101 protein-coding genes and 4 pseudogenes (2 of these 105 only partly in view) are annotated in these 115,343 nt (G+C 53.6%); 37 read left to right on the forward strand and 68 right to left on the reverse strand.

Features of this window, described 5'->3' with window-relative positions; all coding sequences use genetic code 11:
• Positions 1-579: pseudogene (gene leuC, locus DQM29_RS16530) on the forward strand (3-isopropylmalate dehydratase large subunit) (it extends 845 nt beyond the left edge of the window).
• A 2-nt stretch (positions 580-581) separates the two neighbouring features.
• A complete protein-coding gene (gene leuD, locus DQM29_RS16535; RefSeq protein WP_111741690.1) occupies positions 582-1,199 on the forward strand; it encodes a 3-isopropylmalate dehydratase small subunit in 618 nt (205 codons plus the stop codon).
• A gap of 75 nt (positions 1,200-1,274) precedes the next feature.
• Here leuD and DQM29_RS16540 read toward each other — a convergent pair whose 3' ends face one another.
• The gene (locus tag DQM29_RS16540) at positions 1,275-2,189 is read right to left on the reverse strand and encodes a LysR substrate-binding domain-containing protein (protein ID WP_111741691.1); all 915 of its coding nucleotides are present in this window, start codon (positions 2,187-2,189) and stop codon (positions 1,275-1,277) included.
• A gap of 358 nt (positions 2,190-2,547) precedes the next feature.
• On the opposite strand from DQM29_RS16540, the gene DQM29_RS16550 reads away from it, so the two are divergent.
• The gene (locus DQM29_RS16550; protein ID WP_111741693.1) at positions 2,548-3,144 is read left to right on the forward strand and encodes a YgjV family protein; all 597 of its coding nucleotides are present in this window, start codon (positions 2,548-2,550) and stop codon (positions 3,142-3,144) included.
• A 240-nt stretch (positions 3,145-3,384) separates the two neighbouring features.
• Here the strand turns inward: DQM29_RS16550 and selB are convergent, their stop codons facing one another.
• From selB to DQM29_RS16570, 4 genes and pseudogenes are all read right to left on the reverse strand, one after another.
• Positions 3,385-5,265: a selenocysteine-specific translation elongation factor gene (gene selB, locus DQM29_RS16555; protein WP_111741694.1), complete on the reverse strand. Its 1,881-nt coding sequence runs from the start codon at positions 5,263-5,265 to the stop codon at positions 3,385-3,387.
• A pseudogene (gene selA / locus DQM29_RS16560) lies at positions 5,262-6,658 on the reverse strand (L-seryl-tRNA(Sec) selenium transferase). The gene selB and the pseudogene selA overlap by 4 nt, the downstream one beginning before the upstream one ends.
• A gap of 139 nt (positions 6,659-6,797) precedes the next feature.
• Entirely contained in the window at positions 6,798-7,166 is a 369-nt protein-coding gene (locus DQM29_RS16565; RefSeq protein ID WP_111741695.1) for a type II toxin-antitoxin system PemK/MazF family toxin, read from the reverse strand.
• A complete protein-coding gene (locus tag DQM29_RS16570; protein ID WP_111741696.1) occupies positions 7,166-7,438 on the reverse strand; it encodes an AbrB/MazE/SpoVT family DNA-binding domain-containing protein in 273 nt (90 codons plus the stop codon). Before DQM29_RS16570 ends, DQM29_RS16565 begins: the two co-directional genes overlap by 1 nt.
• Before the next feature lie 599 nt (positions 7,439-8,037).
• Between DQM29_RS16570 and DQM29_RS16575 the strand changes: the two genes are divergently transcribed.
• The gene (locus tag DQM29_RS16575) at positions 8,038-8,232 is read left to right on the forward strand and encodes a hypothetical protein (RefSeq protein ID WP_111741697.1); all 195 of its coding nucleotides are present in this window, start codon (positions 8,038-8,040) and stop codon (positions 8,230-8,232) included.
• A gap of 91 nt (positions 8,233-8,323) precedes the next feature.
• On the opposite strand, the gene DQM29_RS16580 is transcribed toward DQM29_RS16575, so the two are convergent.
• Entirely contained in the window at positions 8,324-11,065 is a 2,742-nt protein-coding gene (locus DQM29_RS16580; RefSeq protein ID WP_232054933.1) for an autotransporter outer membrane beta-barrel domain-containing protein, read from the reverse strand.
• A gap of 499 nt (positions 11,066-11,564) precedes the next feature.
• Between DQM29_RS16580 and DQM29_RS16585 the strand changes: the two genes are divergently transcribed.
• From DQM29_RS16585 to DQM29_RS16600, 4 genes are all read left to right on the forward strand, one after another.
• Positions 11,565-12,629 (forward strand): NAD(P)-dependent alcohol dehydrogenase, encoded by a 1,065-nt coding sequence (locus tag DQM29_RS16585; protein ID WP_111741698.1) that lies wholly within the window; start codon positions 11,565-11,567, stop codon positions 12,627-12,629.
• Between the two features lie 237 nt (positions 12,630-12,866).
• Positions 12,867-13,955 (forward strand): ABC transporter substrate-binding protein, encoded by a 1,089-nt coding sequence (locus DQM29_RS16590; RefSeq protein ID WP_111741699.1) that lies wholly within the window; start codon positions 12,867-12,869, stop codon positions 13,953-13,955.
• 88 nt (positions 13,956-14,043) lie between these two features.
• Positions 14,044-15,813: an ABC transporter permease gene (locus tag DQM29_RS16595; RefSeq protein WP_111741700.1), complete on the forward strand. Its 1,770-nt coding sequence runs from the start codon at positions 14,044-14,046 to the stop codon at positions 15,811-15,813.
• The gene (locus DQM29_RS16600; RefSeq protein WP_111741701.1) at positions 15,806-16,879 is read left to right on the forward strand and encodes an ABC transporter ATP-binding protein; all 1,074 of its coding nucleotides are present in this window, start codon (positions 15,806-15,808) and stop codon (positions 16,877-16,879) included. Before DQM29_RS16595 ends, DQM29_RS16600 begins: the two co-directional genes overlap by 8 nt.
• Positions 16,880-16,944: 65 nt before the next feature.
• Here the strand turns inward: DQM29_RS16600 and DQM29_RS16605 are convergent.
• From DQM29_RS16605 to DQM29_RS16665, 13 genes and pseudogenes are all read right to left on the reverse strand, one after another.
• Positions 16,945-17,198: pseudogene (locus DQM29_RS16605) on the reverse strand (Txe/YoeB family addiction module toxin).
• Entirely contained in the window at positions 17,195-17,446 is a 252-nt protein-coding gene (gene yefM / locus DQM29_RS16610; RefSeq protein WP_111742138.1) for a YoeB-YefM toxin-antitoxin system antitoxin YefM, read from the reverse strand. Before yefM ends, DQM29_RS16605 begins: the two are co-directional and overlap by 4 nt.
• A 62-nt stretch (positions 17,447-17,508) precedes the next feature.
• The gene (locus DQM29_RS16615) at positions 17,509-18,516 is read right to left on the reverse strand and encodes a LacI family DNA-binding transcriptional regulator (protein WP_111741702.1); all 1,008 of its coding nucleotides are present in this window, start codon (positions 18,514-18,516) and stop codon (positions 17,509-17,511) included.
• A 158-nt stretch (positions 18,517-18,674) separates the two neighbouring features.
• Positions 18,675-20,204, reverse strand: a complete 1,530-nt coding sequence (locus DQM29_RS16620) for a tripartite tricarboxylate transporter permease (RefSeq protein WP_111741703.1) — start codon at positions 20,202-20,204, stop codon at positions 18,675-18,677.
• A gap of 31 nt (positions 20,205-20,235) precedes the next feature.
• Entirely contained in the window at positions 20,236-20,697 is a 462-nt protein-coding gene (locus tag DQM29_RS16625; RefSeq protein WP_111741704.1) for a tripartite tricarboxylate transporter TctB family protein, read from the reverse strand.
• A gap of 51 nt (positions 20,698-20,748) precedes the next feature.
• A complete protein-coding gene (locus DQM29_RS16630) occupies positions 20,749-21,732 on the reverse strand; it encodes a tripartite tricarboxylate transporter substrate binding protein (RefSeq protein WP_111741705.1) in 984 nt (327 codons plus the stop codon).
• Between the two features lie 37 nt (positions 21,733-21,769).
• Positions 21,770-22,825 (reverse strand): sialidase family protein, encoded by a 1,056-nt coding sequence (locus DQM29_RS16635; protein ID WP_111741706.1) that lies wholly within the window; start codon positions 22,823-22,825, stop codon positions 21,770-21,772.
• Between the two features lie 18 nt (positions 22,826-22,843).
• Positions 22,844-23,770: a dihydrodipicolinate synthase family protein gene (locus DQM29_RS16640; protein ID WP_111741707.1), complete on the reverse strand. Its 927-nt coding sequence runs from the start codon at positions 23,768-23,770 to the stop codon at positions 22,844-22,846.
• Between the two features lies 1 nt (position 23,771).
• Positions 23,772-25,430, reverse strand: coding sequence for a signal transduction protein (locus DQM29_RS16645; RefSeq protein ID WP_111741708.1), 1,659 nt, complete (start codon positions 25,428-25,430; stop codon positions 23,772-23,774).
• Positions 25,431-25,478: 48 nt separating this feature from the next.
• Positions 25,479-27,086 carry an FGGY-family carbohydrate kinase gene (locus DQM29_RS16650; protein ID WP_111741709.1) on the reverse strand — a complete coding sequence of 536 codons (1,608 nt, stop codon included), beginning with the start codon at positions 27,084-27,086 and terminating at the stop codon, positions 25,479-25,481.
• 301 nt (positions 27,087-27,387) lie between these two features.
• On the reverse strand, positions 27,388-27,861 hold the full coding sequence (locus DQM29_RS16655) for an NTF2 fold immunity protein (RefSeq protein WP_111741710.1): 474 nt from the start codon (positions 27,859-27,861) through the stop codon (positions 27,388-27,390).
• A 90-nt stretch (positions 27,862-27,951) separates the two neighbouring features.
• A complete protein-coding gene (gene lysM, locus DQM29_RS16660) occupies positions 27,952-28,398 on the reverse strand; it encodes a peptidoglycan-binding protein LysM (protein ID WP_111741711.1) in 447 nt (148 codons plus the stop codon).
• 100 nt (positions 28,399-28,498) lie between these two features.
• Positions 28,499-29,818 (reverse strand): YidR family protein, encoded by a 1,320-nt coding sequence (locus DQM29_RS16665; RefSeq protein WP_111741712.1) that lies wholly within the window; start codon positions 29,816-29,818, stop codon positions 28,499-28,501.
• A gap of 174 nt (positions 29,819-29,992) precedes the next feature.
• Here DQM29_RS16665 and DQM29_RS16670 point away from each other — a divergent pair, with 174 nt between their 5' ends.
• Positions 29,993-30,955, forward strand: coding sequence for a threonine/serine dehydratase (locus tag DQM29_RS16670; RefSeq protein ID WP_111741713.1), 963 nt, complete (start codon positions 29,993-29,995; stop codon positions 30,953-30,955).
• A 9-nt stretch (positions 30,956-30,964) separates the two neighbouring features.
• Here the strand turns inward: DQM29_RS16670 and DQM29_RS16675 are convergent, their stop codons facing one another.
• Positions 30,965-31,486 carry a GNAT family N-acetyltransferase gene (locus tag DQM29_RS16675; RefSeq protein ID WP_111741714.1) on the reverse strand — a complete coding sequence of 174 codons (522 nt, stop codon included), beginning with the start codon at positions 31,484-31,486 and terminating at the stop codon, positions 30,965-30,967.
• 138 nt (positions 31,487-31,624) lie between these two features.
• Positions 31,625-32,830, reverse strand: coding sequence for an MFS transporter (locus DQM29_RS16680; protein WP_170126594.1), 1,206 nt, complete (start codon positions 32,828-32,830; stop codon positions 31,625-31,627).
• A gap of 230 nt (positions 32,831-33,060) precedes the next feature.
• Between DQM29_RS16680 and DQM29_RS16685 the strand changes: the two genes are divergently transcribed.
• The 6 genes from DQM29_RS16685 (at position 33,061) to DQM29_RS16710 (ending at position 41,241) form a co-directional block, all read left to right on the forward strand.
• Positions 33,061-33,774, forward strand: a complete 714-nt coding sequence (locus DQM29_RS16685; RefSeq protein ID WP_111741716.1) for a DUF1266 domain-containing protein — start codon at positions 33,061-33,063, stop codon at positions 33,772-33,774.
• On the forward strand, positions 33,771-36,491 hold the full coding sequence (locus DQM29_RS16690) for a hypothetical protein (RefSeq protein WP_111741717.1): 2,721 nt from the start codon (positions 33,771-33,773) through the stop codon (positions 36,489-36,491). Before DQM29_RS16685 ends, DQM29_RS16690 begins: the two co-directional genes overlap by 4 nt.
• A 41-nt stretch (positions 36,492-36,532) precedes the next feature.
• Positions 36,533-37,612, forward strand: coding sequence for a tartrate dehydrogenase (locus tag DQM29_RS16695; RefSeq protein ID WP_111741718.1), 1,080 nt, complete (start codon positions 36,533-36,535; stop codon positions 37,610-37,612).
• A 328-nt stretch (positions 37,613-37,940) separates the two neighbouring features.
• Positions 37,941-39,389: an NAD-dependent succinate-semialdehyde dehydrogenase gene (locus DQM29_RS16700; protein WP_111741719.1), complete on the forward strand. Its 1,449-nt coding sequence runs from the start codon at positions 37,941-37,943 to the stop codon at positions 39,387-39,389.
• 282 nt (positions 39,390-39,671) lie between these two features.
• A complete protein-coding gene (locus tag DQM29_RS16705) occupies positions 39,672-39,989 on the forward strand; it encodes a helix-turn-helix domain-containing protein (RefSeq protein WP_111741720.1) in 318 nt (105 codons plus the stop codon).
• Entirely contained in the window at positions 39,979-41,241 is a 1,263-nt protein-coding gene (locus DQM29_RS16710; protein WP_111741721.1) for a type II toxin-antitoxin system HipA family toxin, read from the forward strand. The genes DQM29_RS16705 and DQM29_RS16710 overlap by 11 nt, the downstream gene beginning before the upstream one ends.
• Positions 41,242-41,335: 94 nt before the next feature.
• On the opposite strand, the gene DQM29_RS16715 is transcribed toward DQM29_RS16710, so the two are convergent.
• Together DQM29_RS16715 and DQM29_RS16720 are read right to left on the reverse strand one after the other, a co-directional pair.
• Positions 41,336-42,685, reverse strand: coding sequence for an NCS2 family permease (locus DQM29_RS16715; protein ID WP_111741722.1), 1,350 nt, complete (start codon positions 42,683-42,685; stop codon positions 41,336-41,338).
• A 2-nt stretch (positions 42,686-42,687) separates the two neighbouring features.
• Positions 42,688-44,493 carry an adenine deaminase gene (locus DQM29_RS16720; RefSeq protein ID WP_111741723.1) on the reverse strand — a complete coding sequence of 602 codons (1,806 nt, stop codon included), beginning with the start codon at positions 44,491-44,493 and terminating at the stop codon, positions 42,688-42,690.
• Between the two features lie 125 nt (positions 44,494-44,618).
• Here DQM29_RS16720 and DQM29_RS16725 point away from each other — a divergent pair, with 125 nt between their 5' ends.
• From DQM29_RS16725 to DQM29_RS16735, 3 genes are all read left to right on the forward strand, one after another.
• Positions 44,619-45,539, forward strand: coding sequence for a LysR family transcriptional regulator (locus tag DQM29_RS16725; protein ID WP_111741724.1), 921 nt, complete (start codon positions 44,619-44,621; stop codon positions 45,537-45,539).
• A gap of 126 nt (positions 45,540-45,665) precedes the next feature.
• On the forward strand, positions 45,666-46,274 hold the full coding sequence (locus DQM29_RS16730) for a DUF4286 family protein (RefSeq protein ID WP_111741725.1): 609 nt from the start codon (positions 45,666-45,668) through the stop codon (positions 46,272-46,274).
• Positions 46,275-46,566: 292 nt separating this feature from the next.
• A complete protein-coding gene (locus DQM29_RS16735; protein ID WP_111741726.1) occupies positions 46,567-46,947 on the forward strand; it encodes a VOC family protein in 381 nt (126 codons plus the stop codon).
• 4 nt (positions 46,948-46,951) lie between these two features.
• On the opposite strand, the gene DQM29_RS16740 is transcribed toward DQM29_RS16735, so the two are convergent.
• Complete coding sequence (locus DQM29_RS16740; RefSeq protein ID WP_111741727.1) at positions 46,952-47,599, reverse strand: AraC family transcriptional regulator; 648 nt, start codon at positions 47,597-47,599, stop codon at positions 46,952-46,954.
• A 173-nt stretch (positions 47,600-47,772) separates the two neighbouring features.
• On the opposite strand from DQM29_RS16740, the gene DQM29_RS16745 reads away from it, so the two are divergent.
• On the forward strand, positions 47,773-49,716 hold the full coding sequence (locus tag DQM29_RS16745; RefSeq protein ID WP_170126565.1) for a sigma 54-interacting transcriptional regulator: 1,944 nt from the start codon (positions 47,773-47,775) through the stop codon (positions 49,714-49,716).
• Between the two features lie 60 nt (positions 49,717-49,776).
• Complete coding sequence (locus DQM29_RS16750) at positions 49,777-50,115, forward strand: helix-turn-helix domain-containing protein (RefSeq protein ID WP_111741729.1); 339 nt, start codon at positions 49,777-49,779, stop codon at positions 50,113-50,115.
• An 80-nt stretch (positions 50,116-50,195) separates the two neighbouring features.
• On the opposite strand, the gene DQM29_RS16755 is transcribed toward DQM29_RS16750, so the two are convergent.
• From DQM29_RS16755 to DQM29_RS16780, 6 genes are all read right to left on the reverse strand, one after another.
• A complete protein-coding gene (locus tag DQM29_RS16755) occupies positions 50,196-51,458 on the reverse strand; it encodes an MFS transporter (protein ID WP_111741730.1) in 1,263 nt (420 codons plus the stop codon).
• Positions 51,459-51,492: 34 nt separating this feature from the next.
• Positions 51,493-52,464, reverse strand: a complete 972-nt coding sequence (locus tag DQM29_RS16760) for an alpha/beta hydrolase (RefSeq protein ID WP_111741731.1) — start codon at positions 52,462-52,464, stop codon at positions 51,493-51,495.
• A 1-nt stretch (position 52,465) separates the two neighbouring features.
• Positions 52,466-53,440, reverse strand: coding sequence for a hydroxymethylglutaryl-CoA lyase (locus DQM29_RS16765; RefSeq protein ID WP_111741732.1), 975 nt, complete (start codon positions 53,438-53,440; stop codon positions 52,466-52,468).
• On the reverse strand, positions 53,437-54,633 hold the full coding sequence (locus DQM29_RS16770; protein ID WP_111741733.1) for a CaiB/BaiF CoA transferase family protein: 1,197 nt from the start codon (positions 54,631-54,633) through the stop codon (positions 53,437-53,439). Before DQM29_RS16770 ends, DQM29_RS16765 begins: the two co-directional genes overlap by 4 nt.
• 299 nt (positions 54,634-54,932) lie before the next feature.
• Positions 54,933-56,618 (reverse strand): molecular chaperone HscC, encoded by a 1,686-nt coding sequence (locus tag DQM29_RS16775; protein ID WP_111741734.1) that lies wholly within the window; start codon positions 56,616-56,618, stop codon positions 54,933-54,935.
• A gap of 59 nt (positions 56,619-56,677) precedes the next feature.
• Positions 56,678-57,181, reverse strand: coding sequence for a low molecular weight protein-tyrosine-phosphatase (locus DQM29_RS16780; RefSeq protein WP_111741735.1), 504 nt, complete (start codon positions 57,179-57,181; stop codon positions 56,678-56,680).
• 193 nt (positions 57,182-57,374) lie between these two features.
• Here DQM29_RS16780 and DQM29_RS16785 point away from each other — a divergent pair, with 193 nt between their 5' ends.
• Together DQM29_RS16785 and DQM29_RS16790 are read left to right on the forward strand one after the other, a co-directional pair.
• Positions 57,375-58,793, forward strand: coding sequence for an MFS transporter (locus tag DQM29_RS16785; protein ID WP_111741736.1), 1,419 nt, complete (start codon positions 57,375-57,377; stop codon positions 58,791-58,793).
• Between the two features lie 37 nt (positions 58,794-58,830).
• On the forward strand, positions 58,831-59,418 hold the full coding sequence (locus DQM29_RS16790; RefSeq protein ID WP_111741737.1) for a GNAT family N-acetyltransferase: 588 nt from the start codon (positions 58,831-58,833) through the stop codon (positions 59,416-59,418).
• An 81-nt stretch (positions 59,419-59,499) separates the two neighbouring features.
• Here DQM29_RS16790 and DQM29_RS16795 read toward each other — a convergent pair whose 3' ends face one another.
• Complete coding sequence (locus DQM29_RS16795; RefSeq protein WP_111741738.1) at positions 59,500-59,841, reverse strand: YegP family protein; 342 nt, start codon at positions 59,839-59,841, stop codon at positions 59,500-59,502.
• Positions 59,842-60,256: 415 nt separating this feature from the next.
• Between DQM29_RS16795 and maeB the strand changes: the two genes are divergently transcribed.
• Positions 60,257-62,536, forward strand: a complete 2,280-nt coding sequence (gene maeB, locus DQM29_RS16800; protein ID WP_111741739.1) for an NADP-dependent oxaloacetate-decarboxylating malate dehydrogenase — start codon at positions 60,257-60,259, stop codon at positions 62,534-62,536.
• 49 nt (positions 62,537-62,585) lie between these two features.
• Here the strand turns inward: maeB and DQM29_RS16805 are convergent, their stop codons facing one another.
• The 5 genes from DQM29_RS16805 to DQM29_RS16825 all read right to left on the reverse strand — a co-directional run bounded on the left by DQM29_RS16805 (position 62,586) and on the right by DQM29_RS16825 (position 68,895).
• Complete coding sequence (locus DQM29_RS16805; RefSeq protein ID WP_232054934.1) at positions 62,586-63,176, reverse strand: hypothetical protein; 591 nt, start codon at positions 63,174-63,176, stop codon at positions 62,586-62,588.
• A gap of 174 nt (positions 63,177-63,350) precedes the next feature.
• Positions 63,351-64,349: a type IV toxin-antitoxin system AbiEi family antitoxin gene (locus DQM29_RS16810; protein ID WP_111741740.1), complete on the reverse strand. Its 999-nt coding sequence runs from the start codon at positions 64,347-64,349 to the stop codon at positions 63,351-63,353.
• Between the two features lie 134 nt (positions 64,350-64,483).
• Positions 64,484-65,848 carry a D-serine ammonia-lyase gene (locus tag DQM29_RS16815; RefSeq protein ID WP_111741741.1) on the reverse strand — a complete coding sequence of 455 codons (1,365 nt, stop codon included), beginning with the start codon at positions 65,846-65,848 and terminating at the stop codon, positions 64,484-64,486.
• A 41-nt stretch (positions 65,849-65,889) separates the two neighbouring features.
• Positions 65,890-67,263: a GntP family permease gene (locus tag DQM29_RS16820; RefSeq protein ID WP_111741742.1), complete on the reverse strand. Its 1,374-nt coding sequence runs from the start codon at positions 67,261-67,263 to the stop codon at positions 65,890-65,892.
• Between the two features lie 30 nt (positions 67,264-67,293).
• Positions 67,294-68,895 (reverse strand): N-acyl-D-amino-acid deacylase family protein, encoded by a 1,602-nt coding sequence (locus tag DQM29_RS16825; protein ID WP_111741743.1) that lies wholly within the window; start codon positions 68,893-68,895, stop codon positions 67,294-67,296.
• 272 nt (positions 68,896-69,167) lie between these two features.
• On the opposite strand from DQM29_RS16825, the gene dsdC reads away from it, so the two are divergent.
• Positions 69,168-70,112, forward strand: a complete 945-nt coding sequence (gene dsdC / locus DQM29_RS16830; RefSeq protein ID WP_111741744.1) for a DNA-binding transcriptional regulator DsdC — start codon at positions 69,168-69,170, stop codon at positions 70,110-70,112.
• Here dsdC and DQM29_RS16835 read toward each other — a convergent pair.
• Entirely contained in the window at positions 70,072-70,590 is a 519-nt protein-coding gene (locus DQM29_RS16835; RefSeq protein WP_111741745.1) for a peptidase associated/transthyretin-like domain-containing protein, read from the reverse strand. The two genes, dsdC and DQM29_RS16835, sit on opposite strands and share 41 nt — an antisense overlap.
• A gap of 145 nt (positions 70,591-70,735) precedes the next feature.
• Between DQM29_RS16835 and DQM29_RS16840 the strand changes: the two genes are divergently transcribed.
• From DQM29_RS16840 to DQM29_RS16865, 6 genes are all read left to right on the forward strand, one after another.
• Positions 70,736-71,179: an anti-virulence regulator CigR family protein gene (locus DQM29_RS16840; protein ID WP_111741746.1), complete on the forward strand. Its 444-nt coding sequence runs from the start codon at positions 70,736-70,738 to the stop codon at positions 71,177-71,179.
• 200 nt (positions 71,180-71,379) lie between these two features.
• Positions 71,380-71,673, forward strand: a complete 294-nt coding sequence (locus tag DQM29_RS16845; RefSeq protein ID WP_111741747.1) for a UxaA family hydrolase — start codon at positions 71,380-71,382, stop codon at positions 71,671-71,673.
• A gap of 48 nt (positions 71,674-71,721) precedes the next feature.
• Positions 71,722-72,888 carry a UxaA family hydrolase gene (locus DQM29_RS16850; protein WP_111741748.1) on the forward strand — a complete coding sequence of 389 codons (1,167 nt, stop codon included), beginning with the start codon at positions 71,722-71,724 and terminating at the stop codon, positions 72,886-72,888.
• Between the two features lie 57 nt (positions 72,889-72,945).
• The gene (locus tag DQM29_RS16855) at positions 72,946-73,896 is read left to right on the forward strand and encodes a 2-keto-3-deoxygluconate permease (RefSeq protein WP_111741749.1); all 951 of its coding nucleotides are present in this window, start codon (positions 72,946-72,948) and stop codon (positions 73,894-73,896) included.
• Positions 73,897-74,047: 151 nt separating this feature from the next.
• A complete protein-coding gene (locus DQM29_RS16860; protein ID WP_111742139.1) occupies positions 74,048-76,021 on the forward strand; it encodes a sigma 54-interacting transcriptional regulator in 1,974 nt (657 codons plus the stop codon).
• Between the two features lie 73 nt (positions 76,022-76,094).
• Entirely contained in the window at positions 76,095-76,454 is a 360-nt protein-coding gene (locus DQM29_RS16865; RefSeq protein ID WP_111741750.1) for a hypothetical protein, read from the forward strand.
• Positions 76,455-76,555: 101 nt separating this feature from the next.
• On the opposite strand, the gene DQM29_RS16870 is transcribed toward DQM29_RS16865, so the two are convergent.
• The 7 genes from DQM29_RS16870 to fdnG all read right to left on the reverse strand — a co-directional run bounded on the left by DQM29_RS16870 (position 76,556) and on the right by fdnG (position 84,351).
• The gene (locus DQM29_RS16870; RefSeq protein WP_111741751.1) at positions 76,556-78,016 is read right to left on the reverse strand and encodes a PstS family phosphate ABC transporter substrate-binding protein; all 1,461 of its coding nucleotides are present in this window, start codon (positions 78,014-78,016) and stop codon (positions 76,556-76,558) included.
• A gap of 115 nt (positions 78,017-78,131) precedes the next feature.
• A complete protein-coding gene (locus tag DQM29_RS16875; protein WP_170126566.1) occupies positions 78,132-78,557 on the reverse strand; it encodes a DUF4019 domain-containing protein in 426 nt (141 codons plus the stop codon).
• A gap of 169 nt (positions 78,558-78,726) precedes the next feature.
• Entirely contained in the window at positions 78,727-79,245 is a 519-nt protein-coding gene (locus tag DQM29_RS16880) for a hypothetical protein (protein ID WP_111741753.1), read from the reverse strand.
• Positions 79,229-79,627, reverse strand: coding sequence for an immunity 22 family protein (locus tag DQM29_RS16885; protein ID WP_111741754.1), 399 nt, complete (start codon positions 79,625-79,627; stop codon positions 79,229-79,231). Before DQM29_RS16885 ends, DQM29_RS16880 begins: the two co-directional genes overlap by 17 nt.
• 136 nt (positions 79,628-79,763) lie before the next feature.
• A complete protein-coding gene (gene fdnI, locus DQM29_RS16890; RefSeq protein ID WP_111742140.1) occupies positions 79,764-80,408 on the reverse strand; it encodes a formate dehydrogenase-N subunit gamma in 645 nt (214 codons plus the stop codon).
• Complete coding sequence (fdxH, locus tag DQM29_RS16895) at positions 80,392-81,285, reverse strand: formate dehydrogenase subunit beta (protein WP_111741755.1); 894 nt, start codon at positions 81,283-81,285, stop codon at positions 80,392-80,394. The genes fdnI and fdxH overlap by 17 nt, the downstream gene beginning before the upstream one ends.
• A 12-nt stretch (positions 81,286-81,297) precedes the next feature.
• Entirely contained in the window at positions 81,298-84,351 is a 3,054-nt protein-coding gene (gene fdnG, locus DQM29_RS16900) for a formate dehydrogenase-N subunit alpha (RefSeq protein ID WP_111741756.1), read from the reverse strand.
• A gap of 401 nt (positions 84,352-84,752) precedes the next feature.
• On the opposite strand from fdnG, the gene fdhD reads away from it, so the two are divergent.
• Positions 84,753-85,544, forward strand: coding sequence for a formate dehydrogenase accessory sulfurtransferase FdhD (gene fdhD / locus DQM29_RS16905; RefSeq protein ID WP_415270893.1), 792 nt, complete (start codon positions 84,753-84,755; stop codon positions 85,542-85,544).
• 73 nt (positions 85,545-85,617) lie between these two features.
• Here the strand turns inward: fdhD and fdhE are convergent, their stop codons facing one another.
• Positions 85,618-86,529 (reverse strand): formate dehydrogenase accessory protein FdhE, encoded by a 912-nt coding sequence (gene fdhE, locus DQM29_RS16910; RefSeq protein WP_111741758.1) that lies wholly within the window; start codon positions 86,527-86,529, stop codon positions 85,618-85,620.
• Between the two features lie 242 nt (positions 86,530-86,771).
• Between fdhE and sodA the strand changes: the two genes are divergently transcribed.
• The 3 genes from sodA (at position 86,772) to yiiM (ending at position 88,833) form a co-directional block, all read left to right on the forward strand.
• Positions 86,772-87,398, forward strand: coding sequence for a superoxide dismutase [Mn] (gene sodA / locus DQM29_RS16915; RefSeq protein ID WP_111741759.1), 627 nt, complete (start codon positions 86,772-86,774; stop codon positions 87,396-87,398).
• 293 nt (positions 87,399-87,691) lie between these two features.
• Positions 87,692-88,030, forward strand: a complete 339-nt coding sequence (locus tag DQM29_RS16920; protein WP_111741760.1) for a zinc ribbon domain-containing protein YjdM — start codon at positions 87,692-87,694, stop codon at positions 88,028-88,030.
• 122 nt (positions 88,031-88,152) lie between these two features.
• Positions 88,153-88,833, forward strand: a complete 681-nt coding sequence (gene yiiM / locus DQM29_RS16925) for a 6-hydroxyaminopurine reductase (protein WP_111741761.1) — start codon at positions 88,153-88,155, stop codon at positions 88,831-88,833.
• A 27-nt stretch (positions 88,834-88,860) separates the two neighbouring features.
• Here the strand turns inward: yiiM and DQM29_RS16930 are convergent, their stop codons facing one another.
• From DQM29_RS16930 to DQM29_RS16940, 3 genes are all read right to left on the reverse strand, one after another.
• Positions 88,861-89,373: a ClbS/DfsB family four-helix bundle protein gene (locus DQM29_RS16930; protein ID WP_111741762.1), complete on the reverse strand. Its 513-nt coding sequence runs from the start codon at positions 89,371-89,373 to the stop codon at positions 88,861-88,863.
• Positions 89,374-89,448: 75 nt separating this feature from the next.
• Positions 89,449-90,165, reverse strand: a complete 717-nt coding sequence (locus DQM29_RS16935; RefSeq protein WP_111741763.1) for a DUF3053 family protein — start codon at positions 90,163-90,165, stop codon at positions 89,449-89,451.
• A gap of 266 nt (positions 90,166-90,431) precedes the next feature.
• A complete protein-coding gene (locus tag DQM29_RS16940; protein ID WP_111741764.1) occupies positions 90,432-92,222 on the reverse strand; it encodes an aryl-sulfate sulfotransferase in 1,791 nt (596 codons plus the stop codon).
• 627 nt (positions 92,223-92,849) lie between these two features.
• On the opposite strand from DQM29_RS16940, the gene DQM29_RS16945 reads away from it, so the two are divergent.
• Together DQM29_RS16945 and DQM29_RS16950 are read left to right on the forward strand one after the other, a co-directional pair.
• Positions 92,850-93,104 (forward strand): hypothetical protein, encoded by a 255-nt coding sequence (locus DQM29_RS16945; protein WP_111741765.1) that lies wholly within the window; start codon positions 92,850-92,852, stop codon positions 93,102-93,104.
• Positions 93,085-93,528: a hypothetical protein gene (locus DQM29_RS16950; RefSeq protein ID WP_111741766.1), complete on the forward strand. Its 444-nt coding sequence runs from the start codon at positions 93,085-93,087 to the stop codon at positions 93,526-93,528. Before DQM29_RS16945 ends, DQM29_RS16950 begins: the two co-directional genes overlap by 20 nt.
• A gap of 209 nt (positions 93,529-93,737) precedes the next feature.
• Here the strand turns inward: DQM29_RS16950 and DQM29_RS16955 are convergent, their stop codons facing one another.
• Positions 93,738-94,922 carry an MFS transporter gene (locus DQM29_RS16955; protein ID WP_111741767.1) on the reverse strand — a complete coding sequence of 395 codons (1,185 nt, stop codon included), beginning with the start codon at positions 94,920-94,922 and terminating at the stop codon, positions 93,738-93,740.
• Positions 94,923-95,026: 104 nt separating this feature from the next.
• Here DQM29_RS16955 and DQM29_RS16960 point away from each other — a divergent pair, with 104 nt between their 5' ends.
• Positions 95,027-95,944 carry a LysR family transcriptional regulator gene (locus DQM29_RS16960; RefSeq protein ID WP_111741768.1) on the forward strand — a complete coding sequence of 306 codons (918 nt, stop codon included), beginning with the start codon at positions 95,027-95,029 and terminating at the stop codon, positions 95,942-95,944.
• 349 nt (positions 95,945-96,293) lie between these two features.
• Here DQM29_RS16960 and DQM29_RS16965 read toward each other — a convergent pair whose 3' ends face one another.
• The 19 genes and pseudogenes from DQM29_RS16965 to nrfA all read right to left on the reverse strand — a co-directional run.
• Positions 96,294-96,704 carry an SCO4402 family protein gene (locus DQM29_RS16965; RefSeq protein WP_111741769.1) on the reverse strand — a complete coding sequence of 137 codons (411 nt, stop codon included), beginning with the start codon at positions 96,702-96,704 and terminating at the stop codon, positions 96,294-96,296.
• 106 nt (positions 96,705-96,810) lie between these two features.
• Entirely contained in the window at positions 96,811-97,149 is a 339-nt protein-coding gene (locus tag DQM29_RS16970) for a hypothetical protein (protein ID WP_111741770.1), read from the reverse strand.
• 241 nt (positions 97,150-97,390) lie between these two features.
• A complete protein-coding gene (locus tag DQM29_RS16975) occupies positions 97,391-97,729 on the reverse strand; it encodes a hypothetical protein (protein WP_111741771.1) in 339 nt (112 codons plus the stop codon).
• Positions 97,726-98,295 (reverse strand): cysteine peptidase family C39 domain-containing protein, encoded by a 570-nt coding sequence (locus DQM29_RS16980; protein ID WP_170126567.1) that lies wholly within the window; start codon positions 98,293-98,295, stop codon positions 97,726-97,728. Before DQM29_RS16980 ends, DQM29_RS16975 begins: the two co-directional genes overlap by 4 nt.
• Before the next feature lie 553 nt (positions 98,296-98,848).
• Positions 98,849-99,115 (reverse strand): hypothetical protein, encoded by a 267-nt coding sequence (locus DQM29_RS16985; RefSeq protein ID WP_145960385.1) that lies wholly within the window; start codon positions 99,113-99,115, stop codon positions 98,849-98,851.
• Positions 99,116-99,124: 9 nt separating this feature from the next.
• Positions 99,125-104,392, reverse strand: a complete 5,268-nt coding sequence (locus DQM29_RS16990) for a DUF637 domain-containing protein (RefSeq protein WP_111741774.1) — start codon at positions 104,390-104,392, stop codon at positions 99,125-99,127.
• A gap of 59 nt (positions 104,393-104,451) precedes the next feature.
• On the reverse strand, positions 104,452-106,062 hold the full coding sequence (locus tag DQM29_RS16995; protein WP_332102948.1) for a ShlB/FhaC/HecB family hemolysin secretion/activation protein: 1,611 nt from the start codon (positions 106,060-106,062) through the stop codon (positions 104,452-104,454).
• A gap of 535 nt (positions 106,063-106,597) precedes the next feature.
• The gene (gene dsbA / locus DQM29_RS17000; protein ID WP_415270877.1) at positions 106,598-107,269 is read right to left on the reverse strand and encodes a thiol:disulfide interchange protein DsbA; all 672 of its coding nucleotides are present in this window, start codon (positions 107,267-107,269) and stop codon (positions 106,598-106,600) included.
• A gap of 26 nt (positions 107,270-107,295) precedes the next feature.
• Complete coding sequence (locus DQM29_RS17005) at positions 107,296-108,294, reverse strand: serine/threonine protein kinase (protein ID WP_111741776.1); 999 nt, start codon at positions 108,292-108,294, stop codon at positions 107,296-107,298.
• A gap of 52 nt (positions 108,295-108,346) precedes the next feature.
• Positions 108,347-108,616 carry a YihD family protein gene (locus tag DQM29_RS17010; RefSeq protein ID WP_111741777.1) on the reverse strand — a complete coding sequence of 90 codons (270 nt, stop codon included), beginning with the start codon at positions 108,614-108,616 and terminating at the stop codon, positions 108,347-108,349.
• A 146-nt stretch (positions 108,617-108,762) separates the two neighbouring features.
• Positions 108,763-109,608 (reverse strand): c-type cytochrome biogenesis protein CcmI, encoded by an 846-nt coding sequence (ccmI, locus tag DQM29_RS17015; RefSeq protein WP_111741778.1) that lies wholly within the window; start codon positions 109,606-109,608, stop codon positions 108,763-108,765.
• Positions 109,605-110,069, reverse strand: coding sequence for a heme lyase NrfEFG subunit NrfF (gene nrfF / locus DQM29_RS17020; protein ID WP_111741779.1), 465 nt, complete (start codon positions 110,067-110,069; stop codon positions 109,605-109,607). Before nrfF ends, ccmI begins: the two co-directional genes overlap by 4 nt.
• Positions 110,066-110,611, reverse strand: coding sequence for a DsbE family thiol:disulfide interchange protein (locus tag DQM29_RS17025; RefSeq protein ID WP_111741780.1), 546 nt, complete (start codon positions 110,609-110,611; stop codon positions 110,066-110,068). Before DQM29_RS17025 ends, nrfF begins: the two co-directional genes overlap by 4 nt.
• Complete coding sequence (locus tag DQM29_RS18845; protein WP_415270894.1) at positions 110,608-111,567, reverse strand: cytochrome c-type biogenesis CcmF C-terminal domain-containing protein; 960 nt, start codon at positions 111,565-111,567, stop codon at positions 110,608-110,610. The genes DQM29_RS17025 and DQM29_RS18845 overlap by 4 nt, the downstream gene beginning before the upstream one ends.
• Before the next feature lie 111 nt (positions 111,568-111,678).
• A pseudogene (locus DQM29_RS18850) lies at positions 111,679-112,502 on the reverse strand (heme lyase CcmF/NrfE family subunit); the annotation flags it as partial.
• A 26-nt stretch (positions 112,503-112,528) separates the two neighbouring features.
• On the reverse strand, positions 112,529-113,485 hold the full coding sequence (nrfD, locus tag DQM29_RS17035; RefSeq protein ID WP_111741781.1) for a cytochrome c nitrite reductase subunit NrfD: 957 nt from the start codon (positions 113,483-113,485) through the stop codon (positions 112,529-112,531).
• On the reverse strand, positions 113,482-114,153 hold the full coding sequence (gene nrfC, locus DQM29_RS17040) for a cytochrome c nitrite reductase Fe-S protein (protein ID WP_111741782.1): 672 nt from the start codon (positions 114,151-114,153) through the stop codon (positions 113,482-113,484). Before nrfC ends, nrfD begins: the two co-directional genes overlap by 4 nt.
• A complete protein-coding gene (nrfB, locus tag DQM29_RS17045; protein WP_111741783.1) occupies positions 114,150-114,722 on the reverse strand; it encodes a cytochrome c nitrite reductase pentaheme subunit in 573 nt (190 codons plus the stop codon). Before nrfB ends, nrfC begins: the two co-directional genes overlap by 4 nt.
• A gap of 47 nt (positions 114,723-114,769) precedes the next feature.
• Positions 114,770-115,343: the end of an ammonia-forming nitrite reductase cytochrome c552 subunit gene (gene nrfA, locus DQM29_RS17050; protein WP_197708873.1), read on the reverse strand. Its footprint extends 854 nt past the window's final position; only the last 574 of its 1,428 coding nucleotides appear in the window; its start codon lies beyond the right edge, outside the window — the gene reads right to left on this strand; it ends in the stop codon at positions 114,770-114,772.

Raw genomic sequence — 115,343 nt, forward strand, 5'->3', positions numbered from 1 at the left:
GCTTGACTGTACTCGCCTTGAGCCGATGGTCACTTGGGCATCAGCCCCGATCAGGCGGGCGGCATCGGCGGTGCGATCCCAGATCCGAAAAATGAACCCAATGCGCAGAAACGCGTTGCCGACGAAAAGGCGCTGGCCTATATGGAACTGAAACCGGGTACCCTTTTCTCCAGCATCCCGATTTCTCACGCCTTTATCGGCTCCTGTACCAACGGCCGCATCGAGGATCTGCGTCAGGCGGCAAGCGTGCTGAAGGGGAAAAAGATCGCCGCCCACGTGCGGGGCATGATTATTCCAGGCTCGACGCTGGTTCGCCAGCAGGCCGAGCGGGAAGGTCTGGCGCAAATATTTATCGACGCGGGCTTTGAGTGGCGTCAGTCCGGCTGTTCCATGTGCCTGGCGATGAACGAAGACGTCCTGCAGCCGGGCGACCGCTGCGCCTCCAGCACCAACCGCAACTTTGCCGGTCGTCAGGGCGCCGGTTCAAGAACCCATCTGATGAGCCCAGCTATGGTCGCCGCCGCCGCCATCGCGGGCCATCTGGTCGATGTCCGTTCAGTCAGCGGTCAAGGAGAATAATCATGCAGACCTTTACACAAGTTACCGGCAAAGTCGCGCCGATGATGGATCCGAACGTCGACACCGACGTTATTATGCCTAAGCAGTTTCTTAAGGGGATCGACCGTAAAAATCTGGATCGCGGCCTGTTCTTTGACCTGAGGCTGAACGCCGACGGTACGCCCAATCCGGACTTTATTCTTAACCGCCCGCAGTGGAAAGGCAGCGCCTTTATGGTGGTCGGCCCCAACTTCGGCTGCGGCTCCAGCCGCGAACACGCCGTTTGGGGTTTACAGCAGACCGGCATCCGCGCGCTTATCGGTACCTCGTTTGCAGGCATCTTTGGCGACAACTGCCAGCGTAACGGCATCCTGCTTATCCGCCTGACGCCAGAAGCTGTCGCTCGCGTTGCCGCTGCGGCGCAGGATCCGGAAAGAAACGAAATCACTATCGATCTGCCGGGAAAAGCCATTTTGCTCAAAGGCGGAGAAACGGTTCCTTTTGATATTGACGGGCGCAATCAGGAAGCGCTGATAAAAGGGCTGGACGCTATCGGCGTCACGATGGAATACCAGCAGGAGATCCGCGACTTTGAAGCGGACTATCGTCAAAACCACCCGTGGGTAGTCATACCGCGCTAGTAGCAAGACCGACTCGCCCCGCCTGCCGTCCCCCGACGCGGGCGGGGTTTTTTATTGATGCAAGATGCGCATCGTCTACAGCGCGGAAAAGTAGTTTCCCAGAAACTCAACGCACACCTTCAGCTTGGCCGAGTCAGACAGGCGGCGAGGGTAAACGGCCCAGATGTCTGCCGGTTGGGAATATTCTGGCAGCACTTGCACCAGTCTGCCCTCGTCAAAATAGTGCTTCACGTCCCACATCGAACGTAAAAAGATCCCGTGCCCGTCCAGCCCCCAGCGCAGCACCATGGCGCCGCTGTTAGAGGAGATTCGTCCGTCGATACGAGCGATATATTCCCGCTCGTCGTTCTGCCGAACAAGCCGCCAGCTGCCAAACGGCGTGTCGCGCTCGCGCAGCGCTAAACAGTCGTGAGAAGCCAAGTCGTCCAGAGACTGGGGCACGCCGCGCTGTTCCAAATACTCTTTTGACGCGCACAGCACCCGCGCATTGCTCATCAGCTTTCTGGCAAGGTACTGGTTGGGCAGATCGCTGCCGACGCGGATTTCCAGATCAAACCCCTCAGCGATCAAATCCGTTGCCCGATCGGAGGTGACGACCTGAATCGCCAGTTTCGGATAGCGTTTGGCAAGCTGGGATACGGCGGGCGCCACGTGATGACGACCAAAGCCGAAGGAGCAGACAATGCGCAGGGTTCCCTGCGGCTCACGCCGCGCCTGAGTCACGTCGCTGATAAAGTCGTCCAGATCGTTGAGGATCCGCTGCGCCCAAAGGCGGGCTTTTTCCCCCTCTTCCGTCAGCACAATGCTGCGGGTGGTGCGGTGAAACAGTCGGACGTTAAGGGAGCTTTCGAGAATGTTCATCCGCTTGCTGATATAGGCGGGAGACACGCCGAGTTCCACCGCGGCGCGAGCGAAGTTCTGCTTGCGGACCACCGTTAAAAAGACGCGGAGATCCTCATTTAGCGGCATTGAAGGCCGAGTCATATTCATGAAGGCGATTCCTGCTTCCAGCGCTCCCGTCCCCGTCAAAAGCGGCGCGGCGCAACACATTGTAAAAAGAAAAGATGTTCTGTCCTGCTCTTATTTTTATTTTAAAAATACCGGTAACCTAACGATAAACCCCGCTAAAGGTGAGGTTTTCCCGATATATGACTATATTTCATACTATGAGCCTATGCCGCAGGCGAAACGCTTCAATTTGTGATAGATTTCACACTAATTGACGGCTGATTTCGCAAACGCCATGACCTGACAAGCATACCTTCAATGCACAGCCCGTGAAGCGATTCACCTCACAGGCTTCACGACCGATAGAAAAAACAACGCTATTTTTGCAGGAACGTTCCCAATGACGCTGTTCTGGATTGCCCAAATTATAGGCGGTATTGCCTTTCTTGTGGGCATCACTATGTTCTTTAACCGCAACGAACGCAGATTCAAATTCCAGCTCGCCGGTTACTCAACCATCATGTGCGTGCACTTTTTTATGCTTGGCGCCAACGCGGCGGGCATGAGCGTGCTGCTCAGCGCAATCCGAACCGTCGTGTCCATCTGGTGGCGCAACGTTTGGATCATGGTGCTGTTTATTATTCTGCCGCTGCTATTCGCGGCGACTCGCGTCAAACACCCCATTGAGTTCTTACCCGTGATGGGCGCTATGGTCAGCACCTGGGCGATGTTTCGCACCAGCGGCCTAAAAATGCGCAGCCTGATGTGGTGCTCCACCGCCTGCTGGGTGATCCACAACGTCTGGGTCCACTCCATCGGCGGTACGCTGATTGAATCGAGCTTTCTGGTGATGAACGGCTTTAACATCATCCGCTTCTACCGCATGCAGAAGCGTGGTATTGACCCGTTTGCAGTGGAAAGTCGGATTGTTAAAGGGAAAGTGCAGAGTGAGGAGAATGAGGCGACCGCGCAACTTACTGACAAACCGATAAAATAGGCTTCCGTGGATATTCCGACCGAAAATACGCTGTGCCTATATAACCATTATGCTCGGTCGGAAGAGCGCTTGTATTAGCTTTGGGAGGGCGGCGGGCCTACCGTCCCTACGGGCACTTCGTTGGCTTACGCCAAGTCGACCCCCACGGAACGCTCTCCCGCCGTTCAACCTCGTAGATTTTATTTAAGGCCTTTGTCATCAATTTCATAGGCCGCTGTCACAGCCTCTTTTTTTACAGCATCAATCTGAAAACAATCCCTTATCCCGCAAAATATGATCGTTGCCCCTACGGCGAGTAAATCCGCTGCGGTCGAAGAACTCCAGCACCTGGATCGCCAGCTTGCGACCAACGCCTAGCCGGTCGCGAAAGTCGGCGGCGCTGGTGCTGCCATTAACGTCGTGCATTTCGCGGATAAGATCGGCGAACTGACGCACCCGCGAGCTCAGGTAGTAGCGATCGCGCACGATGGCGGTGACAAAACCTAGCTGCGCCGCCTTGCGCAGCACCGCGCGGGCGGCTTGCTCATCCATTCCCTGCCCGTTAGCCAGATCCCTCACCCAGCAGGGCTCGTCGCCAAACTGCTCTTCCAGTCGCTGCCACACATTCTGCTCTTCCAGCGTAAAGGCCAGCCGAAATTCCGGCAGGTGGAGCCAGCCTCGGCTGTTGTTAATCTTTCCGGTTGCCAGCAGGTCATCGATTAAGGAGAACGCCAGCCCCTCGGGCTCGGCGGGCAGCGCCATGCGCTTAAGGCGCGCGCGGCCGACGCCGATTTGGTCGAGGTGCTGTTCGTGAAACGCTTTTAGCGCTTCTGTCAGCCGCTGCTGGAAGCGCTCGACGTTATCCTGCGACAGCGCCGCATCGCCGACCGTTTTACAGCCAGCGTGAGCCAATAGCGCACTAATGCCTTCCTGAGTCAGCTGACGCGCCCATGCGAATTCACCAACCGACAGGCTGCCTTCCAAAAGGCGCTGGCGTAAAACCGCGTCGTCATCCGTCGCCTGACTCAAGGCGTCAAGCGCGGCCAAATAGGCGGGCTGTCGCTTGCCGCGCCGGGGCGGGTTTAGCAGCAGGACGCGGGCACCCGCCAGTGTCTCCCGCGCGCTGACGTCGCGCACGATCAGTCGATCGTTTTCCGCCAGCAGCAGAGGCTCGTCCAGCACCAGCTCCACCAGCCGATTACTGCCGGCGATAGCGGGTTCGTCCTGCAATAGGGAAACGCGCCCAGTAATGTGGCTAACCGCGTGGTGCAGGTGCACCGGCTGCCAGTGGCGAACGGGCTTATCGCTGTGCAACAGCGCCAGCACGCGATCGGACGACGCGGGCGGCTCCTGCGCAAGCAGCCAGTCTCCGCGGCTGACGTCCTGTTTGCCCAAGTCGCCGGTAATGTTCAGGGCGATGCGCTCCCCGGCCTGTGCTTGCTCAACGTTACGGTTTTGCGCATGCATGCTTCTCACTCGTACCGGCTTATCTGCCCCGGTAAGCCAGAGCGTATCGCCAACGCTGACCTGACCGCTGAATGCGGTACCGGTTACCACCAGCCCGCTGCCCTTAAGGGTAAAGACTCGGTCGATAGCTAGGCGGAAGCGGTGGGAAGTCAGAGATGCCTCTTCCCCTTCGGCCTGACACAGCGCCAGCAGGTGCTCGCGCAGTTCATCGACGCCAACCCCCTGCTGTGCCGAGGTGATAAATATCGGGCACCCCTGCCAGCCCTGCGCGCTCAGCTCGTCGTCGACCTGCGCCTTGACCTCGGCCACCCGCTCAGGAGCAACCCTGTCGGCCTTGGTCAACGCAACGGTGATAGAGGGGATCGCCAGCAGGCGCAGAATTGCCAAATGCTCACGAGTCTGCGCCATGATGCCGTCGTCGCAGGCCACCACCAGCAGCGCGTGCTGCACGCCGGCAACCCCCGCCAGCATATTGGCCAGAAACTTCTCGTGCCCCGGCACGTCGATAAAGCCCAGCACTCGGTCTTCTGACAAAGGCAGGTAAGCATAGCCCAGATCGATAGTCATCCCCCGCCGCTTCTCTTCCGGCAGGCGGTCAGTGCTGCCCGCGCCGGTCAGCGCCTGTAGCAGCGTGGATTTACCGTGGTCGACGTGCCCAGCGGTGGCAATAATCATAGCGCCAGCACCTCCAACAGGGCTTCTTCATCTTCTAAGCAGCGTAAATCCAGCCAGAGCTTGCCCTCTTGCAGGCGGCCAATCACCGGCACCGGCAGCGCACGCCAGCCTTCCGCCAGCGCTTCCAGCGTCCTTCCTCTGCCGTCCTTCGGGGCGAACGTCAGGGCATAGCTTGGCAGCCGGTCGACAGGCAGCGAGCCGCTGCCGATTTGCGACAGGCAAGGCTCAGCGCTGACGAAAAACCGCTCACCGTAGTACTGACGCAGCGGCGACAGCAGCTGAGCGGCCATGGTTTTCATTTCATCGGCGTCGCGGGTCAGCAGGCGCAGGGTCGGCAGCGAATAGGCAAGGCGATCGGGCTGCTGATACAGGCGCAGCGTCGCCTCCAGCGCCGCCAACGTCAGCTTACCGGCACGCAGCGCCCGCTTGAGCGGGTGCTTCTGGATTTTATCAATCCACTCGCGCGAGCCGAGAATAATGCCAGCCTGCGGGCCGCCCAGCAGCTTGTCGCCGGAGAAGGTCACCAGATCTACTCCTGCAGCGATCAGGTTCTGCGGCATTGGCTCTGCGGGAAGGCCGTACTCTTGCAAATCAATCAGCGAACCGCTGCCGAGATCCGTCGCCACTGGAATATTAAGCTCGCGCCCCAGCGCGACCAGATCCTCTTCGCCGACCGAGGCGGTAAAGCCTTCAATGTGGTAGTTGCTGGTGTGCACCTTCATCAGCAGGCCTGTTTGCTCATTGACCGCTTCGCGATAGTCGCGCAGGTGAGTTCGGTTGGTAGTGCCTACTTCTACCAGCCGACAGCCCGCCTGGCGCATGACGTCCGGCACGCGAAACGCGCCGCCGATCTCCACCAGCTCGCCGCGGGAAACAACCACTTCGCGCTCGGCGGCGACTGTCGCCAGCATCAGCATCACCGCCGCCGCGTTGTTGTTGACGATGCAGGCCGCCTCGGCGCCGGTCAGCTCGCTCAATAAATCGGAAATCACGCTGTCGCGGTGGCCGCGCCCGCGCCGTCCAGATCGTATTCCAGCGTCACCGCCTGACGCATGGCGTTCGCCACTTCGTCGATGGCCTCTTCCGCCAGCAGCGCCCGCCCAAGGTTGGTATGCAGCACGGTGCCGCTGAGGTTAAACACCGGCACCAAACCCGGCTTCTGCTTTTGCGCCAAATAGGCGCGCGCTTCTTCAGCCCACGCCCAGTCCTGAACCCAGCCGGGCAGCCTTTCGCGATGGCGAATTTCATCACGCGCCTGCTCCTGAAGGTAGCGCAGCGCGTCAACCACCAGCTGCTGGCCGTATTCGCTAATCAGCCGCTCCATTTCTGGCTCGTTGAGCAGGCGGTCGACTGAGGGCAGTTGGCTGAACAAGGACGAGCTTTGGCTATTCATGGCGGCGGTCCGTTAAGGGTTAATGGCGTTACTATATCGGCTGACGGGGGGGAAGGTGAAGCGTCGAGAACCTGCTAAATAGGCTTGCTGACGATTTCACTTAATCTCTGTCGAGAGCCTGCCTTGGCTGTTCATATATCTACATCTGAGGATCGATAATATCGACCAGTTTCATTACGACTTCATCAGTAAGGCAGGATTCTGCCTTTGTATAAAGCTGAGCTTTTCTCTCTTTTAAATCCAGCGCTCTAACCTGATGACATAAAACAACACCCCGTACTTCACCACTCTTCGTGCTGTCCGCTGTGACCGCCACCGTTACGCCCGCAGAGCGAGCGCCTACGGCAACCGTAGAGATAGGGCAGCAAAGGCTTACGCCCATAGCGGCGTTGAGCGCGGCTTCCGTCACGACAAGGAAATAGTGAGGACCTCTTAATTCACGTCCGCTTGTCGGATCGGGATTAATTAACCAAATATCGCCTTTTTCTGGAACTGAACGCTTCACCATCAATAGACTTCCTTACCTACGGCGGGCAGGTTATTCATGTCATCCACGGAGCGATTTAGTTGCTCCAGTTCAACGGCATCGATTTCAGCCAGAAGCTGGCTTACCGATTTGCGCCCACGAGGAATTCTCTTGGTCGGGATCACGCTAATGCCCTCTTTCTCTATAGCTACGTTGACTTCGGTCCCAACTGCCCAGCCCATTTTAGCAATTACGTCGCTTGGAATAGTCAGTATAACGGCACCACCCTGCTGGCGAAGGCGAGTTATAGCCATTCTTTCTTCCCCTTGTTTAACCCTATCGGCAGAGCCTCTATAGCAGGCTCTACGTTCATCATATCTAACACTGTAGAACAAAATAGCACCTCACGATTGCAATGTCACACATTATCACACATAACTAATGTGGATTACTGATGAACAAGGGTTGTCCCAAGACGAATTCACCAAACTTCATTCGCCAACAAAATGATGATATCCCTCTTTTCTCCCTCAATATCAGCTCGTTTCTGGCTAATTACCATTTTTGCTAAGAACGCCGATATCTTATGAATAGCTCTGCAACTCACCCCGTTATTTTGCGAGTTATCTCGACATCATCTATGTTCCCTGTTGTCAGTGAAGCTGTATAAACGTACTGTGCTTTGGCGCTCGACAATCCGTTTCTCCGGCGCATAAAAAACCGAAACCCCGCGGTGTTGAAGCACCTACGGGGTTTCTAACCACAACGTTATAGAAGGTAATATCATGGCTGTTTTGAAGGATATCCAAACCTATCCGCGATTTATACGGGTGCTGAGATCTTTTTCCCGATCCGTCTCGCATTCTTTTACAGTTTTCGCCGCTGCAGCCGCATTTTGCAGGGAGGCCGACCAATGATTGACTATATGGACACCGCCACGCGCGATCCGCTGGAGCTGGTCGAGCAGTGTTTAGCCTTAGCCTGTGCGGGCATCACCGTGGACAACGCCGCCGTCAAAGAGTCGCTTCAGCTTATTCTGCACGAAAAAATCTGTACTCTGTTTAACGTGCTTTATGAAGAGGAGCCGCCAGCTCCGGCGCTATCGTAAAAAAGAAAGATCGAGTCGACGCAAAAATGTTAAAATACGGTGGCCGCTTGCGCGACCACCGTTAGATAGCAATGTACAACAGAGAAACCCGTCAGAAGCTGTACTTCACGCCGAACATCGCCTGCACGTCGTTATATGCATGCGAACCAAACTGATAGCCGGTATTCACCCAGCCGGTCAGGTTGTTGTTCAGCTTACCCTCTACGCCCAGCTTCACTTCGCCCAGATTTTTTGCACCGCTTTGCGAGTTCTCATACTGGTTCATTTTTACCGTATAGTCTTCGGTATTGTAGATCCAGTTAAGCTCTATAAACGGCTCAAACTCTCGATCTTTGCCGTCATCCATCTCGTGATGCCCCTTAACGTAGGCTCGCACGCCTAGGCGCGTCATAATGTTATCGTCAGCCTTACTTGTCACCCGGGTACCGTTTTGCTCAACGTGATTGTCTGCATCAACACCCATCCAGATAACCTGAGCCTTAGGCTGAACCCAGTAGCTTTTACGCTCATCACCGCCCAGCTTAAAGCTGTAGCCGCTTTCAATAGACGCCGTCACACCGTTTGACTTATAGCTTTCCGTCGCCAGCTGGTCGCCTTTAACCTCGTTGTCAAACCAGCTATACATCACCCAAGTATCAACATAGGTGCCGGTTTTATCGACATTGTTGGCATACCAGGTGCCATAAAGACCCGCGCTGTAACCGCTAACGTTACCTTTGGAGGTAAAGCCCGTGAGGCTTGAACGCGTCTGGTTGTGGTTGTTGGCATAGCCCGCCATCAGGCCGACGTGCCAACGGTCTAGGTCGTTATTGCTCCACTGAGCCAGATCGCCGCCAATTTGCACAACGTAGCTGTTGGAGCGCGTTCTTAACTGACTGCTGCTGTCAGAAAAACGAAGGTGTTCGCCAACCTGACGCATCCACATGCTGGTTACGCGCTTCTCACCCGTTAACGCATCGGTATACTGCGTTTCCCCCAGACGGTCATGTAGCCGGGTGATAAACATCGTATTGGCCGCCGCCAGGTTAGCCAAATAGCTACCGGACTCTGGACGGTATGGAGATACCGGATCGACTTCCGGGTCTGGATTTGGGGTCGGGGTTGGATCTGGATCCGGCGTTGGGTTAGGAGGATTGACTGAGCCGGACTGTGATACCAAATACCAATTATTGGCGTTTGCCCCTGCAATTGTGCTGCCGGAGCGAACAAAGTAGTCAAACGCACCGGCGACGATCCGCTGACTGTTACCAAACGTACCCGCCGAGTTACCCTCAACTTCAACGATCTCTATACCACTGGTCGTCAGTGCTCCGTTTCCACCAGCGTTAACGATGCGCACGTCGGTATGGCCTGAAGTATCGCCTTTAACAATCAGCTTATCCGTTGAAGAGGAATCATTTCCCAGTACCGTATTCAACACCAGCGTACCGTTTGTCGCGGCATAGTTACCGTTAACGATCAGCGTTTTGGGGAATAACGTGCTGCCTGCGGCAGGCTCAACATACTTCAGCGTAGCGCCGTCCAGCGTCAGGTTGGTCATTTCGGAGTCCGCTGTCATGTTCCAAACGCTGTTGACGCCGTTAATGTTTAAATTGATATTCCCCTTCGCGTCAGTAACAGGCGCGCTGCTGGCATCGGTATAGGCATATTCCCCAACTTTGGTCATACCGGTAAACTGGCTACCGTCCGTCATGTTGAGATCGATAAGACCGGACTCGGCAAACAGATTGCCGGTAATAGTATAAATACCGGAAGTCGAGTTAGTCGTTTTCGCGGCGTCGTTAACTATACTTCCCGCGCCGTTGTACAGCTTGTCGTCCGAACCGATGTAGTAGTTGGTTTGCGCAGAGGAAATGACTGAACCCTCCCCTAGCGTGTGCATGGCATAGCCACCGTTTAACGCATTGACGGAAATAATGGCGTCGCCAGTCAGCTCAATCCTACCGCCTAGTGCGTTAAAGTTATTGTCTGCCGTCAGCTTTTTCTCAGCCCTTAGCCCATCGGCGTTATCTCCTTCGGCAGAAACGCTGGTAGCCCCCGCAGTGCCTTGCAGCTGTACAACGCCGCCCTTATTCGCGTAAACCGCATGGCCTTCACTGCCCGTCGATGTAATCGTCGCTCCAGAGCCGATAATCGCCACGGCATTTGTGCCGTAGGCCGTACCGTTGGTTAATACAGAGTCTCGGTTACCGGCGTAAACGGCATATCCCATCGAGTTAGTGCCGTTAGTCCCCGTGCCACCAGCGGTAATGATTGAGTTATCGGCCACATACGCCAAATTGTAGTAAGGCGCCTGTGAAGACAGGTTAACGCGCACGGCCGTTCCACTGTCGACGGTGATCGTACTGTTACTTCCCAGATAGACTCTCCCGTACCCCGCTTGCCCATTGGGGCTCTGCGCCACGTTGATTCCGTTACTGTTGCTGCCAGTAGCAATAAGCGTCGCGCGATCGCCTGCAATCACCGTATACACACCGTTGCTCGCCTGTTGCCCGTTGGTTCGAATAGCGTCAACAAAGCTGCCGGACGTTCTTACCGTTAAATCATCGCCAAAGATAAAGGCCGGATGGGGCCCGTTCTGTGCAAAATAGATGCCGTTGGTATTGTTGGTTTCACTTCCGCCGTTAATATTTTTAGAATCCGACGTCGTTATCGTCACGTTGTTTCCACAAACGTTGGACGACGTATAGGAACCGCCAAATACTGTGACGTTAGTAATCGTCACCCCATTGCCGCAGGGGACGTTTGCATCAGCCATTAATGAGTTGCTAATAGGGAATATGAGGCCAAAGGTGAGAAAGTGTTTGATAAAGCGATTATTGAGATTGCTCACGATAAGTCCTTTTAAAATATGAAGTTATAAAAAATATGAAAAATACTGCAACAACTCATCAACAAATCAATTGGCTTATTAATTTTATAGTTTTATAAAACCATGCAATGAAGTCGTTGAAAACCACTCCAGTTGACTCCAAAAATCAAACAATTTCAATTGGGATTTATGAGTGTTTTAATACATTACAAAAGAACCTATTAATATATAAATGAATTAATATTAAAATTAACTAATGAGTTGTTATAATCTATTAAAAATCCCAAAAATCACATTACGACAGTGTTTTATAAAGATTATTAACCAAGAAAACCCGCGTATTAATTATCAAACTAATTATTTACACTACTTAAATAAGTATTTAAATCTTTCACCCTTGGCAATCAATGTCAAAAATGTTGTGTTTTTATCCCCCCTCTCCAACAGGGCAAATTTTTCCCCATGCTCCATTTTGCACTACCCTTAAAGTCACCCCTGTTCACTATTCAAGGTGAAGTCTATGACTATGCATATCCGTAGCTTTGCGGCCATTTCCGAAACCGCGCCTGTAGCGCTGCACCCGATTAGCCGTCGCTCGCCGCGTGAAGACGACGTCTCCATTAAAATCCACTACTGCGGCGTCTGTCACTCCGACCTGCATCAGGCCCGCAACGAGTGGCACAACACCATTTATCCCGTTGTGCCCGGTCACGAAATTATCGGCCAGGTCACTGCCGTAGGCGATAAAGTCAGCAAGTTTAGCGTCGGCGACTGGGTCGGTGTCGGCTGCCTGGTAGATTCCTGCCAGGAATGCGCCTCCTGTAAAGAAGGGCTGGAGCAGTTTTGCGAAAACGGCATGACGCTGACCTACAACGGGCGGGATCGTCACGATGGCAGCATTACCTACGGCGGCTATTCAGAAGCTATTGTGGTGTCTGAAAAGTTCGTTCTGCGCCTGCCAAACGCGTTGGATAAGGCCTCTGCAGCACCGCTTCTGTGCGCAGGTATCACTACCTATTCACCGCTGCGGCACTGGAAAGTCGGACCGGGTGATAAAGTTGCCGTTATTGGTCTAGGCGGCTTAGGGCATATGGCAATTAAGTTTGCCCACGCCTTCGGTGCAGACGTCACACTGTTTACCCGTTCACCGGGAAAGCAGCGTGAGGCGCGGCGGCTGGGCGCAAATCACGTGGTCATATCCACTGATGACGCGCAGATGGAGGCCGTTAGCAACCACTTTGACTTTATCCTCGATACCGTACCCAACGGGCACGATCTGAATCCATATCTGAATACTCTTAAGCGGGACGGCACGATGGTGTTAGTCGGCCTGCTGGAGCCCATTGAACCACCGCTGCACAGCGGCATTCTGGTGATGAGTCGCAAAACGCTAGCCGGCTCGCTTATCGGCGGCATTGCCGAAACTCAGGAAATGCTCGACTTCTGCGCCGAACACGGCATCGGCTGTGACATCGAGATGATTAATATTCAGGAGATCAATCAGGCCTATACCCGAATGTTAAAAAGTGATGTGAAGTATCGATTCGTGATCGACATGAAGTCGCTGGAAATCGAGAAGCTCTAACAGCATCCGGTAGTCATTCTAATCGCCTTTGGTATGGCTACCGGCAACACCCTAATAAAAAAACGAATGATCATTTCTCATCCCTTATTTCCGCCAAAAAATAACGTCACCGCTGTAAATTAATAATTTGAATTAAATCACAAATAATTAACAATTTATTATCATTTACCTTGCCGCTATTCAATTCCTCACCATACTTAGTTATCCATAACCGCAATAAAAAGTGGGTAAAACACAATGGCAAAGCAAGCACACCTTTTTACGGCAGGGCTGCTGGCGCTCAGCGTTAGCACCGCCTTCGCCGCCGTTCCGGCAAACTATCCGTCCGACTACCAGAAAGTTATTGATGCAGCCAATAAAGAGGGAAAAGTGGTGATTTATTCCACCACTGATACCGCAACGGCTGAGCCTATTATCAAAGGGTTTGAGAAGCTCTATCCTAATATCACCGTTGAATACAACGATATGAACAGCACTGAGCTCTATAACCGCTACGTTAGCGAGCAGGCGTCGTTCAGCGGCAGCGGTGACGTGGTCTGGAGCTCCTCAATGGACACCGCGCTAAAGCTGGCAAAAGACTACGCCCTTAACTATCGCTCGCCGGAAGCCGACAAGCTACCCGCCTGGGCCGTCTGGAAAGACACCGCCTACGGCACCACCTACGAGCCGCTGGTGTTTATCTACAACAAGCGGCTGATTAAAGAAGAGGAAGCGCCCAAGTCCCATACCGCGCTGGCCGAGCTGGTGAAAGGCCAACAGGAACGCTTCAAAAACAAAGTCACCACCTACGACATCGAGAAGTCCGCTCTGGGCTTTATGCTGTCAGTTGAAGACATGAAGCACGACCCTGACTACTTCACTCACCTGAAAGATACCGCCGGTGCGGGCATGGTCGTACAGTCTTCCACCGGTACCATGCTTGAACGCGTCTCTTCCGGTGAAAACCTGCTTGGTTTTAACATTCTTGAGCCCTATGCCAAAACCCGCATGGCGAAAGATGCCTCTCTAGGTATGGTTTACCCCTCTGACTACACGCTAGTGCTCTCCCGCGTCAGCTTTATCAGCAAGCAGGCGAAAAACGTCAACGCCGCCAAGCTGTGGCTTGACTACCTGCTTTCTCAACAGGGGCAGGACATCGTTGCTAATAAGGCCAATATCGCCTCTATTCGCAGCGATATCTCCGGCGATAACGACGTAGACGGCCTCACCAAAAAGCTTGGCGCCGTGCTTAAGCCGATCCCGGTAAACGACAGCCTGCTGGAGTATCTGGAACAGAACAAGCGGCTGGACTACCTGAAAAAATGGCGCACCGCAGCCGGTAAATAATTCCATATGACGTCTGGGCGGCTGGCGCTGGCGCGCCTCCGCCCTTTTGCCTTTTTCAACAGGGAGTGACTCTTCACTGGGAGTAGCTATGTACTCATTGCGCAAAATCAAGCAGAGTTTACCGCGCGGCGTCGTGGTGGCTCTTACGGCGCTGTTCATCTACGGCCCGCTGGCGCTGATCGTAACTCAGAGCCTGTTCTCGGCGCCCTTCTTCGTCGCCGATAAGACATTCTCGCTAGATGCCTACCGCTTCGTCTTCGACGATCCTGACTTTTATAAAGCGCTAAAAAGCGGCTTTATCTTGGCGATCGGGCTAGTGGTTATCGTTATTCCCCTTGGCGGCATTCTGGCATTTCTTATTGTGCGTACCGATCTGCCCGGCCGTCGCTGGATTGAGCCGACCATTCTGGTACCCGTATTCGTTTCCCCCATGGTGCTGGGCTTTGGCTACGTGGTGTCCGCCGGGCCAGTTGGCTTCTTCTCCCTTTGGGCGCAGGAGTGGCTGGGCTTTGTACCGTGGAACATCTATTCGATGACCAGCATTGTGATCATTGCCGGCCTCACTCACGTGCCGCACGCTTACCTATATATCTCATCGGCGCTGCGCAATATGGGTTCAGACGTGGAAGAGGCAGCGCGTATCTCCGGCGCATCGCCGCTGCGGGTCATGATGTCCGTCAGCCTGCCGATGGTCAGACCCGCTATTCTGTACGCTACCGTGCTGCTGTTCTTCCTCGGGCTGGAAGTCTTTGGCCTGATGCTGGTGCTGGGGGATCCGGAAGGCAACCTAGTACTGGCGACCTATCTGTATAAGCTGACCAACAAGCTCGGCATCCCCTCTTACCACCTGATGGCGGTGGTCGCGGTGGTGTTGATCAGCATTACCATCCCGCTGATTATGCTGCAGCGCCACCTGATGAAAACCGCTAACCGCTTCGTTACCGTTAAAGGTAAAGCGTCGCAGTCCCACGCGCTGCCGCTGGGGAAATGGCGCTGGGTGGCAGGCGCGGTAGTTATCCTGTGGCTGGTGGTTACTATTTTCGTGCCGCTGGCCGGCATTCTACTTCGCGCTTTCGTGTCCAACTGGGGGGTCGGCGTGCCGCTAATCGACCAGCTGTCCCTCAACACCTTCCGCACGGTGTTCTCCCAGCCTAACCTTATTCGCGCCATCGTCAACTCGGTTGCGATCGGCGTATTCGGCGGCGCGCTGGCGGTTATCTGCTACACCTTCATCAGCCTGGCGATGCACCGAAAGCCAGACCGCATTACCCGCTTCCTCGACTACAGCGTGCTGGTGCCCCGTGCAGTGCCCGGCCTGCTGGCCGGATTAGCCTTCCTGTGGGTATTCCTGTTTACGCCGATGTGGATGGACAAATCGCTGGCCGACGGCTATCTGTCGGTGCTGCCCGGCTCGCAGTGGATCCGGGATAACGTCATCGTTTGGATGCGCGCTACCCGCAACACCATCTTCAGCGTCTGGCTGGCCTATACGGTGGTGTGGCTGGCCTATGGTCTACGGCTGATTTCGTCGGCGCTGCTTCAGGTCGGCGCAGAGCTGGAAGAGGCGGCACGCAGCACCGGCGCGCGTCAGAGTCAGGTCTCCCGCCAGATAACCGTGCCGCTGGCGCGCTACGGCCTGATCGGCTCCTGGCTACTGATGTTCCTGATTTTCGAACGCGAATACTCAACAGGTGTCTACCTGCTCTCACCGGGCACAGAGACCATCGGCTCAATGCTGGTATCACTGTGGGCTACCGGCGCAGTGGACATCGTCGCGGCACTGTCGTTTATCAATATCGTTTTGGTTATGTTCGGGTTAGGGATCGCCCTGCGATTTGGAGTAAAACTCAATGATTGAACTCACAGTAGACGAGCTGTATTTGAACTACGGCACTAACCCGGTACTAAAAGGCGTCTCCATGCAGTTAAACAAGGGCGAAGTGGTGACACTGCTTGGCCCTTCCGGCAGCGGTAAAACCACTCTGCTGCGCGCTGTTGCCGGGCTGGAAGGCCCTTCCCGGGGCAAAATCACTATTGGCGATCGCGTCATGTTTGACGGCAAAAGCGGCCAGATCACTCCGGTCGAAGACCGCAACCTTGGGCTGGTGTTTCAGTCCTACGCCCTGTGGCCGCATATGACTATTTTCGACAACATCGCCTATCCACTGAAGCTGCGCAAAACTCCGTCGGCAGAAACCCGGCAGCGCGTGGACGCCGTGCTGACGCAGCTTGGCTTAGGCCAGCTGGGCCAGCGCTACCCACACCAGCTGTCGGGTGGGCAACAGCAGCGAGTCGCCATCGGGCGGGCGCTGGTTTACAACCCGCCGGTGCTGCTGCTCGACGAACCGCTCTCTAACCTTGACGCCAAGCTGCGCGAAGAGGCTCGGGTGTTCCTGCGCAGCCTGATTGTTGAGCTTGGCCTGTCAGCGCTAATGGTCACCCACGACCAGAGTGAGGCAATGGCGATTTCCGACCGTATTCTGCTGCTTAACAACGGCGTGATTGAACAGCAGGGCACGCCGCAGCAAATGTATGGCGCGCCAACCACCCTGTTCACCGCCGAGTTTATGGGCAGCAACAACCGGCTCAACGGCCGCATTGTCGAACAGCGTGGAGAGCTAGCCCGCATTGAGGGCAAAGGTTGGTCGCTGTGGGGAAAAGCCGAACCCGGTATGAAAGAAGGGCAAAGCGCGATTGCTGTAGTACGAGTTGAGCAGGTCAAGGTCAACGATGACACCGAGCAGAACGCCATCACCCTGCCGCTGTTGACCAGCATGTATCTGGGCAGCCACTGGGAGTACCTGTTCCGCGACGTCTCTGAAGATTCACCGGTAGTGCGCGCCTTTGGCGCTAAGCCGCCGAGCGACGGCGCCTGTCGACTGTCGATGGCGCCGGAGTGCGTGTGGCTGTTTGCAAAGGAATGAACTCGTAAAGACGCGTCAAAGAAATAATTAAGCGGAGCCACGCTAGTGTGTGGCTCCGCTTAATATCAATAGTGGTAGCGGCAGGCAGCGATAAACAAGTTATCATCGGAAACGTCATACACCAGCCGATGCTCTTCCGTGATTCTGCGCGACAAAAGCCTGATAGGTTGTGTTTAAGCGGCTCTGGCTTCCCTATACCTTCAAAAGGCGTTCTCTGAATATCCTTGATCAGTTCGTTGATTCGCTTAAGGATCTTTTTATCCATTTGCTGCCAGTAAAGATAGTCTCCCCATGGCTGGCTAGAAAAAACAATTTTCATTCATCCAGCTTCCTCTCAACGCCTTTGCCTGAGCGCAGCTCTTCAATTGACGTCATCAGACGTATTGCGTTCGCGGGAGAGCGCATCAAGTACGCCGTTTCCTCAAGAGACTCATATTCTTCAAGCGACATAAGCACACAGGGATCGCCGTTCTGGCGAGTGATCAAAATAGGCGCCCGATCCTCGATTGTTTTAACCATTGTCGCGGCCAGATTTTGACGAGCCTTGCTGTAACTTATTTTTTCCATCATCACGTCTCATTGTACAAATATAAAAACGTTCGAGAATTAAATCAGCAGGAGCCTTGCCCTCAAAGCCCGTACCCAACCCGACTAATCAGCTCTGCCCTCGCCACAAAGCGCTCGCAGGCGGCCTCTCCCTGTAGCTTGGCCAGCATGATCCGGCAGGCGTTTTCCACCAGCCCCTTTTCGTCCTGCCGCATTGACCAGAGGTTGTTGCCCAAAAAGCTCAGCATCACGTGTTCGTCAAAGGTGCCGATATTAATCCGGCTGGGAATGTAGCCGTAGCGCTCGCGCAGCACGCTTAAGCCGCCTTCAAGGATCGGCAGGGACGACGCGATAAAGTTCACCGGCGACTCGCCGTGCTGTTCGATGTAGCGGTTCATCATCAGCTCGCCGTCTTCCACTCTGTTGTGATCGGCATAGGAAAGATGATCCTCACTCTGTGCCATGCCGCAATCGGTCATAGCATCTACGTACCCGCTCAGGCGATCGGCAATGGTAGGCAGCCCGACATCGCCGACAAAGAAGTGAATGGGCTGCTGCACCTTCTCCAGCATGGCCGCCGTCAGCCGATAGCCGCCGTCGCGGTTGTCGGTGATTACGCAGGCGGAACCCTCAACGCCGAAGTCTCGATCGAGAAACACCAGCGGCTTACTGCGGTGCCTAACGTGGTGCAGCTGGCTTTTGGCATCGACGGAAACAACAAAAATGCCGTCGACGTTGCGCTCCTCCAGCGATTTCACCAGTCGGTTTTCATACTTCGGATCGCCATAGGTACAGCTGATGGTGAGCTGATAACCCATCTCCCGGCAGCGGATCTCTAAAAGCTCCGCCAGCGCGGCGAAAAAGGGGTTAGACAGCCGGGGAATGACCAAACCGAAGGTTTCAGTTTTGTTGAGTTTCAGGCTGCGGGCGGTGTGGTTAACGGTGTAGCCGTATTCGTTAACGTAGTCGGCAATCTTTTCCTGCGTTTTCACGCTAATGCGATAGCGCTCCGCTTTGCCGTTCAGCACCAGCCGTACTGTGGTAATCGACAGGTCCAGCGCGTTAGCTATCTGCTCAATGGTTTTGGCCATGCTTCTTTATCCGTTATTGCTCCATCACGGCGACACCCGCCCAGCCGAACAGGATACGGCAATTGTGTCTGTTTATGTAGCGGTAGCTAATAGTAGCTAATGGAAGGGAGCGAGAAGAGCGCCGATTGCCCCGAGGATCGAACAATCGGCACGAGTGATTACTTAGACGCCTGCCCACGCGCGGCTTTGCGCACGCGGAGAAACGACTTGATTTTAGGGCCGACGATCGGCAGCAGCAGCGTCAGCAGTGCAATGACCAAGAAAGTAGCACAGATAGGACGCGTCAGCAGCACGGAAGGATCGCCTTCGGACATCATCAGGGCACGACGCAGGTTGGACTCCGCCATCGGGCCAAGAATGATGCCGATAACAATCGGCGACATGGAAAACTCTAGCTTAATCATGATATAGGCCAGAAAACCCGAGCCCATCATGACAAACACGTCCGTCATGCTGTGGTTGACCGCGTAGGCTCCTACGCTGCACAGGATGAAAATCACCGGTACCAGCACGCGTCTGGGCACATCCATCACTCTGGCGAACAGACGCATGCCCATAAATCCCATGATGCCCATAAACAGGTTAGCCGCGAACAGGCCAATAAAGATAGAGTTCACTTCAACCGGATGGTCGGTAAACAGCTGTGGCCCTAGTGCCAGCCCCTGCACCATGAAAGCCCCCATGATGATCGCCGTGGCCCCGTCGCCGGGAATGCCGAGCGTCATCAGCGGCACCATCGCGCCGCCCGCCACCGAGTTAGCTCCCGCTTCCGGTGCAGACACACCCTCGGGTGAGCCGTGACCAAACTCTTCCGGATGCTTTGACCAGCGTTTAGCTTCGTTATAGGCGATAAACGACGCGATGTCGCCACCGACGCCCGGCACTGCACCAATGCCAGTACCGATCACCGAGGAACGAATATAGGTTGGCAGCACACGCTTAAAGTCCAGCCAGGTCGGCAGAATGCGCGTGATGTTAGCCTTCATCTTTTTCACCTGCCCGACCAGCCGTTCGCGATTGTCCTCTTCGAAGCTTAAGAGCCCCTGAGAGAACGCAAACAGCCCAACCAGCACGGGAATAAAGGAGATACCGCCCATCAGGTAGATGGAGTCAAAGGTAAAGCGCATGCCGCTGGTCATCGGGTCTAGCCCGATGGTCGCAATAAACAGGCCGAGCGCTCCGCCGATAAGCCCTTTGATTATCGACTGCGACGACACGCTGGTAATAATGCTGATACCGAATACCGCCAGCGCGAAGTACTCAGGCGCAGAGAAACCGGTTGCCACCTTTGCCAGCATAGGCGCAATCATCACCAGCGCCACGGTGCTGAACAGGCCGCCAAACATAGAGGCAAGGGTTGATAGCCCCAGCGCTCGGCCAGCTTCGCCCTTTTTCGCCATCGGATAGCCGTCAAGCACCGTCGCCGCCGATGCGGGCGTACCCGGCGTACTTATTAGGATGGCGGTAATCGAGCCACCGTACACTGCGCCACAGTAGACACCGAGCAGCAGCAAAATTCCCGTCATGCCCTGAAACGAGTAGGTCAGCGGCAGCAGTAGCGCGATGCCCATGTTGACGGTCAGCCCCGGCAGCGCGCCGATAATAATGCCTGCCAGCACGCCGAGCAGGATCATGGAGACGGTTTCCAGGCTGAATACGATAAAAAGGGCTTCCAGAACTTCATTCATATCGCTATTCCTTCGTCCTTTATTCTAAAAACTATTCTAAAAATTCAGAGATAGGCAGTGGCGAGTTGAAAATCATCGTGAATGACACATAAATCACAGCCACGATAGCTACCGTCATCACCGCAATAAAGCCGAGCCGCCGCTCCCCCATCATCCACATCAACACCGGGATAAGCACGACGGTGGCGATAATGAAGCCCGCGTAGTTGAGCAGCACGCCGTACAGCGCCAATACCCCCGCTACCAGATAGGCTCTACGCACCGAAATAGAACCGAGGTCTACCGTTGCATCCGCCAGACTCAGCCTTCGAACCGCCACTTCAATCCACTGCAACACACCGAGCCCAATAAACAGCCACGCCAGCCCGTAGGGCCAGAACCGTTCGCCCGGCACGCCGTATTCATCAAACATGCTCATATCTTTAGAGAGATAGAGGATGAGCAGGCCAAACAGCACCGAAAATGCGCCGACCAGAATATTCATTTTCCGCATGGGGATGTCTCCCTCCCGCCGACGCTAGCCGGCGGGAGCTATTGCCGTTGACTACTTCTTCATGGTTTCAGCAATCAGCGCTTTATACATCTCGTCGTCTTCTTTCATCATGTTGTAGGCGTCATCACCGGCGATCACTACCGGCATAATGCCCTGCTTCTTCAGCGCTTCCTGATAGGCTGGAGTTTTCACTACTTCAGTAAAGGCACCTACCAGCTGGTTTTTCACATCGTCAGGCACTTTAGCCGTCGTCGCCAACACCGCCCAAGCACGCATTTTCACGTTAACATCCAGCCCCAGAGCTTCTTTGAAGGTTGGAACGTCCGGGAACAGCTCAAAGCGCTTCTCGTCCATGACGCCCAGCACTTTCAGCATGCCTGCATCTACCTGTGACTTCACCGAGCCCGGCGTGGTCAACACAGCATCGATGTGCCCACCCACCAGAGCGGCGATTGAGGGGCCAGTGCCTTCGTTATAAGGAATGTGGTTAAACTTGACGCCCAGCTGCTTCTCCATATTGACTGCCGCCAGATGGTAAATGGCGCCCATGCCGGAGTTACCAACCTTCAGCTTGCCCGGTTCAGCCTTGGCTGCGTCGACAAAAGACTGCAAAGAGGTATAAGGAGACTTGGCGTTCACCACTACCGCCACTGGGTCAGCGATGGTGGTGACCAGCGGCGTGAAGTCCTTGTAGGTCACCGGCGACTTGCCCTGGTGCGGGAACATCGCCAGCTCCACGGTGGTCATCACCAGCTTATAGCCGTCCGGCTTAGCCTTGGCGACCTCGATAAGTCCGGTCAGGCCGTTGCCAGCAGGCTTGTTAACCGGCACAAACATGGTGCCTTTTGGCATCCGGTCACGGGCAAATTCAATGACGGTGCGGGCCGAAGTGTCGGTACCTCCGCCGGGATTTTTCGGAATAACGACTTCAACGTTTTTGGTAGGGTAGGTTAAGACCTGCTCAGCCTGTGCGATACCAAACGGCACCAGCAGAGTCATCGCAGCAGTCAGTGTGGTAAGTAAGCCTTTCTTCATGAGGGTTCTCCACAGTTTATTGTTATACAGCGTCATATTAGAGCGTTATGCATTGGTACACGATGTTCTTACGGTTCCACGTGTAGGTCACGTGAAGAGTACGGCCTTCGGCAACAATCGCCGGATAGGAAAACTCCCCTTCGCCACTCTCTAAGTCCAGCAGCGGCGACCAGCTCATTCCGTTGTCGTTTGAGAAACAAAGGGAAATAGGATAGCGACGTCCCCAGTTACCGGCAATCGGGTTATAGGCCAGCACCAGCAGCCCACTATCCATTGTCGCGGCGTCAATGCCGCTGTTGTTATTAGGAAGCGACGTCGCATAGGCCGGGCTCCAGCTGCGGCCGTAGTCCTGCGAGTCGCTGCGGTAGACTTGGCCGCGAGTGCTGCGCATCATGGCGTGCACACAGCCCGATTCAGACTCCCACAGGGTCGGCTGGATCACGCCGTCCCACTGAAAGACTCGCTCCAGATCGGTTTCCCACAGGGCGTCGTTCTTTAACCCCTGCCAGACGCCCCCCTCTTTTGCTGAGACTGGCTGGACGTGTTCAATGGGAATATCCACCCTGTTCCAGCTTGTACCACGATCGTCAGAAAGATCGACGAAAGCGTCCCAATAGCGGTCGTCTTCCACCGAGCCGGGCGCCAGCCACTCGCCGTTGGACATCACCAACAGCTTATTTTTAACGGGCCCGCGCGGCGCGCTTTCGCCAGAAACCAGCTCGCGAGGTTCGCTCCAGCTTTCGCCGTCGTCGTCGGAGGTAGCGATGCGCGTGGTCCAATGATGGACGTCCGGGCCGACCTTGTAGAACAGCCACAGTCTGCCGTCCTGCGCGTGCAGTACCGGATTCCAGTGGGCCAGCCCCGCTTCAGCTATGATGCGCCGGGCGGGCTGCCATTGGCCGCCAGCGCTTACGGAGTCACGCACAGACAGCCAGATAGCGGTATCGCCGCTGCCCTCTTTCTGACCAGCGAAATAGGCGACCAAAACGCGGTCGCGATCGGGCAGCACGGCGATCGTCGACGCATGGCAGTTGTTGAACGGCAAGTCGTTCTTATCCAACAGGAACTGAGCTTGTGATTTAACAAAATCCATAGCGTAACCTCTTTTTTCTTATAGCTTTAACGCGCCTTTGACGTCCTGCCCCAGCCGAACCATCGCGTCCGTCGCCTGCGGGAAGAAAGTCTGAGTAAAGCCGCCGCTGTTGCGCACTCGGCAGGCTATGGTACGGAAATTTCCAATCGACTGTTGGAAATATTTCGCGCATATCGGGTAATCGACGTGCTCAATCAGCGCTGCGGTCGACAGATAGTCAGACAGCTTCTGCGCCCTTTCCGGCTCGTTCCGCCACTGCTCGTACAGCCAAACGTACAGTTCAGGGTGGAAGTTGGCCATTACGCCGCTAAACGCATGACAGCCGGCCTGAAACGACGCCAGCAGCGTCTGGCTGTTGGCGTTCGCCAAGTGCAGCCGACTGCCTTCGCACAGCGCCAGCCGACGCTTGATGATATTGATATCGCAGCAGGTATCCTTGATAAACGCGTAGCGCCCGCTCTGCGCGCACCAGGCAACGGTATCGTCCGACAGCAGCCGCTTGTAGGGATACGGGCATTCGTAAATGCCTAAATCAACGCGCTCAGGCACCGCCACCGTCAGTTGCTTAAGCGCCTCCAGCGCTGCCTCGTCGCTCTCACCCGCCTGCGCCAAACGGTTGCTGATAAAGATCACGCCGTCGACGCCGGTTTCCGCCATGCCCGCGACCTGCTCACGCTGGTGATCAAACGCCGTCGCCGTGTGGCCAGAAGCCACTACCGGCACGCGCCCGTCAACCTTCTCAACGATAAAGCGCACCAGTTTACGGGCTTCGTCGTCACTGAGGAAAAACATCTCGCTTGACTGGCAGTCGGCAAACAGGCCGTGCACGCCCGCCGCCAGATACCACTCCACCAGCTTTTCCAGCGACGCCCAGTCGATCTCTTTACGCTCGTCAAAAGGCGTCAACATAACCGGCCACACGCCAACGTATTTCTGATTGCTCATGTTACACACCCTTTCCAAGCGCTTTATACGCCTCACCGGCGACCTTAACCCGAATGCCCTGCGTCAGACACTGCGCCACAAACGCCTTCAGCACACCGTGCAGATGGGCTTCATCCACATAGGCAATGGTGATGTGGTTACTCTGGTGACCCGCCATCAGATCGTCGCGCGTCACGCCGTCCAGCACGCCGTTAAGCAGCGGCCACTCGTAGTTTGTAGCGCGGCGGCGGCGCTCAAACTCTTCTTTCGGCAGCTCAACCGCATGGCCGGTGCCGATGTGCATAATCACGTCAGCTCCTTCATAGTGCGCTCGCGCCCAGACAAAGCGCCCTGCCTTGCCCTGACCACAGATGGTCGCGCCGCCGTAAGGGAAGAACATCGACGGCTGACGGTAGCCAGTTGCACCCGCAATGCCACCCTTCAGATGCTCAAACGGCACCGCGCCGGAAATCTCAAAGTCCCAGTAGAACACGCCCTGATACTCGCTGCCCCAGCGGATATCGTGCAGCGTAGTTTCCGACGGCAGGCCAAGCCCTGACAGCAGGCGCCAAAGCATGGTTTGCGGAATGGCGGTGCCCATATCGACTTCGTTGATACAGGGGATCGGCTGATTAGGGCAAATAATATCGCCGTTCTCGTCTGGGATCGGGAAACGTTCGGTTGAACCGATAGCCCCTTCAGCAAAGTCCGATGCCGCGCAGCTGTCCTTCAGCCCCTGCTGGTACTGCACACCAACCGCCGACAGGCCAAAGCGCTTGGTAAAGCGCGCCATGGCGATCATCATCGCACACTGTTCTTTCACCTGCTCGCGGGTCAGTTCGGTTTTGCTATCTGTGCCGAACATAAACGTCATTCCGCGATCTTCGTACCACTTCAGGCAGGCTTCGCGAAGCGCGTCCGGCACCTTCGCCATCTCCACCAGCAGGGCAGACTGCGACAGCGACTCCAGCGGCATGCCGATGTTAACCAGCGCCTGCTGCGGGAACACGCCGTTAATCATCCCCATGCAGAAGGTGTCGAACAGGCCAAGGATCGCCTTGTGGCGCAGAATATACTCACCCACTTCGCGACCGATTGCCCCTTCTGGCGTTGCCATCACCGGATGACTGGTCGCCACGTCGTGCAGGTAGCCCGTCTTGTGGGACAGCCCGCCGTAGCGCAGCCAGGTTTGCAGCCCGTTGGTAAACAGGTCGTCGTCAAAATTCTCTGACCACAGGCGAGAATAGGGCTTGCCGAGGCTGGTCAGCGTGCCCGCCAGGCACAGCATCCCCACCAGGCCGGGCCAGGTGCCGTCAAAGTTGGCCAGCAGCAGCACCGGGCCGCGGTGCTTCGCCAGCGACGGCGCGACGTGGTGAGAATACTGCCATGCAGTCAGCAGTACGATCACCGGCGCGTCGGGGTCAATCGCGGCGAACAGGTCGCTGCCCTCTTTCTGGCTGCTGATAAAGCCGTGGCCTCTGTCTTTGCTAACGGGGTGGGCGCGCTTCATCTCGTAACCCTGATCGGAAAGCGCCTGCGCCAGCTTTTGTTCAAACTTTTCCTGTACCGGCCAGCAGGTCACGTTAGCAGGCTCGCGCAGGTCAGCGTTAGTTACCATCAAAACCTGACGCGCATTAACGCCAACGGTTGGCGGTGAAGGAGGAAGAGAAAGTGTAAGCATGTTAGTCGTCCTGTTTTTATCAATCGGTTCGTTAACTGGTTTATGAATTTATTTATCAAGCGAAAGGGAACACGCGTGATACATCACGTCGGCGTAGCGCTGCTGGTCCTGATACATTTGGAGATAGACACGGTACTTGGCGTCGTGAAAGGCATAAGTGGAGGCGTCCGGCTCGATGAGTTTCCCCTCGCGCACCATGGCGCGAGCCGCCTCGGCAAAGCCTTTAAACGCGCCGCAGGCAACGGCGCCAAGCAGTGCTGCGCCCAACGTTACCGCATCCTCTTCTTCTGCCAGATGGATAGCGCGCCCGGTGGCGTTGGCGTACTCCCGCAGCCACAGCGGGTTCTTGGTCGCGCCGCCGCACATGATGATTCGGTCAATTTGATGACCCGCGTCCACCAGGGCGTCGATAATATGGCGCGTGCCGTAGGCAATGGCCTGCAGCGTCGCTAAATAGCGTCGCGCCAGCTCGTCAACGCCGGTTTCAAGGGAAAGCCCTGATACCATGCCGCGCGCGTCCGGATTGGCGCGCGGTGAGCGGTTACCGTGATGATCGGCCAAAACGTGATAGTGGCAGGTCGGGTAAGCTTCGCGCTGTTCCAGCTGCTCAACCAGACGGTTCAACAGCGCATAGGGGCTCTTGTCCAAGGCTTTTGCCTCTGCGACCAGCGCGCCCCACGCCGCGCTTTGATTCAGCGTCCAGTCGACTAGGGCTCCGGCGGCGCTCTGCCCCCCTTCATTAAGCCAAAGGTTTGGGATCATGGCGCCGAAGTAGGGCCCCCAAACGCCGGGTACCATCACCGGCTCAGGACTGACCACCATATGGCAGTTTGACGTGCCGCTGATAATCGTTAGGCTGCCCATTGGGTTAGCCGCCGCCAGTGCCAATCCCCCCGAGTGGGCGTCGATAATGCCGCCGGCAACCACGACTTTCGTCGTCAGGCCAAGCTGACCGGCAGCGCTTTCGCACAGCGTTCCTGCACGTTCACCAAGCGCCAGAACCTTTGACGGCACTTTGGTCAGCACGTCTTCCAGACCGACGCCCGCCAGCAGGCTTTCGCTAAAGCGCTCTTCGTGGGAAAGATAGTTCCACTTGCAGGTCAGCGTACACACGCTGGCAGCGTCGGCACCGCTGGCGCGCCACACTAAATAGTCTGCCAGATCGAAAAAGCGCCATACCCGCTGATAGCGTTCCGGGTAGTGGCGCTTTAACCATAAAATCTTGGGTAATTCCATCTCAACGCTGACCTCGCCGCCGACATAGGCAAGCGCCGGGTCGTTAGTCAGATTGATAGCGGTGGCCTCCTCCGTGGCGCGATGGTCCATCCACATCACGATATCCCTTTCGGGAGAGGCGCTCTCCGATACCGAAATCGAACTGCCGTCAGAACCTACAGCTACCAGCGAGCAGGTAGCATCGAAGCCGATAGAACCGATGGCATCTGCATCAACGCCAGAAAGCGCAACCGCCTCTTTCACCGTTTCGCATACGCGCTGCCAGATATTCTGCGAGGACTGCTCCACTTGGCTTTCACCCGAGTGAAACTGCTGAATAGGCCGAACGGCAAAGGCCAGCCGTTCGCCTTTCTGCGTGAATATTCCGGCCCTGACGCTGGCGGATCCCACGTCGACACCGATGAAAAAAATCTTTGCCATGCTCGCTCCAACTCAATGCTGCGTCGAGTTAGCAAATTATGAGAAGCGAAAAAGAAAGGCAATGACAGGATGTGGAAACTGTGAAATAGATCTAAAGAGAAATATTAACAATATGAAATATATGAAAATAAAAAATGGTGTTTAACGCGGAGAGAAAGAAGAATATAAAGAACGGGCTTTAATACTATGCCGTAACGCCCTTTCAACGCTTTGCTGAAATTTCCAAGCTTGGCGTCAGCAATGAAAAAAGAGCGCTAATCCCACGGTCTTAAGAGATAAAGAAGCTAGATAAATGATTCAGTTAAAGTATTTGTGAACGCCAATTTTCGCTACCGTAGCGGCGGCCTTTGTAGCTGTCGATTCGCCACTCTCCGGCCTTCTTCAACATAACAAACAGATACTCATCCTGAAAATCCGTCTGTGTTTTTATATACACTTCGGCACGGCTTTTGGTCTTTAGCTCGACCTGCGCGTCCAATAGGCTTTCAATTCCGGCAAACTTTGACGGAAAGCCGAAGCTCTTGGGGCTTTTGCCGCCGTACACTCTGCGCTTGTCGGTACAATATTCGTCAAACAGCGGTGCAATGCGATCGCCAAAGGGCGTAAACCAGTCAGTACGCGGCGCATAGTGGTATTCAACGCCGGGATACTGTTTACGCAAAGACTTATCTTCTTCTTCGCTACGGGTGCGAATATCGTTTTCAATCTCGTTCCACGTCTCGCCAAATGCCCTGACGCGTTCGACCAAATACGCTTTTAACGCGGCTTCATCCATGACGGTTTACCTTACTGAGGGGTTCGTTTTAGTTATAAAAAAACCCCGCCAGCATATACCAACGGGGTGATAAAAGTAGTGCGCCGTAAATTACGCTTTAGGAATACGCAGCACCTGCCCCGGATAGATCTTGTCCGGATGGCTCAGCATCGGCTTATTGGCATCGAAGATAACCATGTACTTATTGGCGTTACCGTACTGTGACTTCGCAATGCCGCTCAGAGTATCGCCTTTTTTCACGGTGTAGAAATTGCCCGCTTCAGACGGCTGATCGACGTTCAGCTTGTCTTCAACCTTGCCAATGCTCTCTACGTTGCCAAGAATGACCATCAGCTTTTCTTTCAGCTCTTGGTCCGCTGCCGCGCCGCCAACGACGACAGTGTCGTCTTTAACGTCGATATCGATCTTATCCATACCCGGCAGCCCTGCCTTGCTCAGGTGCTCCTTGAGCTTTGCAACTTTATCTTCCGGTTTGCTAGAGACGTTATCCCAAAGCTTTTCGCCCGCTTCCTTTACAAAATTGAATAAAATTCCCATTCTCTTCTCCAACATGGATATAAGTGAAAAATGCGCCGGTGAAGGAAAAAGGCAACCATACAGCCTTCTTTTCCCGACGGATCCAACACATTATAGACTGCTACTCCATGCCTTCACCAGTTTCCCAGCCATCCATTTCTGTGCCGGTGACGAATAGTTGAATAAAACCATCCACTTCGCGCATATAGGCGATGTATTTTCCGTTGGGTGAAAAGACCACCGCATCGGAACAAGGGTGGTTTTCCGACTGCTTTTCCGTCAGGCGTGTGACCACTCCGCTGTTAACGTCACATAGCGCAACGCTGCCGTCCATCACAAATGCCAAGCTTCGCCCGTCAGGGCTCCAGGTAAAGGCTGACTGTACGCCAAACTCGCCGTCCGTCACCTGTTTAAGCTCACCGCCCAGTGGGGAGACCAGCCAAACCTGCACAACGCCGAAGTCGTCTTTCATCAGAAAGGCGATTTTGCTGCCGTCAGGCGAGCTGCGAAGCCAGTGACGAGGGGAGGTTGCAATACCGGGAAAGCGGCGATCTGCCGTGTAGGTCAGCCGACGCTGACGAACAGAGTGTGGTGGCGAAGGCAAAGTGTCGGGAGTCCCCGCCAGAGGCGCTAAACCGGCCTGTGTATAAGCTTCAGGCTCTTGCGGCAGATCGACAATAAACACTTCAGGAATTTTACTGTCGTCCTCAGACCTGACGTCACCAATAAAGGCGAGCGCCCGGCGCTGACGAAAGCCGTCAGCGTTGATATAGCCTTCTTGCCCCACCCAGCCCTCTTCGTAGGCGCGGCTGATTTCATCACTGCCCGGCTGCGGGTGAGCAACAGTTTGGCTCACCAATACGCAGAAATGACTGCCGTCATATTCCCTCGGGTGCTGCTTGTCTACTCGCACCGGATGAAGCGTGACTGCCACGCCGACGTTGCGCTGGTCGAACTCGGCGCCGCGTTCATGCATCAGGTGGTCGTTATAGGTAAAACTCAGGAAGTCGCCGTCATGGCTGAAAACGTGAACGTGAGAGCCGCCGCGCAGCGCTCCGGGGGTAAACGGCGGAGTGATATCCATAGCGTCCAGCGTCACCGCTTTAGCTCTGTCTGGCTCGGTAACGATAACGCCTCGCCGATGGTGAAAGTCGTAGTGCCACTCTGCATCCGGCTTTTCCGGGCTGTGAATAAACACGTAGCGAACCGGTTCAGTCGGGCTGACCGTCACCACACCAACAAAGCTCTCAGGTTCTGCCTGATACACCACTTCCACTTCACAGGTTTCTATATTTACCCGTTCAATGGTCTGCCCGGTAAACGACGCGCCGCTAGGGCGCACGTCATAAACCAGCCACTGGCTGTCCGGCGTCCAGACGTTGACGTTGGTTAACTGATGGTTGCAGGGCGTATAGGTCACCTGTTTTTCTGTCTCTTTCATCGCTGCTCCTGCTTGTCACCTTGGGAATTTTTATGTTGCAAGATAAATCCGGTGCTGTCACGGTCAACGACGCGGTTTTTCCGCGCTGCGCCGCAAAAAAGACCTTTTCTCTCGACATTGTCCCTCTAGTCGAGATAAAACTAAGCCACTGCCCTCAGCACTTCAGGAGATCTCATGGATTCCCTTATTCGCCAAATCGTTGACGCTCATCTGGGCATTCGCCCTCAGGTGAGAACAACGCCGCTGGAACTCAGCGCGCCGCTGTCACTGATGAACGGCTGCGAAGTGTTTCTCAAATGCGAACACGTGCAGCACACCGGTTCGTTCAAATACCGCGGCGCGGTAAATAAAGTGCGCCTGTTGAGCAATGAAGAGCGAGAAAACGGTGTGATTACGGCGTCAACCGGTAACCACGGGCAGGCTCTGGCGCTGGCGGCGCGCGCCTTCGGCGTTCCGGTAACCGTTTTCGCGCCAACGACAGCGGCCAAAGTAAAACTCGATGCCATACGCACCTTCGGCGCTCAGGTCGAGCTGGTTGAGGGCGGAGCGCTAGAGGCAGAAAAGGCCGCAGCAGAACGGGCAGCAGCACAAAACACCCTGTTCATCTCACCCTATAACGATCTCGATATTATTGCAGGCCAGGGCACGGTCGGCGCAGAGCTGGCAGAGCAGGCTCCTGACCTTGACGCGGTGTTTGTCGCCGTCGGTGGTGGCGGGCTGATCTCCGGCGTTGGCAGCATCGTGAAGAAAATGTCCCCCAAAACGCAGATTATCGGCTGCTGGCCAGAAAATTCACCCGCTATGTACGCTAGCCTTCAGGCAGGAGAAATCGTTGACGCTCCTGAATTCGACACCCTGTCGGACGGCACTGCGGGAGGTATTGAGCCGGGTTCAATCACCTTTCCCCTCTGCCAGCAGCTGATTGACCGCTGCGTGCTGGTGAGTGAGCTGGAAATTCGGCGCGCTATGCGCCTGCTTGCTGACACTGACCGATGGATGGTAGAAGGCGCCGCTGGCGTTGCTCTTGCTGCGGCTTTACGACTGATGCCCGAATTTAAGGGTAGACGAATCGCCGTCGTGCTGTGTGGCAGAAACATCGTGTTGGATAAATATTTACAGGCGATATCTGAGGCCTAGCCTTCAGCGCTACAGGTTTAAATACATAGCAATACGCGGCGCTCGGCTCCAAACCTGCTCCTGCACTAGGGCATCCTGTAGGAATGCCGGCAGCGCCTGCTGACCAAAGTCGTTAAAACCGATGCGGCGATAAAACGGGCCGTTCCACGCTACGTCGCGAAAGGTGGTAAGACCCACATAGCTGCTGCCCTGATGACGAGACCAGACAATAGCGGTATCAATTAAACGACGGCCGATCCCTCGACGGCCAAACGACGGATGAACGCCCACTTCCTTCACCCATCCCCAGTCGCCGACGGCATCCATCAGAATAAATCCCATGGGTTCATCCTGTGCGTCGGCTGCTACCCATAGACGCTTTTCTGACTGCGCCAGCTCCAGCATTGACATCGGCAGTGTCTCCTGCTGCTCCTCTTCGGGCAAAATATCAAAGGAAAACAGCGACGCAGCGGCGCGCTCAATACTGGCAATAGTGCTGAGATCGTCAATCTGGCTCAGACGAATAGGATAGTGCCCTTTTTCAACAACCATAGGTTCTCCTTAGCCAATCGTAAGCCTCTTGCCAACGCAAATCGCATGATACCCGTACCGCTTTGCGTCACGCTGTCTTATCAAGTGTATTCCAAGCTGTAGCCGTTTGCCGCATGGAACACACTGACAAGAGAAACGCTAGGGCATCAGCTCCGTTCGCCGCGTCTCTTTCCCAAGCCAAATCACTGCCAGCACTGCAATAAGAATTGAGATACAGAACAGGCTGAAAATCAGCGAAATAGAAGCGTTTACCGCTACCAAATAGCCCACCATCAGTGGCCCAAGAATCCCGCCCACTCGGCCTATGGAAGCCGCCATACCGGTGCCGGTAGCGCGAATTGCCGTTGGATACTGCTCTGGAGTATAGGCGTACAGCGCACCCCAGGCGCCAAGGTTAAAGAACGACAGCAGCATGCCAAACGTGAGTAACAGGGCCACGGAGTCGGCCGCGCCAAAGAAATACGCGCAGACAGCCGTCCCGGTCAGATAGACCGCCAGCACAAACTTGCGGCCAACGCGCTCAATCAGCCAGGCGGCGGTAAAGTAGCCGGGCAGCTGCGCCAGCGTCATGATGAGCACGTACTGGAAGCTTTTCACCAGACTAAAGCCTTTAAGCATCACCACACTCGGCAGCCACAGGAACATGCCGTAGTAAGAAAACACCACACAGAACCAGAGGATCCACAGCATCACGGTGGCGCGTCGGTAGTCCGTGGACCACACCGCCCTCACGTTGTCCAGAATGGACGGGCGCCGTTTTTCAGCGGCCATTTCGACATAGCGCGGCGAATCCGGCAGGTGCAGCCGCAGATAGATAGCGTAAAACGCGGGCAGCGCACTGAGCAGCATCGCCGCACGCCAGCCATAGTCAGGAATAACAAAGTAGGCAATCAGCGCCGCCGCCAGCCAGCCAAAGGCCCAAAAGCTCTCAAGCAGTACAACAACGCGCCCCCGCTCGTGAGATGCAACGCTTTCAGACACCAGCGTTGACGCCACCGGTAATTCACCGCCTAGCCCCATGCCGATCACAAAGCGCAGCGCTAACAGCGCACCCAGCGTGGACACCAGCGCAGTCAGGCCGCTGCCGACAGAAAACAGCAGCAGCGTCACAATAAAGGCCGACTTTCGCCCGGTTTTATCGGCCATCACGCCAAACACAAAGGCGCCCACCGCCATGCCGATAGAGTTAACGCTGCCTATCCACCCCAGCTGCTGAGCGGTTAATCCCCAGTCCTGCTTGAGCGCGGCGAGTAAAAACGACAGCAGGCCGACGTCAAGAGCATCAAACATCCATCCTAGTCCGGCAATGGTCAGCAGCCGACGCTGAGTGACCGCTTTATGCATCCCTGCCTTTTGCGTGGTTGTTGAATATGGCACCAGGCGAGCCCCCATATAGGTAATAGAAGAGGAAAAGCGAGTGATTTTCTTTAGGATAGCCGCACCAGAAACGCGCGAGGCCTATGTGATAACAGTATACGTCATCATTGACAACACATTTTTCGCCCCGACTTTGTTCACCCTTTGTTCTGTAGTAGTATCCAAAAAATAATCTTCATCCTCAGAGTTGCGAATTGATGGACCAACTACACCAACACTGGCTGTTTGCCCTTTCGGCACCGATGGCGGCGATGAATCTGGACTACGGCGCTACCTATACTGCCCCTAACTTATATCCTAACAGTAAAAAAGTAGATCTTACGGACAGCTGGGATATTGACTCCAAATCCGCCCTTATCGATACCGTTACCCGCATGGTTGACGACGGTCATGCCGAGAATCTGTCTTCCCCCTACTACCTGTGGCACCGCCTAACGCCCAGTCGCTGGAAAGAATACTGTCTCCATCAGGAAGCTGCGCGTCGACCTCTGCTGGAATTTATTGCCAGCACCGCCATGGTGTGTGGCGACGGAGGTATCCGCGCTTGGGATCTTAGCCGAATGGGCTTTTTATGCCGCATTGGTGTCCTTAACGGCTGGCTGACCGAAGAGGAAAGCCTGTGGTTTCAAAGCCGCATTGCCCGTCGCGCGCGCCACTACTACGCAAACTGGCAGACCTACGCGTCAGGCTTTATCATCGGTCGCTCTTACTGGCTGTCGCTGAGAGAAGAAGACCCTACGCTTAAGCCCTGTGCTCTCAACAATCAAGGGCTACAGGCCAGCAATGTGAACGTATGCAATCGGCTTCTGGGCGGAGAAGACAGCCCCTATCAGCGTCTTCCCTGGGATATTGATATGGAACAGATAGACATGGAAAAGCCTGATTCTCTGGCGGAGGTCGATTGGCAATGAGTCTGAACTGCTGGGAAATTTTGGGCATTGAGCCAACTGACGACAGAGATGCTATTCGCGACGCCTACCGCAAAAAGCTGCCGGAGCACCATCCAGAAAAAGATCCTGAGGGATTCAAAAACCTCCGATTGGCTTATGAAGAGGCCAATAAAAACGCGCAGGCCGCTTTTAAGCCCGTGTCCGTACGTGTCGAGACGCCTACGTCGCTAAAAGATCTCGCTCAAGATCAAGACAAAGAAAACGGTGAAACTCAGGCAGGTTCCGCATCCAATAAGCAACCTTCTGAAATCGATAGCGTGCTGGAAGCCCTTAGCCAACTGCTTCAAGCGCCGGAAAAGCGCTATGAGCCGCTGGCGTGGCACGAGTTTATCCAACATCTGGATAGCCACTCTATCAGCGTTGTCAATCAGCTGTGCTGGCCGCTGCTGGACGTATTGGAGGACGCCGAGAATATTTCTAAAACCTGCGCGCGCCTGCTCTCCGAGCGGCTGCGCTGGAAGCAGCGCCTTAGTGAGCTGTCCGGCGAGCGGATGGAACTCGTCGAGCGTTATCTCAACTTTCTGGATAAAGACGACTTCTTTGACATGACGCAGCTGTCGAGCCTGCCTCTGGCAGCTCAAGATGCGATCGTCAGCCATATCGAAACCATTCACTATCTGTTCTGGGAGCGACCAACGTGGATGCTCAGCGCCTATCTGGATCAGCACCACGCCGTATACTGGCCGGACTCACCCGAGCTGATGCTGCTTCGCTGTCGCTGGTACACCCATGCCGGAATTGCCGACGAAGGGTTAATGGCCTATAGCCTGCGGCAGATGACCAACAATCCAGAAGATATTGACTGGCTCTGGCTTTATGCCTCGCAGTGCGCCCTGTGTGGTCACAACGAGCGAGCTCTGCCGTTCTGGATCCGCCTGCACGACATGGAAAGCCACGCAGGTTCAGAGGCTTGGCTGCTTTCCTGGAGTCAGGAATTTGCGCCGGAAAGGCTGCCTCTGCTGATACAGGCACTGGATCGCCCCCAATACCCCAGCCCGCAGAGCATTACTGCCGACTCACCGGCGCAAAGCTATCTGACCCGTGTACAAACGGGCAAAACACTGCTGCGCTGGAGTGAAGCCTCTTTACTCAATTTGCCGCCAGTCGCTGCCGACTACGTTCTTTGGCGAACAACCGAAAGCCCTCAGACTGCTATTTTGCGCCACCTTATCGCCGAAAACGGCAGCGATCCGCTGCTGCGCCTGTATCGCCACGCTGCGATGCTGCACCTTGGCGACGAAGCTCTGCTACAGCAGATTATTGATGAACCACTCCCTGACAGCCCGCTGGACGCGTTTATCCTCCGCGAGCTTCAGCGTCAGGCAGAAGAAAACCGAAGCTGGCTGCAAACATCGAATGTCATTGCCGCTTTTACCCAGTGGCTGTTTAGCGAAGCCTCAGAACCAGTACCTGAGCTGTTTGCCGACAAGGAGGGTGACGCTTTCCTACAGGCGTTGAGCTGGATACGCCGCTGCCCTTGGCTGAGTGAATCTCAGTTAAGAAAGCTGACGGAAAGCGAGGCGTTTGGTGGAAACCTAGACATCGTAACTGATTGGATCAGCTTCATTACCCTGAGTAACAGCAAACCGCTGCCCGCTCGTAATCAGAATGAATACGACTGGGAGTGGGCTCGTAAACGCTATGCGCTGGTATTGCTGTTGGAAACGCCGGCTGAAGCACTGCCGATGCTGCACCGCGTGCGCGATCTTACCGTTGAGGCAGATCACCCGCTGTACGTGCTGTGGCACCGAGTATCAACGCTCAGCGATGACAAAGTATCGTTGATTGATCAGTACCGCGACGGTCTTAATCTGTCTAACATTCTGGAATATCACTCATGGACGCGCCTGCCCATTACGCCGGAGCAGTATCTCGCCAACGATCAAACAACGACGTCCTACTCGGCTGACCACTTCTACCTCAGCAGCGCCACGTGGCGCGATCGCATCTGGCGATCGAACAACTATCACCAGCTGGTGTTCTACGCGGCCTGCGCCTACTGTGGCCACAATAGCCCGGTTGAGCGCTTTACCAAGATCATGCAAGAGCTGGATCTGAACAAAGAGCAGGAAACCGCCATGCGCGACGCGCTGATTGGGCTCAAGCCCTATGCGTTTGCGCAAAACGTTCGCCACCCGACGCTGCTGATTTTGCTAAACGAAACCGTCGCGCTGCGTAAAAACGAAGGCTATTCAATGCCTCCTGAACGACAAAAAGTGCTGTCTGACTGCATGCTTAATGAAAAAGAGGACATCACGCTACGTCTGGCGGCAAAGCTGTTACTTCAAGAAGCGCGTCTGAGAAATACCCGCTCAGGGGCGAACAAAAAGCCCAGTCGGTTCTGGCAGTTCTGGCGTTTTAATACACGCCTCTGTCGCAGCGGCTATCTGGCACAAACCGTTGTCGGTACGCTCGCCGCCTACTTTATCTCCGCGGCCGCCATCAGCCTCTCCTCTGACATCGACGGACAGTTTCTGTTCGCCATTATGCTCCTGTTCAACTGCATTAGCGCCAACGTCAGACGGATTAACGACATCGGGCTCAGCCTGTTTCCCGCCGCTGGCCTGTTTATTCTGATTTCTGTTCTTTCCCCGGCAGCCTTACTTTTACTGCTAATACCGGGGACATCGTCATCCACCTACGCCGGCCCACCGCCGCAAAGGTGGTTTAATCTCTGACCTAAAACAGTCCTGACGCTGTCAGGAAAGCGAGGCGCCCGATGAGAAAAACGTACAGAATTGCCGCCATTCCCGGCGACGGTATCGGCAAAGAAGTGTTACCGGAGGGCATCCGCGTACTGCAAGCGGCAGCCAAACGTTGGGATCTCGACCTCTCTTTCGAGACCTTTGAGTGGGCCAGCTGCGACTACTACGAGCAGCACCAGAAGATGATGCCGGACGACTGGTTTGAGATCTTAAAGCCGTTCGACGCCATCTACTTCGGCGCAGTCGGCTGGCCAGATCGGGTGCCGGACCATATTTCTCTCTGGGGCTCGCTGCTGAAGTTTCGACGCGAGTTCGATCAGTACGTCAACCTCAGGCCGGTTCGGCTGTTCCCCGGCGTGCCCTGCCCGCTGGCGAATAAAAAGCCCGGCGACATCGATTTCTACGTGGTGCGAGAGAACACCGAAGGGGAGTATTCCTCCCTCGGCGGCCGCATGTTTGAAGGCACTGACCGCGAATTTGTGGTGCAGGAATCCATCTTCAGCCGCCACGGCGTCGACCGCATTCTGAAGTTCGCCTTTGAACTGGCGCAAACTCGCCCGAGAAAGCTTCTGACCTCGGCCACCAAGTCCAACGGCATGGCGATCAGCATGCCCTACTGGGACGAGCGTCTGGCGCTGATGGCGAAAAACTATCCGGAGATCCGCTGGGACAAACAGCACATCGATATTCTCTGCGCCCGCTTTGTGCTGAACCCGGAGCGCTTTGACGTGGTAGTGGCCTCCAACCTGTTCGGCGACATCCTTTCCGACCTCGGCCCGGCCTGCGCGGGTACCATCGGCATCGCGCCGTCGGCCAACATCAACCCGGAGCGTAACTTCCCGTCGATGTTTGAACCGGTACACGGTTCAGCGCCTGACATCTACGGCCAGAACATCGCCAACCCCATAGCCACTGTCTGGACCGGCGCTATGATGCTGGACTTCCTTGGCGACGGCGACGAACGCTACCGCGCCGCCCACGATGGCATTCTCCACGCCATCGAGCAGACCATTGCCAGCGGCCCCAAAACTCGCGACCTTGGAGGAAAAGCCTCCACTCAGGACGTTGGCAAAGCGATCGCCGAGCTGTTATAGGGCTCACAGCGCCGTCGGATTGGGATGGGCTATTCTTAGTGGATAATCTGAGAGTGATGACAAATCCATTAAATCAACTTCAGAGGATATTCCGGCCGAAAATACAACATACTTATATCACCATCGTGCTCGGCCGGAAGAGCGCCTGTATTTGAGCCCAGAGAGCGGCGGGCATAGCCTTCCTACGGGCACTTCGTTGGCTTACGCCAAGTCGGCCCCAACGGAAGACTCTCCCGCCGTTTGATTCCGCTGACTTTAATTCAAGACCTTTGTCAGCAATCTGGACCACTGTTAGCGAATAGCCTTAATTTCAAACGGAGGTCTTTTCATGCAGTTAAGCGATCCTGCGCTGTTTAAACAGCACGCGTTTATCAACGGCATCTGGCTTTCTGCCGCGAGCCAAAAAAGCCTCGACGTCACCAATCCAGCTACCGGCGAACGGCTCGGTCAGGTTCCCGATATGGATGAAAACGACACGCTGCTGGCCGTTGAAGCCGCTAGGCTGGCTCTGATCGGTTGGCGAGCGCTGCCCGCTCAGCGTCGTGCCGCCCTGCTGCGAGACTGGTTTGAGCTGATGTTAGCCCACAGCAAAGACCTCGCTATGATAATGACGCTGGAGCAGGGAAAGCCGCTGGCCGAAGCGGAAGGCGAGATCCGCTACGCCGCCTCGTTTATTGAGTGGTTTGCGGAGCAGGCCAAGCGCACGAATGGCGAAGTCATCCCCTCTCCGTCACCGGATCGTCGGCTCATGGTCATAAAACAGCCGGTCGGCGTGTGTGCCGCCATTACGCCGTGGAACTTCCCTTCCGCCATGATTACCCGCAAGGCCGCGCCCGCGCTGGCGGCGGGCTGCACCATGGTTATTCGCCCCGCCTCCGAAACGCCCTTCTCGGCGCTGGCAATGGCGGAACTGGCCTCTCGCGCCGGCATCCCTGCGGGCGTCATCAACGTAATAACCGGGCGTTCTGGCCCCATCGGCGGTGTGCTGACAACGCACCCGGAAGTACGCAAGCTGACCTTTACCGGCTCAACAGAAGTCGGACGGCTGCTGATGCGCCAGTGCGCCGACAGCGTAAAAAAGCTATCTCTTGAACTGGGCGGCAACGCGCCGTTTATCGTCTTTGACGACGCGGATCTCGAGGCGGCGGTAGAAGGCGCCATTGCCGCCAAGTTTCGCAACGGCGGGCAAACCTGCGTATGCGCCAACCGCTTTTACATCCAGCGCGGCATCTATCCAAAATTTACCGGCCTTTTCACGCAAAGAGTGCGAGAGCTCAACGTTGGCAACGGCCTGCACGAGGGCGTTGATATCGGGCCGTTGATTAACGCCAGTGCGGTAGAAAAAGTGAACGAGCTGGTAGCAGACGCCGTCTCCCGAGGCGCTCACGTGCTGACGGGTAATACTCCCCACCCGCTGGGCGGCAACTTTATGGTGCCGACGGTACTCGGCAACGTGCGCCCCGGCTCTCGCGTGCTGGAGGAAGAAATCTTTGGCCCCGTCGCCCCGCTGGTGGTGTTTGACGACGAAGAGGAATCCGTCAAGCTGGCAAACGACACCATCTACGGTCTGGCGGCCTACTTTTACAGCCAAAACGCCGCCCGCCTGTGGCGCGTGGGCGAGGCGCTGGAATACGGCATGGTGGGCATCAATACCGGGCTGATTTCCAACGAAGTCGCCCCGTTCGGCGGCGTCAAGCAGTCCGGCCTCGGTCGCGAAGGCTCCGCGCACGGCATTGATGAGTATTTGGAGATGAAGTATTTGTGTCAGGGGGTTTGAAGTTACCCCCATGTAGCTCAAAAATGGGTACTCTGACCGCTGTAGGCTCGTGCCTTGGCGGTCATTTTATTTTTCTATTTCCCACGTTTTGCGATCCATTTCCAGACTCTGCATTTCTTTTTCTATCAAAGTATCTATATCTATAGGTCTCCTCCTAGGAAGCAGTTAGCATCAAAGGGGAAGCTTACACACTCAGCGCTCAAGGATGATCTTTATATCCAACGCATATAAATCTATAATAATAGGAGTTATCTTAAAAATTTCATTATAAACACCATTATTATGGATTTATCAATCAAGAAGCCCAGTGAAATAGTCAAACTTCTGTGTGAGCGTTTACGTAAGGAACGCATCACTCTACAGATGACTCAGTCTGATGTGGCAGTCAGAGCAGGTGTGGGCGTCAATACCGTTTCCAATCTGGAATCGGGCCGAAACATTAGTTTTGAAAGTCTCGTAAGAGTGGCGATGGTCTTGGGCCGTAGCAAAGAGCTGGAAGCGTTATTCAAACCAAAGCTAGAGAGCCTCGACGACCTTCGTCGTTATGAAAAGAATGTAAGTCGCCAGCGTATAAAAAAGAGGAACCCGCATGATAAATAGTGTCGACGTTTACTACGAAGGATGGGGTGAACATTGGCTCTGGGGAACCCTTGCAAGCACAACGGCTTTAACCGGACGGCCTCTGATTCTGTTTGAATATAGCCAGACTGCAATTGAGAAAGATCTTGAGCTTTCTGCCCTAACTTTGCCGTTAGAAGGTCAGCGGCTACGCCGAGATTTCCCAACACATCAGATGGGGCTGCCCGGACCGGTTTATGATTCCCTACCTGATGGCTGGGGAATGCTGCTGATGGATCGGCTATTCAAACAGCGCGGATTGAATATCGCCCGCATTAGCCCTCTGGATAGACTGACGTATATTGGCAGCAATGCAATGGGAGCCATGACGTTTGTCCCCGCCCAGCCGGAGACGCTACCTGTAACAGAAGATATTCCGATTAGTCAGCTCGCTTCTGAAGTGCAGGAATTTCTTGATGGTGAAGGGGGAAAATTCTTATACAGGCTTCTTCAAATGGGAGGATCCCCGCAGGGCGCACGCCCAAAGGCGCTGCTGTATCGCGATATAGCAAGCAGTCGTTTCACTACCTCATCAATCGCAGGCCAGGAACCATGGCTAATCAAGTTCCCAGCCAGACAGGAGCACCCCGAAGTTTGCGCCATTGAAATGATATATGCTCACTGCCTGCGTGAATGCGGCATTCCTACTTCGGAAACCGAATATTTTGAACTGCCTAATGGACTATCGGCATTCGCGACAAAAAGGTTTGATAGGCATCTGGGTATGCGGGTTCCGATGCAAAGTCTTGCCGCTTTCACTGGCGCAGATTATCAGATTGCCGGATCGCTGGACTACACCAGCTTTTTACGAGCAACGCAGATATGTACCAATGACGTGAGTGAGAAAATACGCGCCTTTGAACGTGTCGTTTTTAACGTGATCTTCAATAACCGGGACGACCACCCTAAAAACTTTGCGTATATTATGTCTTCAAGCGGTGAATGGGCGCTGGCTCCCGCCTTTGATGTTACATATTGCGACGGCCCCGGCGGATATCATCAAATGGACGTGATGGGAGAAGCGCTCAATATCAGCCGTGAGCAGATAGTCAAACTGGGTACACAAGAAGCCGAACTTTCAGAGCCTGAAGTAAGTCAGATCGTTGAGCGAATATCTGATGTCGCCGCTGGGTTCACCAAAAAGGCCAGAGCCATACTTCCGGGGGGAATCACCCACAATACGCTTGACTACATCCAGTCCCAGATTGATTGTAATATCAATCGGCTGCGGTAGAGACTGTTAGCGTTCTGATTCATTCAGCCAGCGATTTTATAACGTTATTTAAAAGCGCCTGTACAAACAGGCGCCTCTAGTCTCAATATCGTTCTTAATGCTTCACCAGCGTCGCAAAATAGTAAACCAGCGGAACGGCAAGTATCCACAGGCCCAGCGGGATTTCTTTCCACTTGCCGGCAATGGCTTTAATCACGATATAGAACAGCAGACCTCCGGCGATACCGGTGCCGAAGCTGTTAGCAATCAGGGTGATCATCACCATCATCAGCACCGGCAGCCCGTCAGTGAAATTCCCCAAATCCACTTTGCGCAGGCCGCTGAACATATTCAGGCCGATAAGGATCAGCGCCGGAGCGGTGGCCTCTTTCGGGATCATCAGCGCCACCGGAGTAAACAGCAGCATCAGCAGGAACATCACCGCCGCCGACAGCGCCGTTAAGCCGGTTTTACCGCCCGCTTCGGCTGCCGCCGAGGATTCAATCAGCGCGGTAGCGGCCGGAATGCCAAGCCACGGGCCAATCGCCGCCGCAATCGAGTCAACCACAAACGGACGGTTGATGTTCGGCATATTGCCTTCTTCATCCAACAGGCCCGCCTCGCCGCCTACCGCCAGCGTGGTGCCCATAGTGGAAAAGAACTCCGAGGCGAAAAAGACAAACAGAAACGGCAGGAAGGCGATGTTCAGCGCGCCAATCATGTCTATCTGTGCAAAAACCGGCGTCAAAGAATGGGGCATATCGATAAAGCTGCCCGGCAGCTTGGTCACGCCCATAGGAATACCGATCAGAGTCGCAAACAGAATCGCCCACAGAATGGAGCCGGGGATCTTACGCGCCTGCAAAGCAATGGCAAGGAACAGGCCACACAGCGCCACCAGCGCGCCGGGAGAGAGGAAGTCCCCCAGCATCAGCGCGTTGGTTTTGGCGTTCGCCAGCACCAGCCCGGCGTTGCGAAAGCCAAGCACGGCGACAAACAGGCCGATAGAGGCCGTCAGCCCCAGCTTGATGGACTGCGGCACCGAGCGGGTGACCACTTCGCGCAGGCCGAATTTGGTCAGCAGAAAGAATAACACCCCGGACCAGCAGGCAATGCCGAGGCCGACCTGCCAGCCGATGCCTTCACTGCCCGCCAGCGTTACGCCCACCAGCACCGAACCACCGATGCCCGGCCCGACGATAAACGGCAGGTTGGCATAGAACGCCATCAGCAGCGTGCCGCCGACAAACACCAAAATAGTACCGGTAGTCGCCGCGCCCTTATCCATCCCGCCGACCGCCAGCAGGCCAGGGATAACTACCAGCAGATAGGCAGCGGCGAGAAAGCCGGTAATACCTGCGAGGCACTCCGTGCGCACCGAGCTACCGCGAGAGTACAGGGCAAAGCGGCGCTCCAGCCAGCTTCCCTGCGTGGATGTTGATGCGTGAAGGGTATTATCGGCCATGCTCAAGCTCCCTGATGATTATTGTTGTGATATTCCGGGGTTTCCCGGCAGTCAATCAGCGGGTCGACAATTTGGCGAGTGGTGCCATCGGTCAAACCCAAATCGGTCAAATGCGGCCCAGCGTTGCAGGCAAGGCAGGTGCCTTCAATCGCCTTGAATACCCGGTACGGCGGCTCCCAGTCGGCCACTTTGGCGCTTAAGTCGCGAAGCTCGCGGAATTGCTTAGCCAGCTCTGGCGCAGGCAGGTCTGACAGCATGCCGGCAATCGGCATGGCCACGTGAGCCAGAATGTTGCCCTGCTGCGACAGCGCCATACCGCCGCCGGAAGCGATAAGCCGGTTAGCCGCTAGCGCCATGTCTTGCGCATCGCGCCCCAGCACCACCAGGTTATGCGAGTCGTGAGAATAGCTGGTGGCAATTGCGCCGCGCAGTTCTCCCCAGCCTTCCAGCAGGGAAATTTGCGGAGCCGCCTCGTGTCGACCGTGGCGGTGTTTAACCCAAATCAGGCTGAAACCGTCAGGCAGTTGGACTTCTCCGTCACGAACCTGCACCTCGATCTCTCCCCACTGGGTAAAGCGCGCGCCGCGAATGTGCCGTAGGCGAGCAACACCGTGGTTAATCCCCGCCACGCGTAGAACAAAATCGTCAGCGCTAAGCGGCGCAACTTGCAGGGTGTCGCGCGGTGGTTTAACCCCCGCAGCAGCAGCGATGGGCTGCAGCAGAGCGCCATCGCGGGCAATCAGCTTCCCAGCGACAAACACTTCACGCGCCTTTAGATTTTCCAAAGAGTCAAAGACCACCAGATCCGCACGGCGCCCGGCGGCAATCAGTCCAAGGTCGTTACGCTGGAGGCGGATCGCCGCGTTAAGCGTCGCGAAACGCAGCACATCAGTCGCCGAGAGTCCGTGTTCAATCAGCAGGTTAAGCAGAGCGATAATGCCGCCTTTTTCCAGCAGCATGTCCGGCGGCACATCGTCGGTACAGACAGTAATTTGCGAAGAGAGGTGCGGCAGCGTTTTCAGCGCATTAACGATGTCCGGCAGCAGGTACGGATGTGAACCGCGAATTTCCAGCGTCAGCCCAGCGCGCAGCTTTTCCAGCGCGTCCTCCGCAGAGGTCAGCTCATGGTCGGAGGTCACTCCGGCAGCAAGATAGGCCTGTAAATCCGCCCCGCTCAGCCCGCGGGCGTGGCCTTCAATCAGCTTTCCGCTGTCGAGGCCTGCCTGGAGGATTTCCTGCATCCGATCGCTGCCGTGCAGCACGCCGTGCATATCCATCACTTCAGCGACGCCGCACACTTCTGGCCACGCCAGCATGGTTTCCATTTCGGCCCCAGCAAAGTCCGCGCCGGACATCTCCAGTCCCGGAGTGGACGGCACGCTGGAGGGGGCAGCCACCATCACCTGTAGCGGTAAATCTCGGCTAGCGGCAACCGCGTAGCGTACGCCTTCAACCCCCAACACATTAGCCAGCTCATGGGGATCCCAAAAAACGGCGGTCGTACCCTGAGTGAGGACGATTTCCGCATAGCGTTCAGGCGGTAAATGCGAACTTTCAAGATGAACGTGGGTATCCATTAGCCCCGGCGACAAATAAGCGCCCTTTAGGGAATGGCTTTCACTCGCATCGGTGCGGCTATGTCGCGGGTGAACACTGGCAATCATCTCGCCAACTATACCCACATCAGCATCGCGGATTTCGCCGGTAACCATATCGACGACACGCGCGTCAGTCAGTAACAGATCAAAGGAGGATTCACCGCGCGCAGCCAGCACAGCGCGGCGGCGAGTTTCAACACTGCTGGACATAACAACTCTCACACAAGGATAATGGTGGACACTCTAGAGGCATAGCAAACGTTTGCCTAGATGATAAAATTTATCGCCCGATAAGCTCGGGTTATTCTGCGTGATAACCGTTAGCGGACAACGATATGACCGAACCCTGGCAGCGCCTGCCCGCGCTCTCCCTTAAGCAGCTACAATACTTCGTGACGCTGGCGCAGCTGCGCCATTTCACCGATACCGCTAGTCATCTGGCAATCAGCCAGCCGGCGCTGAGCAGCGCCCTGCGGCAAATAGAAACCGTGCTGGGAGGTAAGCTGGTTAATCGCACCGCCTCTGCCGTCACGCTAACCGAGCTGGGCGCAGCAATTTTACCGCACGCCCAGCGCGTACTGAGCGTCGCTCAGATGGCGTTTCAGGATATGCGGCAAATCGTCGAAGCCGGCGGCGACGGGACGGTACGTATCGGCCTAGTCCCTTCGGTCAGCTCTTTGCTATTTCCCCTGTTACCTCAGACCCTGACACAGGCCTTTCCACGCCTGAGAATAGAGTTTCACGACCAGACTAACGATGATCTTATCCGCGGGCTGCAAAACGGGAAAATTGACTTCGGCATCGGCGCTATCGACAGCTCCCTGCCCCCAGAACTACAGGTTTATCCGCTGCGGGAAGATCCCTTCGTTGCCGTGCTGCACCGTGACGATCCGCTGGCCGACAGGTCGCACCTGCCGTGGAAGCAGCTGGCGGGGCGCGACATTGCGGTGTTCTCGAAAGGAAATATCCGGCGCTTGGTCACGGCGCTGGCGGAAAGCCATCGCTTAACGCTGAATACGCGCTATCAGGTGGACTATATCGAAACCCTCTATGGCTTGGTGCGTTCACGGCTGGCGGTGGCGATTTTACCGGAGCTATACACTACCCACTTACAGGATCCCACGTTAAAACTCGCACAACTGCAACAGCCCGCACTGATGCGCACCGTAGCGCTCATGCGCGGGCCACAGGCGCTGCCGCCGCTGATAGAAGAGAGCTTTTCTTTGCTGTTAGAGGCATTGCGGGAAAAGGGATAGGGGAGCACTATTTGATAAGAGCGTCTTTGCCTGCGCTAAACTTTCCGGCCCGCCTTCCATAAAGAAAAAGAAATCCTTTCATTTGGCGGCCTCTTTGGATACCTACATTTTGGGATGGAACATTAATTGAATAAAACACCAACCGACGATGAACTAGACAGCGTTTTACTCGTAGAACTTCCAGGCATTCGCTGGACTGCCGATGACGCCCAAGCCGCTCGAAATCGCGTCATCACTATACCGTTGGATATCGTCACGGCGGTGGATCGAGAAGAGACCTGGGTATACGCAGCAATCGGCAATAGCGCGCGTCAAGGTGAGATCGCGTTAAGTGAGGAAACGCTAATTCGTGGACTGATTGGGGGAACGCCGAACCAGCATACGCCCGTAAGGATCCGCTCACTGCTTCGCATCAATGCTCTTGGCAGCGCCGAGCTAGGGCTGGCGCAGAAGTGGCACTATGTAGCGGAAACCGATATCCTCGATCACGCCGAGCATGAGTTCAACCAATGGTTTGATAAAGAGCATTTACCTTTGCTGGCCGCAATCCCAGGCACCCAGCAGGCACGCCGCTATAAGTCGAACGGATCGCCTCGCTATTTTACGTGTTACGACCTAGAAACCCGAGAAACGCATGGAAATGCACAGTGGCGGGCGGCGGCGTCCACGCCTTGGCGAAATAAGATGCATGAGAGTTTTTTAAACTCCAGAAGAACGATGTTTACTCGAATTTAGTTTCTGCGTGTCTTACCATCCCTCAGGTTCCTGACATCGGTTACGGCAAATTCCGTCAGCGCTCGGCATACTCTCCCCTTCGCCAACGTTGACGGACTAGCGGCTGCACAATCCATGAATCATTCACATACTCCCTTTCACCTGACGCTTATCACCCCCTATCATACGCTGATATAAAAGACTTCTGCCGCACTGAATCGGCCTTTCATTATTCAGCTGTCGTATTTATCCAATACGAAGCATCACTCCGCCAGTAAAGTACTGTTACTGAGAATGAACAGGAGTGCACATCATGCAGTTTGCCTACACGATTTTATATGTTGATGACGTCCCACAAATGATGGACTTTTATCACCGCGCCTTTGGGTTTGAGATCCACTTTTTACATGACAGTAAAGACTGGGGAGAATTGGCTACCGGCGCGACAAAGCTGTCATTTTGCTCCAGAAAACTTCTGGCGCAAACGGGAACAAAAGCGGGCAAGAGCGACCATCGCCAGCCCATTTTTGAAATCGCCTTTACGACAGACGACGTTCCGGCAGCGTTTAAGCGCGCGATAGATGCGGGTGCGATACTGGTTGAGGACGTGAAGGAAATGGACTGGGGTCAAACAATCAGCTATGTCGCAGACCCAGAAAACAACCTTGTCGAAATTTGTTCCGCAGTGGCGTAGCGGCTTAATCAAAGCCCGCACCAAAAGCCTGCTGCCAGCGCTCATTCGCGCTGAACGCAGCAGGCGTAACGCCCAACCAGAGCTGGAACTCCCGGTTCATATGCGACTGGTCACAGTAACCGCCATGCGCTGCAACGTCCGACAGCGAAACGGAATGAGAGCCCGATAGCATCGCTGCCGTTCTCCTCATTCGCAGTAGCCGCAGCCAGAACAGCGGGCTCTTCCCGGTCTTGCTTTTGACCACTCTCTCCAGCGTACGACGACTCACCCCTAGTTCCTGACTCGCCTGCGTCAAGCCGTTAAGTATCCGCAGCGCCTTTAGGGCTTCAGCAAGCTGCCCATCGACATGAACGGTATCGTGGATGATAGACAGTAGCGTCGGGTGATCCGGCGTTAGCCGTGGATCGCTGAGATAGTGCGACAGCTTGCTTTCATCAATAATGCAGTCCGGTCGGAACCGGAAACCGTCATACCGATCCCCGGCAGCGCTTTCTACTCCATATGCGCAGCTATCAAGCTCGGTGATATAGACTTCTGACCCACGGCCCGCACTGGTGATGAAAAGAAGATCCCGACAGCCGTCGGGAACGACAATTGCACTGGATTGTGTTCGGTAGTGAGCGCTCCAGCGTTCCACAATAAGCTGCTGCATGCCTTCTTCCTATAATGTGTTTCACCCATGCGAGTATTCTGCCTTTTTACCAGAAAGTGGGAAGAGAAAACAAACATCCGGTTCCTGACGCCAGTCACGGCAAATTACGTCAGCGACGGGCATACTTTTCCCCTTTATTTATTCACGTTGACGGATCGGCAGCGCCTCTACAGATGAACAGCTCACATATCCCCTTTCGCCTGACCCTGATTACCCCTTATCACACGCTGGCTGCGCTGGTCGTTCGACTAGCGCCGGAATACGGCTGCGAGGTTCACACCCTCGAAGCGGTGCTGGACGAAGTGTACCAGATCAGCGAACAGTGTCTGGCGCAGCAGCCGGAAGTGCTGCTCAGCCGAGGCGGTACGGCGGAATACCTGCGCTCGATGGTGCACGACGTGCCGGTGGTGGCGATAAAAACCGCGCCGCTGGACCTGCTCTGCGCGCTGCAGCCCTTTGCCCGCAGCGTTCGCCACGTGGCGTTTTTCAACTTTGGCGAATCGATGCCGGGCGTGGCTGACATCGCGCGGGCGCTGGACGTGCGCATCGACGAGTACGTGTTTCACACGCAGGAAGAAATGCAGGGCCAGCTGCTCCTTTCCCGGCAGCTAGGAGCCGACATGGCCGTCGGCGGGCAACTTACCGTCCGGCTGGCCGGCGAACTGAATTTCCCCTGCGCGCTGCTTGAGGCGGGAGAGCATTCAGTACGCCAGATACTGCAAGAAGCGGCCAATATCGCCGACGTTCGCCGCACGCTTTCGGCGCGATCCGCTCGGCTGAACACCATTCTCAACAACATCGCGCAGGGGATCATCGTCACCGACGAGCAGGACCGCATCTCGGTCATCAACCCCGCGGCAGAGCGCCTGCTGAACGTCGAAGCGGCTGACGCGTTGGGTAAGCCCGTTAGCGAGGTGATCCCATCATCCCGCGCGCCTCAGGTGCGCCAAAGCCGCCAGCGGGAACAGGGGGAGCTGCTAGAGACCGCAGGGCGCACGCTGATAGCCGACCGGGTGCCGATCCTTGACGATAGCCACTGCCTGGGCGTGGTCTGCACCTTTGCGGACAGCGGCCGCATTCAGCGAGCGGAGCAGCGGCTGCGCCATCAGATGCGCAACAAGGGTTTTGTCGCCCGCTACGACTTTGAAAACATTCTGACCGACGATCCCGCCATGCTGACGCTTAAATCGCTGGCGCAGACCTACGCCGCCGCCAACGCCACCGTGCTGATACAGGGTGAAACCGGCACCGGTAAGGAGCTGTTCGCACAGGGCATTCACCACGCCAGCCGCCGCGCCGAAGGGCCATTCGTGGCGATTAACTGCGCGGCGATCCCCGAATCGCTGCTGGAAAGCGAACTGTTCGGCTATGAAGAGGGCGCGTTTACCGGCGCGCGGCGCAGCGGCAAAGCGGGCATGTTCGAGCTGGCGCATCAGGGTACGCTGTTTCTAGACGAAGTCGGCGAACTGCCTCTGCCGCTTCAGGCACGCCTGCTGCGCGTTTTGCAGGAGCGAGAGGTCGTGCGCCTCGGCGGTACACAGGTGATCCCGGTGGACGTTCGCATTCTGTGCGCCACCCACAGAGATCTCGATCGGAGCGTGGCGGCGGGCGCTTTCCGTCAGGATCTGCTGTATCGCCTTAACGTCCTCTCGCTAAACGTCCCGCCTCTGCGCGAGCGGCGCGGCGATATTACACACCTCGCCCGCTATTTCCTGCACCAGCAGTTGAGCGATAAGCGCCTGACCCAGGCAGTGCTCGACGCCGTCAACGCGCTACTGGAACAGCACGACTGGCCGGGAAACCTGCGCGAGCTGCAAAACGTCGCGGAGCGGCTGGCGCTGTTTGTCACGCTGTATCCGCAGTCGGACTGGTGCGAGCGGCTTAGCGTCGTCTGGTCGCCGAACGCTCGGCGCAAGAATGACGCCGCGCTGCCGCTCTCTTTGGAAGGTAAATTCGGATCGCTAAAAGAGATGGTACGCGAGCTCGAACGGCAGATTATCCATCACTACCTGCGGCAAAACGGCAGCGATCAGACCCGCGTCGCCCGCCTGCTTGGCATCAGCAGGATGAGCCTGTGGCGGCGGATGCAGGAAGATAAGGCGGAAGATGAACGGTGATTTGATTCCTGTGAAAATAATGTATAAAATTTTATACAAATCAAGCTAAGGAAACAACAAATGACCGCCAAACCGGACAACGAAATTCGCCATATCACGCCTCCCGGCGGCAATATCTTTGCCGATCTGGGCTTTGCCCAGCGGGAAGCCGAAGCGCTTCACGCGGATTCCTTACGGGAAATAGAAAACACGCTGGCCATCAAGGAAGCGCTGATGGAGGAAATTACGGCCTGGATCGTGGATAACGGGATGAAACAGGCGGACGTCGCTGCCGTGCTGCATATTTCCCGCCCGCGCGTCTCCGACGTGGTCAATAAAAAAACTGGCAAGTTCACGATTGACGCGCTGGTGAATATGCTGAGCCGCATTGGTAAGCCCGTTCGGGTTTCGGTCGGCTAGCCCTCCCCGCCGACTCAACGACAGCGGGGAGCCAAAGGCTCCCCGCGGGTTATCGAAAAACAGCGCCAGGCTGTATCAAACTACGCCGCCTTACGCGGCCGAATAATCACCACCATCACAGCCGCAGCAATCAGGCAGCCCACCATCAGGCCGAAGCCCGCAGCGTAAGAGCCCTGATAGTACTGAATCAGATAGCCTATCGCCATCGGCGCGATAAAGCCGCCGATTTGCCCGCCGGTATTGATAAAGCCGCTGGCGAAGCCCATCACCTTCGCAGGCAGCACTTCCATCGAAATCGCCCAGAACACGCCGAACGGCATGAAGATGCCAAACGCCGCCGTCAGCGTCAGCCACAGCACGCACATGTTCGAGTCGGTCGCGGCGAACGCCAGCCACATAAACAGAGCGCCCAACAGGTAGCAGGTAGCGACGAAAATCTGCTTGCGCCCGCCAAACAGGCGGTTACACACCCAGCTAGCCACCAGCATGGCAACAAACGAGGCGAAGAACGGAATGGACGCCACGATGCCCATTTTCACCATCGCGAACTGACGCACGTCCACCAGATAAGACGGCAGCCAGGAGAGGAATCCCCAAAACGCGACGCCGAACAGCAGATAGGTGAGCATCAGCATCCACAAACCCGGCTCGCGCACCGCCGCAGCCAGCGCTCGGCGCTTGTCTTCTTTGCTCAACGCCACCGTATCCGCCGCGTTTTGCCCTTCGCGAATTTCCGCCAGCTCTTCTTTCGTTACGTCAGGATGATCTTCCGGGCGATCGCGCATGTACTTCCAGCACAGCCAGGTGACGATAAAGCCGGGAATGGCGAACACGTAGAACACGCCGCGCCAGCCGACCCACTGCATCAACAGCACCACCAGCAGCGGCGCAAAGGCCGGGCCGAGGGCGATGGAGCACAGGTTTAAAGAGTTAGCCCGCACCTGCTCCTTTTTCGGGAACCACTGGCTGATAAGCTTCCAGGAAGCCGGCGGGTGCATGGCCTCGCCGGCGCCGAACAGCGGCCTTACCAGCAGCAGGCCGACAAAGCCGCCGACCATGCCGGTAAAGGCGGTAAACAGCGACCACCAGAACAGCGCCAGCGTCATGGTCACCCTGCCGCCAAAGCGGTCGACCATCAGGCCAGCGACGATTTGCAAAAGCCCGTAACCGATGAAGAAAGCGCTGAGCACCAGCCCCTTTTCCCCCGCCGTCAACCCCAGCTCTGCGCTGATTGCCGGTAGCGCAACGGAAAAGTTAACCCTGTCGAGATAAGAAATCAGAAATATTAACCAAAGTATCAGCAACATCTTGTTGCGGACACGCCATTGTCCTAAACCCATCATTTTTTATTGTCTCCTGTCTGATAGAGGAAGATCTTTATAGTGAGTGGTGCATTAAACCCTGCTGCGTCATCCAGTCCTGAATCAGCCCGGCGATGTCGTCAGAGTTGCGGTCCATAATCAGAATGTGCGAGTTGCCGCGGATGCCGCGCTTGGGCAGATCGACCCACGTTACCGGCACCTGCACCTGCGAAAGCCGATCGGCATAGGAGGAGACGTTGCGATAAAACTCGCTCCACCAGGTTTTGCCGGCGTCAACGTTGTCGCCCCAGACAAACAGGAACGGCACCTCTTTCAGAAGGGAGATATCGACGTTCTCCGTCTGCGGCGCGCCGGAAGGCTCCAGCAAAATCACAGCCGCCACCCTGTCCGGATGCTGCTGCACCACGTTCAGGATTTGTCCGCAGCCCTGACTGTGGGCGAGAATGACGCATTTCCCCAGCTTCGCCAGCAGCGCCGCATAGGCCGCCTCGGCCAGCGCGTCGTTACAGGTCCAGCGGGGGACCGCCTGCTTCATAAAAGTGTCGAACGCGTCGACCGGGAACTGCTGGCCGGGCCAAACTTCGCGAGCCGCGTAGTCGGGGCCAAAGCGGAAGCTTTCCCACGCCTGCTGCTTGGTACGAAACTGCGGGTGACCGTCGTAGATATGCGGGTACTGGGCCCAGGAGGCCCGACCGCGCTCTACGCCGTCGCACACGTAGGTGTTGTGACCGCGACGGAGGAAATAGTTGTGCATGCCAGGCCTGCCGTCCGGCGTGGTTTCCCAGCAGGCGCCGGTCATGCCGCCGCCGTGAATAAACGCCAGCGGATAGCGCGCCTGCGGCTTTTCGTGGTGCATAAACTGCACGTACATCTGCCCGGCCTCAAACTGCCCGTTGGGGTCGAGCAGCGACGGCTTGCAGCCTTTCGCGATGGTGGTTTCAAACGGCGGCTGGCCGCTGATTTCGTATTCCCGACCGCCGACAAAAAAGCTGCCGAGATCCCGGATGTGTAATGACTCGTTATTCACGTCAGGCTCCCTCTGTCCAGAAGCTAAACTCACCGTAGCTGCGCGCCTGCGCCAGATGACTCATCAGGTTGGGCTGGATCTGCTGGCGGATAAACGCCACCGCCGTAAGCAGCTTTTCCCGGGAGACGCCGGTATCGATCCCCATTCGCCAAAGCATGTTCGCCACGTCTTCCGTCGCCGAATTACCGGCAGCGCCGGGCGCAAACGGACAGCCGCCCAGCCCGCCCGCCGCTGTTTCGAAGCGTCGAACGCCGTGGGTAAGTGCCACCAATGTATTGGCCAACGCCATGCCGTGGGTATCGTGAACGTGTAGGCCAACGTCGAGCGATGGGTTGGTATCGCGCACGCGAGCCAGCAGTTCTCCCGTTTGCCGGGGAGACGCGACGCCGATGGTGTCACACAAAGTGACGTCGCGAACGCCGCGGGATAATGCCTCAGACAGCAGCCACAAAACCGTGTCTGCGCTCACGGCGCCGGCAAACGGGCAGCCGAAGACCGTCGCCATGCTGAGCGTGACGTGCATATCGGGATACGCCGACGTTATCGCAGCCAGATCGGCCAGCGAGGCCTCGTGAGTACGGTTGATATTCGCCAGATTGTGCTGTTCCCCGGCGGAAATCACGTAGCTGATGTGGTGCACGCCCGCGTTCAAGGCGTTCTCGGCGCCGCGCAGGTTGGGCGCCAGAGCGACGATATCGAGACCGAGATTTTCCTCTCTGTTCCTCCTCAAGACGTGTTCAACAATCCGCTGGGCATCCGCCATCTGCGGGATAGCCTTGGGATTAACAAACGACGTAATTTCAAAGCGCTGTAGCCCGGAATCAATCAGCAGATCGATAGCCTGCTGTTTGGTTTCGGTCGGGATCCAGTCGCAGATGTTCTGAAAGCCGTCGCGCGGGCAGACCTCCGTCAGCGCCACGCTTGACGGCAGGGGAACCCCGTTCCCCGCGCCGCCAATCCATTGAGTCTGATTCATAGGATCCCCTCGGCTTGCAGCTGTTCAAGCTCCGCTTCGCTCAGCCCCAGGCCGTCGCCGTACACTTCCCGATTGTGCTGCCCCAGCAGCGGGGACGGCGTACGGATGCCGGTCGGCGTACCGGTCAGCTTGATGTGCGAGCCCGTCAGCTTGAGCGTCCCGGCTTTCGGGTGCTCAACCTCAACGAACATCTCACGCGCGTCGGCAATGTGCGGATCGGCCACCAGTTGGTCGATATTGTTAATCGGCGCCGAGGGCACGCCCGCGCCCAGCATGCGGTCAACGATATCGCTGACGGTATGCTGGCGGCTCCAAGCCTCAACGACGGCTTTCAGAGACGCATGGTTTTTAACCCGCAGCGGATTGGTTTTAAACACTTCGCAGTCCGTCAGCTCCGGCTGCCCCATCACCTGTGCGACCAAACTCCAGAGCTTATCGTTGGCGGCGGCAATCACCACATCGCCGTCTCTGGCTTTAAAGGTGTCGTAGGGATAACAGGACTCGTAGCGGTTGCCGATGCGTTCGGGAATGCGCCCTTCCGTCAGGTAGATCTGGGTGATGATTTCCAGGCTGGCAACCACTGAATCCACCAGCGCGATATCAACCTTCTGCCCTTCGCCAGTTTGGTCTCGATGGCGCAGAGCCGCCAGCGTGCCGATCGCCGCCGACAGGCCGGCCAGCACGTCGCTCATCGCTGTACCGGAGCGGGTCGGTTCGCCGCCCGGCCAGCCGGTGGTGCTCATCAGCCCGCCCATTGCCTGGCCGATAATGTCGTAGCCGGGGCGTTGGCTGTAAGGACCGGTGTGGCCAAAGCCGGAAATGGCGCAGTAGACGATGCGCGGGTTGACCTTTTTCAGATCCTCATAGCCCAGCCCCAGTTTTTCCATGGTGCCCGGACGATAGTTTTCCACCACGATGTCGGCGGTTTTCACCAGTTCCAGAAACAGCGCCTTTCCGCGCCCCTTCAGGTTCAGCGTCACGCCTTTCTTGTTGCGGTTCAGGTTCATGTAGTAGGCGCTTTCGCCGTTTTTAAACGGCGCGAACTGCCGGGTATCGTCGCCCGCGCCGGGGCGCTCTATCTTGATGACCTCGGCGCCCATGTCCGCCAGCATCATGGTGCAAAAAGGCCCGGCCAACACGCGGGTCAAGTCCAGCACCCGTAGTCCGGCAAGCGCGCCCTGTTGATGTTCCATCTGTTACTCCTTGCTGTGTTGTAGTGAATCTCTGATTCGCTATAGCAAGGGGTGTGCCAGCGGAAAACTAATTACACGAAATACCTCTAGAAGGTGCATAAAAACAAGGGGATGAATAAAAATTGGGAATAAGAAACAGAGGAGAGATAAAAGCGAAAGGACAAAAACCATGTATCACTATAGATACTTACTTAATCATATTTGATACACCCATTCATTTAAAAGCTGGCAGTAAAATCATACCGAAAGGGGATAAACGAAAAGGGCGCTTTACAGCGCCCCTCGATTTAAAATGAACCCTACAGCTTCATCGAATCCAAGTATTCCATCAGCTGTTTGCGCGCTGCCGCAATTTCCTCTACGCGGTGTTCGCCCAAAAGTTCATCGAACTCGGTGAGCCAAATGCCAATCTGAATGCGCTCATTGCCCAGCGTCTGCGCCCAGGCTCGCTCCAGTCGGGCGCGCAAAGCGCGGTTGGGCATTTCGTCGCGCGGGTGGATCTTCAGCGCCAGCAGGCGTTCATGGCTTTGGCGCTTTTGTTCTTCGCTCAGGCCAATTGGACTGTGGTCAATAACTTTGGTGTGGGTCTTGTTGGTCTCCAGCATGTTGACGTCTACTTCCAGCAGGCCATTGATGTCATAGCTAAAGCGAACGTCTAACGACTGAATGCGCCCATTTGGCTCGATAGGCACCTGAAACTCGTCTACCAGAATGTTGTTCTCAACGCGGGGGCTTTCCCCCTGATAGACGGCGACGCGAATAAATTCTTGCTCTGGATGGCCGGTATAGAAGGTCTCAACGCGAGAAGTCGGCACGACGGTGTTACGCTCGATAATCGGCGAAAACACGCCAGACACTTTACCGTTGTTGGTAGAAATGCCGAGAGTGTAGGGGCAGACGTCCGTTAGGATTACTTCATCAATCGCTTCATCGCGCAGACGGCAGGCTGCCTGTACCGCCGCCCCCAAAGCAACGATGGTGCTCGGGTCAAGGTGCTGGTGGGGCATTTTTCCAAACAGCCGGACGACTAAGCGCTGGATAATCGACAGTTGCGATGCGCCGCCTACCAGTACCAGATTGTCCAGCTCGCTTGGCTGCAGTCGCGCATCGTTCAGCGCCTGCTCAATCGGCGCCCGCAGGCGGTTGAGTAGCGGCAGCCAGACCTTTTCCGCTTTCTGCATGTCCAGCTCGTAGCGCCACTCTTTGTCCTGCCACTGCCAGACAATGTCGACTTCTTGAGCACCCATGCGGCACTTGGCCTCTTCGGCACTGTCATTCAAGCGAGCCAGAGCGTCTACTTCTACGTCTCCTTCACTGATTTTCCACTCTTTCAGGCAGTCTTTCACGAGAGCGTGAGTGAAGTCTTCTCCACCCAGATAGTTATCCCCTGCGGAAGAGTGGACTTCAATCAGCGGCAGGGCAAACTCCAGTACCGTCACGTCAAACGTACCGCCGCCGAGATCAAACACCAGCGTGCGACCGAACTCTTGAGTATGCAGTCCGTAAGCCATAGCGGCAGCGGTAGGCTCGTTAATCAGGCGAACGGCATTAAGCTCCGCCAGCTCGGCGGCAAAGCGGGTTTGCTTGCGCTGCTCGTCGCTAAAGTAGGCGGGAACGGAAATCACTACATCCGTAATGGTCTGACCCAGCCAGGCTTCAGCGTCGGCCTTCAGAGACTTCAGCACCAGAGCCGACAGCTCCGGCGCGTTGAAGGTCTTGTCCCCTAAATGAAACGTTTTGCTGCTGCCCATAAAGCGCTTGAACAGTGCAGCAGACTTGGTTGGATGAGTCGTCAGTCGGGAGAACGCCGGGCGGCCAACCAGAATAGAGCCGTCTTCATCAAGGCTCACGGCGGAAGGTGTCAGATATTCACCCAGCGCGTTGGGGATCAGCTGCGCTTTTCCATCCTGCCAAACGCTGATAAGACTGTTGGTTGTCCCTAAGTCAATGCCGATCGCCGGCACAGACGCACGTTCTCCATTCATGACCTGCTCCCCTGAAGTTGCTCACTAACTCAGCATAATATAGGGGGAACAGACGGCGATCAAACGTTCAGGCCGTTCTCCTGTCTGATTGTCTCCAGAAGCGCACTTGCTCCAGCCGCCACCATTCGCTCGGTTTGAGCAAAATTACCCGTATAGTACGGGTCGGGCACGTCTGCCGCTTCGGCGTTCGGCACAAAGTCCATCAGCTTATACAGGTGGTCAATAAACGGCGTGCCGGCAATGGCTCGGATATCTTCAACGTTGCTCTGATCCATCGCAATCAGGTAGTGGACTTGCCCGATATCCTCACGCTGCAACAAAGAGGCACGCATGGTGGAAAAGTCGATCCCTCGCTGGCGAAGCACCTCCTGTGTACCCCGATGGGGCGGGTTACCCACATTCCATCTTTCAGTCCCGGCTGAGCACACTTCAATACGGTCAGCCAGCCCCGCCTGTTCCACTAAATGGCGAAAAATCCCCTCGGCCATAGGCGAACGGCAGATATTCCCCAAACAGACAAACTTCACGACGATTTTCTTACTATTCCCTACTTTTCGCCCCATGTTAGCCTCTTCTTTTCACTTTTTTGTCTACAAACAATAACGCATTTTCTCATCAAACGCTCATCACGCGCTCACTTTACTCATTGAATTCATAATGAATACTGTCTAAAGAAACCATAACCCGACTTTACCTCTCGTCAAGAAACTACTATGGTTGATCGGAAACGATGTTGATAGCTAAACGGGAGATTTTGTGAAAAAGGCTCTTGGCGTCTTCTTCCCTCTGTACACCACAACGCTTATCATGCTGCTGGGTTCGGGTCTATTGACGACCTATATTTCTCTTCGCCTAGCTTCCGCTAACGTCAGCGGTGCGCTGATAGGTGCACTAACGGCCGCTAACTACGTCGGGCTGGTGCTTGGCGGTAAGGTAGGCCACTACCTGATTGTCCGCGTCGGCCATATTCGCACCTATGTCGCCTGTGCCGGCATTATCACGGCGGCAGTACTGATGCACGGCATGACGTCTATGCTGCCCGTTTGGGTTGGCCTGCGGTTAATCATTGGCCTGTGTTTGATGTGCCAATACATGGTGCTGGAGAGCTGGTTTAACGATCAGGCTGAGCCCAGCCAGCGTGGAATGGTGTTTGGTTTCTATATGGCAGCCTCCTATCTGGGGATGGCGCTGGGGCAGCTGGTGCTGATCCTGCTGCCGGATTTGGAAATTCAGTCTTTACTGATTATTGCGCTCTGCTTCTCCCTTTGTCTGGTACCTATTGCCTTAACCACTCGCAGCCACGCCACGCAGATCTCCCCGGCGCCGATGGAGCTGCGCTTTTTTGTGGGGGCAATCCCTAAAGTATTAGCCTCGACACTGGTGGTCGGCATGGTGGTCGGCTCGTTCTACGGGCTAGCGCCAGTCTATACTCAGCTTCAGTCGCTTTCTACTCAACAGACGGGGCTGTTTATGGCACTGTCTATTTGTGCGGGGCTTATTGTTCAGCTTCCCTTTAGCTGGTTTTCCGATCGCTATAACCGGCTAACATTACTGAAGATTATTTCTCTTACGCTGGCCATTGCGGCGCTACCCCTAGCCTTTCTTCCGCACATTGATTTTACGCTGCTGCTTGGCATTGGTTTTGTCATCGGCATGCTCCAATTTACCCTCTATCCGCTGGTGGTCGCGCTGGCTAACGACCAGATTGAACCAGAACGACGGGTGTCGCTGGCTGCCTGCCTGCTGATGGCATTCGGCGTAGGAGCAAGTCTGGGGCCTCTGCTGGTGGGAGCGCTTATGGCGCCACTGGGAGGTAACATTCTGTACGCCTTTTTCGCCCTGTGCGGCATCCTTTTAGCGCTGCTCAGCAGAACTACCCAAAGAAAAGAGGTTCAGTTTGTCGAGGACGCCCCGCTTCCTCACGTCGCCATGCCGGACAGCCTGATGAGCTCCCCGCTGTCCCCTGCGCTTAACCCAAGCTTTGATGAACAGATGATTCAGGACGTCATGCCGCCGCCGGAATCTGCTAGCGAATCAGAGGCTGTTCCTCAGGATGACAACACCGCTGAACCACCAGAAGACGCGCCTCAGCCCAACGTCGAAGAAGAAAGGCCGCCAACGGAAAAACGACAGAACGATGAAGGCTTGGAAAAAGCCTTTACTATGCTGCCATAGTGCTGCCATAGCGCTATTCAAAAACGAGACATGAGCAATGACCGCACAGCAAGAAGTCATGACCGAACGCCTTCGGTTACGCCAGTGGAAACCTTCCGATCGGGAGCCGCTGGCTGCCATGCTGGCCGATCCCCGCGTCATGGCCTGTTTCCCCGCTACGCTAGATCGCACAGCCAGCGATGCCTTTGCCGACCGCTGTGAATCGGGTATTACCGAACGCGGCTGGGGGTTTTGGGCGGTAGAGCGTCTAGACTGCGAGCGCTTTATCGGCTGCGTCGGGCTTAATGTGCCTTCCGCGGCACTGCCGTTTTCTCCCTGCGTAGAAATTGGCTGGCGGCTAGCCTATAGCGCCTGGGGAAAGGGCTACGCGTTTGAAGCGGCAAAAGGCGCACTGCATGTAGGCTTCAAGGCGCTTGCACTTTCGGAGATCGTCGCGTTTACCACGCTAAATAATCACCGCTCGCGCGCGTTGATGGAAAGACTTGGCATGCAGCATTCGCCACAGGAAGACTTCGATCACCCCATGCTGCCTACCGACAGCCCGCTGCTTAGGCACTGCCTGTATCGGCTGTCAAAAGAAACGTGGAATAGGCGCTCCGCCGACGCTAACGACAGAGCGCAATAGGAAGAAAAAGGTCCGCTAACCATGTCAGGGAGTAACGGACGAAGCACTACAGGGTGTAAAAAACCGGTCTTGACGTTGGGTCTAGGCCTGCAAGGTCAAGTCGTGAACGGCTGCGTCCGGCGCATTATGGCTCACGGACTGAACGCCTGCGTCTCTTGCCTGTTCTGTTGTGTAGGTTTGGCTGGTGCCAATCACCTGACCGTTGACCGCCTTCAGGTTGAATGAGAATTTCCCGTTCGCTGTCGATTTTTTCTCGAAGTGTTTTAGATCCTGCGAGTGGTTTTTTACCGACTTGATGCCGTTCTGGCAATTGGCCTTGGTGGTATAGCCTTCGCTGCCAAGGATAATCTGCCCGTTACCCGCCTTCAGGCGAAAATAAAACTCATCGTTTTTACCCAGAAAAATTTCAAACTTTGCGCTCATATCCACTCACCCTTCATTAACGGCGCCTTTTCGGCGCAGACTGATGCCTGAGAACTCTTTTAAGCATAGTTCATAGCGCGATTTTCGTCGGCTAAACGCGCTTATTTTTTCTTCACATCCGCCGCAAGAAACCGAGTGCCTAATGAACTTGTGAGTATTGAGTGAACACGCTGTTTGTTCTGCGCTTTTTTCTATCGCAACAATAGCTGAGATAACGTGACCCAGATTGCATCATCAAATATTAAATTGATGTTAATATTGTCATCCAACTGTGCGTTATTTTGGTGACAGTCGTAAAAAAAGCGTAATAACAATCCGTTATACGACCCTTCCTCAAGGTATCCTCAGTTAACGAGATCCCCAGCCACTGCAAGGGGCTGCCTACGGCGTTTCCGTATCCAAAAAGGACATAGCGATGGACGAACAGTTAAAACAAAGCGCGCTTGATTTTCACCAGTTCCCGGTTCCGGGGAAAATCAAAATTGTACCCACCAAGCCTCTGGCAACGCAGCGCGATCTAGCGCTAGCGTACTCTCCCGGCGTTGCGGCTCCCTGCCTGGAAATCGCGGAAGATCCACTGGCTTCCTACAAGTACACCGCCCGCGGCAATCTTGTCGCCGTTATTTCTAACGGTACAGCCGTGCTGGGCCTGGGCAATATCGGCGCCCTCGCCGGCAAGCCGGTGATGGAAGGGAAAGGCGTTCTGTTTAAAAAATTCGCCGGTATCGACGTGTTCGATATTGAAGTCGACGAAACCGATCCGGACAAGCTGATCGACATTATTGCGTCTCTGGAGCCCACTTTCGGCGGTATTAACCTTGAAGACATCAAGGCGCCCGAGTGCTTCTACATCGAAAAAGAGCTGCGCAAGCGCATGAGCATTCCGGTCTTCCACGACGACCAGCACGGCACTGCCATTATCTGTGCCGCCGCCGTTCTGAACGGCCTGCGCGTAGTGAAGAAAAACATTGAAGACGTCAAGCTGGTGGTTTCCGGCGCGGGTGCGGCGGCGATCGCCTGCCTAAACCTGCTGGTTGCCCTCGGAATGAAAAAAGAGCACATCACCGTGTGCGATTCCCGCGGCGTTATCTATCAGGGCCGCGATGAAAACATGGAAGAAAATAAGGCTCTGTACGCCGTAGTCGACAGTGGCAAGCGCTCGTTGGGCGAAGCCGTTGGCGGCAGCGATATCTTCCTCGGCTGCTCTGGTCCTCGCGTCCTGACGCAGGAGATGGTGAAAACCATGGCCGACAGCCCGCTAATCCTAGCGCTGGCTAACCCTGAGCCGGAAATTCTGCCACCGCTGGCAAAAGAGGTTCGCCCGGACGCTATCGTCTGCACTGGCCGTTCGGACTATCCGAATCAGGTTAACAACGTGCTGTGCTTCCCGTTCCTGTTCCGCGGCGCGCTGGACGTCGGTGCGACCGTCATCAACGAAGAGATGAAACTGGCTGCCGTACGCGCCATTGCTGATTTAGCCTTAGCTGAGCAGAGCGACGTGGTCTCTTCTGCCTATGGCGATCAGGAGCTCTCTTTTGGCCCTGAATACCTGATCCCGAAACCGTTCGACCCGCGTCTTATCGTCAAGATCGCACCTGCCGTTGCTAAGGCGGCGATGGATTCCGGCGTTGCGACTCGCCCGATTAACGACTTCGGCGCCTACGTTGAGCACCTGACTCAGTTCATCTACAAGACCAACCTGTTTATGAAGCCCGTCTTCTCTCAGGCCAAGTCGACTCTTAAGCGCATCGTGTTCGCCGAGGGTGAAGAAGAGCGAGTGCTGCACGCAACTCAGGAAGTGGTTTCTCAACATCTGGCCTTCCCGATCCTGATCGGTCGCCCCAGCGTAATTGAAATGCGCTTGAAAAAGCTTGGCCTACAGCTTCAGATCGGCAAAGACATCGAAGTGGTCAACAACGAGTCCGACCCTCGTTTTAACGAGTACTGGAGCGAATACCACCACATGATGAAGCGCAAAGGCGTTTCCCGCGAGGCGGCACGCCGCCGCATTATCAGCGACCCGACCCTTATCGGCGCGCTGATGGTCAAGCGCGGCGAGGCTGACGGGCTTATCTGTGGCGTTATCGGCAACTATCACGACCACTATGACGTTATTCAAACGATGTTCGGCTATCGCGACGGCACCTCAACCGCCGGTGCGATGAACGCGCTGCTGCTGCCCAGCGGCAACACCTTCATTGCCGACACCTATGTTAACGATGACCCAACGCCAGAACAGCTGTGCGACATTACGCTAATGGCGGCAGAAACCGTGCATCGCTTCGGCATTGAGCCAAAAGTGGCGCTGCTGTCTCACTCCAGCTTCGGCACCTCTGACAGCCCAAGCGCAGTGAAAATGCGCCGCGTGCTGGAACTGGTAAAAGCCCGAGCGCCAGAGCTGGAAATCGACGGTGAAATGCACGGCGATGCTGCTCTGGTAGAAGCCATCCGCAGCGACCTGATGCCGGACAGCCCGCTGAAAGGCGCGGCCAACGTGCTTATCATGCCAAACATGGAATCTGCCCGTATCAGCTACAACCTGCTGCGCGTCTCCTCGTCCGAAGGCGTCACCGTCGGCCCAGTGCTGATGGGGATTTCAAAGCCAGTTCACATTCTGACGCCGGTCGCCTCCGTGCGCCGCATCGTCAATATGGCAGCGCTGGCCGCGGCGGAAGCGCAGACTAAGCCGATTTAAGCTTGACGGCGGTAATATACGACAACGGCCCCGATTGGGGCCGTTTTCCTTAACTGCGATCTACAACGCCCGACCAGAAAGCATTCATGACTCGTTCGATTTCTGCCGAATTATCCGTAACAGACTGCCGTACGACGGCATCCGTCAGGCGTTCTTTATCAAGGGACATTAACTCCGCAAAAGAGCCCTCCTGGCTCATAGTCGCGACATCGTAGCCTAGCAGTGTCGCCCCCATTCGCACCGGATCCCAGCCCAGCCGTTCGCCTTCAACGGGAGATTCGTAAATTCTGTCGTTTTCGATAGCGCCGTATTCGCGAGCGATCTTGTAGAAATCGACGGCGTCCTTGGCGTTACCGCGCCCACGATCTCGCCAGGCAAACAGCTTTAACAAAGCGAGCCCCGGCAGGGAGCAAAACGGCAGCGTTTCTCCACTATTCAACCGCACCTGCACGGTATGCCCAAACGCCTCATCAAAGCCGTCTATGGACATAATAACTTCATGGTCCGGCGGCCACCGAATTTGATTACCCTCAGCAAGAGCGCCAAAAGGAATGATATCCAATTCTGTCCCAGCCGCTATGATACGGTGGACATTATCCCGAACGGCCAGCGCCCCCTCCACAAGGAAAGCATGTTTCAACTCATCGAACCGTTTCCAGCCATCGACAACAACGGCGATATCAACATCGCGAGTACGACGCCCGCGCTTCTAGCATGTACATGGTGAAGCAAAATTTCACGCGCCGTCGCGCCCGCAATAAAGAAAGAGATATTCTGCGCAGCGCAAATCCGCTTTATCAGACCCAACAGTTCTTCAATAGCCGAAGAGAGCGGATTCCTTAAGGTGGAGATATTTATCATTGATTATCCTCGCCGCTTCCCTGTTTCGGGCGTCTCCGCCGGCCAGCAGCTCCGCTACGCACAGCATCGCGCGGGCTTTATGGTTAATCACCAGCCGGCCCCAAAAACAGGTAACCAGTTGGAGTTTTCCATCTGAAACAGGTTTTAGTCCCAATTCCTTTCGCCTCTGTAATAAAGGATAAGGCGTAAAGATCACTCCGCGTTCGGGTATCAGGTATCCTTCACTTAGCTCTGCGGCGGCTATCTCGCTGCTCCAATGCTCTCCAGACGCAGGCGTTATTTCATCCCACGACGTCGGCGCACCCAACGGAAGAAAATTCAGCTTCGGACGCAAAGCGGCGGCATAGTCCCTCAACCACTGCGCGAGCAATTCTTCCTCGTTCATCAAGCGCCGTCCACCCTCCGATTTGCGAAAATAGCGCTGCGCCGCAAGATAGGTGAAAGCCTTGTTGACCATGCCTAAAGAAATGCTGGCCTTCTCGGCTAAATCACGATAGGTATCGTTTAGGGTTTCAGGATGGGATAGCAGTACAAAGAGGAGTTTCATCACCCCTTCGGCAAAGCGGCTGCTTGTCGCAACGGGTTTACTTTCACGTTTGCCCTCAACCAACAGGTACAGCCCCGGCGTCTGAATTCGGGCATTTCCCGCGGTATCGATAAAATTAATCTGGTGGACGGCGCAATATTCCGCCAGCGCGGGCGTCAGTGAGTTACACACAAGTAACGTCGGAAGATCGGTTGAAATATGGGACATCTGCTCACTAGCCGCCATCAGAGACTCTTTACGGTGAACGCGCTTTACTTCCAGTGCGAAAGCCACTGCCTCACCGTTTGGAGCGACAAGCTTTCCCCATGCGTCGTGCGCGCAATAGCCGGAGCCAAGCTCATAGTGTAGCTGGAACCCCTTTGGCAAGTTTTCTACGGCATTAAGCAGCAGTGACTCTTCTTTCATTTGTTCACACCTTATATTCGTTCATGAATCATGAACAAAATTATTTTATGAACAAAAGAGAGAAGACACAATTTATTTCATTAGAAAACGTCGACGCCTTACGGCGCCGACGTTAATAATCCTGCGAAGCTCGATCAACTCCCCATCTCATCCGCTAAAAGCAGCCCCTTCCCCTTGCGGTAGTACTCCTCCCTGACCTCCACCGGCACCATGTTGCCACCGGTGGCCCATACCAGATGGGTGGCGTTTTCCATTGACGCAATTCCGTGTGTCGCTGCATAGCGCTTACCGTTCTCACTGCTTTCCAGCAGGGAGACGCCACGGAATCCAGCTAGGGCGCTCGGTTCCAACTCGATGTTTTCCAGATCGACCAGCGCGGCAAGGTAGCGGTACATGCTCTCATCGGTCAGGGTATAAGAGCCGCTAATCAGGTTCTCTATCGTTTTACCGACAAAGCTTGACGCTCGGCCAACGGCCAGACCGTCGGCGTCAGTTTTGTTGTCGATGCCGAAGTCCTGAACGCATACTTTGTCGTGATAGCCGGTCGCCAGCCCCAGCAGCATGCAGGGGGAGTGGGTCGGTTCGGCAAAGAAGCAGTGGGCGTGTTCGCCAAAAACCGCCTTCAGGCCGAACAGCACACCGCCTGGGCCACCGCCGACGCCGCAGGGAAGATAAACAAACAGCGGATGTTCCTTATCTACCGTGACGCCGCGCGCATCAAACTGCTTCTTCAGCCTCAGCGCAGCCACCGTATAGCCAAGAAACAAAGACAGCGAGTTTTCATCGTCGACAAAGTGACACATCGGATCGCCCTGTGCCTCTTTACGCCCCGCTTCAACGGCCTTGCTGTAGTCGTCTGCGTACTCTTTGACCGTAACGCCCTTACTTCTGAGCATACTCTTCTTCCACAGCTTGGCGTCAGCCGACATGTGAACGGTGGTTTTAAAGCCTAGCTTTGCGCCCATAATGCCGATAGAAAGTCCCAGGTTGCCCGTTGAGCCTACTGCGATTGAATACTGTTCAAACAGGCTCTTGAACTCGTCGTCCGCCAGTCGGGCGTAGCTGTCGTCTAAAGAGAGCCTGCCGCTCTCCAGAGCAATGTCCTCTGCCAGTTTGAGCACCTCATAAATACCCCCTCTGGCCTTGATGGAACCGGAAATCGGCAGATGGCTATCGCATTTGAGAAGCAGCGCCCCCTGCACGTCTTGCCCCGTCTCTTTTGCCAGATAGCGAGTCATTTCAGTGAGCTCAACGATGGGAGATTCAATGATGCCACCGTGCTCGCCGGTTTCGGGGAAAACCCGTTCAAGATAGGGCGCAAACCGCACCAGTCGGCGAGATGCATCCAACATATCTTCCATCGTCACGGCCGAGCGCCGAAGGACCTCTTCGCACTCCCCTAACCTATCGTTTAGCCAAAACGTTTCTTTCAGCGCCATAAGCTCCCTGGTGATGGGAAACTCGTCATTCCACGCTTGCAGCGTTTTTCCTGCGATCATTATTTACCTCGAAACCAGTGTATCTTTCCAAATAGCTCACGCTAAAACATGCCCGGAAGAATCCCGGAGAACGCCTGCAGTATCAAGACGACGGTAAACGCCACAATACTGGCTAGCGTCGTGCTGTAAGTGGTGGCCGTAAAGGCTTCCTTTACTTCCAGCTGGTTATACTTGGCCGGAAGCCAGAAGGCGGCGTCGGTTGGCAGCGTCATCCCGACCGTGCCGCAGCAGATAGCCAGACCAACAATCACGGGTGAATAGCCCATAGAAACCGCCGCAGGCCCAACGATTGACACCACTGTCAACATCGCTACCGTCGCTGACCCTACCGCCGCGCGAATAATCATCGCCAGCAGGAACGCCAGCAGTACGATGGGCATATTCCAGCTTGAAAGCAGCTCCACCAGCGCGTTGCCCAAACCGCTCTTTTGCAGAATCAGACCAAAGCAGCCGCCAGTACCGATCACCATCAGGATGTTGCCCAAGCGGTCGGAGGCCACGTCAACAAACTTCATGATGCTGGAGTTGGTGTTTTTAACGATGTACTTTCTCAGCACGATGGCCGACAGGATTAGCGCCAGAAACAGCGCGATGTTGTTGTTGCCGCAGAAGGTCAGCACGGTGTAGATCAGGCTGTCTTTCGGCAGCAGCCAGGTTGCAATAGAGCCTGCGATAATCAGCGCGATAGGGAACAGAATCAGTCCGAACGCCGTCATGGCGGACGGTTTTTCTGGGTCAGGCGCCAGCAGGTCGCTGTTGTTCATCAGCTCAGAGACTTCCTGACGATAGGCCGCTTTTTCTTCCGCCGTCAGCCGTGAGTTAATGAAGTTCCCATACTGCCAACCGCACAGCAGGCTGGCCGGTAGCGCAACAATCAGCCCGTAGGCAATAAACCAGCCAAGGTCGGCGCCGATTTGCGTGGCGACAGCCACTGGGCCAGGCGTCGGAGCCACCACGCAGTGGGTCAACAGCAGGCCGACGAACAGCGATGCGGCGTAAGCACTCTTCTTCTTGTTGGTCAGCTTTCTTAGCGAGTTAATCAGCGGCGACAGCATGATATAGCCAGAAGCGAAATACACCGGGATAGCGACGATAAAGCCCGCTAGGTTTAGCGCCAACAGGTCGTTTTTCTGACCAAATTTGCGCAGCAGCCCTTTGGCCATCTCTTCTGTTGCGCCCGAAGACGCCAGCATCTCACCAAAAATGCCGCCGAAGAGGATCACCAGCCCCAAACTGGCCATAGTGTTGCCAAAACCGGTTCCCAGATAGCCAAGCAGTTCTCCGGTTGGAATACCGCACAGCACCGCCATCATGATGGCGGAAACAAACAGGCCAATCGCCGGGCTGACCTTAAACTTAATAAGCATCAGCAGCAGGACAACCATGACGGCCAAAAAGGCAGCTAAAACACTCATTGAAACCTCCGTTTATCGTTTTTATTGTTATTACGCGACGTTTGAAAAGTGCCTTAGAACCCTACCCGTATTGATGCCCGTCAGCTTTTTGTCGTGGTAGACAATCCCGCCGTTGACGATGACGTACTCAATACCGTCGGTCAGCTCGTTAGAGCAGGTGTAAGTCGCCCTGTCGTGCAGGTTTTCATAGTTGAATACCACCAGATCCGCGTCGTAACCCTCTCTAATAACGCCTTTTGTCGGCATTCCCAGACGCGCAGCCGGCATGGAGGTCATCTTGCGAACAACCTCTTCCAGCGTCATGACGTGATTCTCTTTGTGGTAATAGCAAATGGCGCGTGGGCAGGTGCCGTAGGCTCGGGGGTGCCCCTTTTCGTCCAGCGCGCGGGTCAGGCCATCGCTGCCGATCACTGTGTGGGGAAACTGGGCGATCTCAAACACGTCTTCATCGCACATGCTGCTGTACACCGCGCTGCTGACGCCCTTGTTCTCCACCATGATGTCGAAAAACGTCTCGAACGGGTCTTGCCCCAGCTGTGCCGCATATTCCGCTACGGTTTTACCCACTACGCCGGGCGTATTCGGCGATGAGGAAACGAACACGCCTTCCCAGCCGCCTGCATTGATGTAGTAGTTGTCGTATTCGGACGCGGGATCTTCCATTTCCTGACGGATTTTGGCGCGCATTGCCGGGTCTTCAAGGCGTTCAGCCATCTTCGCCACGCCTTCGGTAAAGTGCCAGGGCGGTATGCAGGCGTTCAGGTGGGTCATATTTCTCGGATAGGGATACTGATCGCAGGTGACCTGAACACCTTCATCAATCGCCCTCTGAATCACCGCCAGCGTCTGCTTTTGCATGCCCCAGTTAGCCTTGCCCAAAATTTTGTGGTGAGAGATGAACACCGGCACCCCCGCTCGACGGCCGATTTCAATGGTCTCTTCTACCGCTTTAACACTATCGTAGGACTCGTTTCTCATGTGGGAAGCATAAATGCCGCCGTACGGCTTAATCACCTTCGCTAACTCAACGATTTCTTCGGTAGTGGCATAGCAGCAGGGCGTGTAAATCAACCCGGTAGAAAAGCCCGCTGCGCCGTTTTCCATGGCCTCTTTCAGCAGGCTTTTCATGGTGTCCATCTCTTGTGCAGTCGGCTCGCGGTTATCAAACCCCATAACGGCTATGCGCAGAGTACTGTGTCCGACGTAGCTTTTGATATTCGCGGTTTTAGGCGCCGCGTCGGCATACTCCAGATAGCGCGAGTAGCTCGTCCAGTTTGGCATGTCGTCGGGGAACTTCAGCGCACCGACTGACAGCTGCCCCTGAACCAGCTCCAGATGCGTCGGTACTACCGGTGCGGCCGATAGCCCACACTGGCCGCCGATCTCGGTCGTCACGCCCTGAGAGGTTTTACACAGCCGGGCGCACTCGTCGCCTAAAATGAGGTCGCCGTGGGAGTGGGCATCGATAAAGCCGGGGCTGACGTAAAGCCCTTCGCCCTCAATCACCTTTTTCGCCGCTTCCGTACCGCTAACGCTGACTATCTTATCGCCGGACACCCCAACGCTTCCCCGATAGGCGGGTGCGCCGGTGCCGTCAACGACCATGACGTTCTTAATCAAGATATCGATCATGACATTTTTCTCCTGAGTCAATGAGGCAGTGTCCTGCTGCAGTCAGGAACCGTTTAACAGCTAATCTTTCGAGTCATATTGGATAAAAAAAGTACTGGTGCTGACAAATGATAAAAACGGCCTTTCACATGAGCCAGATTAATTCAAATGGGTGATATCCATCATATAGTCGAGAAAATGGGATGATTGCATCATTTGATTTCACACAAATAACTAGTTTTAGGAGTAATCTTTAGCGAAATCAGGTTCGCTTTATCGCAGGGGAAAACGCCGTGTACACCGAAGACCACTACCTTGTCGGCGGCAAGCGCCTAAGCAGCCACCAGCTGTCAAAACTGCACACCTTTGAAGCCACGGCGCGCCACGGCTCGTTCGCGCTGGCGGCGGACGAGCTGGCTCTGACTCCCAGCGCCGTCAGCCACCGCATCAACGGGCTGGAGGAAGAGCTGGGATTTAAGCTTTTCCGCCGCTTCCACCGCCGCATCGAGCTTACGTCGGAAGGCCAGCGGGTTTACTGGTCGCTGAAGTCGTCTCTGGAGTCGCTTAATCAAGAGATCTTGGAGATAAAGAGCCGAGAGCTATCAGGCTGCCTGACGGTGTACTCTCGCCCCTCGATCGCGCAGTGCTGGCTGGTGCCCAAGCTGGCGCAGTTTAGCCAGCAGCATCCGGCCATCAGCCTAAACGTGCTGACCGGCAACGAAAACGTCAACTTTCAGGGATACGGTATCGATCTTGCAATCTACTTCGACGACAAGACGCCGGAAAGGCTGGTTTGCCGCCACCTGATGGATGAGTCGATCGTCCCCGTCTGTAGCCCGGAATACGCCGAGCGCTTCAATCTGGCGGGCAATCCCGTCGGCCTCCAGCGCTGCACGCTCCTGCACGACCGCCAGGCGTGGAGCTATGACTCCGACACGCACGAGTGGAACTCATGGGCCAGGCACTTTTCCATTCCGATCGATCCTCATCAACACAGCATCGGCTTTGACCGCTCCGATCTGGCGATTATCGCCGCCATCAGTCACGTCGGCGTCGCCATGGGGCGCAAGAAGCTGGTGGAAAAACGCATCGCCAAAGGCGAACTGATCGCTCCGTTCCCGGACATGGAGCTACTTTGCGCCCAGCGCTACTATGTCGCCACGCTGCCGGAGCGCCAAAGCCCGAAAGGCGAAGCGTTTATTCAGTGGCTGCTGTCGGCGGCGCAACCGGAGGTTTGATAACAAACGTCTCCTGCCCCGGCGGGCGCGGAGGGGCATCTCCGTGATTCATGCTTCGCCGCGCCTCGATATTCAGTTGATATTGAAGCTCGCTTGATTCAGGCAATAGCTGAATGGGAAAAGTGAAACGAGTGGAGTATTCCCCCGTCCAGCGACGCATTTTATACCCCGGCGCCGATACGGTAACCTCGTTATGCTGTTGTGAATCATAGGGCGCCCGCCCTGCCATAAAGAAAACCATCTCCCAGTCTTTGATCTCGGAAATATGAAAAGCACCGTTTTCGTCAGTTACGGCTGACCCCGGTTTGTAAGCATCTATCGCTACTAAAGCGCCACCGATTGGCTTGAACGTCATCGCGTCAACCACCACACCGGAAGTTTCTCCACGCGGATATATGGTTCTCGGTACGCAGCCGTTCAGCATAAGCAAGCACAGAGTCAGGAGCAGCAGAAAGGGCCTATCGCCTTTTATATTCATTATGATTTGCTCATTAAAGGCTGCTGGCTAACGATCCGCAGTTTACTCACCTTGGCACGTCTTTTCACTCAGTCCTTTGCCGAAAAATGCATATCCATCAACTACACTAAAAAGATACGTTCTACTCACAGAGAGCAAATCCGCTATGAAAAAAACAATGCTTACTCTTCTGCTCCTGCTGCCCTTTGCACTCACTAGTGCTTTCACTCACGCTGACAGCGATAAATCCAACGGAAAAAGCCATCAAAACAGCAACCAAAAGTCCCATGGGAAAGACAAGAAAAACAATAAAGGCAGCGGCCACGACAGCAATTTGCTGAGCGTTACCATTACCTTCGATCAGGCCAGAGGGCTGGCCGTCACCCATGGCCTGACGGGATATTCGACGCTCCCGCCCGGCATTACCAAAAACCTGGTGCGCGGCAAGCCGCTGCCTCCGGGCATCGCTAAAAAAGTCGTTCCCGTTAGTATGCTTAACTCACTGCCTCACTATCCGGGATATGAGTGGTATATCGCAGGGGACGATCTGGTGCTGGTGGCCGTGGCGACAGCGGTTGTAAACACCGTCCTGTCGGGAGTATTTAACTAGCCTTTCACTTACTGGAATACATGCTCTTTTCTACTATGAATAAGGTGAGGTAATTTACCTCACCTCCTACAGCATTACGCCTCACTTCTGCCTTCCCATCTCTTGGTAAAAAGAAAAAACACCTATAAATCAATCCAATAATAAATGGCACGATTATTGATACCTCATTGAGTGACTCACTCACCAATAAGGATTAATACATGAAAAAAAATGCGGTTGTCATTCACTCTCAGGACTGCGTGGCTACGGCCATCATGCCGCTGGCAGCTGGCGATAAGGCCTCGATGTTTATCGGTTCGGAGGCGAAAGAAGTCACGCTGCGTAACGCTATCCCCGCAGGGCATAAGTTTGCTATCCGCGCCATGGCGCGACACGACGAAGTGTACAAGTACGGTGAATCCATTGGTCGCGCTACACAGGCTATTGAACTCGGCGAACATGTTCACGTCCACAACGTGGAAAGCGAACGCGGTCGCGGCGACTGGAACCAATAGCCGTTAATAACGATAAAAAAACATTAATAAAAACCTTAAGGAACCTTTATGAGCAACGATACTTTTCCCGGCTACCGCCGCCCGGACGGCAGCGTAGGCATTCGTAACTATGTATTAATCCTTCCTACCAGCGTCTGCTCCAACAAAGTCGCGCAGGACATTTCCCGTCAGGTCAAAGGCTCTACCTGGGTGAACAACAACTTCGGCTGCTGCCAGATCGGCAGCGATGCCCGCCTGACAGAAAAGACGCTGATTAACGTCGCCAAAAACCCTAACGTGGGCGCAATTGTCGTTGTCGGTCTGGGCTGTGAGGGCGCAGAGCCTACCCACATTGCCAAAGAAATTGAAAAAATTGGCAAGCCGACCAGCTGCATCGTTATCCAGCACGAGGGCGGCACGCTCAACTGCCAGGCCAAAGGCATCTCGCTGGCGCGCGAGTATGCCCAGATGCTGTCTCAGCAAAAACCGGAAGTGACTCCCGTCAGCAAACTGATTCTGGCGATGGAGTGCGGCGGCTCCGACACCACGTCCGGCCTGGCGTCTAACCCGGCCTGCGGCGTCGCGTCCGATATGCTAATTGCCAACGGCGGCAGCTCTATCCTGTCGGAAACCACAGAATTTATCGGCGCGGAACACGTCATCGCGCGGCGCGCCGTCACGCCGGAAGTCGGCCAGCAGCTTATCGATCTGGTTGTGGCCTGCGAAGCCCGCGCCAAGACGCTGGGTGAAGACATTCGCGGCGGCCAGCCGACGCCGGGCAACATTGAGGGCGGCCTGACAACCATTGAAGAAAAGTCACTAGGCTGTATTCACAAGGCCGGTCACGCGCCGCTGCAGGGCGTGCTTCAGTACGCCGATACGCCAACCCGCGCGGGGCTGTGGGTCATGGATACTCCAGGACAGGATATTGAGTCAATGTCCGGCATGGTGGCTGGCGGCGCGCAGGTGATTATTTTCACTACCGGTCGCGGAACGCCAAGCGGTAATCCGATTGCTCCGGTCATTAAAATCACCGGTAATAAAGCGACGTTTGACCGGATGAAAGACAACATCGACATTGATGTGTCGTCTATCATGACCGGCGAGGCCTCGATCTCCCAGATGGGTGAAGAAATCTATCAGGAAGTGGTACGCGTCGCTAACGGCAAAACAACCAAGTCTGAAGATCTGGGGCACGTAGAATTTTCTATTTATAAAATCGCCCCGACTTTCTAATTGCCACCCATTTCGGGTGGTACATATCGCTATCACCCGCTCTTCTGGAAGCTAACGATGAAAATTAAACAGGCTTTAGAGCGTTTTCCCGGTGGAATGATGGTTATTCCCCTTATCATTGGCGCCCTCTTCAAAACCTTCGCGCCCGGCGCGTTGGAAATCGGTGGGTTTGTCACGTCTATTTCTCACGGAGCCATGGCGATACTCGGCGTTTTTCTGGTCTGCATGGGTGCTGATATTCAATTCAAAGCGGCACCAAAAGCGCTGAAAAAAGGGGCCGCTATTACTACCGCTAAATTTGCCAGCGGCGTTATTGTCGGCCTCCTTGTCGGTAAATTTTGCGGAGCAGACGGGCTATTTGGACTCTCCGCACTGGCGATCATCGCCGCCATGACCAACTCAAACAGCGGTCTGTACGCCGCATTGGTAGGCGAATACGGCGATGACACTGACGGCGGTGCCATTGCTGTCATCTCTATCAATGACGGCCCGTTTTTAACGATGCTTGCGCTGGGCAGTGCAGGGCTGGTAACCATCCCCTTTATGGATCTATTGGCGGTCATCATTCCTATTGTCATCGGTATGGTTCTGGGCAATCTGGATGAAGAAATGCGGTCGTTTTTGAAGAAGGGCGGGGCGATGCTTATCCCCTTCTTTGCCTTTGGCTTAGGCTATGGTATCGACTTCGCTCGCCTGATTACGGCTGGTTTCTCCGGTATTCTCTTAGGATTTATGACCGTCACCATCGGTGGTGTGTTTAATATCGCGGCGGACAAAATGGCTGGCGGTTCAGGTGTCGCAGGAGCTGCCGTTTCTTCAACCGCAGGTAATGCCGTTGCTACCCCTGCAGCCATTGCGCTGATTGACCCTAGCCTAACAGAGGTTGCCAGCAGCGCTGCCGCACAGGTCGCGGCGTCAACCATCGTCACTGCACTGCTGGTGCCCTTTTTGACTGTCTGGGTAGCCAAACGCAACGGACTACGGGCGGCAGTCAGGGCTTCGGGTTAGCGACACTACAGCACTATTTCAGCGCTCCGCCCCTGTGGAGCGCTGAATTTATTCCCGCTGTGTCACGATTATGTAACAGCGCCCTCCCCTTCCACAGAGAGGAAGGTAATATGACAACAGCGGCTTTCCCGACTTGCAGGTCATCACGGCTATGAACATCCCCTCACCTGAAACCACGCCCCTCTGTCTGATTGCGCCCTATTCCGCCCTGATAGATGCGGCAGAAAGCCTGCTTCCTCAGCTTTCTCTGCCCATCACGCTGCATCTGACCGACCTAAATCGCGTGATTGATGAACTGCCCGCCATAGAGTCCTGCGGATATCGCGTGCTCATTAGCCGAGGGGGATGTGCTGACCTGCTGCGACAGCATAGCCAACTGCCTGTTGTCGAGATAAAAACGTCAGGCTATGACGTACTCAATGCGCTTGCACCATTTATTGGACAGAAGGTTCGTATCGGTATTGTCGGCTTTCGCAGTGTGGTAGAAGGCTGCTGTCAAGCTGCTGTACTGCTGGGGATAGAACACGAATCCTTTCTATTAACCAGTAACGACGAGCGGGAAATCGCCGCTATGCAGCAAAGGCTAGCAGCCCAGCGGCTGGAATGGATTGTTGGCGATACGGCCTGTCAGGACTACTTTTCCCCACTGGGAACTCAGTTTCGCCTTTTAAACTCGGGAGTCGACTCCGTACGTCAGGCTCTGGAAGAGGCTCAAACTCTCTATCAGGTCTTCAAGCAGCAGGCGCTAGAACGCGATCACCTACAGCTCATCCTAAACAAGTTTGATAAGGGCGTTATTTCCATTGATGAACGAGGTCATGTTCTACACGCTAACCACTGCGCCCGCACTCTGTTTGGCTTGACTGAGCTCGCTGAAGCAGATAGCGGTGAAAAGCGCGCTACGGCACTCTCACTCACGCAGCTTAATCCTCCCATTCATCCTGACTGGCCTTCACTGCGGCGAGGAAAATCCGTACTGACTCAGGTTGTCGATAGCGATCGAGGCGTACTGGTGTTAAATCAGTATCCGGTTATTGCTGATGGAAGATTAATCCGCGCAGTTCTGACTGTACAGACCGTTTCCAGCCTGCGGGATACAGAATATCAAGTACGGCGTCAAGAACTCGCACAGCGCGGCCTGAATGCCCGTTACCACTTCAGCGACATCATCACCGAAAATTCTGAGATGAAACGGCGACTGGATATTATGCGCACCTATGCGCTGACCGACGCCACTATTTTGATCAGTGGAGAAAGCGGCACCGGTAAAGAGCTGCTGGCGCAAAGCCTACACAATGCCAGTCGACGAGCGAGTGGCCCCTTTGTCGCAATCAACTGCGGCGCAGTTGCGCCACAAATTCTGGAAAGTGAGCTGTTTGGCTACGTCGCCGGTGCGTTTACTGGCGCATCCACAAAAGGAAAAACGGGGCTGTTCGAGCTGGCGCATCAGGGCACGCTGTTTCTTGATGAGATCGGTGAGCTCGACAAGCCGCTTCAGTCGCGCCTATTGCGCGTTTTACAGGAGCGACAGATCATGCGACTGGGGTCTGACCGGGTCATCCCTATTGATATCCGCATTATCGCGGCTACCAACAAGAAGCTCCCACGGCTGATAGAAAAGGGTGAGTTCAGAGAAGATTTATACTATCGCCTCAATGTCCTTAAAGCGACGACGATGCCGCTGCGTGAAAGGCCGGAAGACATCCGAACTATTGGCCTACACCTGCTAAGTGAATGCTGCCGACGCTACCAGCTGCCTGATATGACGCTAACGTCTGAACTATGGAAGAGGCTACAGAGCTATTCGTGGCCTGGCAACGTGCGCCAGCTTAGCAATATCATTGAACGCCTAGCGCTTTCTATTCACTCTCGCCCGGCGACATATGCAGAAGCCAAACTGCTGCTTGATGATTTAGAACCCGCAGCTGCGCCGGATCCATCCTCCTGCCCTCGCTGCCAGATACTTAAGGGAGATTTCAAAACCATCAGGCTACGGATGCTACATCAGCTGCTGGCCGCAGAGCAGAACAATAAAAGCCGTCTGGCTAAGCGGCTCAATGTGGATAGAACGTCGCTGAACCGCTGGTTAAAAGAAAACCTCGAAGATGCGTCTTTCCACGGCTAGGAAAGCTTTTCTTGTCTAGAAAGCGAGCAGATAATGAACCTCATCAACAATCAATCGCAACGGCAGCTTTTCCATGGATGACTTAACCTATTTCATTCAAACTTTTATCGCCAAGAACCGCCGAGAGCGCTGGCTGATTCTGGCTAATGGGAAAAAAGAAAAGCTGTACGATAAGCTGCAAGAGCTTGAGAAACACCTCAATGAAAAGTGCACTCTGGTTCAAAACAACGCGCTCGAAGCCTTCAATGACCTGCTGTCCGAAGAGCGGATCGTATCCGGAACCTATATAGGCCGCGAAGGTATAATAACGCTATCGCCGATCGCGCTAGGCGAGATCAGAGATAACAGCCTGCTTATTTGTCGCGGCAAAGGAATCGCTTTTTTCTTTCATCACGAAGGATGGGTATGGATTTGCCGTGAAGAGAAGTCATAAATCAAAGGAATAGACCATTCTCAGGATCGTTCCATAAACTTGGCGGAATGAGCCCTGTCTGGTTCATCCCGCCAAATGTCATCAGGCTGCTATCCCGATGGCTACTTCCCTTCCCCTATCGCCACATACCCCACGTCTTCCACCAGCTTCTGCCCCTGCGGGCTTAAGAACCAGTCAATCAGCTTTTGGGTATTGGCAGAAGGATTGCCGATGGTCACCATATAAACGTCCGTTGTGAACGGATAGCTTCCGTTACGCACGTTTTCCACCGAAGGCTCTACACCGTTAACGGCAAGCAGGCGCAGCTTTTCCGATGCGTCCATCTGGCTGGCGTAATAGCGGAACGAGTAGCCTAGCGCGTTGGTTACGTTCTGGTAGTTGGCAACGCGGCGAACCAGGCCGCCCATGCCTCGGGCGTATTCAGTTTCCAGCGGCTGGCGCATCTTTGTTCCCTGCATGACTTTAGACAGCATCACCGTCTGGCTGCCAGAATTAACCGGTCGCTGGAAGGGGATGATATTTTCGTCTTTACCGCCCACCTCACTCCAGTTATTGATTTTGCCGCTGTAGATACCGCGGATCTGCTCAACCGTCAGGCTAGTGACGGGGTTATCCTTACTGGTAACAAAAACAAACGCCTCGCGGCTAAAGGGAATTTGCGTGAACGTGAGGCCTTTATCCGCCGCCATTTTCCTCTGTTCTGCGGAGGGTTCAGCAGCAAAAATCAGGTCAACTTCGCCGTCAATCAGCCGTTTATAGGCAACGGGAGTCTTATTGCTGTCGACGTACTTTTGAACAGTCGTTGCATCCAGCCCCTGATAGATGGCCTGTACCGCTGAGGCGTAAACTGGGTAGGCCGCTGTCGCACCGTCAAGGCGAGGCCAGTCTTTCGCAATGTGCAGAGAGGGCTTGTCAACCGGTGTCAGTCGATTGGTTTTGTTAAACGGCCGATAGCTGCTCAGAGGAATGCTTTCCATGACCGTCTTGGTGGTATCTTCCGTTATCAGGTTGTTTGAACGGCTGTATCCCTGACAGCCCGCCACCAGCAGAAGTGCGCAGAACAGGCTCAGTGACGCCGCAAAGCCTTTTTTATCTACCAGTGTCTTTCGGGCGCGGTACGCCCCAAAGGCCATTGCCAGAGAAAATACAGTATAAGTACCCAATGGAGCCCACAGCATAATCCAAAATTCTCCACCAAGCGCAGCCACAAAATAGGCTGCAAAAAAGGGAATGAATCCGATACCGAGCCAGTCAAAAGCGTCGTGAGTAAAATCTCCTCCGCTGATAAACATCGCTACGACCCAAAAAATAAGAATGTAAAAAATGGCGATCAGCATCGGGGAATATCTAGGCCAAAAGCGATCGGGTAGCTGTACACTCTTACCCCACAGGTAACCAACAAAAATAACGCCAATCGGCGCGCCTAGCAGTGCAGCCTCGGTATACTGATTTGAGGAAAGAAATGAAAATACGGGAATAAGCAGAAGAGGTATTCCCTGTGTCAATGCGGGCAGCACGATTAAAAGCATTAATAGCGTAAGCAGTAAATATTTAAGGTTCACGACTCTATTTCCCTGTCGGACGCACGGCGTCTTTATGTTGCATAAAGTGAAACCATAGCGTCATTGCACCGTTCAATAAAGTGTTGCGCTATATTTTTTTATTACACTCTAGACATTAATTAACGACATTCGCACGCCTGTACCAGTATCCCGCCAGCTTCAGGCCGCTCTGAGTCTTTTCAAACGCGAATCCCTCTTCAGTAGCGCCACCGTCAGCAAAGGTAGAATCATAAGTTAACCTGACGAGTTGCAGCCCCTTGGCATAGGTCGTCGTTCCCCGTTCATGCAGCCTGAATTTTTTACAGGCGCCAAGATCGGCTCTGGCGCTTTCCAGTAGGCGAACAAGTTCCCCCTCCGAGACCTTTTTTCTCAGCATTTCCGATGAGGCGAGATAGATTTCATGGTACTGAGAAGCGGCTAACATGGTTCTGAACTGCTCCACGGCCTTCATCTCCGTTTCCGGCTCAGAGGGCTTACAGCCAAATAGCGCTAGCGATGCGCTTGCTGCTAAAAGAAAATGGGTTAAACGTTTCTTTTTCATTATTATTTTACTACCCATGTTATTAATACACGCCTTTATTATTGAAAAAGGCGAATGCCACCGCGAAATTCTCCGTGCACAATAAACATCTTCTTAATGGAAAAATGTGAAGACGGTGAAAAAATAAAGAAATGTTTTTTCCAGTAAAAGTTTAGCCACAGCGCTTCTATTATTGATCTCCCTGCTCATCATATACCGACAAACGGAGTTCCAGATTCGCATAGTTGGACCGGATAAATAATCCTGTTGAATACCAGTCTGGACCAAACAGAATCTCCCCATGATGGAGCGAAAGCGCATAGCCAAAAGAAAAGTATTCGATCAGAGGATTAAACATATTGCGATGCCGATTTGCCACCTCATGGCCTTCGTCAATAGCAGCGCTCCATATCAGATATTTTTTTAACGACACTTTGGCCAAACCGCACAGCGCTCGAGAATCAATATTGACGAAATCGGTACTTAGACGTTTTTCTATGCTATTCGTTACGTCGACACCAAGTACGGTAGATAGCTTGAACAAAAGCGGGTTGCCAATGCCCTCAAGGCTTAATTCATCCACCAGCAGCACCCAACGGCGAAAATACTCCCGCAGTTGAAGCCACGCCTCATTGGCAAAATGCCCTACGTTATTTTCGTCGGGCAGGTTATTGATGACATTCTTTGCGTAATTAAGATAGGAGACCATATCGTTTCTTATAGTGATAAACAGACAGCAAACGCATTCTGGCGTCGGAAGAAGCCGTGACGTTTGCCGCGTTACAGTCATAAACGAAAAACAGCGAATTTATCACGCCGTCGATGTGTCTTAAATCTTCCAGCAGCGGCGTCATAAAGGACTCGACGTAGGAAACGCCTTCAACGTCGTTTCTTTCCGCCTCGCTTTCCCAAAAGACCCGCTCGGAAAAATCCTCATCGAAGCTGCTGATGGTAAAATCGGTTAAAAAGCCGCTTTGCCAACTATTTTCGCTCACATCAGAATAGTCGATAGAAAGATACGCGCTCAGCTCTTCGTCAGAGCAAAAAACGCCATACCAAACAGAAACCTTTCCCTCTTCAAAGCACTCCATCTGATTACTCCCTCAAAATATTATTGAGTACCGTACAGGCTCTTTTAAAAAATATAACCTAATCCTATTTTCAAGCATAAAAAAAGCGGCGAGGATCGCCCCGCCGCTTTTTTTACGATGCCGTTACCGACAGCCGTTACTTATTTTCTTTCTCTTCTTCCGCTACGACTTCACGGTACCAGCGAGGGTGATGCTTCTTCGCCCACTTGCGGCTGACTTTGCCTTCAATCATGCCGGTGATGGAACCTTTCACCCAGAACGCCATGTACATGTGAACCAGAATCGCGTGGATAAGCACAATGGCCGCTACCGCATGAATCATCAGACACAGACGAATAGCCCAGATCGGGAACAGGTGAGCAAAGTATGGACGCCAGATAATCACGCCAGTCGCCAGCAGCACTAGCGTCAGGCTCATGATGCTCCAGAACATCACTTTCTGACCGGGGTTGTATTTACCCACGTCAGCCACTTTATGCTCGTTGCCCTTCAGCACTTCAACAATGTGAAGGAACCAGCCGATATCGCCCCTCTTCGGTATGTTGTGCTTCACGAAGCGGAAGAACATCAGGATCAGCACACAGAAGATCAGCACGCCAAAGAACGGGTGCAGAATACGCCCCATCTGCGGTGTACCGAACGTCTGGGTTAGCCAGCTCAGCGTCGGGAAGAACATCGCGATACCGGACAGCGCCACCAGGAAAAAGCAGATGACAACGGTCCAGTGACACGCCCTATCGATGAATGAGTTACGCTTAATCATCTTATTTGGCTTCATGATGTTCCTCCTCGTCCTCGTCTTCATCGACCTTGTTTGGACCCATACCTACATAGTGATAGATAAGGCCGGTGAAGGTGGCGACAAACGCGGCGGCAGACAGCGGCTTAAGAATGCCTTTCCAGAAGCCGACAACCGGACTGATGACCGGATCTTTCGGCAGGTTATGGTACAGCTCAGGACGGTCAGCGTGGTGCAGCACGTACATAACGTGTGTACCGCCAACGCCCTGCGGATCGTAGAGACCCGCGTTCTCGTAGCCACGGCCCTTCAGCTCAACAATGCGCTCTTCGGCCAGCTGTTTCATTGCCTCTTTGGTGCCAAAGTGAATGGCGCCGGTTGGGCAGGTCTTCACGCAGGCCGGTTCTTGACCAACGGTTACCCGGTCAACGCACAGGGTGCACTTGTAAACCCGGTTGTCCTCTTTGTTCAAACGCGGAACGTTGAACGGACAGCCGGCGATACAGTAACCGCAGCCGATACAGTGCTCGGACTGGAAGTCCACGATGCCGTTTGCGTACTGGATGATAGCGCCAGCGGACGGGCAGGCCTTCAGGCAGCCCGGATCGCTACAGTGCATACAGCCATCCTTACGGATAAGCCACTCCAGCTTGCCATTCTCTTCCACTTCGGAATAGCGCATCACCGTCCACGACTTGGCGGTCAGATCGGCGGGATTATCGTAAACCCCGACGTTATGTCCCACTTCATCGCGAATGTCGTTCCACTCAGAACAGGCTACCTGACAGGCTTTACAGCCGATACAGGTAGTGACGTCAATCAGTTTCGCCACTTCTTCCTGGTGATGACGCACCTGAGGAGGCGGCGTCAGCGTGTTGGTGGCGGAACGCTTAATAATGTCTTGAGATTGCATTGACATATTTTCTCTCCGTTACACCTTTTCTACGTTAACCAGGAACGCCTTGTACTCTGGCGTCTGCGTGTTGGCGTCGCCAACAAACGGCGTCAGGGTATTGGCAATGAAGCCCTTGCGAGCCGCGCCGACAAAGCCCCAGTGGATCGGAATTCCGATAGTCTCCACGTCTTGACCGTGCACCTTCAGCGTGCGGATACGCTTGGTCACTACCGCTTTGGCTTCAATGTAGCCACGCTGAGAGCTGACCTTCACCGTATCGCCCTGCACAATGCCCTTCGCCTTGGCTAGGCCCTCGCCGATCTCGACGAACTGCTCAGGCTGCGTAATGGCGTTAAGCAGCGAGTGCTTAGTCCAGAAGTGGAAGTGTTCCGTCAGGCGATAGGTTGTCCCCACGTACGGGAAGTCCTTCGCGCTGCCCATGTTGTCCAAGTCAGCCTTGAACACACGAGCTGCCGGGTTGGATACCACTTTATCGTGCAGCGGGTTGGTGCCGATTGGCGTTTCAAACGGCTCGTAGTGTTCAGGGAACGGACCTTCTGCCATCTTATCCAGAGCAAACAGACGGCCTAGGCCTTCGTTTTGCATGATAAACGGCATCACGTCGCTACCCGGAGGCGCGGCGCTAAAGTCCGGAATATCGATACCTGTCCACTTGGCGCCGTCCCACTCGATGAGCTTACGCTTCGGATCCCACGGCTTGCCCTGCATGTCCGCAGAGGCGCGGTTATACAGAATGCGGCGGTTAAGCGGCCACGCCCAAGACCACGCCAGCGTGTTACCCAGACCCGACGGGTCAGAGTTATCGCGACGCGCCATCTGGTTACCGGCTTCAGTCCAGCTGCCGGTATAAATCCAGCAGGCGCTGGAAGTGGTGCCGTCATCACGCAGCTGCGCAAAGCTGCTGAGCAGTTGGCCTTTCTTCAGAATGACCTTGCCGTCGGCGTCAGTGATATCCGCCAGCGCGTAGCCGTTGGACTCTTTCGCCATCTCTTCAGACTGCGGATGCATTGGCATCTCGTAGTCCCAGGTCATGTTCATCAGCGGATCTTTACCTACCGCCTTGTCGCCGTCCTGCGCGTAAAGCTCACGCAGTTTGAACAGCAGACCAGCCAGGATCTGGCCGTCGGTAATCGCTTCACCCGGGGCTTCACCGCCCTTCCAGTGCCACTGCAGCCAGCGGCCGGAGTTAACGATAGAGCCGTCTTCTTCGGCAAAGCAGGTACAAGGCAGACGGAAGACTTCAGTCTGAATCTCGGACGGTTTGACGTCATTCTGCTTACCGTGATCCTGCCAGAACTCAGCCGTCTCGGTATTCAGCGGGTCAATCGTTACTAGGTACTTCAGTTTGGACAGAGAGCGAACGACCTTATTTTTATCAGGGAAAGACGCTACCGGGTTAAAGCCCTGACAGATGTAGCCATTGACTTTACCTTCGTCCATCATGGTGAAGTACTTCAGCACGTCATAGCCGCTGTCCCACTTTGGCAACCAGTCATAGCCCCAGTCGTTGTCTTTCTGGGCTTTGTCACCGTAAAAACTCTTCATCATGCTGATAAAGAATTTCGGGTAGTTGCCCCAGTAGTTAACCTGATTGGCCAGCCCTTTCTTCGGCGTATTCGCATCCAGATAGGTTTGCAGCGTTGCCTGCTTTTCTGACGGCAGAGTCATATAGCCCGGCAAAGACTGCGACAGCAGACCGAGATCGGTTAAGCCCTGAATGTTGGAGTGACCGCGCAGGGCGTTAACGCCGCCGCCCGCCATACCCATGTTGCCCAGCAGCAGCTGGATCATGGCCATGGTACGGATGTTCTGGGCGCCTACGGAGTGCTGCGTCCATCCCAGTGCGTACAGGAACGAGGTGGTTTTATCCACCGCGCTGGTTTCAGCAATCAGCTCACAGACTTTGATAAAGTCTTCCTGCGGCGTACCGCATACGTTGCTGACCACTTCCGGCGTATAGCGTTCGACGTGCTGCTTAAGCAGGTTCCACACACAGCGCGGGTCGGTCATGGTCATGTCGCGCTTGGCAAAGCCGTTTTCATCAACCTGATAGTTCCAGGTTGTTTTGTCGTACTGGCGTTTGTCGGCGTCATAACCGCTGAACAGGCCGTCTTCAAAGACGAAGTCGTCCCTTACCAGCAGCGTGGCGTTGGTATAGTACTTGACGTATTCCGCGTTAACTTTGTTGTTCGCCATCAGGTAGCGAATCACGCCCGACAGGAAGGCAATGTCGGTCCCTGAGCGCAATGGCGTATAGAAATCAGCCACAGACGCCGTGCGGGTAAAGCGCGGATCGATAACAATAAGTTTGGCGTTGTTATGGATTTTCGCTTCCATCGCCCAGCGGAAACCGACAGGGTGAGCTTCAGCGGCGTTACCGCCCATAACAATAACCAGGTTGGCGTTTTTAATATCCACCCAGTGGTTGGTCATCGCACCGCGACCAAATGTTGGAGCAAGACTTGCTACCGTTGGTCCGTGTCAGACGCGCGCCTGGTTGTCTACTGCGAGCATGCCGAGCGCCCGCGAAAATTTCTGCGTTAATAAACCATTTTCGTTACTGGAAGCCGATGCAGCCAGCAGACCTGTGGTCAGCCAGCGGTTGACGGTCACGCCGTCAGCATTCTTCTCCTGGAAGTTGGCGTCGCGGTCAGCCTTCATCAGCTTGGCAATGCGCCCGAAAGCGTCGTCCCAGCTAATGCGCTGCCACTTGTCAGAACCCGGAGCGCGATACTCAGGGTACTTGAGGCGACTGTCGCTGTTGACGTAATCAATAAGCCCTGCCCCTTTCGGGCAAAGCGCGCCGCGGCTTACCGGATGATCCGGGTCGCCTTCGATATGAAAAATGCTGGCTCTGGCGTTCTTGGCGCCGTCCCCCATGCTGTACATTAACAGCCCACATCCCACCGAACAGTAGGTACAGGTATTGCGGGTTTCGCTGGCGCGCAGCAGCTTGTAGCTGCGCGTCTCCGCCAACGCAGCGCCTGGAGTGAACCCCAGAACCGCCGCCGTTGTACCTGCCATACCGCCAGCGCAGATTCGGAAAAACTGCCTTCTGCTGACCTGCATGGTTTTCTCCTTCTTATTTAACTGCTACATTGCTCTGTATACTATGTATACCAATTCGCCCGTAAGTCTATCTGTTATAAAGACCGTTTGTTACCACTCGTAATTGGTAGAAAATCTCGCCAAAGTGAGCGTTTTTCAATTTAGTCACGCCCAGAAACTTAAAAACTAACAAATCAAGTAATAATATGGTCAAGTTAAAGACAGTCTCATTATACGAATATAAAAAGATCTCAACATTGATCTATGTCGAGAATGTTACAAAAATTAACGTAATGTTGGCTATTTTTACATCCTTTGTGCACCCGATGTTAATGTTAAAATAGCATCTACTGCGTCGCTCTCATCTCAAGGTCTATTTCGTGAACAGTAAAACATCCGATAAAAACGACAGGTCATCATCCATAGTGGGCGTAAAATCGCTGACTGTCCGCAGGCATAACTCTCTGGCAACCCCAGAACAGGACTGGGTGGCGCAGGAAGTCCCCGTTGCGCTGGTGTACAACGGTATTTCTCACGTTGTTATGATGGCAACGCCAAAAGAGCTAGACGAGTTCGCCGTTGGCTTTTCTTTAGCCGAAGGGATTGTGGAATCTGTCAGCGATATTTACGGCATCGACGTTAACGTCGGATGTAGCGGAATTGAGGTTAACGTTGAGCTTTCCAGCCGCCGATTTGCCGGACTTAAAGAGCGCCGCAGAGCTATGGCCGGGCGCACAGGCTGCGGCGTGTGTGGCGTAGAGCAGCTGGTAGAGGTTTTGCGGCCTATTCCAACTTTGCCATTCACACAAACCTTTAATCTTGGCCTGCTGGATAGCGCACTTCCCGGCCTCAATGACGTACAGCTGGTTGGGCAGTTGACTGGCTGTACTCACGCGGCAGGCTGGGTTTCCCCTGAAGGAAAAATGCTCGGCGGGCGCGAAGACGTCGGCCGCCACGTGGCGCTGGATAAACTGTTGGGCGTTAGAGCCAAAGCGGGCTGGACGGACGGAGCGGTGCTTGTTTCAAGCAGAGCAAGCTATGAAATGGTGCAAAAGGCGGCGATGTGCGGTGTAGAGATCCTGTTTGCCGTCTCGGCTGCCACCACGCTGGCGGTAGAGGTTGCCGAAAAGTGTAACCTGACGCTGGTCGGCTTCAGCAAGCCAGGGCGAGCAACGGTATACACCCACCCTCAGCGGATTATTGTGGCGGCATAAGAGTAATAAAAAAGGCGCAGTGCTCACTGCGCCTTTCTACGTTATGCCTTCGTTATGGCTTCGAAGAAACCGATTATTCCCCCGATGGGAACATAAACGGGTTAATGCTGCTTCGGGCAAAGCCCTCTTCTTCGACTTTCGCATCCAGCACCAGCGATGCCAGATCGTCAGCAACCGGCTCAACGTACTGATCTTGCTCCTGATACAGAATTTTTAGATAGCTGCCGCAGTCGCTACAGCTCTCCGCTTTTACTGCCGCCTTTTCTGAGTCCAGTGACCAGTAGTTAAGGCTACCGCCCTGCTCACAGTTACTGCACTTCACGCGCACCATGTGCCACTCGCTTTCACACAGACTACAGTGCAGGTAGCGAAGGCCTGCATCAGTACCGATGTGAACTAAACTCGCTACCGGTGCGCTGCCGCAAACTGGGCAGAAATGCCGACCTTCACCATATTCTGTACGCGCCTTACCGGGGATCTGACTGGCCATCTGCGCCCAGTAAAGAGAAAGAGCAGCCCACAGGAACGGGGCTTTATCGCTGCCGACTTTGCCATATTCACCCGCCAGTAGCGCAGTGGCTAAAGCCTCCCGCTCCTTAGCGCTCATCTTTTGCAGCGATTCCAGCACCGGGACAACGTGTTCCGGTGCATCGGGCATCAGCTCGGCAATAATAGACAGCAGCAGCGTTTGCCAGTGCTCGCTTCTCGGGTAGGTATCCGTCGCCAGCGGTGGCCTGTCGGAAGCATTTTTCAGCACGTCGGTTAAGTCCACTGTCAGCGGGTGATCGTGACGCGCCTTATCCTGAGCGTCCACAACGGTCGCAGCAAACGTCAGGTAGCCTCCCAACGGACTCTCTTTCGCCAGCTGGCGCATACGCTCAGCGCGGCGAGTGTAAAGGCTTTTCAGGTTGGCAAACAGGAGCGGCGGGATCGCCGTAGGGTTTTTGCCCACCTCTTCCGGTGAAACAATGCGGATACTGCTCATGCTTTTGCTTCCTTAATAACGGTTCATTCTGCTAAATGCTAATGCAACAGCGCGTTGACATTTATTTAACTAAAGACTTTACCTGTAATTAAGGAGAAAGTCTCCCATCGATAGGAATTACCCATACAAACGATAATGATAATCAATTTAAGATCAATGCTATACTCAGACGCGATAGAGAAAAAATCGGCCGTTTATCCATGAATTACCGCGGCCAAGCCACCTATTTTAAGGAGTATGAGATGAGTTATACGCTGCCGCCCCTACCCTATGCTTACGATGCCCTAGAGCCACACTTTGACAAGCAGACGATGGAAATTCACCACAGCAAACACCATCAGGCCTATGTTAACAATGCCAACGCAGCGTTGGAAAGCCTGCCCGATGAGCTGAAAAATCTTTCCGCCGAAGACCTGATTGCTCAGTTAGACCGCATTCCAGCAGAAAAGCGCGCCATTCTAAGAAACAACGCCGGTGGTCACGCTAACCACAGCCTGTTCTGGAAAGGATTAAAGCTAGGCACTCAGCTTACTGGTGACCTGAAGGCCGCTATCGAACGCGACTTCGGCAGCGTTGACGAGTTTAAAGCGAAATTCGAGCAGGCTGCGACTACCCGTTTTGGCTCCGGCTGGGCCTGGCTGGTTTATCAAGACGGCAAGCTGGCCGTAGTTTCTACCGCTAACCAAGACAGCCCGCTGATGGGTGAAAACTTCTCCGGCGCGTCCGGCTACCCCATCGTCGGTCTTGACGTTTGGGAACACGCCTACTATCTGAAGTACCAGAACCGCCGCCCAGACTATATCAAAGCCTTCTGGGACGTAGTGAACTGGGACGAAGCCGCCAAGCGCTTCGCCGACGTGAAGAAGTAATTCATCACGCTAGCCCAATTTCGCAGAGCGGTAGTGAACCCTTCGCTACCGCTCTGATAAAAACCTCCACTTACTCCCAATTGCCTTTCATTTTCTTTTCATCCTCTCGAAAGTAACGCTTTTTCTGTCTTCTCTTGTCGTTTTTAGCGAAGAAAAATAGATACGCACTGTTCACTCTAGAAACAGGGAGGCTTGTCTAGCGCGCCACTCCGTCTCAAACGGGTGATAAAATCACCGGTTTATGCTAGGATGCCGCCTTCACTCTTTTAATTAGCTATTTTTAGGGAAAAATCATGAACTCTATTCCAGCCTGTCCGCTGTGCGCGTCAGAAAACACCTACCCGGACGGTGCGATGCTGATCTGCCCCGATTGCGCCCACGAGTGGAACCCCAACGAGCAGCCAGCGGCAGACAGCGATGAGCGCATTGTAAAAGACAGCAACGGCAACGTGCTGGTCGACGGCGACTGCGTGACGCTGATTAAAGACCTGAAGCTGAAAGGCTCCTCCACCGTGCTGAAAGTCGGCAGCAAGAGCAAGCCGATCCGCCTGGTTGACGGCGACCACGAGATTGACTGCAAAATCGACAACACTAGCGTGATGCTGAAAGCCTGCTTTGTGAAGAAGGCGTAAGTTAGCAGCAACACTCTGTGCCGATAGCCGCCTCTCTAAGGCGGCTCTTTTATCCCCACTAGACCACCTGCACCATCGCCGCTATGCTAACGGCATCTCCCGTTTAGCCAAGGCCGCACACCATGCACTCCCCCAATGTCTTTATTGGCGCTATTCGTTCCTATGAGAATTTCGCTCCCAGCGCCATCGCCAAGCTGGCCGTTGACGGTGAGTTAACGCTAACGTCGCTCGGCTTTGAGGGCGACGAACAGGCTGAAAAGCGTCACCACGGCGGAGCCGATCGGGCGCTGTGCCACTACCCTCGCGAGCATTACGCCTATTGGCAAACGCGCTTTCCTCAACAGGCGGAACAGTTCGCCGCACCGCTGTTTGGGGAGAATATTTCAACCCTAGGGCTGACGGAAGAAAACGTCCACATCGGCGACGTTTTCCGCTGGAGCGGGGCGCTGATTCAGGTTACCCAACCACGCTCTCCCTGCTATAAGCTCAACGACCACTGCGCCATTGATGGCTTTGCTCGTCTGATGCAGGACAGCGGCCTCTGCGGCTGGCTTTACCGTGTGCTGGCTGGAGGAAAAGTGACGCCAGACGCGCCGCTGGAGCGGGTCAGCCGTAACAGCGATATTTCCGTCGCCGAGGCTATTTCGATTGCCTTCCACGCACCGTTCGACGAAGAGCGCTATAGAGCTCTGCTATCGGCGCCAGGGCTCTCGGCCAGCTGGAGTAAAAACATGCAGATGCGGATCCTGACGGGAAAGATTGAAGAGATGGAACGCCGTCTGGTGGGAGTCAAGGCTGGCTAAATAGCCGTTTGCTTTTCAAGGCGTTTTTTATTTCAACGCGACCTTTTTCCACTTGCGGATTTTCGCCCGAAAGTTGGTAAAAGGCGCAACAGAATTGATATGAACCCACTTATACACCGGCCACATAGCTTTGGTTGTCGCCCAGTTTCGTTTGCCCGGCTCAAACAGCACGTCGTCAGATAGCGTTTCGAGCCAGTCCGTCAACGCGCTAACCTGCTGATTCAGGCACTCTTTTTGCTCGTTCAGCGTTAACGATCCGTACTGCAGATAAAACAGCTGATACAGCGCCCCCAGCTGATTCCATTTGAAATCCGCTGACGGAACGGCGGCAACTCGCCCAGCCTGTTCCTCGCTCTCCCAGTTCAGAAGTGAGGTTATCCAGCCAAGCTGGTAGGACAGCATCTCCCTTGGCGTCTTGTCTACGCCCTCGACTCTAAGATCTGAAACCTCATTGGCAACGTCATCAAACTCGGCAATAAACCGCTGATAGCAGCTCTGAATCTGTTCAATCAGCGCTTTTCCATCTGCATACTGTTTCATGGCGTCGCTCCCTTCGATTGTGCTCTTATAATAAACAAGGCCGCTAAAGCGGCCTTGTTTTAGTAACGTTTAAGATTACATCAGCTGTGAAATCTTACGCGCAACTTCCAGCAGTTTTTGCTGCTTGGTTTGCAGTTCGCCGTTCATTTTGTTGAACTCATCCAGCGCCTTTTGCTCAGTAAACTGAACCATGTGGCCGCTGTATTCAATCTTGTTACCCTGAGCGCTCAGGAAGTCAGAAATTTTCAGAACCTCACCGAAAGTCTCGTCCAGCAGCGTCAGCGTTTCTTTCGCCAGAGAACCCTGCTGAGTAACAACTTTGGCATAGGCCTTGTCGTAAACGGCTTTCAGATCTTCTGGCATCTTCACTGCGGCATAGCTGTCAGCAGTCTTCTTGATAATCTCGTCCAGCTTGGTTTGAGCGGCGCGAGTTTCAGTCTGCGCTTTTTCTACCTTGGCGCGGTTATCTACCATCGCCTTCATGCTGTTCAACGTTCTCAGCTCGTTCATAGAGCTTTGCATTGAGTTAGAGAAGGCACCGTTGAGGTCGTTAGTGAACCCGGTCAGCACTTCGTAATCTTTGGCATAGTTGCCGAAGGCTTTTTTCTGCTCGTCGGTCAAACCTGGCAGGCGAACTTTAGTGCCGTCGACAATCTTAGTCTGTAGGAATTCGCTGAAGGCTTTACGCTGCTCCGGCTCATTGTCACCACAGGCGGTCAGTTGAAAAACTAAACCCAGCATCAGCAGGGGGGCAAAAAAACGAACCCATGATTTTTGCTTAACAGAAGACATATCTACTCCCAAAAACGGTATCCATTAAATCCATCTAAGTATCCGGCACAGCGTAAATCAGCCTGTACGACAAGGAACCGGCATACGTTATCACCCACAGCAGGGCGAATAAAGTACTTATGTGAAAAAGCACCTTAGTCATCTAAGCATAGCTGAAAAAGAGACGTCGTTTTCAAACAAAAAAACAGCGGGGTCCGGAACAGACTCCCCGCTGAAATGGCATGACTCAGAGGTATTATTAGTGCTTATGTAAAAACTTCATGAAACTACTTCTTAAACATCAGCGTCGGGTCAACGATAGACGAACGGTAGCCCAGCATGGTTGGACGATTGCTGCGCACTTTCAGCTCCAGCATGACGTCCTGAGTCCCATCCTTCACCTCGTTCAGTACAGAGACCAGCGGCTCGGTTCCTGTCATGCCTGCCGTTGCCGAGTACATAAACATGGTCTTGGTTTCTGGGCGGTACTGCGTGACAGAAGTGATCGGGCTATACCACTCAAAGCCCCGCTCTTTGCCGTACTCCCACGACTGATACACCGTCATGTTTTTCTCATCAACCACGAACTCTACGCCGCGAGAATACTTCATCGTTGGCAGTGCAGGCTGCTCCATACCGCGTGCGTCACCGTTGTCGAACACCGTAACGACAGACTTACCGTTAGTGCTCTTGGACGGCACGATATAGCCAGTGTGCTGTGTCCAAGTCCAGTCAAAGTCGCCTTCACACTTGTGGTCTTCGCACTTGAGAGCTTTGCCTGACTTGTCTACTGGCTTAAGCACTTTCTTCGCCAGATCGCCCTTCCAGCCATCAGGGTCAGCAATGATCCACTTAACCTGCTTGTCACGGCCAATCTTAATCACGGCTGACTGGTGGCGGGAACTGAGGATAATACTGTCGTCACGCGCATCGTAGCTGATAGAGTTCACGTGCGCCCAGTTGCGGCCTGGGCCAGAACCGGTCACATCGCCAAACGGCAGCAGCGCCAGTTCTTCTTTAGTGATGGTCTTACCGGAGCTGGCGGTGTCTACGCTCAAACATACTGCCCCTTGGTCCATCGCTAGTATGACGTTATCGCGGAACGGATCGAGAATGGTGTTCAGGTCCCAGTAGTCAACCGTATCGCCGTTTTTGTCGACTTCCAGAATGTGGTCGCGAACGGTATTAATGGTGTAGCCATCCTTCAGCGGATAGTCCTCTTTGGCCACTCTCAGTAAATAGGTGTCGTTCGGCGTTTCGATAATTTCATGCGAGAAGTCGATAAAGCCTTTAGGCAGCCGCTTGTCGGAAATGTTACGCCCCAGGAAGTCATACTTGTAGTAGCGCTGGCCCTGACCGAAGATCACGTTACCGTCTTTCACCTGATGGAAACTCATCATGGAACCGATGCGAGTGATATCGTTCGGGTTGCGGATTTTATCCACGTTCATAAACCAGCGGACGTCGCCGTTGGTGTCGCTTATCCAGTTAATACCGGTATAGTCCCAGTTTGCCGCACCGCCCTTCACGTGCATGATGTGGCCGTTTTTCGCGGTACCAACAATGTGGTTAAACAGATAGAGGCGATTTTTCAGGGAATCATCAACTTTGACCGGTTCCACATCTGGAAGCACTGTCGTCTGCCCGCCCGTCACAGGCATAGTGACCGGCGCCGTATAGATAGACCACGTGTAGGTTTGCGGTTTGCCGTCTTCCTCCCAGTCCACTTTTACTTTGTTGACATAGTCAGGATAAAGGCCAAACACTGGAATACCGTTATGGGTATTGATCGTCTGAGGACCTACGTCGTAGCTAATTGGTATCCCTTTATCCCCTTTACCAAGCACAGTCACCTTGACCTTATTAATGTTGTGGTTGGCCTTGTTAATGATCGCCGTCAGCGGGAAAACACCATCATAAGGCGCAACGTCAACCACTCCCAGCGGCCCTTCTTTCATAGGCACGATATCCGTTGTTGCCACCAGCGGACGCTCGCGATCGAGGCCACCAGCCGCTAATACCGTCCCACTAATGCAAAGGCCACACAGTATGGATAGCGTTGTTCGCGTTAACTTCATGGTTCTCTCCTTAATGAAATGCAATTTAAAAAATAAATAGCGTGAGCACGCATTGCGCGTAAGAAATAAAAATAAGGCGTCGTGAATTCTTTTATGTTTGAGGTAATCTAAATTAATGGGAAATTCTTTTGCATGATGTGTGTCACACTTGGAAACATTTATTCATACTTAAAAACAAATACATACAATGAAAAATAAAAAACAATTAAAATACAAATACTTATTAAAATACAAATAATTAAAAAAAGGATGCAACAATAATAATAAAAGCAACGTTAATTCCTAATTATGAAATAAGATTATTCGTTAAATGAAATTAGAAAATAAAGATGAACGTGTCGTGTAGGAAAAATTAAATTACTACCGAGAGATTCGTACCGAGAGCTGAAAGGTTTAACGAAATGCTTATTGTGGGGAAAAGTGTCGATGGCTTAGTGTGATCGTCATCACTCTAGGTGCATTAGCTCAGATTTGGCCTGACACAGCTGTGGGGCAGAGCCAAATCTAACGGCTGCTTTGTGCCAAGAGCGGACGTGGCACTCCGCAGATCAGATGACCAAATTTAATAAGCCACTTCACTACATGTGGTAGCACAAGTATGATTGGATTTACTTAAAAGGAATGCCAATGAATATAAAACCCCTGCTCGTTCTTGTCTTTATACTACTAACAGGATGTGTGGCCGGTCCGTATGGAGGAGGGGTAGCATTGATAAATCCAATCTCTTTGGTTACCGGCCCAAAGAATTATGGGACTGAAATAACTAATCTCGAGTATAACGATTTTCAAAAAATTAAGAATATATCAGGCAATATTAAAGTTTCACTCATATCAAAAGAGGGGGGGGAGACCTACAACAGCAATGATACTGCTTCAGTTTAGGAGGAATGACCGAGAGTATGGTATTTTAAAGTATAGGATTTCTCATGCGCATTCTACTAATGGGCCCTATAACATTCCAGCTATTATACTGAAAAACAAAGATTATTATTTATCAGATATTACAGTCATCATTGCTCAAGATAGCGATTTATCAAAAAAACAGAATGGTGGTGACTGGAGTAGATCTTATGTTGTGCATATAAACAACATTGAGTACAGCAAAGGTGACGACAAGATAGTAACCAGCAACAGTCATAATCTGCATATTGTAAATTGCTCTAAATCCTTTGCTGACTCAGATACAGCCAGAGGAGGAGATGAGGTGTATACAGTTCAGATAGAAGCAAAATACTACGATATTACCCTCTACAACCGTATGGGCTACTGGATAGGGCGGCACGGAAATTCAGATACAAGCATTTAAGCGCAGAAAATCTTTTCGAAAACTCTGTTTATGAGGCTTGCCTCAGTCACTATGTTGAATCGCCACAGTTTCGGTAGGCATCCTTTAAGTTGGCATATAAATCAAATGCCAACTTCCGCCGTTCGCTCACAGCGGACCTTCAGCTCAGTTAACTTGTGCGCTCAGTGTCAAAAGCGGACGTTATGCTAATCAATAATGAGGCGGTCAGGCTAGATAGTACGTTTAGCCAGTTTCCTTTGAAGTATTATGACCATTAAGGGAAATCCAGACGCAGCTAATGCACTGACAACCAACAGTCTGTTTAGATTTTGCGTTGTTATTCCCTGTTCAGGTAATAATAAGGAAGACAGAAAGAATGCGAGCGTTGTTATCAGGTACATAATTGCTGTCTGTAGTGAAGAAAAACTGGCTCGTTTTTCATCCTCAGGATACTGGACAGCAACCGCCGAAGCGGAAACAAGTCGGCTATATGAGGCTCCAAGAAATAAGATTACAAATAGCGCTGCATTATGAGAGCCCACCGCAGGGATCAGTAAACTTGCTATAAAGAGCAACGTTGAAATAGTTGCCAACCTCAGAGCAGATAAACGCGATATTAGAGCTCCTGTTATTTTTGTAGACAGATAGCCCGCAATTCCCCCACTTAAGAACAATAAGGGTAATAGGTTCTGCTGTGCTCCCATATGCTGTGTCATTAATGGCGTCAAAATGGGAATAATCAGCATTGGACTAAACTGTACCAGTGCAGTACAAGAGGCAAACAGTAAGGTTTGAGTATCAATAGATAGGTTGGCCTTCTCGCTTGATGTAGCCATACCCTTGGGAATAATAAGTACTATCAGCGGTAAAGATAATAGGCAAAGTGAACTGATTAACCACAGCGCAGTATGCCAGCCATAGTGCGTGCACAAAAATAATATAGTTGGCATTCCAACGATACTTACCATCGAAAATGATGTAATCACCGTTGCCAGCATTTTTCCACGTAAGTTTGCTGGGGCATAATTTATCAAAATACTCATACCTACCCCCATTGTCGTACCACCAACCAGTCCTGCGCAAAATCGTAGTGCCAGAAGAGTGCCAAAATGAGTAGTGAGTGTGGACAAAAATGTGAGTGTTCCCAGCAGCACCATATTCTTAATCAAGAATTGTTTTTTATTAAATCGGTCGATCCAATAAAAAGCAGAGATTCCAGAAAGGACGGCACCCAGTGTATACATACCTGAGACATAGCCAGAAAATGATACAGGTACCGAAAACCCATCAGCCATAAAAGCAAAAACAGGCGTTAGCGCCATATATTCCAGTGCGTTAGTGAACTGGATAAAAGCCATTACAATGGCTATCTGCATGAGGACTTTATGATTAAATGATTTTGTAACCAGTGGCATAGCAAGCAACCTATGGATGAAAGATATCCCGAGTTTAACTGCTATCAATGGTGTTTATTATATGGTAGAAATGGCAATCATTATTATCATATATGGGATAGCTGATGCGTTTGGCTCTTGATTTTAATACCCTGAAAGTGTTCATTGCTGTAGTTGAAAGAGAAAGTTTTGTTGGAGCCTCGAAAGTCCTTGAAATGCCGACATCAAATGTTAGCCGCTGTATTTCTCAGTTAGAAAAAAAACTGAATCTTCAGCTCATTGAGCGCAGCACCCGACATATGAAAGTCACCCAGGCAGGGCACCTACTTTATACCCGAGCGAAGCCATTACTGGAGGCGCTTGAGCAAACTGAGACAGAATTAACGTTGCGGCAAATGCAGCTCAAGGGACCGTTGCGTATCTGTATTCCCAATGAAATAGGCCCTGCATTGCTGGGTTCTGTTATTGCCGATTTCGCCTGTCAGTACCCGGATTTGGAAATCAGCTGTGTCACCAATTTGTCAGGTTTCGAATCCCTGCGAGACGATCTGGATTTAGCTATCATTGTTAGCCGTGGTCAGATGGATGACAGTGACTACATAGCCCGCCATCTGGTGACTATCCCTTGTACTGTTGTGGCAGCTCCCTCCATCATTCAGCGTTATGGTACCCCTTCTCATATTCAGCAATTTGAAGAATTACCCTGCATTACAACGGTAAGTGCACTGAAAGGTGCTCCCTGGCAGTTTGTTAATACAAAGGGGGGATTCGAGACAGTTAAGGTTAAAGGACACTATCGGGTAAACAGCGGAGAGATGGCAGGACGAGCTGCGGTAGCGGGCGTCGGTTTTGCAATTCTATCGAAACAGGCCTGCCAACCCTACATTAGCGATGGACGGTTGATCGAGGTTGAATTTGAACAATCGGCAGCCCCATTGCAATTGTTCGCACTTTATTCAGATCGGCGTTACTTGCCCGCAAAAACAAGAGCGCTCATTGATTTCATCCATCAGAAATTGAGCAATATATCCTTAGCAACATAAGGCGGTATTGAATCACCACAGAGATGTTCAATTGGCACAATGAATCAAGATATTGATAAGATCATCAAGTGGCATTTTAGCGACAAAACCATGAATTTAATCAGTACCAAAAAGCTCTACCTCGAGATTACCAATACCATCGCCTTAGTTACCCACGCTCTAGTGTTCAACCTTGTACTCTGCGCTGCTCCTGATGTCCGTAAAACCCAGCGTGCCAGTATCGAGCCGGTTTTTAATAGATACAGACACCGGCGATCTGCCAGTGTACAAGCGTGGAAACGGACGTTGTATGCAAAGGCTGACAGCAACATTCTTAGCGTGAAGGGCGGGATCTTGTTCAAATACTCTTTCAAGAAGATAATTTCTGTATTCCATGGGACGATAGAAGAACTCTTTCAGCATTTCTTGCCATCACGAGAACATTTTCCCATTCATTCTTAGCAAGATACTCTTGATCTGATAACTCTGTTCCATATTTATCAAAGATTATATCCAACGCCTTTACAACGCTGGCTATAACATCAGATTCATCTTTTCCTGTTAGTATCCAACCAATCAGTGATGCTGGCTCATTCGCTAAATCAGTATCATCGTATAAAAAGTGGATAGCATAATCTAATTCATCGTGCCCACCACCTGGGCGATTATCTTCAACCCATGCCTGATACTGATATTCTTTATCACCTAACCTATGAAGATAATTGATAAGCTCTTCACGCATATCAGGATATTTTAATTGGGAGAGTTCCAGTTTTTCCATATCATATACTCGCTTAAAGGAATGTGGGCTTTTTCTGCATTATCAGATATTGAGCCCTGTATTGGTTTACCATACCGACCTATAGCTTTACCGTTAAAGCGGGCAATCACAACTCCACACTCGGCCCTTCCCACTCAAGCTGACTTTTTAGGCTATCTGGTACAAGAGCAAACAGCTTAGATATATTCTTAATTTGAGTAACGTAAAGCATACTCTTTTCCTCACTGCAGTTAATATAATAATGCCTTGCATGCCCATTAAGAAAGTCAATATCTATATCGTTAAAAAAATCATACTTAAGCGTTAAATAAAATCCATGAATAAGTTGTGATTCATAATAGCATGACTTATCTCTTATTCTAGAAAAGATACCTAACGTCATATGGTTTCTGAGGTGAGGTAAAGCCCAACTAAGCATATCAAGATAAATTTCATTCTTTTCCATAATTTTTCTCCTTTATTAATAACCATGTCTATTATCATAAACGGGAAGGTATTTTTATTCTATTTTTCCATAGGAAAATAATTGATAACCTCTATATATTCCTCAATACATTTTCACCTTCCATTTATCATTAAAATGTCAATATAAAAGATAGTGGTGGGAGCAAAGAATACAGTTCTATAATCTGAGTTTAAATTTTTAAAAGACAGTAAACTATCCCGCCACAAGGGCGGGATTAGCTTTATAAAATAGTATATTTTTCACCATCACGAAAAATAGAAAAATATTTTATATTTGAAATGCATATGGGTCTTTCTCTTATCGTCCATTTCGTTAACAAGCCTGTGATATGAACTTCATCAAAATAAATAACACTACTTCCAACCCAGCCTCCTATAGCTTCATCGAGCTGTAATTCCAAACCTGGAAAATAAACTTCAATCTTGTTAATTGATGAATCATCCTCACCCATCGGAACTAAATAACAATCATTTCTTTTAATTACGAGCATTGCCTTTAAAGAAATCTCCCTTCCCAAGGAATCCTCGTCTAATTTGAAGTTATTTAATATTTCGTTCATTTTTTGGCTCCATTAGTAAAAATTGCTTCTCCAGAGAACTTTGCTTTGAACTCATTTATGGGAGTAAAATATTGCCTACCTAAAGCCGGATCTCGAATTGCAACAACTTGCTGACCATTCCTGATCGTCACACCATCCACTACGACTGCATGTCCCCCTCTCTCAAGGTTCATTCTTACTATTGCTGGATTTCCATTAGCAGTAGATTCAATACTCACTCCAGCCACCCTCTGTGCTGACAACCCATTTTGATTTAGAGTATTCGAAAGGCGGCCTAGTGTTGTTCCTTGCGAGGTAACACCTGATTGAGTAATTAATTTACCGATATCATATTTCAATCCCGCTGCGTCCAGAACCATTGCACACGAGTTCGGCCCACACGTAGGTAAATTACCCTGGTTAATAACTAAACGATCGCCATTTCTCGGTAAACTAGTACTCGCTGAATTTCCTGGCTCCAAGTTTCCGGCGCTCTCACTTTTTGCTGTGGCTCCTTTCGCCCCCCTCCCCGAAATCACCTCAGCCAGCTTACCGCCTATCGTCTGGCCTCCGGCGATGATCAGCACGCCCGAGCCCGACTCTATAAGCTTCCAGCCTTTCTATTAATTACGTAACCAACGCCACAATCACCCGAAAAAAATGTATTAGTAATTATTAGCACAATAACTTATTTTATTACTTCACTTATTATCTAATAGTACCCTCAATAGACCATATATAGCTTTTTCCTCCCTTCTATTTAATTAGGAAAAACAACACGTTCATTATTGGATTATCGAATTTTAAATCATATACATCAATATTTAACCACCCCACTTACCAAAAATTTACACCACCAATTTTACCTCGACCTTTAAACTCAATTCTCTCAAGAATGCCAAAATAGCCATCCGAATAAGAGCTATATTTAAAATTATATTCTTGCAATTTTTGAGATATATTTTATCTAAAGAAAGAAATATTTATAGTGTTTATCTCTAATTAATCACCACCCACAATGTTAATACCTTTTCCCCTAACTCGTCCGTTTATAAGCCAAGACACTTCATGGCTAGGCTAATTGATTTGAGCTATCAGTATTATGTGATCCCAGCATGGTGCTGGGATCTTTTTTTCAGCTTATTCCATTTCTTTTTTATAAAAACTAAAATTATTAGAGTTTGGTGATTTCTCAACTAACAGTCTTTGGCAGCTAGGACATTCGTACACCTCAACACTTTTAGCATTAAAACACCCCATAAACTCCTCTGAAATAAATTCTTTTTTTTCAGACCATATATCGATTAGGTCCCATAAAATATTTTGTGAAATAAGATCATAAGCAAAGTCTTCATCAAGCGAACCAATATTCATTACGTACCCACATTTACATGCAATCTTTGGCATAGATTAACCCTAATTATTTCTATCAAAACGATGTATTGTGCCCTTTGAGTCTTGGAAGAATAATTTCTTAATATTTTGAGCATTTGGTTTACCCCATAGCCTTGAGGCCATACTCTGCATTTCTTTTCCGGATAGATCTATTTGTACAACAACACCGCCAGCTTGATCACTTTTCTTTTCGATTGAGCTTAATATTCGATCAACTTTAGTCGTTGGATTCGGTGTATAAACATCAATTTTGCCAACCCCATCAATATGTAAGTCAGATGTTCTTGCTCCTGAAACTCCTTTATCAGAAGCAGTTGCCCTGTAAGTAACATCATATCCTTGGTCGGCAAATTTCTGCCCCGCTCTTAGTTCATTAGCATTAGGTTTAGCTAATGGCTTATAAGTGACCTTACCTTGACGAACTGCGGGCAGATTACCGTTTCCATTAGATATCGCTTTATCAGTCAGGGCAACCGTCCCTTTCGCCCCCTTCCCCGAAATCACCTCAGCCAGCTTACCGCCTATCCTCTGGCCTCCGGCGATGATCAGCACGCCCGAGCCCGACTCTATAAGCTTCCAGCCTTTCCGATTCGAGCAGGCTTCCCAGCCCATTCCCATGCAGTCTATCGCATTGTTGAACGCTTCAACACCTAAACCGCCTTTATAGGTATTGGCCGCATCCGCACCGATTTGCGCCGTTAAAGCGTCGTAACCCGTCGCATTATCTATCCCGTTTAGCTTGTCATTCACGCAGGCCTTGCTACCGGATATCAAACAGTCGCTGAACTCATCGATATTCTTGTTTGATATTTCCGCCATTTCCTTCATGACGCGGGCTCGACAAGCGCCGTCACTGCCACAGGCCGCCAGCTTTTTCGCCATCTTGGCTGGCTCATCGTGCATCAGGAAGTTATACCGCAGGGTGTTTTCCGCAGCGGATGCGCCACTCCAAGCACCTGAGGCCGAATTGGTTACTGCTGCGCCTGTTATAGCGCCAATGATTCTTCCCGCCGACTGGATTTGGCTTTCCCTTACTGCCGGCTCGACAAATATGTCGCCTAGCGAGATAGCGGCCAGCTCCGCCGCCAGAGCTCCTGCGGCAGCGCCTTTACCGTTACCGCCGCCAATTTCTGCGCTCACGCCTGCCAGTACCGCGTGGCTCACAGCCTTACCGGGAACGCCCAAGATCTCCCCATTATCCCCAATCAGCTTTGCGCCCTCGGCGCCGATTTGGCTGCCGATGTTTGCCATCAGCGCATCCGCCAAATTGTCCTTAAAGCTGCCGCCGTTAATGGTCGTGTTCAGGCTAGAGCTGATAATCGACTGCCCGGCCACGCGCTGCGCCACCTTACCCCAGTCGCCGTTACTGAGCTGGGGCAGTTTTACATCCTTAACGCTGAGTGGCTTGCCCGCAGCATCTTTGTTCCATCCCATCGCGCTATCAAAACCGCTCAGCGCGCCGCCGATAATCATTGCGGTAACAATAGCCTTTACTGAATCACTACTGCCGAGATCGTTCAGGGTGTTTGACAAGTTCCCCTGATTTTCCACCAGCGAAACCGCTGTTCGAGACGCCAATGCAGACATACCCGCCGTCACCGCACCGCTGGTCACCGCTCCACCGCCTACCGTCGCCGCTGTGTTGCTAGCCGCCACTGCTGTAAACGAACTGCCGGCCGTCACTGCTGCGGCAGCAATCGCGATAACGGCTGCGACAACGGGATTCAGGCTGCGGTCTTTATGACTCCAGCTATCGTAAGCATTTTGAACCGTATTCCACTGCACATCCCCACGCTTGTTCAGATCCTTCAGCCATGCTGTCTCGGGAGAATTACCCAGCGCGCTGAGAACATTTTGCAGCGTCTGGGGATTTCTTATCTTCACATCAGCGCTGATGCCCTTCGGGGCATTAACTAACAGCTGGCCGCCCGTATGCACGCTCGGCAATACCCATTTTCCTTCGGTATAGCCCTTATTGACCTGCTTAATGAAGAAGCCTTTCGACGTTGAAATCGTCTGTTCAAAAACGGTATTTTTAACGGCTCGAAAATTAACCGTTCCCTGTAAACTGGTGAAACGAGCGTTATTCCCCGCACTGATCTTGCTCGCTTCATAGATGCTGTCATCCCGGCTCAACAGATTAATGTTGCCGCTAGCGATAAACTCAGTCACTTTGTTAGTCACGCTGTGGCGTATTCGCGTAACCTCTTTTTTAGTAATGCAGAAGCTCCATTTGCTGCACTTTTTCTTTTTTTCTTCGTAGTGACTGCGTTCTTCCATTGCTTGGGCATACAGATAGCCGCCTTTTGCCGCCACGTTTAAAGTGCCAGCAAGATTAGCCGCCCCCCGAGACTGTAGCCGGGTCGCCTGAAACAAAATACTGCCGTTAGCACTCAGCGTCAGAAGCCCGCTAGCATCCAGTTCACTGCTCTGCTGGGTTACTTGTTCGCTGTACCCTTTGGAATGAACGCGATGGCTTTTATTAACCACTGGCTCAAAGCGCATGTTCCCACCAGACGTCAAGGTAGCGTCCCCCCCTGAAGACAGGCGGGAGCCAGCGGTAAGAATGTTTCGGTTTGCAGCCAGCGTGAGGTTTTTGCCACTCTTGAGGTGAGGCGTTACGTGACGATGGTCGATATTATTTAAATTGCTATCCACTTGGTGCTTAAAGGAGAAGGCGGGCATGTTGATATCTTGCCCGGCCAGCGCAGTCACGCTGTTGCCCGCTGAAATATCTGCTCCCTGTAAACCAATATCCCTTGCAGCATGAATCAACACACTGCCACCGGCGCGAACCTGACTGCGTAGCTCCGCACTGCGTGATAGTGGAAACAGGGGACGGAACTGCTCATCAAGAGTGCGCATATTCAAACTGGCATCCTGACCAGAATACAGACTCACATCTTTACCAGCCGCAATACGAATACCGTTCAAAGCCAGCCCGCCTGCGCCGCTGAGCGAGACGTTTTCAGACGCATTCAGCTTTGTGCTGTTTAACGCGCTGTTAAACAGCTCTTGCTCCCGCTGTGGGGTAAGAGGGGCAAAGACGTTTTTGTTATTCAACGCCGAGGAAGTATTTTCAATAGCCAGCCGGGCGCCGGCACTCAGTGAAATACTTCGACTCTGCGGCGCCAAATGGATGTCCTGAAGCAGCAGTGCGTTTCCCGCTTGGACAGTAAGATCGCCAGAGGCCTGTAGCGCTGCCACAGCGCGTTTATTTTCAGGATAAAAATAGCGCGTCGTTTCATCCGACTGCATGCGCACACTGCCATTTCGACTGATGACCAGTACGTCCTGACCTGCTATTTCGCTCTGCCGACCGTCAATATCGCCAGCCGCTAGCAGAGTGATACCGCCTCCGGCTCGCAGATCGCCCTTTTGCAAAGTGATGCTTTTGTCAGCAATCAAGGAAATGTCCTTCATGCCGCGAATCACGCCTCGGTTAAGGATCTCCCCTGCGTTAATCAACACCTTTTGCCCGCGCAGGCTGTCGCTTCGTCCGCCCAGCAGCGCTTCACCTATGCTCCCCGATCTGCCAACCTCTTCGGTATCAATACGGACGGCGTCGTGAAAATCAGCAACTAAGCTCCGCCCAGCATGGATAGTGGCATCGAGCCGTTGAGCGTCTTTCCACGTGCTGAATTCAGCCGTTTTATGCCAGTTGACATAGGTTCTTCCACCCAGAGGCTTATTCAGTAAATCAAGTGAGGCCGTAGGGCCATTAAAGCGGATCCAGTGGTTTTGTTCTCCCGTCTGAACGCTGTGATTAACCAGCCGATTTCCGGTCAAAATAACGTCCTGCGCCGCACCGATGTGGCTTAGGCTATTGGTAAGCTCGGTACTATTAATGTAAAGATGACGACCAGAGACAATCTCGGCTGCCGAGCCGGGCACGTCAATCCAGCTTTGGTTGCGTGCAGAATTGAAGGTTGGATCTTTTAATAAATCGACATGACCAAACCAGCGCTCTGGAGCCGAATCTTTAAATCTGGCCGTCGCTGCCAGGAAGAGAACGTTTCTGGGAGGCTGAAGAGTGGGATAACCCCCCACCAGATTGTTTATTGACGTCGAGTTCGGCGCTATCTGCTTCTGTTTTATCTGAACGCTATTCCTAACGTTCTCGAGCTTATCCGTTCGCACAACCAAATCGCCTCGATCGGTTTTTATACTCCCAGAGCGGTTCTCCACCCGCTTAGCTTTATTTCCCTGTGCGTCCTTTTGTATCCACAAACTGTTGCCGCTGCGCAGTTTCCCCGTATTGCGAACGGTTTCTGCAAACACCCGCATATCGGCTTGTGCAGTAACATCGCCTTTATTGTCCAACGCGTTAGCGGCCAGCGTCACATCCCGCCTGGCACTTACTTTACCGCCTGCAGTCGTGTGAATTTCCTGAGCCTTAACGTTGAGATCGGTCCGAGCGTGGACGCTACTCAGCTCCACCCTACCTCGAACGTTTAGCGTAACGTCTCCCTGCCTGCTATTGATATTTCGCAGGTTCACGCCTACGCCGTCTTCAGTAGCAACTAGGCGAATTTTTCCTGCGTACATGCCACCTAAAGATTTGGTGTCTACCGCCAGCCGAGGTCGTGAGCCTTCGCCGGAAATAGGTTTTACCGTACCGTCTTTATAGTTAATTCGGTTAGTACCCTGCGTGAGTTTGAGGTCCTTCGCGTTTATCTTTCCGTTAAGTTCCACAGCGCGACTGATAACGTCGACATACTGCTGAGAGCTGCCATTCAGACCTTTTTCACCAACAGTGATTACACCTTTTCTTACCTCTAACGCTTCCAGAGCTCCGCGCTTGTCAAACTGGGGCCTGCCAGTGGTCAGAGCGACGGCTGGCGTATTGATAAACCCGCAGCCATCGCACGTAATGCCGTTCGGATTCGCTATCATTACGTTTGCTCTAGTACCGAAGACCTCCAGCTTTCCCTGTAGCGTAGAGCGGCTGCTTCCCGTTACTTCATTTATGATGAGCTCAGCAGCTTTTCCCTTTAGGTTGGGATTCGCCTCAAGCTGGCCAGAAAGCTGGGATCTGCCAGCCCTGACTGCGTTATTGAGCACTGCGCCAGACGTGCCAACGCTAAAATCCGTGAACTTGTTATGCGATACCCCAGACCCATTTGGAGCAGCAATATTGACTACCGGAATATTTCCCGGCCTAACCTGAGTACTACCACCAGCAGCGTTGATACCCGCGGCAATAGCCGGATGTAGCGGCTGAACGGCGATAAGATATATGAGTAACCAACTGGCACCGCGCGCCACAGGATGATTCAGCCTATCCATAACTTAATTCCTTATTATTGAGATTAAATCGCTTTCTCTCCCACGCGGCGCGTGGGGAATCAGAATGAGACGCCTGCCAGCCAGTAGACCACCCATCGGTCAGGTTCAAGACTGTTTGGATACACAAGAGGAGCCCCTATCGTCAGGGACTGACTTAACTGGCTCCCGTGAAGGGAAAAACCGGCTGATATTCCAGCGATATCTCCGCCATCCGCCAGCCTTCGCCGTCCAATTATGTGGCCCCCATCAAGGGCACCAGTGAAGGAAAGTTCACCCAAATCGGGCAAAGTCATTGCCTGCCAGTTCAGTTCATTGCGCCAGTAGCCGCCGCGATTTCCCGTCAGAGACTGCTCTTTAAATCCTCGAACCGAATAAATACCGCCAGCAGAAATACGCTCGCTGGCGTACAGATTGTCTGGCGAAGTCTGACCATAGAAAGAAGTCATATATGTCAAAGAGGGAGATAGCGGATAAAAATAGCTGGCGCTGAGGCTAAAACGGCGAAACTCACTGCGGGGTGCATCTGGATGTGCATTACTGTCTCTAGTTGCGCCCATCTCTTTTAGACCAATGGTAATGGCAGGATTAAACGTTACGTATCCGCCACCTAGCACCCTGCTATAGCCCAACCCTGACGTTAAACTGGTTAAGGTAGGGCTACTAATCGATAAACGCGTACCCGCTAGCCGGTTTTCTGTACGTCGACGAGACAGTGCGATATCCAAAGCAAAGCGTTGGCTGCCGTCCCGATACAGTGTGCGGTTCACGCCGGCCTGCCAAGCCTGTACTGTACCGTCATAGCGGTACGTCCCCGCATTGGCGGGAACTGTTTGATAAAAATCAGACCAGGAGTATTGCGTGCTAAATAGCCAGTAGCCATAAGGTAACGTTGCGCTAATCGAGAAACTGCGGCTTTGGCGATCGTGATGAAACTCACCGTCTCGAGAGGCGGATACCGTCCACTGATCCGCAAAGCGAAGGGGGTTGTCCACGACCAGAGAGGCACTAAGCTGGCTGCTTCCTGTACTTTTCTGGCCGCTGTTATCCACACTGATGTTCACGCGTGCAGGAAAGCGCCACTCTGCCGGAATCAGGACAACCTGTGAATACCCCGGTATCGTTCCGGGTTGAATATCTATAGTGACAGAACGGGAAGAAAGCCGATTCATTTGTTCCAGCCCCTGCTCCAGATCTCGCAGGTTGACGGCTTTTCCAATCAGGTCTGGAAAAGCCATGCTGATTAAAATAGAACTACCACCCTCTAGCGTTATTGACTCTGTTTTCCCTTCCGTCGCCCTAATCACCAATATACCGGAAGAGATATCTTGCTCAGGCAGCCATGCCTGCGAAGTAATATAGCCCCGTTCCAAATAGGCCTGAGTAATATCACGTACCAAAGTGCTGATATCAGACAGTGACATACAGCGCTGACGCCACGGACTCAGCAAACGTTCCGTGGTTGAAGGAGGGAGAAGCGAAGCTCCCTGTAAATCTATATGGTGAATATTTTGGCAGCTGTCAGCCGCCAGATGTTCATTCGATAGAGGTAGTTCAGACACAGAAATCGTGTTCTGTAACACCTCTCGCTGTTGTTGAGCACGATCCAGTAGTACCTTCTGTTGATGCTCAATAGTCGCCTGATCGGCAGGGCTAACAAGAGCAGCGCTCACAGAAAATCCAATCAAGAGGAGCGGTATGAAATAAATAAAGCGGAGATAATCCCTTACTCTCATGATAATAATAATCACTCTCATTTATAGTAAAGTGATTGTATTATTTTTTTGCTTTATGTCTATCCTTTCTTCAGCGCTTTCTCACAATTCCGTCGTGAACTTAATTCCCCTATTTTTCATATGGATAAAATTGAATATGGAGAGAACCCAATTAATGAGATTCTTATTACAAGAGAAAACTCAACGGCATTTTGCGCCGTAACTATTCAGCTCACAGCTTACCTGTTTACCAAAGTACTCACGATTTGGGGGGTTACTTGAGAGACCTATTCAGACTGGCATCCCGTCAAAACAGGGGCTCACAAAAAGAAACAGAGACGCGATGCTTTTTATATTTTTCATGTTCAAATCGTACTTCCGTGTAAAAGAGATAGCCGCAGCCAGAAAACAATATGGCCTCTGGAAAGCAGAGGCCATATGAGAACGAAGGCGTTTGGCTACAGGAAACGCCAGAAAGGCATCGCGGGCAGGATTACTTCTTACCCAGCAGGAACTTCACGACCTGACCGTATTCTTTGATAAAGCTTTCAATTGAATCCGCTTCCAAGCCTTCGGTTTTCACCATGTACTTGCCGTTAACAACCACAGAAGGCACGCTTCTGAGTTCAACGTCAGCAGCCAGCTTGCGCTGCTGTGCTGTCAGAGATTTCACGATAAAGCTGTTCCAAGCGCTGTCGAACTCTTCAGCCGTCACACCCGCTTGAATGAATGCCTGACGAATACCCTCAAGATTCTGGATTGTGCGGGTTTTCTGAATGCCTTCAAACAGAAGAGGAGCAACCTTCTGCTGCACGCCCAGCGTAATAGCCACAGCCCAGGCCTGAGTCAGTTGAGAACCCAGCTCACCGCCCATAAAGTCGACGTGGTATTTCACCATCTTGCCGTTTTCTGGCAGCTGTTTTTTAAACACGTCGGTCATGTGGTAGACGTTTTCAAAATCGTAGCAGTGCGGGCAGAAGAAGGAGAAAAACTCCATAACCTGCGGCTCTTCCGTGGCTTCACGAGAAAGCGTTGTATATTGTTTGCCATCTTTATAGTTAGCGACCACAGCCGACGTTTCCGCCGCGCTTGCCGTAACGATCGGATTAGCCAGTACTAAAAACGCACCTGCGGCAATCGCAGCACAAACCATTTTTTTCATCATTACACTCCGTGACAAAATAACAATAATCAGTACATTGGCGCCAGCCTAAGCGGCGGCGCCTCTAGTCGCTTAACCTGCTCAAACAACGCCGCTGGCTGCCTTTGCCAGTATTCCGCATCGGCTACCCAGGGGAAGCTTTTCGGAAATGCGGGATCCTCCCAGCGGCGCACCACCCAAGCCAGATAGTGCACCATCCGCATACCGCGCAGCGGCTCTATCAGCGCAAGTTCCCCTGAGGGAAATTCCGCAAATTCACTGTAGGCTTCAGCAATCAAGTCCAGCTGCATCAGCTGTTCCTGAGCTTCGCCCTGTAACATCATCCAAATATCCTGTACGACAGGACCGTTACGCGCGTCGTCCAGATCGACAAACGTCGGGCCGTCGCGCCACAGAATATTGCCGGGATGGCAGTCCCCGTGCAGTCGACAAGAAGACCAGTCAGTCCGCCAGTGCGACTCAACCGCCTGAATCAGAGCGTCGAGCGCGACCAAAAAGTCTGCTTTAACTGCCTTCGGCACTAGTGGGCTTTCCGCCAGCGTTTTCCGTGGCTGGTAAAGGTACTCATCCAGCCCAAACGTAGGGCGATGGGAAAAAGCGCGGCTCTCCCCCACTTTATGAATACGTCCTAAAAAGCGAGCCGCCCACTCAAGATGATCGAGATTGTCCACCTCAAACTGCCGCCCGCCAACGCTTGGGAAAACGGCAAATAAAAAGCCCTGATAGTCGTGCAGCGTCTGGCCATTGAGCGCCAGCGGTGCAACGACAGGGATCTCTTCGTTCGCCAGCTCCTGCGCAAAATCGTGCTCTTCCTGAATCTGCGCCCGGCTCCAGCGCTGAGGGCGATAGAACTTCACCACAAAGCGGCGGCGGTCTTCGTCCATAAACTGATAAACGCGGTTTTCATAGCTGTTAAGCGCCGTCAGACCGGAATCCACCCGCAGTCCCGCCTCAAAAAGGGCGTCCAAAATCACATTGGGAAGCAGAGATTGAAAGGTAAAGGCCGGTATGATTGATTCACTACACATCGCGTTATCGTCTTTTCATCAAGAAAACAGTCTGGCGCACAGGCGGCGTCAGTTAGTCTTTTAAAATACCGCGGGCGCGCAAAAGCGCCGTTTTAAAGTCTTCTTCGTAGTCTTTTTTCAGACCGGGAATGGCGTCGGTACTGGCTGAATCGCGCATCTTAAGATGGTAAATCAGTACGTCGTCTGTCAGTTCACCCAGTGGACCTTTAAAACCAGCTTCATCCGCCAACTTTTGCAGAAACTGAACCAGATTTAAATCCGGGTCTTTCTGCCATGCAGGGTGGATAAGCTCAATCAGTTCATTGACGCGATGGCATTTCATAACGTCTCTCCCTTTCATATTGACACATGCGGGGCAAGCGCTGTTTCTCACTCCCCCAAACGCCGTCGATAACATCCCGTTGAAAGATGTCAAAAATGACGGCTGCGCGCACAGCCTAGCAGGGTTAATAAAAATTTAACAGTCCATTATTTCATCATCCGCGCCATGTTAACGGCTTCGATAAGCCGAGCGCGATCGATGCGCGGATCTTGGCTATCCAGCAGCTGTTGCCAGATATCGATCGCCTTCTGATAGCGGGCGTTGAGGAAGTGGTCTGACGCCAGCAGCATCAGCGCTGTGATCTGATGAGGGTCAGCGCCCAGCGCCCGCTGAAGCAGAGATTCCGCCTGCGGCGTCATGCGCTGACCGGCCTGATAGTAGAGCGTCGTCGCCTTGGCAGAGAGAACCTCGGCATCATCACCGCGAATTTTCGCTACTCGGTCGAAGGCCACCAGCGCGTTTTCAAAGGCATTGCTATTGAGGTAGCGCTGGCCGAGTAAAAACCAGGACTCGCTGTCGTTTGGCGAAGTGCGAATGCGCTGCATCAGTTCGGCAACCACCTTGTCCTGCATCTGTTCATCGCTCATGCCGTTAAACAGCGCGTTGCCCCCCTGATGTACAAACTCGACGGACGGCGAATAGCGGTCATACGTCACATAGGCACCTATGGGCAGCCCCAGAACAAGCACCGTCATCAATGCTGGAACCCAAAGAGAAACGCCCCCTTTATCGAGGAGGGCATCGGGCTCGCTCTGGGCATCCTGCAGCAGGCTTAGCGCCAGCTCCTGCTTTAGCGCTTCTGCCTGACTGCGCTCATTGTCGCTATCGCCAAACAGCCTTTCGGCCAACTCGGACTGCTGGCGAAACAGCTGGACGTTGACGCTTTCACGCAGCCCGCTCGACGTCGCCTTTGTGCGTCGAAAAAACGGCATCCAGACGATAAGCACCGCCAACGCCGTTAGAATGCTGCCGCCAATCCAGAATGCCGTCACCGTTTTTTCTCCAACAGCTGTTCAAGCCGCTGACGCTGTTCATCACTCATCACGGGCAAAGGCCTCACCCGGCGGCGCACATAGCGCCACATAACCACTGCGCCAATCAGCAACAGTACAAGGGGGCTTAGCCACAGCAGAGCCGTCTGCGCGCCAAAGCGCGGCTTATACAGAACAAAATCGCCGAAGCGGCTAGTCATCCGGCTCACGATTTCATCGTTTGATTTGCCGTCGTCCACCATGCGGTACACTTCCAAACGCAGGTCGCGGGCTATTGGCGAGGTAGACTCCACCAGATTCTGGTTCTGGCACTGCGGGCAGCGCAGCTGCTTGGCGAGGGCAACGGCTCTCTCCTGATTTTCCGGCGTTTTAAACTGCCAGGTATCGACGATGTCAGCCCGCAGGGACAAAGGCAGTGCCAAACACAGTAACAGCAGCAGGAAACACCAACGTTGAATCATGGTCGGGATTCCCCCTTTATCAATGCCTCAATCTTCGGCACAAACTCCGCTTTCCAGACGTCAGCATTTAACTCGCCAGAGTAGCGATAGCGAACTACGCCTCGGGCGTCAATAAGATAGGTTTCCGGCGTGCCGTAAACTCCAAGCTCCATGGCCAGCTTGCCTTCAGGATCGTAAACAGAACGAAAATAGGGATTGCCCAGCTCGTTAAGCACCTTCATCGCTGCAGCGCGAGTGTCGCGATAGTTGAGGCCGAAAAGCGTAAACTCTCCTTGCTGACCTATCTCCTTTAAGAAAGAGAACTCCGATTTACAGGAAGGACACCAGCTCGCCCATACGTTTAGCACCGTAATCTGCCCCTGAAAATCCCGCTCAGAGAACGTCCTGTTGCGCAGCAGAAGGTCATCTGCCACAAACGCCGGCATCGGCTTATCCTGCTGGATTAGCCCTAACTGATGCGGATCTTTTTGCAACCCGATAAAAAGCGCAATCCCCAGTACTGCCACCAGCAGCAGAGGAATAAACAGCTTCAGGCGCGTCATGATGCACCTCCCCGACTCGTACGGCTCAGTCGACCAACCAGCAGCAGCGTACCGCCCAGCATCATCAATAAACCACCGCCCCAGACCCAGCGGATAAACGGCTTATAGTGAAAGCGCAGCGCGTAGCTTTCCCGCTCAACTTTTTCGCCCATAATTGCGTACAGGTCACCGAAAAGCCCCCAGGAAATGCCCGGTTCGCTCATCAGCATGGTTCTTACCGTATAGTGACGCCGTTCCGGCATTAGCGTAGCAATGACGTTATCCGCTTTTGTCACTGAAATCACTGCCTGTTCTGACGTGTAGTTCGGCCCCACCAGCAGTCGGGTTTCCTGATAGTTAAAGCGATAGTCGCCCAGCGCCGCTTCACTCCCCGGAGCCATTTTTACGCCCACTTCCGTAGAGTAATAGCTGGAAATCACGATGCCTACGGTCGCCACGGCAACGCCGCAGTGCGCCAACCAAACTCCGCAGCGCTTCAAAGACAGCTGACGAACCGTCGACAGGTTGCTCAGGCAAACCCAGGCCGCCAGTGCAAGCGACAGGGCAACCGCTGGATAAAACCGGTTAAACGACAGCGCACCGCCGACGCCGATGACAACGGCCAAGGTCGCTAAAACGGCAAGGCGCTTTCCGCTGCCCGCCGCTAGGCTTTTCCAGCGGCTCAGCGGAGAAAATCCCATCACGACTAAAGCCAACAATACAGGCGGAACGAAGGTGGCATTGAAATAGGGCGCGCCGACGGAAATAGATCCTAATCCGAAGGCGGTGAACAGCATCGGGTAAAAGGTGCCGATAAGCACAATCAGCGTCGCTACGCTCAGCAGCACGTTGGCAGCCAGCAGCATCGCCTCACGAGACAGCAGCCCGAAGCGGGCGGCAGAAGGCTGGGTGTTAGCTCTTAGCGCAAACAGAGTAAGCGCCCCCAATACTGCCAGCCCCAGCAGCAAAAGCAGCATAATGCCGCGATCGGGGTCGACGGCGAAGGCGTGAACCGAGGTCAACACGCCGGAGCGCACGATAAAGGTACCCAGCAGGCTGAGCGCAAAAGTAAAGATGGAAAGCAGCAGGCTCCAGTGGCTAAATGCCCCTCGCCGCTCCGTGACTATCAGCGAGTGCAGCAGCGCGGTGCCCAACAGCCACGGCATCAGCGAGGCGTTTTCAACCGGATCCCAGAACCACCAGCCCCCCAGCCCAGCTCATAGTAAGCCCACCAGGATCCGAGAATAATGCCGCCGGTCAGGCACACCCACGCCGCCAGCGCCCAGGGGCGGCTCCAGTAGGCAACGGCTGCGTCCATTTTCCCACTCACCAGTGCAGCTACCGCCAGCGCAAAGTTAACGGCAAAGCCAACGTAGCCCAGATAAAGCAGCGGCGGGTGGAAAATCAGGCCGACGTCCTGCAGCATCGGATTAAGGTCTCGCCCTTCCAGCGGTGCGGGAAAGACTCTCTCAAACGGATTAGAGAAAGACAGGACAAACAGGCAGAATCCCATCATCAGCAGACCAAGCACCGCCAGCGCTATCGTACTGACCTGCGGATCCATGCGGCGGCTAAACGCGGCCAGAAGTGCGGTCCAAACGGAAAGAGAAAACAGCCAGAACAGCATGGAGCCTTCATGCCCGCCCCACACCGCTGCAATTTTAAAAAAGACCGGCAAATGAGAATTTGAATGCTGGGCAACGTACATCACCGAGAAGTCGTCGGCGGCAAAGCTATAGCCCAGCAGTGAAATAGAAAGCGTAATAAATAGACATGCGCCGTAGCTTAACGGCGCACTATAGCGAGCGAGTAACGCCCTCCGGCAGTATAGGCCTACCGGAGGTACAATACTTAACAGAAGCGAGAGCGCCAGCGCCCCCAGCAGGGACAGCAGACCCAGTTCAGGGATCATACTGCTACCTTTTCCTTTACTTGCATCTAGGCGACCGTCATCTGACCAGCATACAGAATGAAGAATCTCAACATAAGTACACCACAAAGCCCCATGCAGGCAACCGCGACTAAATAGCCCTTACTGTGCTGAACGCGATGGCTGCACACGGCACCCATAATCAGCGGCAGCAGAATACCAAGGCCGATAACGCCAAACCAGAAGACGTTAGACCAGAATCCGCCGCCGATGGCCGCAACCGCAGCAGCCTCTTTCTGGCCGCCGCCAAAGAACAGGCCGACGAACAGCGCAAACAGCAGCAGCAGTTCAAACAGCACCACCGGCTTTTCGATCTGATGCACAAAATGGATAGAAGGGCTGTCCGTCGGCTGCTTAAACCAGGTTACGCCAAACAGCACCGCCGCCGCTGCACCGGACGACACGCCCGAGAACAGAAACAGGATCGGCAGAACCGGGTTATTCAGCATCGGATAGGTTTTCAGCGCCGACAGCAGGAATCCAGTATAGACCCCCAACAGCACAGCCAGAAGCACCATCAGAGGCTCCAGCACCTTCTCCAAACGGGCCAGCGCAGCGATAATGCCGTTCACCCAGCCAAAGGCCTTAAAGCGGCTCTCCGTCAGGGAGCGGATATCTTCACGAAACAGCCCCGCCAGCCAGACGATCAGCACGACCATATAGACTTGGAACAGCATCACGCCCATCGACATTACCGAGGTCGGGCTGTAGAAGATCATCAGGTACCAGAAGGTCCACGGCTTGGTCAGGTGGAAAATCAAAATGGTCAGACCGGCGATCACGCTCAGCGGCGCAATAATCGCCGTGGCTCTGATCACGCCGTCGCGGCTGGCTTCATTACCCAGAATCTTGCGCTTAAGGAAAACGGCGATGGTCACCATTCCCGCAGAAACGCCGATCAAAAACAGGTAAATGGCGATCGGCCAGTCCCAGACCAGAGAGTCAAAGTGGAAAGCGCTGCTCATCCTTTAATCTCCCCGTGTTTGCTCGGTATACGATACATCTTCGGCTCAGTGCCTAGGTGTACCTTAGAACGGTAAGTGGTCTTATCCGCAATCAGCTTCACAATGTCGCTGTTCGGATCGTCCAAATTACCAAACGTCAGCGCCTTGGTTGGGCAAGACTCTACGCAGGCGGGCAGTTTGCCCTTCGCCAGATTGGTATCGCGACAGAAGTTGCACTTGTCGGCGCTCTTTTTCACCGGGTGAATAAAGCGCACGCGATAAGGGCAGGCGGCGATACAGTACTGGCAGCCCACGCAGCGGTCGGGGTTAACGTCAACGATACCGGTAGCCGCATCTTTATAAGAGGCTCCTGTCGGGCAGACGTCCACACATGGCGGATTGTCACAGTGTTGACAGGAGTGTCGGTCGAACTGATATTTTGCCTCTGGAAACTCCCCGATGGGGCCGGTGCGGATAATGTTCAGCCGCGATACCCCTTCAGGAACGTTATTGACCTCCCGGCAGGCATCCATACAGGCGGTGCATCCGATACAACGAGTTTCGTCATACACCATGCCATAGCGAATACCGTTAACCGACATCGTCTGAGCCAACACGCGATGCGCGGCGCCGGTCGTCAAGATAACTGCTCCCATACCGGCAATAAAATGACGGCGTGAGCAACTCATGGCGTTTCCTTCTCTTTTTGATGCAGCTTTTGCTGCTCGCTATGACAGTCGACGCACAGCTTGATCTGCCCCTTCTTATCCAGCCCCTTCACCGGATCGACGGCAGGATGCAGCTGGTGACAGCTGGCACAAGAGGTTTTCAGAATGTGTACATCGTGCGCCCACAGCGCAGCGCGCAGCTTCTCAGGCTGGTGGCAGGTCATACAAACCTGATTCTGCTTGTCCACTGGGAAGGTGTCTTTGTTAAAGCGCATTGCGTCCACAGCGCCGTCGCGGTGTGCTGGCGAAATAGTGCCGTGGCAGTTGGTACAGGTCACCGGCATCCTGTTGTTAGGACTTATAGCCTTGGCGTGAGCGCCGTGCATCCCGTCTTTATTTTCTTTATGACATTGAGTACATGCGTAATCGCGGTTGCGCTGTAGCTCAACCTGATAGCCAGATGAGGCTGCTGTACTCTGTTCTGTCGACTCCGCCGCCTGCGACGGCATCGCCGCGACAGCAAGTACAGACGCCAGCGCCAATAGTCCGGCGTGGAGCCTGCGTTTGAATAGCAAACGTAAACTACTCATGATCGTTCCACCTTATAGGGTCCCGCCAAACGCGGGGCCAGTCGCATTTATTGATTTAACAAGCGGCCTTCTTTCTTGGCTTCGTTGTCCCACTCAACCACTCGGGTTTTCAGGAACTCTTGTTTTTCACTCTCCAGCTTCTGCATATCCATGCCGAGAGCCTTCTGAGCATCTGCTTTTGTGGAAAGATCCGGCAGAGCTACCGGGGCTGTGATGCCCTTAGTCGCCAGCAGGCGAGCCAGCTTGGTGCGGGCTTCTGCGGATTTGTCGAGTGATGTGCCCAACACTTTCAGCCCGACTTCCGGCGCGTGCATGTGGATGCCGTGAGAGGCGATCGCGTAATCCCAGCGCCACTGAGCGTGGCGGATATCCTGAAGGATTGGCTTCATCTCTTCTTCCGTAGCGCCAGCGTCCCATGCAGCCTTGGCTTCAAAGTGTGCATGAACTAATTGACGCTCGGCCTTCTTCTTAAGCTCTCTCACAGCCTCTTTTCTACTGGCAACAACGTCCTGCAGCTGCTGTTTGCTCTGCGTGTGGCAGCTTGAGCAGCTTTCAGAGAATCTGTCGAAAGGATTGCCAATCTTGTGGTCGGTATAGAGCTTACCGTCAGCGTTCTGAACC

This window comes from Leminorella richardii (assembly GCF_900478135.1).
GTDB classification, from domain to species: Bacteria; Pseudomonadota; Gammaproteobacteria; order Enterobacterales; family Enterobacteriaceae; genus Leminorella; species Leminorella richardii.

Excerpts from the sequence above, each read along its gene's own strand:
- DQM29_RS16735 (WP_111741726.1), top strand. The coding sequence starts at position 46,567 with ATGCAGTTTGCCTACACGATTTTATATGTTGATGACGTCCCACAAATG.
- DQM29_RS16975 (WP_111741771.1), bottom strand. The coding sequence starts at position 97,729 with ATGAACGAAATATTAAATAACTTCAAATTAGACGAGGATTCCTTGGGA.
- DQM29_RS16825 (WP_111741743.1), bottom strand. The coding sequence starts at position 68,895 with ATGATCGATATCTTGATTAAGAACGTCATGGTCGTTGACGGCACCGGC.
- DQM29_RS16630 (WP_111741705.1), bottom strand. The coding sequence starts at position 21,732 with ATGAAGAAAGGCTTACTTACCACACTGACTGCTGCGATGACTCTGCTG.
- DQM29_RS16790 (WP_111741737.1), top strand. The coding sequence starts at position 58,831 with ATGACCGCACAGCAAGAAGTCATGACCGAACGCCTTCGGTTACGCCAG.
- DQM29_RS16780 (WP_111741735.1), bottom strand. The coding sequence starts at position 57,181 with ATGGGGCGAAAAGTAGGGAATAGTAAGAAAATCGTCGTGAAGTTTGTC.
- DQM29_RS17010 (WP_111741777.1), bottom strand. The coding sequence starts at position 108,616 with ATGAAATGCCATCGCGTCAATGAACTGATTGAGCTTATCCACCCTGCA.
- DQM29_RS16640 (WP_111741707.1), bottom strand. The coding sequence starts at position 23,770 with ATGAGCAATCAGAAATACGTTGGCGTGTGGCCGGTTATGTTGACGCCT.
- dsbA (WP_415270877.1), bottom strand. The coding sequence starts at position 107,269 with ATGATGAAAAAAATGGTTTGTGCTGCGATTGCCGCAGGTGCGTTTTTA.
- DQM29_RS16685 (WP_111741716.1), top strand. The coding sequence starts at position 33,061 with ATGGACCAACTACACCAACACTGGCTGTTTGCCCTTTCGGCACCGATG.
- DQM29_RS16725 (WP_111741724.1), top strand. The coding sequence starts at position 44,619 with ATGACCGAACCCTGGCAGCGCCTGCCCGCGCTCTCCCTTAAGCAGCTA.
- DQM29_RS16850 (WP_111741748.1), top strand. The coding sequence starts at position 71,722 with ATGAGCAACGATACTTTTCCCGGCTACCGCCGCCCGGACGGCAGCGTA.
- DQM29_RS16670 (WP_111741713.1), top strand. The coding sequence starts at position 29,993 with ATGGATTCCCTTATTCGCCAAATCGTTGACGCTCATCTGGGCATTCGC.
- DQM29_RS16595 (WP_111741700.1), top strand. The coding sequence starts at position 14,044 with ATGTACTCATTGCGCAAAATCAAGCAGAGTTTACCGCGCGGCGTCGTG.
- DQM29_RS16955 (WP_111741767.1), bottom strand. The coding sequence starts at position 94,922 with ATGCCACTGGTTACAAAATCATTTAATCATAAAGTCCTCATGCAGATA.
- DQM29_RS16985 (WP_145960385.1), bottom strand. The coding sequence starts at position 99,115 with ATGCCAAAGATTGCATGTAAATGTGGGTACGTAATGAATATTGGTTCG.
- DQM29_RS16570 (WP_111741696.1), bottom strand. The coding sequence starts at position 7,438 with ATGGCTATAACTCGCCTTCGCCAGCAGGGTGGTGCCGTTATACTGACT.
- DQM29_RS16860 (WP_111742139.1), top strand. The coding sequence starts at position 74,048 with ATGAACATCCCCTCACCTGAAACCACGCCCCTCTGTCTGATTGCGCCC.
- DQM29_RS18845 (WP_415270894.1), bottom strand. The coding sequence starts at position 111,567 with ATGCTGCTTTTGCTGCTGGGGCTGGCAGTATTGGGGGCGCTTACTCTG.
- fdxH (WP_111741755.1), bottom strand. The coding sequence starts at position 81,285 with ATGTCAATGCAATCTCAAGACATTATTAAGCGTTCCGCCACCAACACG.
- maeB (WP_111741739.1), top strand. The coding sequence starts at position 60,257 with ATGGACGAACAGTTAAAACAAAGCGCGCTTGATTTTCACCAGTTCCCG.
- DQM29_RS16880 (WP_111741753.1), bottom strand. The coding sequence starts at position 79,245 with ATGGTCTCCTATCTTAATTACGCAAAGAATGTCATCAATAACCTGCCC.
- DQM29_RS16990 (WP_111741774.1), bottom strand. The coding sequence starts at position 104,392 with ATGGATAGGCTGAATCATCCTGTGGCGCGCGGTGCCAGTTGGTTACTC.
- DQM29_RS16945 (WP_111741765.1), top strand. The coding sequence starts at position 92,850 with ATGAATATAAAACCCCTGCTCGTTCTTGTCTTTATACTACTAACAGGA.
- DQM29_RS16600 (WP_111741701.1), top strand. The coding sequence starts at position 15,806 with ATGATTGAACTCACAGTAGACGAGCTGTATTTGAACTACGGCACTAAC.
- DQM29_RS16620 (WP_111741703.1), bottom strand. The coding sequence starts at position 20,204 with ATGAATGAAGTTCTGGAAGCCCTTTTTATCGTATTCAGCCTGGAAACC.
- DQM29_RS16835 (WP_111741745.1), bottom strand. The coding sequence starts at position 70,590 with ATGAATATAAAAGGCGATAGGCCCTTTCTGCTGCTCCTGACTCTGTGC.
- DQM29_RS16615 (WP_111741702.1), bottom strand. The coding sequence starts at position 18,516 with ATGGCCAAAACCATTGAGCAGATAGCTAACGCGCTGGACCTGTCGATT.
- DQM29_RS16680 (WP_170126594.1), bottom strand. The coding sequence starts at position 32,830 with ATGCATAAAGCGGTCACTCAGCGTCGGCTGCTGACCATTGCCGGACTA.
- yiiM (WP_111741761.1), top strand. The coding sequence starts at position 88,153 with ATGCACTCCCCCAATGTCTTTATTGGCGCTATTCGTTCCTATGAGAAT.
- DQM29_RS16575 (WP_111741697.1), top strand. The coding sequence starts at position 8,038 with ATGATTGACTATATGGACACCGCCACGCGCGATCCGCTGGAGCTGGTC.
- DQM29_RS16755 (WP_111741730.1), bottom strand. The coding sequence starts at position 51,458 with ATGATGGGTTTAGGACAATGGCGTGTCCGCAACAAGATGTTGCTGATA.
- DQM29_RS16710 (WP_111741721.1), top strand. The coding sequence starts at position 39,979 with ATGATAAATAGTGTCGACGTTTACTACGAAGGATGGGGTGAACATTGG.
- DQM29_RS16690 (WP_111741717.1), top strand. The coding sequence starts at position 33,771 with ATGAGTCTGAACTGCTGGGAAATTTTGGGCATTGAGCCAACTGACGAC.
- DQM29_RS16845 (WP_111741747.1), top strand. The coding sequence starts at position 71,380 with ATGAAAAAAAATGCGGTTGTCATTCACTCTCAGGACTGCGTGGCTACG.
- DQM29_RS16820 (WP_111741742.1), bottom strand. The coding sequence starts at position 67,263 with ATGAGTGTTTTAGCTGCCTTTTTGGCCGTCATGGTTGTCCTGCTGCTG.
- DQM29_RS16770 (WP_111741733.1), bottom strand. The coding sequence starts at position 54,633 with ATGGAACATCAACAGGGCGCGCTTGCCGGACTACGGGTGCTGGACTTG.
- sodA (WP_111741759.1), top strand. The coding sequence starts at position 86,772 with ATGAGTTATACGCTGCCGCCCCTACCCTATGCTTACGATGCCCTAGAG.
- DQM29_RS16970 (WP_111741770.1), bottom strand. The coding sequence starts at position 97,149 with ATGGAAAAGAATGAAATTTATCTTGATATGCTTAGTTGGGCTTTACCT.
- DQM29_RS16965 (WP_111741769.1), bottom strand. The coding sequence starts at position 96,704 with ATGGAAAAACTGGAACTCTCCCAATTAAAATATCCTGATATGCGTGAA.
- DQM29_RS16935 (WP_111741763.1), bottom strand. The coding sequence starts at position 90,165 with ATGTCTTCTGTTAAGCAAAAATCATGGGTTCGTTTTTTTGCCCCCCTG.
- DQM29_RS16675 (WP_111741714.1), bottom strand. The coding sequence starts at position 31,486 with ATGGTTGTTGAAAAAGGGCACTATCCTATTCGTCTGAGCCAGATTGAC.
- DQM29_RS16855 (WP_111741749.1), top strand. The coding sequence starts at position 72,946 with ATGAAAATTAAACAGGCTTTAGAGCGTTTTCCCGGTGGAATGATGGTT.
- DQM29_RS16810 (WP_111741740.1), bottom strand. The coding sequence starts at position 64,349 with ATGAAAGAAGAGTCACTGCTGCTTAATGCCGTAGAAAACTTGCCAAAG.
- lysM (WP_111741711.1), bottom strand. The coding sequence starts at position 28,398 with ATGGGAATTTTATTCAATTTTGTAAAGGAAGCGGGCGAAAAGCTTTGG.
- nrfD (WP_111741781.1), bottom strand. The coding sequence starts at position 113,485 with ATGAGCAGCGCTTTCCACTTTGACTCTCTGGTCTGGGACTGGCCGATC.
- DQM29_RS16875 (WP_170126566.1), bottom strand. The coding sequence starts at position 78,557 with ATGAAAAAGAAACGTTTAACCCATTTTCTTTTAGCAGCAAGCGCATCG.
- DQM29_RS16565 (WP_111741695.1), bottom strand. The coding sequence starts at position 7,166 with ATGGTGAAGCGTTCAGTTCCAGAAAAAGGCGATATTTGGTTAATTAAT.
- DQM29_RS16950 (WP_111741766.1), top strand. The coding sequence starts at position 93,085 with ATGATACTGCTTCAGTTTAGGAGGAATGACCGAGAGTATGGTATTTTA.
- DQM29_RS16550 (WP_111741693.1), top strand. The coding sequence starts at position 2,548 with ATGACGCTGTTCTGGATTGCCCAAATTATAGGCGGTATTGCCTTTCTT.
- nrfF (WP_111741779.1), bottom strand. The coding sequence starts at position 110,069 with ATGATTCAACGTTGGTGTTTCCTGCTGCTGTTACTGTGTTTGGCACTG.
- fdhE (WP_111741758.1), bottom strand. The coding sequence starts at position 86,529 with ATGAGCAGTATCCGCATTGTTTCACCGGAAGAGGTGGGCAAAAACCCT.
- DQM29_RS16745 (WP_170126565.1), top strand. The coding sequence starts at position 47,773 with ATGAACAGCTCACATATCCCCTTTCGCCTGACCCTGATTACCCCTTAT.
- DQM29_RS17005 (WP_111741776.1), bottom strand. The coding sequence starts at position 108,294 with ATGTGTAGTGAATCAATCATACCGGCCTTTACCTTTCAATCTCTGCTT.
- DQM29_RS16930 (WP_111741762.1), bottom strand. The coding sequence starts at position 89,373 with ATGAAACAGTATGCAGATGGAAAAGCGCTGATTGAACAGATTCAGAGC.
- DQM29_RS16775 (WP_111741734.1), bottom strand. The coding sequence starts at position 56,618 with ATGAATGGAGAACGTGCGTCTGTGCCGGCGATCGGCATTGACTTAGGG.
- DQM29_RS16940 (WP_111741764.1), bottom strand. The coding sequence starts at position 92,222 with ATGAAGTTAACGCGAACAACGCTATCCATACTGTGTGGCCTTTGCATT.
- nrfB (WP_111741783.1), bottom strand. The coding sequence starts at position 114,722 with ATGAGTAGTTTACGTTTGCTATTCAAACGCAGGCTCCACGCCGGACTA.
- DQM29_RS16795 (WP_111741738.1), bottom strand. The coding sequence starts at position 59,841 with ATGAGCGCAAAGTTTGAAATTTTTCTGGGTAAAAACGATGAGTTTTAT.
- DQM29_RS16650 (WP_111741709.1), bottom strand. The coding sequence starts at position 27,086 with ATGGCAAAGATTTTTTTCATCGGTGTCGACGTGGGATCCGCCAGCGTC.
- DQM29_RS16750 (WP_111741729.1), top strand. The coding sequence starts at position 49,777 with ATGACCGCCAAACCGGACAACGAAATTCGCCATATCACGCCTCCCGGC.
- DQM29_RS16695 (WP_111741718.1), top strand. The coding sequence starts at position 36,533 with ATGAGAAAAACGTACAGAATTGCCGCCATTCCCGGCGACGGTATCGGC.
- selB (WP_111741694.1), bottom strand. The coding sequence starts at position 5,265 with ATGATTATTGCCACCGCTGGGCACGTCGACCACGGTAAATCCACGCTG.
- DQM29_RS16815 (WP_111741741.1), bottom strand. The coding sequence starts at position 65,848 with ATGATCGCAGGAAAAACGCTGCAAGCGTGGAATGACGAGTTTCCCATC.
- leuD (WP_111741690.1), top strand. The coding sequence starts at position 582 with ATGCAGACCTTTACACAAGTTACCGGCAAAGTCGCGCCGATGATGGAT.
- DQM29_RS16645 (WP_111741708.1), bottom strand. The coding sequence starts at position 25,430 with ATGCTTACACTTTCTCTTCCTCCTTCACCGCCAACCGTTGGCGTTAAT.
- DQM29_RS16585 (WP_111741698.1), top strand. The coding sequence starts at position 11,565 with ATGACTATGCATATCCGTAGCTTTGCGGCCATTTCCGAAACCGCGCCT.
- DQM29_RS16920 (WP_111741760.1), top strand. The coding sequence starts at position 87,692 with ATGAACTCTATTCCAGCCTGTCCGCTGTGCGCGTCAGAAAACACCTAC.
- DQM29_RS16715 (WP_111741722.1), bottom strand. The coding sequence starts at position 42,685 with ATGGCCGATAATACCCTTCACGCATCAACATCCACGCAGGGAAGCTGG.
- DQM29_RS16700 (WP_111741719.1), top strand. The coding sequence starts at position 37,941 with ATGCAGTTAAGCGATCCTGCGCTGTTTAAACAGCACGCGTTTATCAAC.
- DQM29_RS16590 (WP_111741699.1), top strand. The coding sequence starts at position 12,867 with ATGGCAAAGCAAGCACACCTTTTTACGGCAGGGCTGCTGGCGCTCAGC.
- DQM29_RS16665 (WP_111741712.1), bottom strand. The coding sequence starts at position 29,818 with ATGAAAGAGACAGAAAAACAGGTGACCTATACGCCCTGCAACCATCAG.
- DQM29_RS17025 (WP_111741780.1), bottom strand. The coding sequence starts at position 110,611 with ATGACGCGCCTGAAGCTGTTTATTCCTCTGCTGCTGGTGGCAGTACTG.
- DQM29_RS16635 (WP_111741706.1), bottom strand. The coding sequence starts at position 22,825 with ATGGATTTTGTTAAATCACAAGCTCAGTTCCTGTTGGATAAGAACGAC.
- DQM29_RS16765 (WP_111741732.1), bottom strand. The coding sequence starts at position 53,440 with ATGAATCAGACTCAATGGATTGGCGGCGCGGGGAACGGGGTTCCCCTG.
- DQM29_RS16540 (WP_111741691.1), bottom strand. The coding sequence starts at position 2,189 with ATGAATATGACTCGGCCTTCAATGCCGCTAAATGAGGATCTCCGCGTC.
- nrfC (WP_111741782.1), bottom strand. The coding sequence starts at position 114,153 with ATGAGTTGCTCACGCCGTCATTTTATTGCCGGTATGGGAGCAGTTATC.
- DQM29_RS16625 (WP_111741704.1), bottom strand. The coding sequence starts at position 20,697 with ATGCGGAAAATGAATATTCTGGTCGGCGCATTTTCGGTGCTGTTTGGC.
- DQM29_RS16655 (WP_111741710.1), bottom strand. The coding sequence starts at position 27,861 with ATGGATGAAGCCGCGTTAAAAGCGTATTTGGTCGAACGCGTCAGGGCA.
- DQM29_RS16960 (WP_111741768.1), top strand. The coding sequence starts at position 95,027 with ATGCGTTTGGCTCTTGATTTTAATACCCTGAAAGTGTTCATTGCTGTA.
- DQM29_RS16840 (WP_111741746.1), top strand. The coding sequence starts at position 70,736 with ATGAAAAAAACAATGCTTACTCTTCTGCTCCTGCTGCCCTTTGCACTC.
- yefM (WP_111742138.1), bottom strand. The coding sequence starts at position 17,446 with ATGGAAAAAATAAGTTACAGCAAGGCTCGTCAAAATCTGGCCGCGACA.
- DQM29_RS16705 (WP_111741720.1), top strand. The coding sequence starts at position 39,672 with ATGGATTTATCAATCAAGAAGCCCAGTGAAATAGTCAAACTTCTGTGT.
- DQM29_RS16885 (WP_111741754.1), bottom strand. The coding sequence starts at position 79,627 with ATGGAGTGCTTTGAAGAGGGAAAGGTTTCTGTTTGGTATGGCGTTTTT.
- DQM29_RS16740 (WP_111741727.1), bottom strand. The coding sequence starts at position 47,599 with ATGCAGCAGCTTATTGTGGAACGCTGGAGCGCTCACTACCGAACACAA.
- DQM29_RS16865 (WP_111741750.1), top strand. The coding sequence starts at position 76,095 with ATGGATGACTTAACCTATTTCATTCAAACTTTTATCGCCAAGAACCGC.
- DQM29_RS16720 (WP_111741723.1), bottom strand. The coding sequence starts at position 44,493 with ATGTCCAGCAGTGTTGAAACTCGCCGCCGCGCTGTGCTGGCTGCGCGC.